This window comes from Adhaeribacter rhizoryzae (assembly GCF_008629685.1).
Taxonomy (GTDB): Bacteria; Bacteroidota; Bacteroidia; order Cytophagales; family Hymenobacteraceae; genus Adhaeribacter; species Adhaeribacter rhizoryzae.
In genome coordinates this window covers 57,672-146,931 of record NZ_VWSF01000016.1, presented here as the reverse complement: position 1 = coordinate 146,931, position 89,260 = coordinate 57,672, and the positions used below count along the sequence as shown (strand labels likewise).

Below are 89,260 nucleotides of genomic sequence, written 5' to 3'. Positions count from 1 at the left end.
ATCTGGCGCCATTGCTTCTCTACTCCAGACCTGCACATGGCTGTAGCCCAGGCAGCGGCCAGTATCCGCTTGCACCACCAGCGAAGGATGCAGGAAAAAGCCTAAGGACTGCTTATCTCCAATCACCCCGAGCTGCTGCTGGTCGGAAATGTTGCGCCGGTTGCGTTCAAAGTTAGGCTGCGTCGTATCCTGAAATACTAAATAATGGGCGCCCACCTCCACTTGCCGCGCACAGTCCGCTTGCAAGTACGAAATGATTTGACTGGTCTGCAAACGGGGGTTATGCAGCAGACGGTAGTAACTCCGCTGCTCGGCTTCGCTCGCACTTAGCTGATGTATCACCACACTTTGCTTTTCTATTATCTTTTCTACTACTTGCTTGACCCGTCGCTCTATCCGAATATTGCTAAATATTGCATCTGCCATTTACCCCCAACAGCTCCCCGCTCCATTTTGTGTCCTAATCGTAGCCCTAAATTAGGGAAGGAGTTCGGCCGAACCGGAACGTTGCACATAAGCTTGGATTGGACGCTTAACCAACAATTTAAATTTATTAAGACCGTAGCTACTGGAAAACTACAGCAGTTTGGGCGATGAGGGCCTTCTAAGGTTGTGGTGCGTAGCATTCCGAGGTACGAGGAAAACAAGCTTAGACAGCCCGAGTGACCAAACGGGGCCCGCGGCCGGGAGCAAACTTAGGCTTTAGAAGATAGTTAGCACCTGAGCCTTGAAAGATATAATCTTTCAAAAGATAAACAGATAATTCAAGTTATTTATGGAATATCGACATGAAGCATTGGCATTATTCAATAACCAACTGAGCAAAAAAGAAAAAGCATAAACCGGAATATTTTACCAGTTTATGCTTTTTGTATAAAGAAATTGCTTCTCTTAAACTATCTTTTAATGCAGAACCTTTACCTTCCTATTACTTTCATAGTGCCTTGCATCACGTAAAAATGGCCAGGTACGGTACACACGTAAGTGTAGTTGCCGGGCTTATCCGGGGCTGTAAAATAAATAGTTTCGGTAGTGTTTGGTTGCAGCAAAATAGTATGGTACAACACTTTATCGGTGTTGGGTATATAATTTTTCTGCTGACCTTCCAAACCTAATTTCATGGCCTGCTCACCTACCGGAATAGCGGTGCCGGGCAGTACCACCACAAAATTGTGCAGCATATCGTCGTCGTTTATAAATACTACTTTTACCTTGCTGCCGGCTTTCACCTGAAACTGCGACGGCTCGAATTTGAGGCCCGGTTTAGTACCAATATTAATGGTATAATCAGCCTCGCCGTTCCAGGAAGCAGGTTGTTCAGTTACCCGCTTGGCCGTATTGCGGGTAGCAGTGCTGGCGTTGGTAGCCGGTTTGGCCTTAGCTGCAGTTGCGGTTTTAGCAGGAGTTGTTTTTCTGGCCGCCGCCATCATGGCTGCATGGTCGTGGCCGGCGGTAGAGGCGGCAAGGGTTAGTTTTTCCCCGTCGGGCAAATTATTCAGGGTATAGTAGCCCACGTTGTGCAGCAAAGGCCGCCCGTTAACCGACTTTACACCTTCGGCAGTAATTTCGTGAATATAACCCAAGCGCAAAGCATCTACGGCCAAACGGGCTTTGCGGCCGTCTTCCGAAACTACAATGCCCCGAATAGGACAAGCAGCATTATTGATTACGGGGCTGCCGTAAGTAGCGTGGTATTTATAATTAAAGCCCGTAACCTTATACGAAGCCGGATTGCCGGCTGTCGCTTTATCAACCGGTTCGGTAAATTCTATTTCGAAGCCATCGGGCATGGCGCGTACGGTTTTCATCTCAAAAGCTGTTTTACCGGTCCAGACCAGGCGCTGTAAACTAAATAATTCTTTACCAGTAGAAGACCAGCCCCGGCTCGTCATGCCCACAAACATAGAGCCATCGTTGCCCCACACCTGCCGCAGAATACCCGACGAAAAACCTTCGCGGAACGGAAACACCACACCCTGGTACGCGCCTTTTACTTTCTCTAGGTCTACGCGCATTATTTTACTCTGGCCCTGGTCGCCGACGAATAATTGGTTTTGGAACGGACCGAATTTACCGTTGGTATTATCGGTGAGTAAGCCGGAAGTAGAAATACCCAGAATGCCGTGGGGCAGCCACACCGCCGGAGCTTTTAATTCCGGCACCCGCTTGGCTACATCGTACAGGGGCTCGCCGGTGTTGGGCACGCCTTCAGGCTTTAATTTTAAAGGAGAATCGGGCAAACCAGTCCAGCGCAAACTTTCGGCGTTGCCCACAAAGTCGCCTTTTTCTACGTGCGTAATCCGGCCAGAACCTACCCAGTCGCCTTGATTTTCGGTGTAGAAGAAATCACCGGCCGCATTGAAGCCATAACCAGCCGGCGACCGCATACCCGCCGCAAACGGCATCATCTGACCATCAGGGGTAATCTCTAAAGCCCAGCCGCGCCAGGGCACCAAACTTACGCCGTGACCCAAACTATTGCTCCAGCCCACATTTAGTGTAACCAGCATATTGCCGTTCGGCAGAAAAGTTGGTCCGTAGGAATATTCGTGGTAATTGCCCGACAAAGGCCAGGAATATATTTTATCGTAAGAGTCAGCCTGACCATCGCCGTCCGAATCGCGGAGGCGCGTTATTTCGCTACGTTGCGTTACGTAAATATCACCGTCTTTGTAAGCTAAACCTAGTGGCTCGTGCAAGCCGTAGGCAAAACGTTTAAAACTGGGCTTTTCTTTACCCGAAATAGTTGGGTTTGTAACTAACCATACTTCGCCGCGACGGGTACAAACGGCCAGGCTGCCATCCGGCAAAGTAGCCATACCGCCCACTTCTAATATAATATCTTCGGGTACCGGTAAGGTAATCAGCTTGTAAAAATCATCTTCTTTGGCGGGAGCGGGTTCTATTTTGGCTAAACCTTTAGGCGCCGGTGCCGGTTGCTTGCTGCCGGTTTCGGGGTTTACTTTTTTAACCTGGGCCAGCACCGGCGCATTATTTAAGAACAGGAGTCCGGCCGCTATTAAGGTTGCCCTGGTTATATAGTTTAATTTACTTTTTATGTTCATGTTACTGTATTCCAAAATTTAAAACCCTTACCACACAATTGAATATTTTACCACCCCCGCATTACTTTTTGCCTTAATTGGCAGCAGCATTTCTTTCGTGTTTTGGGAAGTACTCCGGATAATTGGTTTTACTTTGCCGGGAAGTTCTATGTAATATTGTTTGCCATTAATGGCGTACAAGCCATTCGGGAGTTTAGTAATATCGTTGCCTTCGGCTACGCGGCACCAGATTTCTTTTGTTTCCTGACCTGCATTTACGGTAAAAGTATGCGCCAATTTCCGGCCATTGTCTTCGGGCTCTAAAGCTTCCCGAACGGTGGCACCACCCAGGGCGTATTTAAATATTGGCCGTCCGGCTTTGCTAACATCGTAACCCTGATAGGTATAATTTGCATTAGAATCGGGCCAGGCGGCGTTGGCATCGGCTAAAAAGGTAAGCGATGGTTTACCGGAAAACTGGATTACACTCCCCATTGGTACCGACAACTGGGTTTCGCCGCGGCCGTGCCACATAGGGGTTGCTTCCATAAAGTTACCCCGCCAGATTTGCAGAAAATCGCCCCGGCGCAGGTCTACAGAATAATTGGTTCCCACAGGTTCTCCTACCGAAATCACATGGGTTCGTTTCCGGCCCTGATGGTCTACAAAGCCTCTTAACATAACTGGTTCGTTCGGCGCTTTTACCAGAATTGGGCTTACCGGCTCTTCGGCTCGCAAGGGCGTACGCAAGGCCGTATAAGCTACGCCGGGGCCACCCACCGACAAGGTAATATCGTTGCTGCGGGCATACCAGTAAGCCGAACTTTTAAAATAAGTAAGCGTTAGGGGGTGCGTGCCTTTTTCGAGCTTAATCCGGCCCGAAGCTACGCCCGTGCGGCCGTTAACGGTAAGTACTTTGTCTTTGCCAATGGTTAATTCCCCGGCCCCGTTAATATAATTGGGGTTAGTATCCATCGGAATCCAGGCCAGGTTCAGGTTAAAGAAATATTCGCCGGAAACCGGAATATTTATGGTACCCGTTACTTTGCCGGCAAATTTATCGCGGCTGGCGGGGGCCAGATGCGCCAGCACATCAATATCCATTTCGGCCGTTGGCGATAGCTTATTAAAATCTTCCAGGGTTTTAATATTGCCTTCGTAAGATTGCAGTTTCAGGTCCGATAAAGTTACCAGTTCGGTACCGTAATTAATGTATTTAATATTCCGGATAGCTACGGCGCCGTGATCGCCTTGAATCATAAGCGGGCCTAAGGGCTTTTCGTCGTCGAAAGCAGACGAACGGGTAGGACCGCTTACCTCTACGTTTTTGTGTAGGGTAACACCATTTAGGATTATTTCTATAAACCGGGCGTTTTCGGTTTTTTGGCCTTGGGCGTTAAAGCGGGGGGCCCGGAACACAATGCGGTAATGCTGCCACAAACCCGGTGCTTTGCCTACATTCTGGGCCGGCGCGTGCCCTTCAAATCCTTTACGTCCGGAAGGCCGGCTTTCGTCCCAACGCTCGTAAATGGCACCCATATCGGTTACCTTAGGGTTTTGTTCGCCCCACGAATCGAACATTTGTACTTCGTAACGGCCTTGTAAATATACCCCGGCATTAGAATTTTTCGCCATCATAAAATCAAGCTCCAGTTCAATATCGCCGTGCTCCAGATTGGTAAATAAATGGCCCTTATCGGTTTTGGTAGGATTATTTACCAACACGCCGGTGCCCGGTGTGGTTTTGGTTTTGCCGGCTTTTAAAGCATCGAAATAAACATCGCTTACCAGTTTCCAGTTGTTCGTAACCGGCTTAAAAGCACTTAAATCGGTAAGCGGAATATTAGTAGCAGGAAAGGTATTTTCCTGGCCCTGCACCGAAAGTACCTGGCCGGCACCCAGCAGAAAAGCAAATAATAAAACTGTTAATTTTTTCAAAGTATTAAACTTTAACTAATAAATTATTCAAAATTATACTATTCAGCGGCACTAAAAAAGCATTCTGTAAATAATAAAAGAAAGCCATAACCCGGCAGATTATGGCTTTCTGAATATAGATTAAACTTGCACCTTATTTGTTAAACTGAATGGAGCCGACGTTAACCAGGTTATCATTAGGGCCGTCTTTTTTGGTTACCACAAAATACAAATCGTGTTTACCAGTAGTGGGCGTAACCGTTCCGGTAACTTCCAGGCGTTTATTTTTGGCTTCGGCGGCTGTAAAAGCGGTAGTGCTTACCACCGGGCCTCTTGGCGAACCCCGGTGTACCTCAATCTGCCCGTCGCGGTCGTTGGCACCCAAACGGTAAGTTAAACTACTAATTCCCGTCAGGTCTACGTTTTTAAACACCAGGAAAGATCCGTTATGCGCATTACCCAGGCTGTTGCCCCACCGGTCAATATTGTTCATCCAATCGGCTTCATAGCCATTCAGGCGGGCCGGGCGCAAGGCTACTACCTGGCTATTGGTTAAAGGGCCAACCGTTTTACCACCTTTATCGGTATAAGCAGCTAATAAAATATATTGCCCCCGCTGACGCTTGCCTACGTGTTCGGTAAAGTTTACGGTACCCTGCGTGGCCAAATTGGCGCGCTGCTTTTTAGCTTGGGCCAACGACAAAATATATTTTACCATTTCGGAAGCATCCTGGTTAGAAACCTGCGGGTGCGCGCTCATGGCGTGTTCGCCCCAAACACCGCCGCCACCTTGAATAATTTTCTTGGCCAGCCGTTCTACTGCACCGCCGTCGCCTTTGTACCGTTGTGCAACCGCCGTAAACGAGGGGCCAACCGAAACTTTATCCAGGGTATGGCAGGCTTTGCAGTCGCTGCCGGCAATCAGGGTTTTGCCCAAGGTATTTGTTTCCTGGGTGCTCAATATTTGGTGGCCTACCAAGGCTTCGTTTTTCGTGGGCTGCTCGTTGTAATCAAAATATACCTGTACTTTTTTCGGGTCGATTTTTACGTCTTCCTTGTCGGTAATTTTAACGGAATATTTCAGGGGGGTATTGTCCCAGTAAAAGGTCTGGTTGCCGCTAGTATTTATAACTACCTGCGGCAAGGAGTTACCTACTTTTACTTCAATGGTATCGGCACCAACCGCGCCGGTTTTATCGGTTACTTTCAGAATGGCCTGGTAAATGCCATTATTCTCGTAGGTAAATGTTGGGTTAGCCTGGGTAGATCCTACGGTTTTGCCGTCGAACAGCCACTGGTAAGTTACTTTGTCTTCTTCGTCGAAATCATAAGTCTTTTTGCTGGAGAAAGTTACTTTAAACGGAGCCACGCCAATCGAATCGGAAGCGGTTGCTTTGGCTACCGGGGCACGGTTGCCCGGATTAAACTCAAACTTAACCAGACGCGCATCTTCGTTATCAATCCCGTACACCGAACCGTATTCCAGCATGTATAGCACCCCATCCTGGCCAAATGCTAAATCTATGGGCCGTTTAAAATTACCGGTGAAGGCCAGAAAATCTTCGGTACGCTGGTAGTTCTCGTTTTCGTCCAAGCGAATTACTTTTACCCAGTTGCGCATCCAGTCGAAAATAAATAAGCCTTTGTCGTAATATTCCGGGAATTTAACCGCCGAGGCAGCGTTTTTATTAAATTGATAAAACTCACCAGCCATGGCGCTGCGTCCACCATTACCCAGTTCCGGAAACTCCGGCGATACATCGTACGGGTACCAGATCATGGCTTTTTGGGCCGGTGGCAAGTTTTTTAAACCGGTGTTATTAGGCGAATTATTTACCGGGGCAGTTGCATTAAAAGGACCAGCAGCGGTTTTAGTCGCAAAGTCGTAATCGTTATAAGGTTTGGTGTCGCCGATAAAATAAGGCCAGCCGAAGTTACCGGCTTTTTTGGCCTGGTTAAACTCGTCGTAACCTTTAGGGCCTTGTAACTCGCTGTCTTTACCAGAATCCGGGCCAATTTCGCCCCAATAAATACTACCCGATGGGTGTACGGCCAGGCGGTACGGGTTGCGCAAGCCCATGGTATAAATTTCTGGGCGTGTGTTGGCCGTACCTTTCGGGAATAAATTACCGGCCGGAATGGTGTAAGAGCCGTCGGCTTCCGGGTGAATGCGTAATATTTTACCGCGTAAATCATTGGTGTTACCCGCCGAACGCTGGGCATCGTAAATAATCCGACCCGGAATTTCGTCAATCGGGGCGTGGCCATTCGATTGGAAAGGAACGGTATTGTCGCCGGTGGCAATAATCAGGTTTTTATCTTTATCGAAAGCCAAAGAGCCGCCGTGGTGAGCGCTGGCTTCCATTTCAACCGGAACCTGAATCAAAACTTTTTCGGAAGCAACATCCAAAGTATTATCGGCTTTCACCACAAACCGGGAAATGTAGTGCTTGTACTTTTCTTTATTGGGCGAATAGAAAACGTAAATAAAATTATTCTGCTTAAAATCCGGATCTAAGGTTAAGCCCAGCAAGCCAAAGCCTTCTTTTGTTTCCACGGGAAACTGATGCACCAACCCGGCCTGACGGTTAGTTGGGTTGTAAACCGATAATTTTCCGTTGCGTTCGCCGTAAAATACCCGGCCATCGGCGGCTACTGCCAATTCCATCGGCTCGTTCAGGTCGTTAACCAATGTAGTACGTACAAAGCGGTTTTCTTCCGGCACCAACACTGCGTAAGATTTGCGGTAATCCAGCGGCTTGCCGTCGCCCATCGCGTACTTCAGGCCGCCCAGCAAATGGCCCAGGAATACCGGGTCGACGTAGCTTTCTTCGGTATGGCCTAAGCCGGTGTAAAAAGAGCGGCCGCCGTCGTAATCGTGGTACCAAATAATCGGGTGCTTTTCGCCGTTAATGCCGCCCTGGTAAGTAGATTCGTCGAGGTTGGCCAGCACTTTTATGTTGGGGTTGATGGATTTGTAGTTGTACCACTCGTCCAGGCGCTGCCATTTATCGGGTAAACCGGCAGTAGCCGGATGGCTTTTATCCAGCACATTTACCGTGGCCGTTTGGTTATGCGGGTGGCTCACGAAATAAGCGCCTACCAGTTTATTGTACCAGGGCCACTCGTACTCGGTATCGGCAGCGGCATGAACACCCACAAAGCCACCGCCCGCCTGAATGTAACGCTCAAAGGCTACCTGCTGCTGGGCATTCAGTACGTTCATGGTGGTACTTAAAAATATTACCGCCTGGTAATTCTGTAAACTATCCTGCGTAAAATAGCGGGCATTTTTGGTGGTATCTACCCGAATATTGTTTTCCTGACCAAGCTTTTGCAAGGCCGCAACACCATTAGGGATAGAACTGTGTTTCCAGCCGGCAGTTTTAGAAAAAACTAAGATGCGGGGTGTTTTAGTACTGGCACTGGTACCTTTGGAGCTTAAGCAGGAATATAAGCCCACAGAAACCCCGATCAGGCACAGCAAATAAAGCCATACCCGCGAGGTAATTTTAGAAGTTGACATGGGTGAATTGAGTGGATAATGTTTGTAAAAAGACGATCGTCTTATTGTTAGTTATACAATTTCCAAAAATACTATATTTTCTTAATTATAAACAATGAATATTACTAAAAATACACCTAACAAATAAATATTATTCGCAATCGCTAATACAGCCTAAGCACCTGGATATTTGCTGCTTAACAGCTTTAATAAACTTAGTTAAACAACTATTTACATGTCAACAATCTAAGATTATCAGAAATCAGGTTAAAATTTAATGACAACCCATAAGTACTTCATGGTTGTCAGGAATATTTGCTCATAACCCCAACGACGTGCTATCTTAACTTCAACCAAGCAAAACTTTCCAGTTGAATTTAATGCTAATTATTTTTCTGCTGGATTATTAGTGGCGTTAATGTTAAAGCAATTAGCACAGCCGAAATACCTGTAACAATTAGGTGACCGTACATCTTAAAGTTAAGACCACTTAAAAGTTTAGAACCAATAATTGTTAAGGTAAAAGCCGCAAAGAGGCCCCAATACTTGAAATTAAATTGCCCAACTACATATTTATTAGCCTGTAGATGAATTAGGGAGGCAATAATTATCAACCCACCAATCAAAGTGCTTGTATGCTGTAATATTTTGAAAATTGGAATGTAGTTTCCGGAAATCTCAATAGTTTCAGTTAAGCTAGGAATTACCCTAGCAAAATAGCCATGCTCATGCGTGAAACTGTCCCAGAATAAATGGGTAGCAGCGCCTATTAAAATTGAAATCGCCACTACAAACCATTTAGCTCTAAAATATTTGTTCCAGTCAAACTGTTTAAACAATATCAACCTTGATTTTAAGATTGTCGGCAAATTTTCAAATAAGGCGTTCCTAACAATATTGTGAAAGATGAAAGCAAGAAAGAGTCCTAGGGGTAAATCAAAATAAAAAAGTCCACTAACGGTATGACTGTAATCACTTTTAACTTGCATTCTCAGAAAATATTCAAAGTCAGGAGCCAGGCTGCCAATTACTAGTCCGGTTAACGAGAACCATTGCCGGGGCAAGCATGTAAATGGTAATACTATTGCCGGATGTGAAAAGGTAAATGGCATTCCTTTGTGTTATATCCTACTTTAAAGTTTAATGTAGCTTATGTTTAGCTGAGCTACTTAGACCTATTCCAGTAAATTTTTAAGTTTTTAGTTGCCCGGCCGGCCGCTATAATATCGGGTTTACCGTCGCCGTTTAAGTCCTGCACCCGTAGGTCTTCGGTGGCCATGCCGTTATCGTCTATCCAATGCGCTTGCCATTGCGTACCGGTTTTATCGGTAGGAACGTAAAGCTTAACACCTACTTTATTTTCAGCGTTGGGAACACGCCAGCCGGCTACTACCTGGTCGCGGCCTAAGCCCAATAAATCGGCGGTAGCTAGTCCGTGGCCGTCTTTCAGGTTTTCGTCGAGCACCTTACGGGTAGTATTTTTTCCGAGCACCGAAACCGCCAAAGTGGTACCGTGCATAGGCTCAATGGTAGCTAAAAACTTTTGGTTGTTGCCCAGGTTACCTACCCGCACCTCGCCGGCGCCCTGCTCTACCCCGGTAATTTGAGCCGCTTTACCAGTAATTTTTTTATCATTAAAATTCGAAATTAATCTTACCCCCTCCTTGTTCGCAATATACAGGTCGGTGCGTTGCGGCGATTTTGTTTCTACCACGTCCAGGTTATGCGTCATGTGCAAAGCATCATCCAGCGTAACGGTAGCCCAGGAACTGCGGGGGTTCTGCGGTATTTTATAGGCCAATACTTTTACCCCTGCACCTTCGCCACCCTTATTGCCGCGGCCGTGCAGCGGCAACACTACCAAATAATTAGTTCCTTCCGCCGATTTAACCCAGCGCATCCGGTGTACCGTAGGTTCGTGGGGCAATGCTACAGCTTCCCATTTCTGGGTTGGGTCTTGCGGGCGAATTAAATAATGTACCGATCCGGATTTAGCTAAGTCGCTGGTTTCACCGGGGTTCCACTGGGCACCTACTGCTACTTCTACTTTGCCATCACCATCCAAATCGCGGGCCGCCAGGCACACATTATCGCTTTCGGTTAAGTTTTCTACCATTACAAACCGCTTCCAGTCGCCGTTGCGGTACCACACAAATTGCTTTTTATCGGCCAGCAAAATATCGGTTTTACCATCGCCGTCCACATCTTCCAGCGCCAGGCCGTAGCCAATGGCAATATTGGCATCAATGGTTTGGGCTTCGAAGCGGGGCGTTGGTTCGGCCAAAAATATCCACTTTAACAACAATTGGCATAAAACGAAAAGGTGCAGCATAACAATCTTTTTTGTAAGTTAATATTCGGATATTTTAAACGAAAGCAGCAAATATTGCCGAGCGCTTAAATTATATATTTATTATTGGTTTATATTAATACCAGCAAACCCGGTTATTTTTAGCAAAAGCTTTCTAAATTTATTTAGGCTAGTAAATTAGACGGAAGCATAAACCATAATGCCAACTAATACCCTAACCAAACTTAATCAGAACTATGCAAAAACAAAAACAAATATTAGCTTGCTGGTTACTAATATTTTTTTGCCTGCCGGTAACCCAAACGCTAGCTCAGTCCGCTAAAGCAAAATGGTACAAAGGCAATACGCATAGTCACTCTTACTGGAGCGATGGCGATGATTTTCCGGAAATGATCATGGATTGGTACAAAACCAATGGCTATGATTTTATTGCGCTTTCGGACCATAATATTCTGGCGCAGGGCGAGTTCTGGAAACAAATTCCGGCGCATCCTTTCCGGCAAAAACGATTTCAGGAATATTTAGCTAAGTACGGCGAAAAATGGGTTACCTACAAAACCGATTCGGCGGGTAAAATTAGTGTTAAGCTGAAAACCCTGGACGAATACCGGCCTTTATTCGAAGAGAAAAACAAATTTTTAATTATTCAGGCCGAAGAAATTACCGATGGTTACAAAGGCAAACCCATTCACATAAACGCTATAAATGTAAAAGAATTAATTAAAGGGCAAGGCGGTAACAGTGTGGCGGAAGTAATGCAGAATAATTTAAACCAGGTGTATGAGCAACGCCAACGAACCGGCCAGCCCATGTTCCCGCATATTAATCATCCTAATTTTGGCTGGGCCATTAAAGCCGAAGATATGTTAGAGTTGAAAGGTGAGCGCTTTTTTGAGGTGTACAACGGGCATCCGCACGTGCATAATTACGGCGATTCGGTAACCATAGGCATGGAAGAACTCTGGGACCGGCTGCTGACCCATTATATTAAACAAGGCAAACCGCTGCTTTACGGCTTAGCTACCGACGACTCGCATAACTACCTGGAGCACAAAGTTGGCCTGAGTAATACGGGCCGGGGCTGGATAATGGTAAAGGCCAAAGAACTAACGCCCGCTGCCTTAATAGCAGCCATGGAAGCCGGCGATTTTTACGCTAGTACCGGTGTAGAACTGAAAGATGTAACTTACAAAAAAGGAAAATTAGAAGTACAGGTAAAACCAAAAGCCGGCGTTGATTATACCATTCAGTTCTGGGGGCCTAACGAGGCTGGTGAAGGCACTGGCAAAGCGGGCCGCATCTTAAAAGAAGTAAAAGGCACCAAAGCTAGCTACCAACTACAAACAAAAGACCTTTACGTACGCGCCAAAATTATTTCTTCCCAACTCCAGCGTAACCCTTTCCAGGATGGTGACCTGGAAACCGCCTGGACGCAACCGGTTACTAAATAAAGGTTCTAAGCTAGAACGCGTAAGCAGCAATCCGCAATAAATCTACCTGCTTACCAGGTTCTTTTGCTCATTACTTTATCCAGTTCGGCTTTGGTCATGGTGCCCATTTCGGGATGGCTGCCTAACCATTTCAGGAAATCGTTTTTTAGCTGGTCGTTCCATTGGCTGTCTATCTGGCCGGCCGTGTAACGCCCGGTTTTAACCATTTCGAAGCCAAATTTATCTTTACGCGTCACAAATTCGGCGGTACTAATTACCTGGTCGGCTAAATGCGCCGGAATAAAAAGCACGCCTTCGCGCTTGGCTATTACCAAATCGCCGGGCATTACCATTACCATTCCAATTCTTATAGGCGTATTTAAGCCCATTAGTACACTTTCTTCTAAAAACGAAGGATGCCAATCGCGCACAAAAGCGTTAAAGCCTTTTATGGTTTGAATTTCTTCTAAATCGCGGGCTGATGCATTAAATACCACGCCATTGCCAGATTTAGTAAAAATAGAATTAGCCAAAGTTGCGCCCATGAGGGTTCCGCCGCCAATTTTGCCAAATCCATCGGCCACGTACACATCGCCTTTTGTTAGAACATCTATGGGCCATGAATTGGTAGCGCCTTTGCGGCCTTGTTTGGTAGTACCCCGCTCTTTAATATTTTTTTCTACATCGGGTCGGCTGGGCATAAACATGGCCGTTACGGCCCGGCCAACTACCGGTACTTCGTCGTTTACAGTTTTCCAGTTGCCTTCGTACTGGTTGGTATAGCCTTCGTTTTTGAGTACCGTCCAGGCATCGGCAATTCCTACTTTTTTCGCTCTCTCCAATAAATCGTCCGCAATTTTAGGTCGCCCGTCCGCGAAGCGTTCACCTTTCCACGCCGAGGTCAGAAATATTAATTCGTCTTTAGGTATGGTTTGGGCAAACAGCAAGCTGGGGAAGCAAATTATAGCGAGTAGCATTAATAAGCCGGAAGTTTTAAATTTCATTATATAAGCTAAATTGAATTAAAGTAAATAGATTTACAAAATGGTTTAAGCTGAATCAGGTCGTAATTATAATAATGCTGCTTAGAATCTTAGTAAGTTACTGTTCAAGCATTTATAGCTTTAAAATATTATCTGCAGGTGTAAATCCTCCCCCTGCCCCCTCCAAAGGGGGACATTCGTAGTTACTAACTTATGGGAGCAACATTGCTCTTAATCTTCTGATAGCATTGATAAAATAGGTATAGCTGAATTTTTTTAGGAATTGGTTTAATGGCCTTTGGCTAAATAAGCTTCTATGTCTTTTTGGGTGATGGCTAATTTTTTGGGGTATTTGGCTACCCATTTCCGGAAATCTTCTTTAATTTTATCCGACCAATCGCCGTGGATTTCCCCGGAAGGATATTTACCTTGTTGCAGCAGTACCCGCTCAAATTCGTCGCGCAGGGCGGTCATTTCGGAGGCCGACACCAGCCCTTCTACCAAATGCGCCGGAATAAAAACTACGCCGTACTCGTTCGCAAACACCACATCGCCCGGAAATACGGTTACTTCGCCAACCCGGATGGGCGCGTTAATAGAAGTGGGCGTCATGTCTTTAATGTAAGACGGGTCGTGGCCTTTTACCCAGGCATTAAAGCCTTTGGTATCTTTTAGTTCCTGCATATCCCGGACGGAGCCGTAAAATATTACACCTTTGCCGGTTTTGCCGTAAATGGCGTTACCCAAACTGGAACCAATTAAGGTACCGTCTTTTATTTTGCCGTAACCATCGGCCACGTACACATCGCCTTTGGTTAAAATATCTATCGGCCAAATATTGATACCGCCTTTTTGCGAACGGCCTTCGGCTTTGCCTTGTGCTCTTACCAAACTATCCAAATCAGGGCGGGTTGGCATAAACTGGGCGGTTACTACCCGGCCGGTCATGGTTTCGCCCGGCTTCAGAATTACCCAGTTTTTCTCGACCTGGTTCCGGTAGCCTTTGTTGCCTAAGTACCCCCAAATTTGTTCAAGCGTACAATTCTGTAAGCGGTCCAGAACCAAATCGGGTACTTTCGGGCGGCCATCCGGGGTGCGTTCGCCTTTCCAATTGGCGGTTAAGGTTTTAACGTATTCCGGCGAAGAACCTACCCGTTGGGCCTTCGCAAAAAATCCGGCTAAAACAAAAACGGGAATCAGTAATAGTTTTTTATTCATTATTATTTTTTGATATTATTTTACTCTCTAAGAACTTCTTTCGCTGTTTAATTATCTAAAATATAAATTCTAATTCGCCTTTCAGCAGAACAGGAACGTTACACCGGAAAAATTTAATCCTGAATATTAATTCCTAATTGCACCTTTATTGTATATAGAAAGGTAAAAAAGAGCACCTAAATTTAGATGCCAGCAACAGATAAATATTAATAGACATGCGCTGCCTGCGCTTTTCCTAGCTAAAAATCCGGTCCACCGAACGTCTTTCGTCCCATTCTTTGGTGGGGGCAAAAAAGCTTTTATCGCGGGGGTGCAGGTGTTGCCGTATTACATCTTCGTTTAGTTCAATGCCCAAACCGGGGGCCGAAAGCGGCACATTGGCGTAACCTTTGGTTATTAATTGCCGGCCATCGGTGGTTTTTACCAAACTTTCCCACCACGGAATATCCACGGAGTGGTGTTCCAGCGACAAAAAGTTTTGGGTAGCGGCGGCACAGTGTACGCAAGCCATAAAAGATACCGGGGTGCCGGCCTGGTGCATGGCCATGGCAATGCCGTTTTCTTCGGCGTAATCAGCAATACGCTTGGTTTCCAGCAAACCGCCCGAACTGGCTAAATCCGGGTGAATAATATCTACGGCGTGAATATCGATGAGGGGTTTAAAATATTTGAGCAAATAAATATCTTCGCCAGTAGTAGTGGGGGTTTCTAAAGCATCGGTTATGGTTTTCCATTGGTTGGTATATTCCCAAGAAACCACATCTTCGAACCAGGCCAGGCGATATTTATCCAAGGCTTTGCCTAACCTAATACCGTTATTTAAGTCGAAATGGCCGTAGTGGTCGGTGGAGAGCGGAATATCGTAGCCGATTAATTTGCGGGTATGATCGACAATATTCGATAGTTCTTCCAGGCCTTTTTCGGTTATTTGAATCTGCGTAAATGGATGCACCGCGTTGGCGTATGACATGGGATTAGCCTGGTCGCCCCATTGCGCCAGATTGCCCCTGGAATCTTCCCAAAATTTAGAGTTTACCAGTGTGCCGGGCTTACCTTTCAGTTCCCCAATCGAAACGTCCATCTTAAGCCAGGTATAACCTTGGTCGTTTACCCGGTAGTTTATTAATTTGGTTTGTTCTTCCACGGAGCCCGCTTCGGGCGTATCGGCGTATAATCTTATTTTATCGCGGTAGCGGCCACCTAATAATTGCCAGGCTGGTACGTTGTAAGCTTTGCCGCATAAATCCCAAAGCGCCATTTCAACGGCACACACGCCACCCGCAGCGCGGCTTTGCCCACCAAACTGCCTGATTTTCTTAAAAATCATTTCTACGTTGCACGGATTATCGCCTAATATGCGGCTTTTCAGGAAAAGCGCGTACCGCACATCTGCCGCGTCTCTTACCTCGCCCAAACCATAAATACCCTGGTTGGTATCTATCCGGATAATGGCCGTACCGCCCATAACATTGGTGAGCGCATAGCGCATATCGGTAATTTTTAGCTGCGACGGGTTAGAAGCCCGCTTAACCTTAGAAGTAGTTTGGGCAAGGGTATCTTCAATAGAAGCCGACATAAAACCACCCAGCGCAATACCGCCCAAAGCGGTTTTTTTCAGAAAATCCCGGCGGCTATCCTGCGTTTGCGGATTATTTATTTCCTGTTGCTGGGCGGCGGCCTCTGCTTTTTCTTGTTTCTTGGTTTGGGCAATAATTTGTTGTAAAATGCTTTTCATGATTAAGAATTATTTGTGGTGCGTAATTGAGCTTTTATTCTTTTGCGGCGGATACCCAGCAGACTTATAAAACCCGAAAACCTGATACTTGCCCCGCCAATATTATTTAACCTAAATAATATTGTTTTAAAAAGAAAAATACAAAACCTGCCCGGTATTAATTTGCCGGGCAGGTAAATTCTTTAATTATTCATCCCAGAATAAGCGGGTTCCTAAAGCATTTGGGCCCATGCGGCTTATGGCTTCGTTCACGTTGGCCTGGTTCACCGATACTTCGCGGTTGGGATATACTAAACGGCGAATAAAGTTGCCCTTAACCGAAGGATCTTCGCCGGGATAATTAATGGGTTGCAAACGTGGCAATTCGGTACGGCGGAAGTTAGCCCAGGCTTCGGACCAACTCCGGAAAGAGGCGACCCAATATTGCGTATTAATTTGTTCTAAAGCATTGGCCGGATTAAACAGAATGCCTGGTTGTTGTAAATAAGCATTTTTCTCGGCGTCGGAAATATTTATGTTGGCATCGTAACCCTTTATCTGATCCATGTGGGCTTTAACACCGGTTTCGTAGTAAGTTTTGGCATCGCCCGAAATAAAGCCGCGGTGCGCCGCTTCAGCTAATAATAATTGGGTTTGGGCGTGGGTTACCAAAAACTCCGGCGAACTTTGGTTTAGAACGGTATTTCTCCGGAATTGGGAATATTCTGTAAAAGCGCCGCGCCAGCCAGGTGCGTTTTTTATGGTTACATCTGAATAACCGAAAGGCAAACCAAACTGATCGGCCAGGTTGGTATTCATGATTCCGCCGTTATCGGTGCCCGGGGCAGAATATCGCACAAATAGGTACGGCGCCCGCGGATCGTTATTCGTTTTCATGAAATTCACGAAAGGCTCCCCGGCAAAATAATTAGATTTTTCGGTACTGGTAAGCTGCGCGGGCGTAGGATGCACGTAAGCCGGCGCATTAAACCGAACCACCGCATTATCGTCGTTAGAAGTCATTAATTCTCGGGCAAAAGCTTTATCTACCCACTGGTCGGCTTTGGATAGCTCCGATTCGGTGTAGCGCATGGCTACGCGCAGTAAAAGCGAATTAGCCAGTTTTTTCCATCTGCCAATATTGCCATTGTAGAAAATATCGCCGCCGGTTACACTGGGTTTGGCCGCATCCAGGGCTACCGCCGCTTCGTCTAACTCTTTCAGCAAATCATCATAAATAAGCTTCTGGTCGTCGTACTTAGGCAAATAAGTGCTGGATATAAACCCTTTGCCGGCTTCGAAATAAGGAATATCGCCGTAGGTATCTACCAGTACTAAAAAATTATAGGCTTTCACAATGCGGGCCATGTTATACAAGTTACTCATGGCCGGATGATCCTTGGTTTTTTCAATAATCGCCACGGTATTCCGGATGGGTCCTTCGTACAGGCCGTTCCACAAGGTGCGGGTGTTGGCATCGTTCAGCACGTTGTGGTTACCAGCCTCTAAGGTGCCGGTATAAGGCGTATTTAGTTGCTGCACAATCTGGCCTTCGTAATGGTGGGTGGCAAAATTGGCCGAACTAAACTGGGCATTATTTAACAAATAAACCGGGTCCAGGTCGGTAGCCAGGTTGGGGTTGGTATTTATTTCTTCAAAATCTTTATCGCAGCTACTTACGCTTAAAAGCAACGCAACCAGTGCTAAGGCTATATTTTTCTTCATAAAATTAAAGCTTAATATTTAAGTTTAAACCATAGCTGCGGGTAGTAGGCAGCGCGTGCGCCTCCAGCCCCGTATTCAGGTCAGAAGCCGAAAACTGGGTTTCGGGATCCAGGTTATCGACGTGTTTTTTAATAATTAAAACGTTATTAATAAAAGCATTCACCGCCAAACCTTTTACAAAAGACTTGCTCACAAACCGCGAGAAATCGTAGCCCAGCGAAACGGTGCGCCAACGCACAAAGCTGGCATCATACACAAATGGCGTGGTAACATTTACGCTCCGATAATTATTATAAAATTCCTGCGCCGGTACTGCTACGGTATTAGGTGAGCCATCGGCATTTACCGCACCGGCCATTACCACCCCTCCTTCGCGACCCACCAACGAAGCCTTGTGCAAGCCATGCCGCATCCAGTTAAAGTTGGAGTTAGAAATTAATTTATGACCGGCTTTAAAATCTATTTGGGTAAATAACCGAATGCCTTTAAAAGTGACGGTATTTAACCAGCCGCCGGTATGGGTAGGAATAGCACTGCCGTAGGTTATTAGGTTACCCTGAGCAAACCGCCCGTTAGAAGTTAAAATTCGGCCCTGATCATCGCGACGGTAATCAAACCCGCGTAAGGAAGCCAAGGGTTTACCTACTTCATGCGACACGTAACCAATAAAGGCACCTAAATCTTGGGCATTAGCCACGTCGAAACGGGTTTGGTTATTAGCCAATTCCAGTACTTCGCTTTTGTTAATGGTGAAGTTGAAAGTACTTGTCCAGGTAATGGGTTCTGTACGCACCGGTTCTAAGGTTAACATGGCTTCTATACCCTGATTCCGGAGCTGACCAACGTTTACTTTGGTTTGGTTAAAACCCGATGTATTCGAAATATCCACGTTCAAGATTTCATCGACGGTGTTTTTGCGGTAAAAGCTAATATCCAGGTTAACGCGGCTGTCTAAAGTTCTTAGTTCTAAACCGGCCTCGGCTTCTTTTACACTCAACGGCCTTAAATTTTGGTTAGGACTTACTAAGCCCGAAATATTACCTAAAGCGTAATTAGTACCGTTTACCGATAAAGGATTGGCGTTAATGTTATAAAACAGCGCGTTTTGGTAAGGGTCGGTGGCACCACCCACCTCGGCGTAAGCCGCTCGTATTTTACCGTAACTTAACCAGGCCGGCAGGGTAGTAAAAGCCTGGCTAAACACAAAACTGGTACTAATAGAGGGGTACAAATAGCTGTTAGATTCCGGATTAAGCGTAGAGAACCAATCGTTGCGGCCCGTTAAGTTTAAAAACAAATAATTATTAAACGAGAAATCGACGGTACCAAATAAGGAATTAACCCGGTTTTGCGAGTAAGAAGCCTGCGGTTCTTTTACCTGGCCATTGCCAATGGTGTATAAATCGCGCACGTAGAAGTTTGTTACCGAAGTACCCAGGCTGGTGGTTTTAATATCCATGGAGTTGCCGCCCACGGTTAAATCAATGCCAAACTTGCCAAATTCGCGGTTAGCGCCTACCAAAAAATCTAAGTTGCGTTCCCGGAAAGTATTTTCGCGCTGGTAAAAGTTGCCGTTAAACCCAACGGGTGCTGCCGTTAAAAAAGCAGTACCGGTTGGCCGGTTGGCATTATACGGGTTGGTAAAATAATCCTGCCCTACCCGGCCTTGGGCGTACAACCAAGGCGTAAACTGGTACCGAATAGAAGCATTGCCAAAAATACGATCGCGCCGGTTTTCTTCTAAACGTTTGTTAATGGTCCAGTATGGGTTAGTCCGGTTGGTAAACCGTGAAGGGAATATTTCGTTGCCATTTTCATCCTGGTAAGCGGCCTCCAGCCAGGCTACATCTAAGCTATTGGCAATGGTATAAAGCGTTTGGTTAATATTGTAATCTTGCTGGGCTACTACCGGCGGATTGCGGTTGTACTCGTTAGAGTAGTTGGCGTTTAACTGGGTAGAAAGCTTATCGGTGAGGCTGTAGGTTAAGCCAAAATTCATTATTTTTTTATGAAACTCAGAATTTGGTATAATGCTGTTGGCATCGGTATTGGCGAAAGACAACCGGAAATTTCCTTTTTCATTACCACCCGATAAAGCCACCGAATTAGTCCAGGTGGTGCCGGTGCGGTAAAAATCTTTTACCCGGTCGCGGTAAGGGCTGTACGGGTGCGTCTGGCCGTCGAACGAAATAGTGGGCTTCCCATCGAACCGTTCGCCAAAACTCCAGGTGCCGGTACCGGTAGATGCGCCTCGGGCCGCATTGGGCCCGCCCTGCAGCACCTGGGGCCTAATGCCATTTTCTCCCTGGCCGTATTCGTACTGAAAATCGGTATAATCTAAAGCTTCATCGGCCTGAAAGTTAGAGTTAAGTTCTACCCCGATACCGGTTTGGCCTTTACCCGATTTGGTAGTAATAATAATAGCCCCATTGGCCGCCCGAAAACCATAAAGCGCCGCGGCTGCCGCTCCTTTCAGCACCGTCATCGATTCAATATCGTCGGGGTTAATGCTTTGCAGGCCGTCGCCGGTATCGGTACGGGCTTCGCCGTTAAAACCGGTCCCACCGCTGTTTGCCGAGCCACCGGTTGAGTTATTAATGGGTACGCCGTTTACAATAATTAATGGCGAATTATTAGCCCCAAACGAAGATTGACCCCGGATTCGGATTTTTGAGGAACCACCCGGGCCGCTGGGCGGGGCCTGCACGTTTAAGCCCGCCACTTTGCCTACCAGGCTGTTGCCCACATTGGTGGTGCGGGTAGTAGTTATTTGGTCGGTGTTAACGGTAGAAGTGGCATAGCCCAGTTTCTTTGCTTCGCGCTTTATTCCCAAAGCCGTTACGATTACTTCGTCGAGGGCTTTGGCATCTGTGGCCAGCGTTACGTCTAAGGTGCCGGGTTGAGCGAAATTTCTTTCTAAGGTAGTATACCCAATAAAAGAAAATACCAGGGTGCCGCTGGTTACCGGTACGCTTAAGTTATACGTGCCATTCGCATCGGTAGTAGTACCCGTAGTGGTGCCTTTTAATAACACGGTAACGCCCGGCAGGTTTTCACCAGCGGCTGACTTTACCCTGCCGGTTATTTGACTTTGTGCCTGGGCATCTATTACTTGCAGCAAACCAAGCCAGGTGAAAAGCAGACAAAAAATGAGTTTGAAATTTCTCATAAGCTTAAATGATTAAAATTGTTTGGTGGATAAAGAATGGTAAGCGACTTGTTGTATATATTTTAAAATTATCTTGCTATAAGATAATCCTGATACACCCTGAAAGCTTTGTACTTGTTCCTTATTACAGCCGTTAAAAGCTACTGCTTTGGTAATAAGGCACTAAAGAGAATTTGAAAAAATATCTTTCTGCTACAGATAAACAGCCTGTATTTATCTGTAGCAGAAATAACCTGGAGTTAAGCTATTGTTACAACACTATTTTAGGGCCGGCACAAGCCCCTAATATTCTGATAATCGTGTTATTACATCAATCCTCACCAAATATATAATTTTATCTAATTTACACAACATATTGCGCATGTTTTTAGATAGATCTTACATTTACTTTTAAGCTGCTGTACCCTTAAGCAGCAAGCTAATATTTGATTTAAGCGGTAAGCTGAATAGGAATTAAAAACCGGAATTTATCTGGCGCTTGATGTTTCCTGAACCAGCCAAAGATACTGTTACCATATTCAGTATCGTTGTAAAAATCCGTTAATATTTAGTATATTTAGATTATCTGGTTTTATTACCGGCCTTAATAATTCAATATTATAGCTAACCTTGCTATAGCGTTTAATTTGCTGCTACTAACCCGGCTTGCCTGGCTAAACCCAAAAGTAACTGCCGCTATTAATATTATTTTTGTTTGCCTTTATTGCCGCCGCCATCGTACAAGGTAAAGCAGCACAGATAACTATCTTAATATTATAGTATATGAACCTCTCTGCTAACACAGTTTTAATTACCGGTGGTGCTTCCGGCATAGGCTTAGCTTTAGCCGAACGTTTTTTGCAGGCCGGTAGCAAAGTAATTATTTGCGATCTGAGTCAGGAAGCCTTGACAGAGGCCCAGCAGGCGCATCCGCAACTGCAAACCTTACAGTGCGATGTTGGGCAGGAAGCAGATAGAATAGCCTTGTTCCATAAAATTAAAACGCAGTTTCCGGAAGTAAATATATTGGTTAATAATGCCGGTATTCAGCGCCGCCTGCGTTTTGCCGAGTACGAAGAAGATTGGAGCGAAACCCACCAGGAAATTATGGTAAACCTCGAAGCGCCTATCCATTTATCGGTCTTGTTTATTCCGTTGCTGCGCAACCAGTACCACCCGGCCATTATCAATATTTCGTCTATTGTGGCTTTTGTGCCGGCTACCTGGATACCGGTTTACAGCGCTACCAAAGCCGCCATTCATTCTTTTACCTTATCGTTAAGGCATCAGTTAAGCAAACCCCGCATTCAGGTATTTGAAATAGTACCGCCGGGCGTACAAACCGATTTGGGCGGCCCCGGTTTGCACGATTTTGGTGTGCCACTGCCCGAGTTTGCCGATGCTGTTATGCAAGGTTTAGAGCGCGAAGAACTGGAACTGGGCTACGGCACCGCCGAACAAGTACGGGCTGCTTCGCGCGAAGAAATAGACCGGATGTTTAAACAAGTAAATCCTTCTTAAATTAATATTAGCCGCTGCCACTATATCAGGCCATCAACTACTTTTTCTGTTGAGTTGGTAAAATATTATTGCTTTCGCAAGAAAACAGATTTTCTCTTATCTTTCCGGTCTTAATATTTAACCGTGCCGATTACGTTTTTAAAATATTGCTAACCTTAACGTTCACCTCAAAAAATTAATGAAGAACAGAAGAAACTTTTTGAAACATGCCGGCGCTTTTGCCCTTGGCACCTTGTTATTGCCCGCCTGTAATTCGCCGAAAACCAACACCGAAGCTGGTGCTGAAAACGAAACCGCCGCTGCCGATTCTGCTGACGCCGGAGCCAACAATGCCGCTAAAGGCAACCTGGGCGCTATTGGTCTGCAGTTGTATTCGGTAAAAGATGTACTGGAAAAAGATTTGAAAGGCACCTTGCAGCAACTGGCCAGTATTGGTTACACCGAAGCCGAATCGTATCCGGGCCAGCAAGGCCATTATTATGGCATGGAAGCCAAAGCTTTTGGTGATATGCTGCGCGATATGGGCATTACCCTGGTTAGCAGCCACGTAGGTTCCGGTAACAAAGACAGCAAACCGGGTGCCTGGCAGCAGGCCAACCTGATGCAGAATTTCCCGGAATTAGCAGCCAAAGCAGCCGAAACCGGACAGAAATATATTACTTGTTCTTCGCTGGACGGCAGCCTGCGCAAAACCACCGACGACCTAAAACGCACCGCCGAATTGTTTAATAAATCGGGCGAAACTGCCAAAAACGCCGGCTTACAGTTTGCCTACCACAACCACGCTTTTGAGTTCGAAAAAATTGGCGATGTAATGGTATATGATTATTTGCTGGAGAACACCGATCCGGAGCTGGTAAAATACGAACTGGATCTTTTCTGGGTAGTAAACGGCGGACAAGATCCGTTGGCTTACTTCAGCAAATATCCTAACCGGTTCCCGTTGTGCCACGTGAAAGACATGGACAAGCAAGACAAATCTAAAAATACCGAAATTGGTAGCGGCGCTATTAATTACCAGCAAATATTAAAAGCTGCCAAAGAAGCCGGCATGAAACATTACTTAGTAGAGCAGGAAAGCTTTACCCGTCCTTCTATCGAGAGTATGCGCATGAACTATAATTATTTGGCCGGCTTAACCGTATAGCCTGGTGCTCCGCCAAATTATGCATTAAAAATTACCATTAACTCGGTCAGTAATGTCTTATTTGATGGATAAGTTTGCTGAATATTAACTTGGACAAGCACTAGTCAGTATTTTACTTACTTAAAAACCAGATTTAGCCTAGCCTGAATCTGGTTTTTAAGTTTAGCACCTATAATCAATTCATAACACCATCATCAAATAATACTTCGCTTTTAATTGCATAAAAGGATAGCCTTAAAGCGCGGTCGTTTTTTAGAAAATATTAACATGAGAGTTAATGCGCATTTTCTATTTGATAGTAGTATTCAATAAATATTCCGGCAAAACAAAGCCTCCGATATAAAATACCGGAGGCTTTATTTGTAAAAATGCAAAGTCAGGTTTTGTAGAAATAAATAAGCTTACGGCTAAATTTCTATTTTAGAAATCGCTGGCTTTGCGGGCAGCTTTATCGGCTTTTTTACGGGCACGTTGGGCACGCGCTTCGGTTTTAGCAGCTTTCTGGGTTTGCTTAGCCATTTTATCGGCGGCATCGTCTAGTTCTTCGGTTCTCCGGGCTTCTTTTTTGGCTTCCCGCGCTTGTCTTTTGGCATCGTCTAAGCGTTGTTTATCCTGTTGCGGGTCAGATGTTTGCACGGGGGCAGTCTGGGCCGGCGTTGTTTCGGTGGTTTGGGCAGCTACCTGGTTACTTAGCAGTGTAAATAAGCCCGCTATTAAGGTTAAAATAAAAGTCCTCATTATCAATATTTTAAAGTTTATATCTTATACGCTTAATCTATATTTATGGCTCATCATTACCAGTATTAATACAATATAAATTATTATTCTTACCCGTATAAATACAAAGAGTTATAGTTAAATATTGTATCTTACGGCAAGCTTACTTAGTTCTGCATCAATAATAAAATAAAGTAGGAGCCGCTATTATTACTTCAGCATGAAAATAAGTCCCCCACAGCCAGAGGATGCCATAGAATTATGGGTTCGGTTTCAGAATGGAGATGAATTGGCTTTTGCCCGGCTTTACGAAACACACATCCAGGTTATTTATAGTTATGCCAAAAAATATACTAAGGATGAAGTGCTAATAGAAGATACCATTCATAACCTTTTTATTTATTTGTGGCAGCATAAAAGTAAACTGGCGGTGCCGCTATCGGTTAAGTTTTATTTGTTTTCGGCAGTTAAGCGGCGCATATTCCGGGAACTGCTAAAAAGACGCGAAATATTTGTTCCGCAGGAATTAACTACCGAAACTAATAACCACGCTGCCGAAAATTCTGCCGAAACCAATTACATAAACTGGCAGGAAGAAGAGGAACGTAAAGCGTATATTGATAATGCTTTTGGCCTGCTTACCGGCAACCAGCGCCAGGCCATTGAACTAAAGTACTACAATAATTTATCGTGTCAGGAGATTTCCGGGATAATGGGCCTGAAACCCGATAACGTATATAAATTAATTAGCCGGGGCTTAGATATTCTTAAGAAGAATGCGAAGAGTAACTTTTTAAATTTGTTTACCCTGATTTTCCTGTCCTTCCCTCCTATTTAGTTTTTCTTCCTACATACCCCGCATTAATTGTAAACATGCGCAATTGGCGTTTAACGTAATTTTGAAGAATGAGCTTGACCGTTCCTAGTACAACTTTAACAGTAGCGCTTATAAAAGTTTAATATTTCAATAATTTCGTGCTTACTTCCCGCAAATTTATTCTTGGCCTAAACGTCTGCCACAATTTTTAACCTCACCCTATTAAATCTAATCTTACTCATTAAAATAAGAACACCTCTCGTAAGTTTCGCGCATGCTTAACTAATGAATATACTTGCAGCTTATTTCTTTATATTTTATTCATAAAAAAGGGCATATCTTTTCTATTATCGCAATTCTTTAAAATATTACTTAGTAAATTCATATATTTTAAAAATATATTTAAATACTTGTCCAAAAAAGAAGTAGCAGTGTGTCTGTTCTAATAAAAGCACCACGCCACGTTACTACCACATGGAGCCAACTGATAAGTACAAATATTATGCTGCCGACGACTTTGCCAACGACGAAAAATTTTGGCTCTGGGTAGTTGAAAATGATTCGGCCCAAACCACTTTCTGGACGAACTTTCTCCGGGAAAATCCAGGTAAGCAGGTTGAAATAGAAAAGGCACGGGAACTTGTTTTAAGCCTGAATCAACCCCAAAATAACTTTTCGGAAGCAAGAGTAAAGCAGCTCTGGCAAAGAATAGAAACTACCCGTGCCAGCTTACCTAACCCCGAACCAGCCCGGGTTTATAGCCTGAATAATTACCGGCGGCCATGGTTTGCGGCAGCGGCCATGATTACCCTATTATTAGTTTCAGGCGCTTTGTATTGGTTCTGGCTGAAAAACCCAACGCCGGTTACCCTAGCTACCACCTTTGGTGAACGGAAAGAATTCCGGCTGCCGGACGGCTCTAAAATTTTATTAAATGCCAATAGCAACATTAGGTATTATGATAATTGGGGCTCTGATCAGGATCGGGAGGTTTGGCTTACCGGGGAAGGATTCTTTAGTATTCAACCTAAGCAAAACAAACAGAAATTTATTGTGCATGCCGGCAAGGTAAATATTAAAGTGCTGGGCACCACCTTTAACGTAAACCACCGCCGCCAGGCCGTAAAGGTGTTGTTGCAGACCGGTAAAATTAGCCTGGGCCTTAAAAATGCCGAAAAACCCTTGCTGCTAAAACCCGGCGACTTTGTTACCTACCACCAAGGCACCACCTTTACCAGAGAAACCGTTGACCCTGAACACTATCTGGCCTGGAAAAATAATTTACTCAGCTTTAAAGCCGAAAGCCTGGAAAATATATTTCAGCTACTCCGGGATAATTACAACCTGCAGATCACGACCGAAGACCTGGGCATCCTGCAGCGAAAGTTTACCGGCACTGTTCCGGCCGATGACTTATCGGTTTTGTTTTTAGGGCTCCAGGATGGTTACAACCTTAATATTAAGCAAGAAGGAAATAATATTTTAATTAAAAGTAAAACACCGGCGCCGGATTTACCCGCCACCAAATAGCATTACCCACGATGGCTATGTATGGTGGCCATCCTGATTTTATATTCACCACAAACAAGTTTTATGAAACAAACATTACGCAAGAAAAAATGGCTTACCACGGCCATTGGGCTGGCTTTTAGTCTGCCCTGGGTACAGGCCCAGCAGGTTTCTTTTAGCAGTGTGGCTGCCAATACCCGGCAAACCCACACGGTTCAGGCCAACAAAGCATCTTATACATTGCAGGAGGTGCTAAACCGGCTGGAAACTACGCAGAAAGTCAGGTTTATGTACGACCCGGAACTTATTCAGCACAAGTACATCGCGAAATCTGGCTCAGATATTAAAAAAGGCCGGTTAGAAGCAGAGTTAAAGGTATTATTAGCGCCTTTAAACCTTGGTGTAAAAAAAGCCGCTGAGAACTACTTTGTCATTCAACAACTGGCCACGCCCGTAACTACTGCCGCACCAGCCAGCACCACCGATGCAAAACAAATTACCGTAAAGGGCAAGGTAACGGCCAAAGAAGATAATTCGCCTTTGCCTGGTGTTACCGTTTTGGTAAAGGGCACCACCAATGGTACTGCCACCACTACCGATGGTAATTATTCGCTGGTAGTAGCTGAAAATAACGCCACGCTGGTGTTTTCTTTTGTAGGTTATAAAACACAGGAAGTAGCTATTAACAACCGCACCCAGGTAAATGTGGCCCTGGAGGTAGATGCCAGTTCTTTAGAAGAAGTGCAGATAGTTGCTTACGGTGAGCAGAAAAAAGAAAGCGTAGTGGGTGCCATTTCTACGGTGAAAGTTAAAGAAATAACTACCCCTACCCGTAACCTGCAAAATGCGCTGGCCGGTAAAGTAGCGGGCGTTATTGCCGTACAACGGAGCGGCGAACCCGGTTACGACGATGCACAGTTCTGGATTAGGGGAGTAAGTACTTTTGGCGGCGGCGCCAATCCCTTAATTCTGGTAGACGGGGTAGAACGCCCCATTAGCAACATAGAACCGGAAGAAATAGAAACTTTCTCTATTTTAAAAGATGCCGCCGCTACGGCGGTGTATGGTATACGGGGAGCCAACGGGGTAATTCTGGTTACTACCCGCCGGGGCACCAAAGAAAAGCCCAGCATTAGCCTGAAAGTAGAAAGAGGCATTGTGGGGGCTACCATGCTACCCGATTTGGTAGACGGTCCTACTTACCTGGAACTGTACAACGAGGCGCAGCTAGCCACAAACCCCAATTTTGTAACGCCTTATACGCCGGAATACATCGAAAAAACCCGCTCTGGCGAAGATCCTTATTTATATCCTAATGTAAACTGGATGGATATGATGATGAAAGATTGGTCTAATAACCAGCGGGCCAACTTAAATATTACCGGTGGCGGCGATGTGGCTAAATATTTTGTTTCGGCTACTTACTACGACGAAGACGGCATCTGGAAAGGCGATAACCTGAATACTTATAATACCAATATTAAGCTGAAGCGCTATAACTTCCGGGCCAACACCGATATTAACCTGAACAAAGACACGGAGCTGAGTTTAGGCATTGGCGGTATTTTGGTTACCTCTAACTACCCGGGCCGGAGCGCCGCCGATATTTGGGGCAACAACGGTGGTATTATGATGAACACGCCTATTGGCTACGCACCATTTTACCCAGATCCTACTAACCCGAACAAAATAATATATGGTGGCGTGAACGGTATTGGTAACCCTTACCAACACCTGACCGGCGCCGGTTTTACCACCGAATGGCGGAACAATATTCAATCGGATTTGACTTTGCGCCACGATTTAAGCCGGTTTGTAAAAGGCTTAAAGCTGATGGGCAAGTTTGCGTTTGATGGTTATAATTACCACAACATACAACGCGTAAGAGGCAGCAACGATGACTCCGGCGACCGCTGGGCCCTGAATGGCCGGGATGCCAACGGCAACCTGATCTTAACCAAATTTTACGATGGCGTAGACGACTTACCTTATAACCGGAATTCGGGCGGTAACCGACGGATTTACACCCAGGCCAATATTAACTACGACCGCACCTTTGGTAACCACACCATAGCGGGTTTAGTATTGTATAATCAGCAAGATTACCAGGTAGGCGATGCCGCCAATGCTATTAACGCGCTGCCTTTCCGGTTGCAGGGTTTGGTAAGCCGGGTATCGTATGGTTTTAAAGAGCGGTATTTCGCCGAATTTAACGCCGGCTACAATGGCTCCGAAAACTTTGCCAAAGGTCACCGTTATGGCTTCTTCCCGGCTTATGCCCTGGGCTGGATTGTTTCGGAAGAACCTTTCTTTAAAAACAACATTAATCTGGTAGATTTCTTAAAGTTCCGGGGTTCGTTCGGTTACAAAGGCAACGACCAGCTGGGCCAGTCTAATGGTTCGGTCCGGAGATTTGCCTATATTACTACGGTAGGTACCGGCAATGGTGGCTATACCTTCGGCGATGCCAACCAAAATGGCTTTAACGGCCGCGGCGAAGACCAGTGGGGCGCTAACCTGACCTGGGAAAGAGAGCGGGAAATAAACGTGGGCATCGAGGCCCGCTTCCTGCGCGGGTTCTACTTGCAGGCTGATGTATTTAAACGGCACCGGACCGGTATTTTCCTGCAGCGCAATGCCTTGCCGGCCATAATGGGTTTACAAAACAATCCTTGGGGTAACCTGGGCGAATTCGAAAACCAGGGCATTGATGCCACACTGGAATACCGGAAAAAAATTGGACAGGTAGATGTTACCCTGCGCGGAAACTACACCTTTGCCCGCAATAACCTCTTGAACAACGACGAACCAGATTGGGCTTATACTTACCAGAACCGGAAAGGTAAAAGGTTAAATCAGCCTTTTGGTTTAATTGCCGATGGTTTGTTCCAAGACCAGGAAGATATTAATGCTTCGCCCACGCACACTTTTGGCCCGGTACGTCCCGGCGATCTGAAGTACAAAGATATAAACGGCGATGGCGTTGTTAATGCTTTCGACGAAGTAGCTATTGGTAACCCATCTACCCCGGAAATTGTGTATGGTTTCGGTACCACATTAAACTACAAAGGCTTCGACTTATCGGCTTTCTTCCAGGGCACCGGTAATATGGATTTTATGCTGAGTGGTAACGGCTGGTTTCCGTTTGTACAAGGCGGGCTGCGCGGCAACTTAAACGAGAATGCTTTAGACCGCTGGACCCCGGAAAACCCCAGCCAGGATGTGTTGTTTCCGCGGCTTTCGTTTGGCCCCAACACCAATAATTACCGCAGTTCTACCTGGTGGCAGCGCGATGCCAGTTACCTGCGCCTGAAAACAACCGAATTGGGCTACACCATTCCAAAAGTAATAACGCAACGGTTAAAAATTAATACCCTTCGCATTTATGTATCGGGCTTTAATTTATTCACCTGGAGCAAGTTCGATTACTGGGACCCCGAATTGGGTAACGGCAACGGCTCGGCTTATCCTATTCAGCGCAACTTTAACGCCGGTATTAACCTGAATTTATAAGCAGAACATTGTTTTTTGAGCAAAACGGCTGGCCCTTAGACATAGCTTCGGCGCCGGCTAGAAACTCCTAATAGTAACTTAAATTTAAAATAGACATGTTTAAATATAAATCATACCTGAATATGCTGCTCCTGGCGGGCAGTGTATCCTTCTTTTCCTGCGGCGATTTCCTCGACAAGCAGCCGGACGATATGCTTACCATGGACCAGGTATTTACCAACGAAGCAGAAGCTAAAAGCTACCTGGCTAATGTGTACAGCTACGTAATGGACGAAGCCAACCCTTACGAAAATTTATCGCCGGTTTCAGACGAAGCTGATTTTGTCTGGACCGGTGTGGGCGCCAATAATATTAACAACGGTAGCTGGAACTCTACCAACGTTCCTTATAATACCTTCTCGCGGTATTACCGCGGCATCCGGTCGGCTACAGTATTTATGAACCGGATAAACGAGTGCAAAGAATGCGATAAAAATAACCCCGGTATAACCACGCAGTTTAAGGCCGAAGCGCGCGCCATACGCGCTTTTTATTATTATAATTTAATGCGCCAGTTTGGTCCGGTGCCTATTTTACAGGAAGAAATTCCGGTAGATGTACAGGTTTCTGAAACCCAGGTGCCCCGCAATTCTTACGATGAGGGGGTAGATTATATTATCAGCGAACTGGATGCCGCTATTAAAGACTTGCCCATTAAGCAATCAGTTAATACGGAATACGGCCGGGCCGATCAGCGGTTTGCGCAAGCCTTAAAATCGCGGGTACTGCTTTATGCAGCCAGCCCTTTATGGAACGGTAACCAGGAGTACGCCAACTTTAAGAATCCGGATGGCAAGCAACTGGTAAGTACTACTTACGATGCTAACAAATGGAAAAAGGCGGCTGATGCGGCTAAAGTAGTAATAGACATGATGCCCGAAGGCTTGTTTAAAAAGAATAATGCAGCCGGCGTTTTTGACCCGTACTTGTCTTATCAGGATTTATTTTTTGACCGGTGGAACAAAGAAGTAATCTGGGCCCGGCCAGCTAACGACGGCAACGGCTGGCAGAAACATGCTGCGCCACGCCAGGCAACCGGCTGGAATGGCTCCAGCCCCACCCAGCAATTAGTAGATGCCTACCACATGGCCAATGGCAAGCTTATACACGAAGAAGGCTCTGGTTATGTAGAAGAAGGTTTTTCTACTGGCACCACTGAATTTACCAAACCCGGCACCTGGAACATGTACGTAGGCCGGGAACCCCGCTTTTATGTTTCGATATTGTATAATGGTGCCGAATGGAAATACAAAGGCGCTTCCGGCACCAATATTATTAAAGTTGAACTGTACGCCACCGGCCGCTCCGGTAAAAATGGCTCTCACGACCATACCGAAACCGGCTACCTGGTAACCAAATTTGTGAGCCCCAACAGCGATATACAAAACGGCCGGTTCACGCCACAAGCCTGGATTTTCTTCCGGTTAGGTGAGATGTACCTGAATTATGCCGAAGCCCTGAACGAAGTTGAGCCCGGCCACGCCGATATTGCCAAGTACGTAAACCTGGTACGGGAACGGGCGGGTTTACCTGCTTTACCCAGCGGCTTATCGCAAGAGCAAATGCGCGAAAGAATCCGCCTCGAACGCCAGGTGGAACTAGCTTTTGAAGGACACCGCTTGTTTGATACCCGCCGCTGGAAAATTGCCGAACAAACCGATGGTGGCCCAATGTACGGTATGAATGTAAGCGCCGGCAACAGCTTTACCGACGCCTCATTCTACAAAAGAAGTGTATTTGAGAACCGGGTATTCGACGACAGACATTACTTATGGCCCATTCCGCAATCCGAAATTGACCGCAATAAACAAATGGTACAAAATCCGGGCTGGTAATATTATTGGATGCTACTGGCTATCACCAAGCCGGTAGCATCCTTCTGGAAATAGATATAAATACATAAAAGAATTCATGATGAAATATTTATTCAAAAAAATAACCTTAGGCGTTTTCGCCTGTAACCTGCTCTTTCTGAGCTCCTGCGAGAAAGACGAATTAAAAAGCCTGGAGAGCATACCCCCTAAAGTGTACATAACCCAGGTAAACGGTGGTACCATAAACCTAACGCCGGGCAATGTTATTATTGATAAAGAGCGCAAAGTAATTAAAGCATTGCTGGGCATTAGCCGTTCCGGCAACCAGGCCCGGGAAGCTTATTCAGTAGAAATAATTTCGGAAAACAGTAATTTACCGGCGGGTACCATTCCCTTAGCCAGCGATTTGCTGTCGGGCACGCACATAGAGGTTCCGGCGGGTAAAGCTGCCGGTAGCTTTTATTTAACCATACCCAAAGCGGTGCTGGATGAAAACAAAGGTAAAAAACTAGGCCTGCGTATCAGAATTGCCAACCCAAGCCAATATGAGTTAAATGAGCAACTCGCCACGGCCAATATTTTACTGGACGTTAATAATTTTGCTGACCGGAGTGTTGATGTTACCGCAAAGTATGTAAAAAATGCCGGTAATCCTTTTAAGCGCTCCGATGTGGGTGCCAGTTCGCGCTTTGGCTTATTGGCCGATTGGATGGTAAATGACGCGGTAAAAAACATGGAAAACGGCACCAAGGGCGGTTTCGATAGCTTTAACAACGGCGGCTGGATGTCTTTAGAGCGCTGGGGTACCCCGGCCATACCAAACGGTAAAATTTACCAAACAGCAGAGCTGCCGGCCGGTAAATACTTGTTCGAAATTGTTTCGTTTGATGGTAGCCCCGGCTATACCGTAAGAGACCAGGCCTTTGTAGCCGTAGCCGAAGGCAATACGCTGCCCGATGCTACCGATGTAACAACTGCCTTGGCAGCAGCTCCTTTTGATGCGCCCAAAGCAACATTTACCCTTGATACCAAGAAAACAGTTTCCTTTGGTATTTCCGCTAATTTTGTCCAGGAATCGCAATATTTCCGGATAAAGCAAGTAAAGCTAACGCAGTTTCTTAATATTTTCGAGTAAGAACTAAACCCATTAAGGCACACCTGCTGCAAGTTTAATATTAATACAACTAACGGCAGCAGAAGTGTTTTGCTAATAAGTTATTCTGGATATGGTACTAACCTCTAACAGAATAGGACTCAAACAAAAAGCCAGATTCAACCCGCTGAATCTGGCTTTTTTGTTTAGGTAGGTTTACAATTTACACGGATAAATTGGCCAGGATAAATATTAAAATCTATATCTATGTGCTAATTCTGTTTACGCGTAAATCCGTAATACATGCAATATAAAACATCTTAATACCAGAAGAATAATTCAGCTTTAACAGCTTTGGCAGCAAATACGCTGATTGTTTAATATATTAAATTCTGTAAATAAACCTACAGGTGCAGCCCCCATTCGGGTAAAAAACAAAAGCGGGCTGTTAACCCGCTTCTGAATTCTTTTTTATTATTAAATTATTTATTAGATGCGGTTGATTGCCCGCTTTCAAAATTAACCCAGTCAAGCTGCAGTAAATTATTTTTCACGTTATCGTTCCGGAACACCAGGTATAAATCCTGCGGTTCGCCGGGGTTGGCAATATTCGCGCTAAAGGTTTGCATATCTTCTTCCTTTGGCGTAACGGGTACCGCGGCCGTAGCCAGCAGTTTGCCATCCGGTGAGCCCTGCCGGATTTCGATGCGGCTACCGGCCTGCCGGGCACCGCCCCGGAACGTCAGCTTGCTAATGGCGGTTAAGTCTATTTTATTCAGCCCCAGGTAAGAGCCGTTTTGCACATCGGTTACAAAAGTAAAGTCGCTGCCATCAATGTGCCGGCGGCCAATATTTTTGGTTAAGTCAAATTCTTCGGCCTGAATTTTAGGGCTACGCAATAAGAGTACCGTAGAACCGGTTAAGCTGCCAATGGGCTGGTTGCCTTTATCGGCGTAACTTGCCCGGATTACGTAAGCCCCGGGACGCGGTGCGCCCACGTGCTCCGAAGTAGTAACCGTACCCTGCAGCGGCATACCAATATTTTGCTTGTTACTCAACGACAAAATATATTGGGCCATTTCGGTGGTTTCTTCTTTGGTGTGCTGCGGGTGCGGGGCCATCATATTTTTGCCCCAGGTGCCGTTTCCGCCTTTAATAATTTTGGTTGCCAGCATATCTTCGGAACCAGTTTTACCGCGGTAACGCTCCGCCACCGCTATGTAGCTTGGGCCAATCGAATTCTTGCTTACATCGTGGCAGGACTTACAATCGCTGTTGGCTACCAAAGTTTTGCCGCGCAAATATTTAAAACCGCCGGTCATTTGAGTATTCGAAGCCAGCAAAGCCAAATCGCGGCCTACTTTCAGGTAATCAAAAGAGAAAAATACATTGGCCGGATCTACGCCTTTTTGCAGCGTACCGTCTTCTTTGTCGGTTACTTTTACCTGGTAGTTCAGTTTCTGGTTATCGAAGTAAAAACTGCGGTTGCCTTTACCTAAATCTACCGTAACCTGCGGCGGCTCGTTCCCTACTTTCACTTCCAAATCGGCAATGGTTTTCTTACCCTCGGCATCGGTAACCGTAACCGATGGCCGGTAAATACCGGGTTTGGTATACGTAACCGAAGCGGTTGGCTGGTTATTGCTGGTGCCGCTTTGGTTACCAAAGTCAAAACTATAATTCAGCTTATCGTTTTTATCGTAGTCGAAAGATTGGGCCGCCGATAAATTAACAGTTAATGGAGCGGCTCCTACGGTTCTATCCGCCGTAATTTTAGCAATTGGCTGACGGTTACCTTCGGAGTAAGTAATTTTTATTAAACGGGAATCCGGGTTGTGTTCGAAATAATTAGCGCCGTATTGCAATACATACAAAGCACCGTCCGGACCAAATTTCATATCAATGGGCTTGTACCATTCTTGCTCGGGCAGGAAAGGCTCTATTTTGGCCAGGTTTTTATCTTTATCAAAAGAAATTACTTTTACCCAGCTCCGGGCCCACTCGTAAATAAAGAGCTTGCCATCGTAATATTTCGGAAAACGACTGGCAGCCGGATAATTATCGGCGTAATAAACGGGGCCGGCCATGGCGCTGCGCGAACCTTTACCTAACTCCGGAAACTCGCGCGATACCCCATACGGATACCAGATCATGGGTTTCTGGGCCGGCGGCAATATTTTCTGACCGGTATTGTTAGGCGAAGTATTTTCCGGTTTTTCGGGGTTAAACTTCGGACCAATTTTATTCGTGGCAAAATCAAAATCGGCGTAAGCAAAATTATTACCCACAAAGTAAGGCCAGCCAAAGTTGCCGGCTTTCCGGGCCTGGTTCCACTCGTCGTAGCTTTGCGGGCCGCGCTCGTTGGTTACGCCGCCATCCGGACCAACATCGCCCCAATATACGTAGCCGTTGCGCTGGTCTACGGTAAACCGGAACGCGTTACGGGTACCCATGGCGTAAATTTCGGGTTTGGTGTTGGGCGTTCCTTTCGGGAATAAATTACCTTCCGGAATGGTGTAAGAGCCGTCCGGCTCGGGGTGAATGCGCAATATTTTACCGGTCAGGCTGTTGGTATTACCCGAAGATTTCTGGGCATCAAACGGCATCCGGCCCGGGCGCTCATCAATCGGGCTAAAACCATCTGACTCTTTCGAGCTGGTGTTATCGCCGGAAGAAATATACAAATCGCCGTTCGGGCCAAACTCCAAATGGCCGCCGGAGTGGCAGCAGGTTTCGCGCTGGGTAGGTATTTCCAGCACAATTTTCTCGGATTTCATATTCAGGCTATCGCCGATCATTTCGAAACGTGATACGTTCTGTTTCGGAATATCGCCGGCCGGTGAGTAGTTAATGTAAATCCAGTGGTTTTTTTCGTAGTTCGGGTCCAGGGCTACGCCTAGCATACCGTCTTCGTAGTTACCCGTAATGCTTACATCAAACTTGGCAATTACGCGGGATGTTCTTTTCTTAGGGTCGTAGAGTTTTACGTTGCCCCGGCGCTCTAAATACAGCACGCGGCCATCTTTAAAAATAACCATTTCCATGGGCTCGTACATGTAAGTTTCGAGCACCTCGGTTACAAAGCGGTTAGGTTCGGGCACGCGGTCGGTGGTGGCTTTGCTGTAGTTCAGGTTACCTTTGCCGGCAACAAACTTCAGGCCTTTCGCCAGGGTACTTTCCAGGTTTTTAGCAGCGGCATCGGCACCCAATTGCGCAAAATATACCCGGCCACCATCGTACTTGGCTTCCCACAAAGGCTTGGCTGCTTTTAAACGGGCTGCATTTAAACTTTGGTACCAGGGCCAGTTACGCACCGTATCGGTAGCCGCATTTAAAGCCATTACGCCGCCGCCGGCTTGCACATAACGTTCCAAATCAGCTTGCTGGCGGTAATCCAACGCTTCTAAGGGTGCATGCAGAAAAACCACCGCATTATAGGCTTTTAAAGAATCTTCGGAAAAATAAGCGGGGTTAGCGGTGGTATCAACAGTTATTTTGCGCCCATCGCTTAGCTTCTGGAGCAATGCCAAATGGGCCTGGCGGGAAGCCTCGGCACCGGCCGGTTTCGAGAAAATCAATATTTTTTGCTGGGTGCTCCGGAACGACAAGAGCCCCACCGTAGACAATAATATTAAAGCCGCCAGCGCATACCAACGCGCTACCGGGAAAATACTTTTTCGGTAATCCGAAATACTAATATTTTTGGGTTTCATGAAAAAATAATTGGTCTTAAACCGTACACCATTAAAAGATAGAAAAATATTGCTAAAATACTTGTTTTGGAGCAGATTGCCTATAAAGCAATCAAGATGAGCTTAATATTTATTACCGTTAATTTATTAAGCAGGTTAAATAACAAGCCTTCTGGTTGAACAACCAAGCCTTTTGCTAAATTCCAGGTTTATAGAATAATATTCCAAAAAATCCAGAAAATATTGCTTTTATAAAATAACTAACGCCGCATTTCAAGCTAAAAACCCAAAGCAGCTATTTAAACGATCAACTCTTGATAAATTATATTTATTCCTAGTCTGCAACCTCAGAAAGGACTTTAAATAAACATTGGCAGCTTCGTATTTTAAAGCTTGGCCATCCGTGCCAGTCCGTAAATATTTATAATACCAAAATTCTACATTTATAGCCAACAGAAACATTCCTGTTTAGTCTTAAAAACATATTAAATTGATATATTTAAGGGAATTTAGAAATTCCAATATTTTACCTCCGAGCTATTCTCTTTAAAATGAAATTTTATTTAACATTTACTTGCTGCTTTTTTTGGGGAATTAGCTTTTGCGGCCAAACCCTGGCCCAAACCGCCGATTCTGCCGCTTTAAAGCCGTTGCTATATGCCCGCAGTTTGTACGAAGAAGCTATCGGCGACGAATCGCACCTGTACAACGGACCGCAATACATAAACTATGATAAATATTACCTGACCGGGCACCAGTTTTTCCGGACCGATGACCCCAGCTCGTCTGGTATTTTATACGATGGCGTTTGGTACACGCAAGTGCCCATGTTATACGATATTGTGCTGGATAAAATTGTGCTGGAGCATCCCACTTCGGAATTTATGTTATCGCTGGTAAACGAGAAAGTAAAATATTTCAATTTCCTGGATCACACTTTTATCCGGCTGGAAAAAGATAGTTTAGCTGCCTTAAAAACCGGTTTTTACGATTTGCTGCACGATGGCCAGATTCAGTTTTTAGCTAAACGCACCAAAAATATACAGGAACAACCCACGCCGTACGGCATGGAAGGCCGCTTTGAACAGCAAACCAAATATTACATCCGAAAAGAAAATACTTATTACCAGGTAAAAGACAAGCGTTCGGTGCTGAATGTGCTGGCAGATAAAAAGAAAGAACTGCAGCGGCACGCCCGGGAACAAAAACTGCAATTCCGGAAGGACCGGGAAAAGGCTATTCTGGAATTAACCCAGTTTTACGATCGGCCGGCTGCCTGAAATTAGCCGCTGCTGGTTTTTAAATTACTATAAAATATTACTTTTTGCTCATGCCTCAATTTTACCGCGTCTTACTTTTTTTGCTAGGCTTTTTCATTAGCTTTTCGGCGGCACAAGGCCAATCTACCGAAACCAAACTCATTAGCGGCGATTTTCAGAATTTATCGTTCGAAAGTTTTGCGCGGGTACTGGAAACCAAAACCGGCCGCCGGTTTTATTTCGATCCGGCGCAGGTAGATAGCCTGAAAATAAACCTGGTGGTATCTGAAAAAACTTTACCGCAGGTGCTGGAACAGGTATTTCAAAACACCGATTTCCGCTTTGCCCTGGATGCTTATAACCGGGTATTTATTATTAAAGGTCGCGAAATTAATCCTAATTTACCCACCGATTTTTTCCAGGGGAATACCACCACGGCGCCCATTGCGGACAACAAAACACCCACTACCAGCCGAATTGCTTCCCCTACCCGGAATATAAACCAATCAGAACTAAAACTTTACACCATTGGTACGGGCGCTTCCACCGCCGACAAAGCTAACCTGGCCGGCCATATCCGCGAAAGTAAATCCGGGGAACCGGTTATTGGCGCCGCCGTTTACATCGAATCGCCGCTGATTGGCACCACCACCGACCAGTTTGGGTATTATTCTTTAACCTTGCCAGTAGGCCGCCACGAAATAAAAATTAAACGCCTGGGCCTGAAAAATACCCGCCGCCAAGTGCAGTTAAACGCTAACGGCAAACTGGATATTGAACTCGAAGAAGATATTACCCCGCTGAAAGAAGTAGTAATAGAAGCCGAGAAAGACAAAAACGTGGCCGGTATGCAAATGGGCCTCGAAAAACTGGATATTAAAACCATGCGGCAAGTACCCACGGCTTTCGGCGAAACCGATATTTTACGGGTGGTACTTACGTTGCCGGGGGTAAAATCGGTGGGCGAAGGCAGCACCGGCTTAAACGTGCGGGGCGGCGCCACCGACCAGAATCTGATTTTATTTAACGATGCTACCATCTTTAATCCGTCGCATTTATTCGGGTTCTTTTCGGCTTTTAACCCCGATATTTTAAAAACCGTGGAACTGTATAAAAGTGCGGTGCCGGCCAAATACGGCGGGCGGTTATCGTCGGTGCTGGAAATTGCTACCCGCGACGGCAACAAAAAACAACTGGCCGGCTCCGGCGGTATTGGTTTGTTAACCAGCCGGCTTACCTTAGAAGGCCCCATTATAAAAGATAAAACTTCTTTCTTGGTAGGCGGCCGCTCTACTTACTCCGACTGGCTTTTAACCAAACTGCCCAATTCGGTTTTAAACCAAAGCAAAGCTTCTTTCTACGACCTGAATGCCCACCTGACCCACGAAATAAACGACCGCAACACCTTGTACGCCACCGGCTACCTTAGCCGCGATAAATTTAAACTGGGCGGCGATACCTTGTTTAATTATTCTAACCGGACCGGCAGCGCCAAATGGAAACATATATTTAACAACAAACTATACGGCGTACTTACCGGCAGCTACAGCCATTACGATTACGCCGCTACCAGCGAACTCAACCCGGTAAACGCTTCTGAATTAACCTACGGCATTGACCAAACACAGCTTCAGGCCGATTTTAATTATTTTCATAGTGCCAAACATACGTTTGATTTTGGGGTGAGTACCATTCGTTACAACGTAGCCGCGGGTAGCCTGCAACCGGTTGGGCCAGAGTCGCTGATAACGCCCGATGTGCTGGACCGGGAAAAAGCCCGCGAAAGTGCCGTGTATCTTTCGGATAAGTTTGACGTTTCGCAGCGTTTATCGGTGAGTGTGGGCTTGCGCTACTCGCTTTACCAGGCATTGGGGCCAAGAGAAACCTACCAATACGCGCCTTTAATATCCAAAACGACCAACAGCATTACCGATACCCTTATGTATAACAAAGGCGATGTAATTGCTAATTATCACGGGCCGGAATATAGGCTTTCGGCTAAATATTCGCTTTCCGATAATTCTTCGGTAAAAGTAAGTTTTAACCGCATGCGCCAATATATTCACATGCTATCAAACACGGCTTCTATGTCGCCGACCGATATCTGGAAACTCAGCGATGCCCACATCCGGCCGCAGGTAGGCGAACAATACGCCATTGGTTATTACCGGAATTTCAGAGCCAATACCATTGAAACCTCCGTGGAAGCTTACATTAAAAACATGCACGATTTTGTAGATTATAAAAACAGCGCCACGCTTTTATTAAATCATCACCTCGAAACCGATGTAATTAATGCCGAAGGCAAAGCCCACGGCGTGGAACTCATGGTAAAAAAGCTTACCGGCAAAATAAACGGTTGGGTGAGCTATACCTATGCCCGGTCGTTGGTGCGGGTAAACCAGCCGGCATCTTCGGATGTAATCAACAACGGCAAATATTACCCCAGCAATTTCGATAAACCACATGATTTTACCATGATTGGCAATTACCGGTTTAGCCGCCGGTTTAGCACGTCGTTAAACTTTACGTACAGCACCGGCCGGCCTATTACCTTGCCGTTAGCCCGCTACTTTGCCGATAATGCCATGCGGGTTTATTATTCTGATAGAAATGCATACCGTGTACCCGATTATTACCGCGCCGACTTTGCCTTAAATATTGAAGGTAACCATAAAGTGCGTAAGCTGGCCCACAGCTCCTGGACCTTGGGTATTTATAACCTGACCGGGCGAAAAAATCCTTATTCCATTTACTTTAAAACCGAAAACGGCCGCATTAACGGCTATAAATTATCGGTTTTCGGCCGGCCTATTCCTAACCTTACTTATAATTTCAAATTTTAATAAAGCATGTCTGCGCGATATTCCACTTATTATTTTTTTGTTTTTTTACTTAGTTGCCTCAGCAGTTGCATAGAACCCTATCAGCCAGATGTAATACAAATGCCTAATAATTACCTGGTAGTAGACGGCTTTATTAACAGCAATGGCCCTACGGCTATCCGGCTGTCGCGCACCGTTAACCTCGATGGCACCAATATTCCGCCCGGCGAAAGCAGTGCGCAAGTGCTTATTGAAGAAGAAGGCGGTTTGCAGTACGAATTAGCCGAAGGCCCAAACGGTAATTATATTAGTCAGCCATTGCAACTAAAACCGGCTAAACGCTACCGGCTCCGCATCCGGACGGCCGATGGCAAGCAATACGCCTCGGCTTACCAGGATAATAAAAGAACGCCGCCCATTGATAGTATTTCGTTTAAAGCCGAAGCTGATGCTTTGCAAATTTATGTAAATACCCACGACCCGGAGCTAAACACCCGCTATTACCGCTGGAAATTTGAAGAAACCTGGCAATTTACGACGCCTTTTTACAGTACTTTAGAATACATAAATTTTGATATGGTAGACCGGCGCGAAAATATTAACCTTTGCTACCGTGGCAGTAACTCCACCGCCGTTAACATTGCTTCTACGGCTAAACTTAGTCAGGATGTGGTAAGCGAATTTCCATTAACCAAGATTCCGAATACTTCAGTTAAATTAAAATACAAATACAGCATTCTGGTGAAGCAATACGCCCAAACCAAAGAAGCCTACGAGTATGCCGAAACCCTGAAAAAAAACACCGAAAATATTGGCACCTTGTTCGACCCGCTGCCCACCCAACTTACCGGCAATATTCAATGTATTTCGAACCCCGCCGAGCCGGTAATTGGCTTTGTAAGTGTGGCTTCGGAACAGGTAAAAAGAATATTTATCGGGCGTTCGCAGTTGCCTACTAACTGGCGCCCTCTAAACGAATATGATTTTTGCCAACTCGATACGATAATAGTAAAGGATGTACCAGCCAATTTTGCATCAGGCCATTTTTTACCGATTGGCGAAGTCAGAAGCGATATGGGAGCCTTAGTTGGCTATACGGGTAGTTCGGCTGATTGCGTTGACTGCCGGGTGCGCGGTACCAATGTAAAACCTGATTTCTGGGAATAATATGCGAAGATTAAATAATCTGAACCAGGTAAATACTACAAAAACAGTGCTGTTAAAAACCAACTATTGTTTACCAGCTGGCTACAACGGCTTGCTGGCCTTATTATTTTTGTTGTTACCCGTATTACCATCGTTTGGGCAGGCCGATTCTTTGAGTCGTATATCGCGGCACTTCCAGCAATATCAACAACAGCATGTGCAGGAGAAATTATTTTTGCACCTGGATCGGCCTACATACGTGTGCGGCGAAACCCTATGGTTTAAAGTATACGCGGTAGATGGCGCAGCAAACAAACCTCTAAACCTGAGTAAAGTAGCTTATGTAGAAGTAATCGGGCCGAATAAGCAAGCAGTATTACAGACCAAAATTGCTTTACAGGAAGGCACCGGCCACGGCTCTTTGGTAGTACCGGTAACTTTAAATGCAGGCAATTATATGGTGCGGGCTTACACCAACTGGATGAAAAACCAAAGTCCGGAATTTTATTTTCAGCAGCCCATTACAATTGTAAATACCTCCCGCCCACTAGATACCAAACCGGTTAAAGATTCAGCGGTTTACGCAATTCAGTTTTTTCCGGAAGGTGGCCACCTGGTACAAGGCTTAACGAGCAAAGTTGCTTTTAAAATTACCAACAACACCGGCAAAGGCGTTAACCTTGCGGGCGAAATAAAAGACCCGGCCGGTAAAACCGTGGCGCAGTTCCAGTCTTTTAAATTTGGCATGGGCAATTTCAGCTTTACCCCCGCTGCTCAAACCCAGTACCAGGCCGTACTACGTTTACCAAATGGCCGTACCTTAACCCGCAACTTACCCGCCGTACAGGAACAAGGCTACGTAATGCACCTCGACGATAGTTCGCCCGAAAGCCTGAAAATAACCGTACAAGCCAGCCAAAACAGTGCTAACCCCGCTGAGCTTATTTATTTGCTGGCGCATACCCGCGGTAATAATGCCGTAGCCAAAGCCGAAATATTAGCCCAAAATCAGGCAAGTTTTACTTTAACTAAAAGCGCTTTAGGCGAAGGCATTTCGCACCTGACTATTTTTAACAGCCGCAAACAACCAATTTGTGAACGCCTGTATTTTAAACCAACTACCCAAAAACTACTTATTCAGGCCAAAACCGATAAAGCCCAATACAGTACCCGCCAAAAAATAACCTTAGATATTGCCACGCCAGTAACAGCCGGCACAACTTCCCCGGCCAATTTATCTGTGGCCGTTTACCGCCTCGATTCGCTGCAAACCCCACCCACTGTTAATATTCAGGATTATTTGTGGCTAACTTCTGAATTAACCGGCACCATCGAGAACCCAAGTTTTTATTTCGAGGAAAATAATTCGCAAGCCCGCGAAGCCCTCGATAATTTGCTGCTTACCCAAGGCTGGCGTCGTTTCCGGTGGCCCGAAATATTTGCTAAAAATCAGGCAATACCAGAATTTATTCCTGAAGTAAACGGCCCGCTTGTACGCGGCAAAGTTACCGACCGGCTTACGGGCGCGGCGGTTCCGAATATTACTACTTACCTGGCAGCCCCGAGCAAGCACATCCGGCTTTATAATGCTACAAGCAACGCCAAAGGCTTAATTCAGTTTGAGTTAAAAGATTTTTATGGCCCGAAAGAAATTGTGGTGCAAAGCAATTTTGCCAAAGACAGCCTGTATCATTTTGAAATATTCAGTCCGTTTTCGTCGAAATACGCGGCGCAGCCAATATCAAACTTAAATATTACCGAACGCCACGGCCCCGAAATAGCTTTGCGCCACCTGCAAATGCAAGTACAAGAGGCCTATTACGATAAATATCAGCGACTGGTGCAACTACCGGCTGTAGATAGTTTGCCTTTTTACGGCAAGCCCGACGAGAAATATTTACTCGATGATTTTACCCGTTTTAAGGTAATGGAAGAAGTAATGCGGGAATATGTGCCGGGCGTTATGGTTCGCATCCGCAAAGATGGTTTTCATTTTTTAACCCTCGACCACATTAACAAAGTCTTTTTCCAGACCAGTCCCATGGTTTTACTCGACGGGGTGCCGGTATTTAATATAAACAAATTAATGGCTTTCGATCCGCTTAAAATTCAGAAACTGGAAGTGGTTACCAGCCGGTATTTTCAGGGGTCGCAGATTTACGATGGCGTCGTGAGCTATACTACTTACCACGGCGATTTAGCTGGTTTCCCGGTAGATGCCCGCGCCTTGTTGCAGGAGTACGAAGGGTTACAAATACCCCGCGAATTTTATGCCCCGGTTTACGATACCCCCCAGCAGCAGCAAAGCCGCCTGCCCGACTTCAGAAATTTATTATATTGGAAACCGGAGCTTAAAATGGGCACCAACGGCCAACACCAGGCGCAGTTTTACACCTCCGACCAAGACGGCGATTATTTAGTAGTGATACAAGGCATGAATACTAACGGGCAAGCCGGCAGCGTAACCATACCGTTAGTCGTGAAAACCGCGTTATAGAAATACGTGAAGCAAATAAAAACAGGCTTACCGAATCGAATTATATATTTTGCTTATCAAACTATATTGCTGCAGCTAAAAACTTACCGCGCACCAATATTTCTATTCAGTTAAAATATTCAGCATAAAAATTACCACCACCCATGAAAACCAGAAGAGATTTTTTGAAGACATCCGGTGCGTTGGCGCTAGGCGCTTTATTGCAGCCCTACGCCAGCGAGGCAGCCAAAGTACCTAATAATGTGGGCATTCAGTTGTATACCGTCCGGAAAGAAATGTTAGCCGATGCCGTAGGTACCCTGAAGCAACTGGCCAAATTGGGCTACAAAGAACTGGAATCGGCGAGAAGTGAGAAAGGCCACTATTATGGTTTAAGCGCCGCCGAAATAAAAAAAGTAACCCGCGACTTGGGCATGAACCTGCGCAGCGGCCACGTACATATTGATAAAGATTGGCAAAAAACCGTGGACGAAGCCGCCGCCTCGGGGCAGCAATATTTAATCTGTTCGTCGTTGCCCAGCCAGGGCCAAACCGTGAGCAATTACCAGCGTGTAGCCGAAACTTTTACCAAAGCCGCCGAAGCCTGTAAAAAAGCCAACCTGGTATTTGGCTACCACAACCACGAGTACGAATTTGAGAAAGCAGATGGCAAAATATTGTACGATATTCTGCTGGACCAAACCGATCCGAACCTGGTAAAAATGGAACTGGATTTGGGCTGGGTAATTGTAACCGGTCACGATCCGGTAAAATATTTCGAGAAATATCCCAACCGTTTCCCGCTCTGGCATTTAAAGGATATGCACAAAACCAAAGAAGAAAGCACCGAGTTTGGCAAAGGCCGGATTAATATTACCCGCATGTTCCAGAACGCACAAAAATCGGGTATGAAATACTTTTTTATAGAGCAAGAAGAATACGCCGGCGAACCAATGGCCAGCGTAAAACACAATATTGATTTTTTAAAGAAGCTGAACTTTTAGTGTTTAATATTTTTAGTCCTGAACTTCTTAAAAGAGTGTGTTTCTAAACCTTTTGTATTATTTTTAAACAAAACAGGCTGCTTTATTGGCAGCCTGTTTTGTTTAGATCAGAAAAAATCGGGCTAAAAATCATCTATGCCAAAGCTACCGGGTCGTCCTTCGGGATCGCGGGCAATTTCGCTCCCACGGTCGCCTTTAGTTTGAGCGGCTGCATTATCTGCTTTATCACCCGGCAAGCGGCTGGCACTTTCTATTGGTTGCTCCGTGTGCCGCTTATTAGTTTCTGAACCAGGGTTATCTTTCTGTTCCGTTTCGTTCTTCCTGCTGTGCTGTTTCATAAGTTCAAATTTTAAGGTTTCTCAAGATTAGTCTGCCACCTTATTATTTACTTATATTTGATAATCAGGTTCTTAAAAAGCTACATTATTAAAATATAATGGCCGAGGCTACTACTCGCAACTAAAATTAATCGCTGTCAACGGCTAAACCGTTAAAATCTTCAGCAGAACTTCTTCAAAAATATTGCCTTAAATAGACAAGTTTAGACAGGCAGAAACCCGTTTGGCCAAACTACTCCTCGGAGCCTAAACCGCCCGGCGAAGCGCTGGTATCGGGCCGGTTGCTGTCGCCTCTTCTTAAACCGCCGGCACCCATACCGGCTCCGCCGCCACCATCGGCCTCTCTGTCGTAGCCTTCTTCGCCGGCTAAATCGTTACCGGTACCGCCTCCGGGCCTGCCTGCTCCGGCTCCTACGCCCGAACCAGTGCCGCTGCCTTCTTCATCTTCGTTCTCATCGTAGTAAGGGTCAGCGCCGCCCCCGCTGGTATCGTCGCCGGTATAACCTTCGCTGCCGCCAATGGCCCGGAAGCTATCGCCGCCGCTGCTCATTCTTTCTACCTGGCTTTCGGCGCCCATACCGGTTAAGGCCGCGGCTCCCATCCGTAACACGTTGTCCGTTTCGTTCGGCACATCATCGCCCAGGTTACCGGCTTGGTTCGCGCGTTTCGTACCACCTTTAATGGTATCAGTATCTATATTCTTATTTTTATCTTCCATTATTTTTTCTTTTAGGGTTAACACCTGCTCTTTTACGCAGCTAAAGCGTTGGTGTATAAAAATGAGGAAAATTTTCAGAAATAAGATTCTCGGCCTTATGCACCGGAAACTTAGAAGCGCATCTTCTAAAAGGCACTCGCCGCTCTAACTGCTGCAGTTTGCTTGCGGACTTCGGGCATTTTTCTTTTAGATTACTGGTATGGAAATAAATCAAACCACCCCTGCCCCTCCTTAGCCAATGAGGGGAGCCCCCAGTAGCTACCGATTATCTGGACAGAAAGGGCAAAGCGGCAATAATTTATACTGCTTTATTAAGCGGCAAGCTTGATTAGCCTTGGCTCTTCTGCAACTCCTTCCCTAATTTAGGGAAGGTGCCCGGAGGGCGGAAGGGTTAATTTCACACACGGACACGCTTGGCTGTAATTTTACAAGAAATTGAAGAATAAAATATTGCTTTGGATATATAAACAAAAACGCCCCAACTGGAATACCAGTCGGGGCGTTTGAATATTTTATTATTTAGGAATTAAGCGATATCGCAAATTTGCACACCTTGCTTCAAGGAAGCCAGCTTGTCTTCGCGTTTGGGAATAAACTCCTGCGCCACAAAGCCTTTATAGCCGGTTTCGGCAATAGCTTTCATAATGGCTGGGTAATATAATTCCTGGGTTTCATCTATTTCGTTACGCCCTGGTACGCCGCCGGTGTGGTAATGCGAAATATATTTCTGATATTTTTTGATGGTGGCAATTACGTCGCCTTCCATAATTTGCATGTGATAAATATCGTAGAGCAGCTTAAAGCGGTCCGAACCAATTTTATCGGCTAAAGCAGCTCCCCAGTGGGTACGATCGCACATGTAGTCTTTGTGGTTTACTTTGCTGTTCAGCAGCTCCATTACCATTGTAACTTTGTACTTCTCGGCCGTAGACATGAGGCGCTTTAAACCAATGGCGGCATTTTCCATTCCCTTTTCATCGTCCATGCCGTTGCGGTTACCCGAAAAGCAAATAATCTGGTTAAAACCGGCAGCGGCCACTTTCGGAATTACTTCTTCGTAGCTTTTTATTAAAGCATCGTGGTGTTGGGGGTCGTTAAAACCTTTGTTAATACCCATACCGGCTCCCCAGGGCAAAGCCGAGGTTAAACCGTGTTTTTTCAGCACCGGCCATTCCTCGGGGCCTACCAGTTCAATGGAAGTTAAACCAATATTTTTGGCCGCTTTACACAAGTCTTCCAACGGAATTTTTTCGTAGCACCAGCGACAAACCGAGTGATTGATTTTACCTTTCAGTTTATCGCCCATTATTGCATCTGCGGCCTCCAGGCGGTTGGTAAGCGAAGCGCCTACACTTACGGCCGCCGCAGTACCGGCAATTTTTTTCAGAGCCATACGACGTGAATTATTAGTCATGTTTTTTTTATTCGTGGGGATATTAATTGCAAAACTTAAATTCTTTAAAAGTACCTATTTATAGATAAAAACAAAAGAAATTACTTTTAAATAGGGTTGTTTTTGCTTCTGTTTTATCGCGATGCGGGGCCAAGCTTAAAATATTGCTGATAAAATATCATACGCATTATAAAATTTAAAGTAATTGAAAACTAAATAGTTACAGGCCACCCCAATATTTAAACAAGAATTAGGCTGCCTGCTGAAAGGCAGCCAGGTATTTATTGATGTAAACTTCTTTGGAGCGGGCTTTGTATTGCATCACAAATCGCGGGTGCTCCAAAGCCACAATATTTTGGAAAAACTTTTGCTCGGCGTTGAGCTGGCGCAAAAACTTTTCGTTTTTACCGGTGCCAAAACAAAAACAAATATTGGTGTTAATACCAAAAGCTATTTGCTGCCGAATGCTCTGAATAATAAAATCGTACACGGCAGCGGTTAGTTCGCGGCTATCGTAGTAATTGTAATTTACTTCTTTGCCGGTTTTACCCGTAGCTGTAAAGCCCAACGGACAAATAGAATTAATGTAAAACTTCTGGTAAAACGCTGCCGGGCCACCGTAAGCTTTAATAACATCGTACACAAAAACCGAAGAAGGTTCGTGGGTTTCTTTGCCGCTGTAAGCAATGCTACATTCGTTCTTCAACCTTTTAGAATCGGTAAAAGGAACGCCCGTAACGCCGCCACCAAACCGGCCTGGGTTAATGCCCAGAATCATGTGGCGCGGATTCGTATCGTGGTAAAACTTGTGGTAAAACGCCGACGATATTGGCATTATTTTCTCGTCTTCCCGGAAAGGGTTCATAATGCTGATGCCCGCCGGTAACGTGCCCGTAAATTGGAGGTTCTGGTTAAACCGGATTACTTTATCGGCAAATGTTTCGGTCATGCTAAACTGGAATGCGCACTAGTTTCTTCTGAACTTTGGCCAAAGTGCGGATTTTGGATAATGCCGAAAATATTGCCAAAAGGGTCGAGCAGGGTAGCTACGTAAATGCCGCCGCCAACTTCCCGAATTGGGTTATGCTCCTGGGCTCCTTTCTCGATTAAGCTTTTGTAGGCTTCGTTAATATTGCGCACGCCCCAGTAAGCCTCTACATTACTGCCGGTGGTTACCTTGGGTATATCGGGGTCGAGGCCCAACTCAAAGCCGCTCACATTAAAGCCCACGTAAAAAGGCTCATCGAAATAAGGCAATATATTTAAAGCAGCACTGTACCAGGCTTTGGCTTTAGCCAAATCGGGCACGTGGTAAATAACGGTTCTTAATCCCTGAAAGAGCATAGGGTTAATTTATGAATTATGAATTATGAATTATGAATTATGAATTATGAATTATGAATTATGAATTATGAATTATGAATTATGAATTATTTAAATAAAAATTCTCAGGTAAGTTAATACATTGTTTAATTAAACAGCAGGCGGTATTTATTTCTTGGCAGAAGCCGGGGGCAAGGGGCTATTGCCTTCTCTAACTTTCTGGTAAAACAATAAATGGTATTCTAAGGCATAACCCCAGTAAGGCCAGGTATGAGCGCCGGGCCGTTCTATGTATTCGTGGGGAGTTTTGTTGTAAACCAGCCGGCGGTGCAATTCGCGGTTGCTCTCAATTAAGAAATCGTCTACGCCGCAATCAATAAATATTTTTACGTCGTTGGCTTTTAGTTGGTCAGCCAGGTACACCATCGAGTTGGCTTTAAACTTCTCCAGATTTTGTTCTTTCGGGCCGAGTAATTTTTCGATGCTCTGGTTCAGGTTTTTGGCTTCGAGGCCCGAAATATCGAGCGCGCCGCTCATGCTGCCGGCCGCGCTGTACAGTTGCGGGTGGCGCGCCGACAAATACAAAGCACCGTGGCCGCCCATACTCAGGCCCGAAATAAACCTACCCTCTCGGGTTTTAACTGTTCGATAATCTTTATCTACCCGGTCAACTAGTTCTTTTGTGATGAAGGTTTCGAACTGGGTTTCTTTGTCCAGGGGGCTATCGAGGTACCAACTGCTAAAGCCGCCGTCGGGCGTTACAATAATCATGTTGTATTTATCGGCCATGCGGTGCAGTAATTCCTTATCCGGGGTTTTGGTAAGCCAATCGCGGAAATTGCCACTGTAGCCGTGCAATAAATACAACACCGGGAAAGCCATTTTGGCTTTTTTATACGATTGCGGCACCACTACTCCGACCCGCCAGGTTTTATTCATGGCCGCACTCTGAATAGTTAGGGTATCTACCTTAGCCGCCCACGAGCTGAAAGTTGTTAGAAACAAAAAAACAAAGAGGGTACTTTTAAATAATTTCATCGGGTAATAAAAAGAAATTAGCAAGTTATAGAGCAATGTTAAGCAGATAAGCGCGTAAACCCAAATCTGCATATAAAAGCCATTAATTTACCGGGTTCAGCAGAAAAGCTTTATTGCCGGTAGTAGCGGGTCCGGATATTTTGGCAACGGCTGCCGTGTAACGCGGGTCTTTATATTGCCGGGCAGCCTCCAGCAGCAACGGCAAAACGCCGGCATAATTTATTGCTTTTATTTGCTGATGCGGCCATTTTTGCTCCTCCTTAATAAACGGCAGAAAATAATCGATGGCGGTCCGGATGCCTTTGCCATCAGGTGTTTTGTAATGCCATAAATCTACGCCTACGTGGCGGCCCAGCGAAGCCAAATCGAAAAATGCCTGCAGGTTCATGGTGCTGTAGTTAAACGATAGAGTGCGGGCCAGTTCGTGGGGCTGCGAACCATCGGGCTTAATTTGCGTGGCAACGCGTTTGGTTTTTACTTCTTCCAGTATTTTTTTGGCCAAATCTGGCTTACCCGAAAACAGTGCAAAAGAGGCCACTTGCACATCGTACCAGGTGCCGTGGTTGTTATGCTCATCGGCTTCGTCTACCCCCAACGGACTTTTCAAGAGCCAATTCAAATATTCGCCAAACCACTTTTCCAGGCCTTGCTGGTCGGCTTTGGTCCAGGCTTTGGAGCCCGCCAGTAAACCAACAGCATCTACCAGGTAAGGGAAATAATGCGTATCGATAATGCCAATGCCCCGGCCCTGGGTTATGCCCGGAATAGCTTGCCCATAGTTTAAGTTGGGGTTCATGCGCGTGGCTTCGTTTAAGAACCAGGTGCGGATTAAGGTGGCCGCGTGCGTAGCATATTTTTCGTTCCGGCTGAAATAATAAGCATAAGCCAGATTCATTACCGCTTCCTGCATCTGTTTCAGTTCATCGTTGTCGCCGTTTTTAGTACGTTCCGGATTTACTTCGCCGTCGCGCCGGATGTAAGGCAAGCCGTTGGGTTTGCTGGGGTCGGGCCACCAGTAAGGGCCTACGCTCATGTAATCGTGCTTATCGCCGCTGGGTGGTATAATTTGCTTGTGCATTACCGTAAGGGGGCCAAGTTGCAAAGCTTTATCGGCTTCGGTTATCAGCTTTTTGTAAGCAGCGGTAGTAGCGGCATCGCCGGCTTTTAGTTTTTTAGCCGCTAGTTCTAAAGCCGCCGGTTTTAGAATAAATAGCCGTGGTGCTTTGGTTTCTTTTGGGAAAGCGGCGGTTATTGTTGTTTGGATTAAGAGAAAAAAGACAAACCAGCGCAACAAATTATTGGTTTTTATAAGAAACATATTTATTAAAACGCCTTAAAGAAATGATAAATAAGCAGAGTGGAAATTAGGTATACACTTTATTAGAAACAGGCTTACTCTTATTCACTAATAATTATGGGCCCAGGTACTAGTTTTTCGTTGAGAACTTCTTTGGTTTTGGGCACCAGTTTGTTCAATGTTAAATAAGTATTGTCAGTAGCATTAAGTACTAAAACAGGAACAGCATACTTTTTAAAGTTCTGTTGGTACTGCAAATTCTTGTCGAAGGTGAATAAAGCGTCAAAGTTCTCGGCTATTAATAGCTTCATTAATTCTCCATTCTTCTTTCCGGCCCAGCCTTTGTCGTGAACTGTGTAGATTTCATGTTCCGAAAAAGCAAGTTTTAGCCGCTTGGGTAAGTTTTCATCAAGCAGCAGCTTCATACAGCTTTTCAATATTTTTAGAAGTCATTATTTTTTCGGCAATTCCCAATACACTAACTGCTTGTTCTTTGCTTACCGAAGGAAAATCTTCTAAAAACTCGTCTAAAGAAACTCCTTTTTCTAAATGAAAGAAAAGGGTTTCTATTGGAACTCGGGTTCCTTTAAAAACGGGTTGCCCTCCTAATATTTTTTGGTCAATACTGATGTAGTCTTTGATATTTGTCATTATACTAAATTTATGATTTAAGTAAAGTAGCGTAATTCTTTAGTTTGTGCCTTGCGTCCCGGCTTAGTATAACCACCCAAAGCAAACCGAATAAATCTTAACTTAAGCATTTAAACACGGTTGTAGTAAAGGCACTATTAAGCAGCATATTGGTTTTATAGTATTAATTTAGAAGGTCTCTGCCTATTATCAAAGAGCGTTATAATTTCAACCACCTGCTTATTTATTCTATAATAGATGGTAATTTGAGGGGTCAAAACAGAACGTCTAACGTTCTTTCTGCTATTCGTTAAGGGATAAAGAAGAGGTCGTTGTGCAATGATATTTATCCTGTTATCGAGCTTTCGGAAGAATTTTGCTATTTCTACTTCCGTCCAGTTGTCCGTTAAATATTTAATAATATTGTCAAGATTGGCTAAGGCTTTGTTTGTCCAGACTACTTTATAGCCATTTCTCATAACGCTTCTTTACTTCTTCATGAGCAGTTACTTTACCATTCTGGGCATCGTCTAGCCCTTGGTCAATAGCATCTTTCTCGGCTTGGGTAATTTCTTCCCACCAATCAGCTTCTGCCGGTTGATTCTCCTTTAAATATTTAATTCTTTCTATTACGGTCTGGTCTGTAACTCCGGCAAGCCATTCTATAAGCTTTAATTTTTCTGCTTGTATATTCATAACAGTTTATTTTACAGGATTTAACATTTTCAGTTGGGAATCCTTATACCTTTTCTTTCCCGACTAGTTTCCTAACGGTTTGCGTGTAGGTGACAGACCTTCTTTTATTTGAAGTAAAAGTCAAGCCCATTTAACGGATTTGTTATAAAATATTGTTTATCTTCATGTGTCTCGTGTGCAAAGTTGAAAATCCGTTTTGCTCTTTCTATTTCTTCTTGTTTAGGGGCTGAAAATAATCTGACTGCTCTGGCTTTCCATATTTGTAAATATTGCCAAGCCAATTGTCTAATGTTTTCGTTTTCGTCAACGGTTCCTATCATTAAGTCAGGGATTGTTATCCATCCGCCAATTTTATTGAAAAGATTCAACATTGATCTTTTTAGTTCGTAGTTGCCGTTTTTGTAAATTTCTCTTGCCTTCGCCAAAACCTCTTGTCTCGGAACAAGTGATAAAAAGTCAATGATTACGTTTCTAAGTCCAACATATGAACTATCAAGGTTTGCAAAAGCAAATTCATAAGCATTTTCTTCGTCAAGTTTACACAGGACTAAAAAAGCTGTCTTTCTAATCTTTATTTTATTGTCGTTTAAATAGTTTTTTACATTTTTTGAGTATTGTTTTGCTTCAACTTCTGCAAGTCCAATGAGAGAACCAATTACTTGATTACCAACTTGTAAGCTTTTATTGTAAAAGTCAGCAAAGTTAATACTTGTTTGCTTTAGCGTAAATCTTGCAAAATATCTTATTGTAGCTGAATTGTCAGCTAAATAGTTTTTAACGACATTTTCAAATTCGTCTCGGTTCTTTAGACAAAGAAGAGTTTGAAATCTGACTCTAGCTGACTTGTCATTTAGTAATTGGTCAATTTCACTTTGTTCAAGTTTGTCAAAGTGGTCAACAGCCAAATTTCTTATCAGAAAATGTTTATCGGTTAGAAATATTTTTAATTCCTTTGAAATATCAATCAAAGAACTTGAAATATGTTTAGCTAAAATCAATCTTAGTTTATCGGGATACTTGCTGAAATTAGTAATTACATAATTTCTGTTTTCTGAAGCAATAAAATTAATTATTTCTTGATAAACTCCGCTTAAGTCAGTCCGTTCAACCTTTTGAAGCCATGTAATAATTGGCAAGTTTTCAATAAGACTATCAATGTATGCACCTGTTTTGTAAATCTCAATTCCTTTAAGTGCTTCTTGTCGAACTGGCAAAACCCAATCAGCCAATCTATAAATTAAAAACTTGATAGCTCTTCGATTATTAACTTGTGAAAGTCTTTTGACAGCTTTTTCTCGAATATAACCACTTCCGTTTAATGAACTAATTGCCAACAACTCAACATACTGCTCTGTCGGAAAATTAGCTTCATAGAAGTCAATATCACTTTTCGAAATGTTGCAGTGTTTAAGAGTATCGTAATATTCTTTTTTATTGTCAATCTTCTTAAATAAGTGAATGATTGTCCTGCAAGTAGTTTCTCTTATTTCTTTATTACTGTCTTTAAGATAATCAGTTAAGCTGTATATAAGACTTGGATAGCCGTTACTAGCTATTTTTGTCAAGGCATTAATTTTCTCTTCGGTGTTGTCCTTAGAGAAAAACCAAGTCTTGTTCGGTCTTCTTAAAATTTCTATGTATTGCCAGATTTCCATTTCTTACCGTGTCATCTTTTAGGCTTTCCACTAACCTTTTTACATACACATTCTTGGCGTTAATCTGTCCAAAGTGGAATAATAAACGTACCTAACAATATAGTAAAGCCACCATAAAGCAGCAAGCATAAAATAAAAAAACCGGAGTTACCCGGCTCTTTTATTTTAACCTGCGAATATTCTACCCTGAACGCTTGTCAACGATAAAATCAACAAGCTGTAAATTACTGCTGTTACGCAAAATCAAACTGTATGCTTCTGATTAGTCTTTGAAATCCACTTCTGTCATTCAGGAGGAAACTATTTGGCGGGGAACTAAATAGTTTCCTCCCGGAATCCTCGGATTCCCAGAATGACACGAGTGGGTTACTTGAACTTCCAATTCTTAGGCTTTTGCGCAACAGCCGTTAATGAAAACTAATTTGCTTATCCTTTTTTCGCTGGCGCTTTGGTTTTATTCATTTGCTCCCAGCGCATCAGGCCTTCAATAAAATAATAATCGGCGTAGTTCAGGGGTACATCTATTTCGGAGTTGTTGGGTAAGTGGCCGGTAGAGTGCATCAGAACAAAGTTATTGTTGGTGTTGGCTTTGGCCAGGTAAGCCGGCGAAGCTAAACTGGCTAACATTTGCGAAGCCGCTTTTTTGTAGGTTTCGCCTTTGGCACCGGAATATTTGCTTAACTCCAACAAGCCAGAAGCGGCAATAGCGGCGGCGGAAGCATCGCGGGGTAAATCGGCCCGGGCAGGCGCATCAAAATCCCAGTAAGGAATTTTATCGGCCGGCGTATTTTTGTGGTTGATGAAGAAATCGGCAATGGCTTGCGCTTGTTTCAGGAAACGCGGGTCTTTGGTTTCGCGGTAAGTAACGGTGTAGCCATATAAGCCCCAGGCTTGGCCACGGGCCCAAGCCGAAGCATCGGAGTAGCCCTGGTGGGTGGTTTTCTTACGCACCTGGCCGGTTAGGGTATCATAATCTACTACGTGAAAACTGCTGTAATCGGGACGGAAATGGTGTTTAAGCGTGGTTAAGGCGTGGGTGGTGGCCACATTGGCATAAATCGGGTCGCCGGTTTGCTTAGAAGCCCAGTACAGCATTTCCAGGTTCATCATGTTGTCAATAATTACCGGGTAATCCCACTTATCGCGGTTGTGGTCCCAGGACCGGATAACGCCGGCTTTCTTATTAAAACGGGTAATCAGCGATTTAGAAGCCTGAATAATAATGTCTTTGTATTTCGGATCTTTGGTTAAGCGGTAACCATTGCCAAAGCTGCAGAAAATCATAAAGCCTAAGTCGTGGGTTCCTTTGTTAAACTGCTCTTTTTCTAAGCCGGCGGTCCACTGGCGGGCCAGCGTTTCCCATTTTTTATCTTTGGTATATTCGTACGTTAGCCACAACGAACCGGGGAAGAAACCGCTGGTCCAGTCGCGCGAAGCAGTAGTGGCAATAGTACCGTCTTTTTTAGTAGAACGGGGATATTTGGTTAAGTCGGTGTTGGTTTTGGCCATGTTGGCTAAATGCACCTGAACGGCTTGCATGGCACTTTTCACCGGAACGGAGGCATACTGTACAAAAGCAAAAATGGAAATCAGGCCGAGCACGGCCATTAGTTTATAAGAAATTTTCATGATGGATTTGGTAAATAATTTAAGCTATTAGTAATGGTGGAAATAAATTTTTATTCTTTTTAATCGGAAAATTTATACTCTTATTAATTAGTTAAGTGCTTCACTTATTGTAGTTATGTTGAGCTTGTCGAAGTAGCTATAATCTACTTTATAATGCTGTTATAGATCCTTCGACAAGCTCAGGATGACCAATATTCATTTTTAAAAGCATTCTCTATTTAAGCGCATTCTCTATTTGATAGTAGTATTAAATTTAATAAAGTTAGAGAAAGTATCCGGGAGAACCAAAGTTTGGTTTTGCCCGGCCATAAGCTGGTATTTTACCGCGCTGCAATCTCAAAAGAGAGCTTATCCTGGGTTTTGGGCTGCGTTACTTTAAAGTTGATGCGGTAAATGGTATCGCCCCATTTCTGAATAATGCCTTTGTCTTCCATGGCCGTGAGTTTTACTTTTTCTACGGTAGGCTGCATTTGGCTGGCGTTATATTTTATTACAAAATCGCGGGCTTTACCTTCTTTCGGACTGTAATGAATAACCAGTTCGCCGGGCGCTCTTACTTCGGCGGGGTAGCAGGTCATCAGATGCTGGGTGAGTTCGCCGGCGTCTTTCAGGTTAATAACATCGGCTACCTGCACGTTTTTACCCCGGTTTAACCGCACGGTGCGCTGCCAGCTGTTAATACCGGCTTCGGCAGGGTAAGCTTTGGCGATATCCAGCGAAAACTGGGCAAAGTTTTTACCGGCATTGTAATTTACGCCCGTGGCTTTGTATTGGCTGCCCGGCAATTGGGTTTTGCCGTTTACTGTAGGTGCGTTGTGGTGGTCGGAGCAATTGTACCAAATGTCGTAGCGTTTATTGCTGAAGGTTTTGCTCGTGTAAGTTCCCCGACCCACATCTATCAGCAGCGGTTGCCCGTCGTAATACACCACGTAATTGCCAATGTCGTTGTGATTGTGGCTTTCGTCGTTGTGGCCGCCTTTGGCTGCTACGTACAACCCTTTGGTAGTGCCTGCCTGATCGCGGGCGACCATTACCTGCAAATCGGGCAGCCAAACATCTTTGGGGAGCGGCAAACCGCCTTTGGCTTTCTGGTATTCCTCCTGCATAAACAGCGCAAAGAAATTCCGGAAATAATGGAAACGGCCAACAGAACCATTTTCGGGTTCGCGGTAATAAGCCCCAAAGCGCATCATATCGGCATCTTTAATGTCTTTGCCGTAGCGGTAAATCATGTTCGCCGACATTTTGGGCTGCGGATCGGCATCGGCGAAGTTGAGAAAATATTTATCGCTGATTTGAGCCCGGAAAATAAACTTGCCCATGTTTTTGAATTTTGCATCCTGGTACACATAAGCAAAAGCATCTTTACTGGCCAGGTTCAGCATCGAAATATTATCGTACAACGAGGCCGCTGCGGCACCCCAGTAACTCGGACCTTCGTCGCAGCCGCCATCCTGCGGGTATGGGTTAAGGAATTCGTCCAGTACATCTAAGGTTTTAAACACCATAGCGGTGCGTTTCTGCTCGTCTTTTTCCAGCAACAAAGCCGTATTTAACCAGTTCGAGCAAATCCAAGGATTCCAGTTATTCGGCGCCCGGCCGTTCTTGGTCTTCGTCATCCAGCCGTGCGGCTTGTTCATAAGCGGTTTAAACAAGCGCGCATTGGTTTCGTTGTAAATTCTTTTCCGGATTTCGGGCGAAACCGCATCCAATTTCTCGCCCAGAAAATAATCGACCCAGGCCAGATAAGTACCTGTTTCGGCGGCAAATAAATCTACAAACGGTTCAGCGGTATTAATTAAGCCGCTATATGATTGCCCTTGCGACAAGTGCGCCGGCACGCCCCAGAAAGATTCCTCGCATATAGACCAAACACCATCAATAATCGGGTCGATAAAGCGGCCTTGGTTCTCGTGAATTTCGGCTAGCAGCAATATTCCCAGTACTTCTCTTTTCTTGAAACTGATGGTTTGGTACTCGTCGCGGTCGCCGGTGCGTACAAAGAGCAGCGATTTGGTAGCTGGTATATAAGGCCATTCGTAATTCAGATAGCCTTCCGCCTTTTTTACGTACGCCTGCATCATCGCTTGGTCGGCTTTAGACCAGCCGCTACGGTTCTGCAACTTCGGGAAAGGCTCCCAACTGGCCTGCGGAATTAAAATCTTTTTTATTTCTTCTGCCGTGTATTTGCCGCTAAGCAAGTTTTTATCCTGCGCCCAGCCCACTCCGCAAACCCAGAAGAGCACAAAAACCAATAATATTTTTTTCATGTGAAATTTTAAGTTTGGTTGATTCAATTATTTGTGGTGGATATTTTTAATTGGACGTTGGTAGCTTTTATTGGACGTTGGTAGCAAGACGTTGGATATTAGACCTTTGATTTATATTATTTAAATATTCCAGTCACCAAGGTCTGTGCCCTCACAGACCTGTAGCATAACTTTAGCTACCGGCTTTCTTTCGGTTTGTGAGGGCACAAACCGAGGAAAGGGAAATGGCTGCTCTTTAACAGCGAATAATATTTCATTAGATAGCTTCATTATTTTAACCTTTTGGGTTTGGCAAAATCCTGTTCCATTTGGTAAGGCAGTTCCCAAACTTTATTTCCTTTCTTGTTTGTGAAATATAACTTCGATTCTGAGAATTTGTCGGCGTTGCCGTCGGCCCAGAAAGCGTAAAAACCAGGATGGGCGTTTAGCGGACGACGGGCATACGAGTGGTTACGCGGGCTGTTTTGCGTAATTTGTTGCTGCTTTGCCCAAGTTTTGCCGCCATCTTTACTCACCCACAAAGCCATTTCGCCGCCGGTACCGTACCGTTGCGGCCCTGGTTCGGTGGGGCCAATAATTCCCCAGTAATCGCCTTTAATGTAAAGCGAACCCATGTCGTAGTTGTGCGTCGATTCGCAGACTTTCCGGAATTGCCATTGGCCGTTTTCCCAACTAATAATTACCCACTCGTGCGGGTCGCCTTTGGGGCCGGGCTGAAAGTGGCGGCTCACCACGGCTAATATGACGGGATTGCCATTTTTATCGAAGTTCAGGTCATTCAGGTAAACCAGCTTGCCTTCGGCCTGGTAATCTTTTACGATGGCTTCGTGCTGCGAATCGGCTAAAGGAATAACAACGGGTTTACCCGATATGGTTTTCCAGGTTCTACCCATATCTTCGGTTTGCACCAGGTAAATATTGGTACGCTTATCTACGTTGCCGCCGGGGTGGTAATTAAACACCGAAACCAGTTTATTCCCGTGTTGGTTGGTAAGCTGGTAATGGCCGCCCATGCCCGCCAGTTTTTGGGCAGGGGCCCAGGTTTTCCCATCCGGACTGGTGGCAAAATACAGCTCCCGGCCTTTAGTGTAGCGGGTAAACATATGGATAAACCCTTTACCGGGTACCCACCAGGGCTGCGGGTAAGTCATGTCGTCCTCGTATATTTTATCGAAAGCACTAATCTGGTAAGGCTCACGGCTTTTAAATATTAGCCCTAGCCGCGAAGTGTTCCGCCCGCTCACAAATACCCAGATATACCCTTGTTCATCAATGGAAAGCGAAGCATTGTCGTGCGGATCGTCCACGCCCATTTTATCGTACACAATAACCGGTTTAGGTACCACGCCCTTCCGGTGATCGTAGTAAGACAACATAATGAGCAGGTGTTTTTCGTTTTGTTGCGTGGTGCCGCCGTACACGAAAAAGGTTTTTTTCACCGCTGGCGCGTAAATAGCTACCGGAATGTGGTTAGCGGTATAAGTACCTAAACCGCCGGAATATTTATCGCCGTACTCCGAAAACTGCCCCAACGTAAACCAGATACCTTTATACCCGTCTGCCCGCTTGGTTTGCGCCTTTGCTCCTACTGAAATCAGCAGCACGAACAACCCGACTAATAAACACCAGCTTTTAAATTTACCCATGTTGTACTTTCTCTATGTTCTTTAATTCTACTCCCCGATTATTTGTTTTTAGCTTCCAAAACCACGCTTTGTCCGGCCATACCGCCGGTAGGCAATTTAACTTGTATGACAGTACCTTCTTTCTTCCCTTGCCAGGTAGCTTGCCAGTTGTCGCCGGCACCTTCGAAGCGGCTGGTAATATTTAATTGCAAGGTTTGTAGTTTGCGCGAAGGGTCCGAAACTGTTAATTTTTGGATACCTTTTTTACCTGTCTGAACCATCACCATACAAGGACTTTGGGCGGTAAGCAGCAGATTTTTAGTGATTTTTATTTTGCCGGGCTGGTAAAATACGACCTGGCTTACGTTGGTAGCTTTATTATTTACCGCTTGCAATTCTGGGGTATTCGCTAATATTTCTAATGGAGCTTTCTTGCGGTAAGCTTCTACCTGATTAGCTGCCAGGTTGGGCACAACTATGTAGGCGTAGCCGGCATTTCGCGGTTTGGTACCGTGGTCGAGCCACGCCTTAAACACATCTTTTTTTACTTCTTCGGTCGTGGCCCAGGTATGATGGTTTATTTCGCGCCAGTTGCCGGTAGCGGTATTATTTTTCAGGTGCAGCGCCGTGGGTGTTGTAAAAATATAAGCAATATTATCGTGCGCTACCCACGAAACTTTATCCAAGGTATGTTCGCCTGGTGGCAAAGTTTCTTCCTGGTTATTGCGTTTTACGGTTACCTGCTGGTTCAGCAAACTTTGGTTCAGGGTAGTAGCTACTGGGTAATCGGCTTCGGCGGTAATGCCGGCTCCCAGGCAAACGTATTCGTTCTCGAAGAAAAACCAGGCTTTGCGGGCTTTCAGCGGGTCATGTACGCTGGTTAAATCAATGGCGGCGGCACCCAGGTTGCCATCGGTTACACCACCCACAAAATCAGATTTTCCTTTTTTGGCAATTTCCTTCCAGGGCGGCAAGGCGGGTTTCTGCACCACCGTGGTACCGGGTATTTTTTGCCAATCCCACACCGGGAAAATATTAAAATATTCCTGGCCTGTAAGGGAAATAAAATTAGAGCCGTCGGCAAAGTGGTGGTTTTTCAGGCCTTCTTCGTTGTGCGGTTCTTCCATGTTATTCCCGCGACTCGAATGCATCCTAACGGAAGCGAAATAATTGGGTCGCTGGTGGGTAAAATATTCCGAATGCCAGAAAAAGTGGGTACGCGCTAAATTTGGTTTTATTTCGCCTTGGCGGATTTTTACCATCTCGGCCAGTTCTTCGCGGCGGTAATTCGAGGCCTGTAGTAAGTTTTGGGCTAATTCGGCGCTGGAGGGGCTGAGAATATCTTTGCGGGATAAATCGCGGTTTTTGGCACCTAGGTCCGGGTACCGGCCATACACCATCGATTGGCAAATACCGTCGAGGAAATAATCGACGAGCAGTTTCATGGCCGATTCGGGTAAGGTATATTTGGTGCCGGCAATTTTTACCGCCCAGTACGCAAACGAGCTGGCGTAACCGGTGCCGTAAGTCAAAGTAGAAATTACATTATCGGTGCGGTGATGAAAACTTAAATCGGGCTTCAGTCCCCGACCAGTGGTAACCTTAATTTCATCGGCCATCACTTTAACTACCCTTTCTAAAATTTGCTCGTCGCGGGCAAATAAACCTTGCTTACCCAGCATGGCCGCAATCTGAATCAGGTCGCCGCCGGGGCGTGCCCCGAAAGCTTCCAGGCTGGCGCGATTCGCAATTTTTAAACCTTTCTCGCGCTGGGTTGGGGTTAAATCAGTATCCAGCACCAGTAAAATATTAATCATGTGGCTGGGCGTACCCATTTCATTCCACCACCAGTTATCGCAAATAAAATCGTGCTTCAGCCAGAAATCCAGCGCCGCCGAAACCGTTTTTTTCAGTTCGGGATTGCCTTGAAATTTAGAATCCGGCTTCTTGAGCGCGCGGCCCATATCCAGCATATGCTGCAAATGCTCGCTGTGCTGAAAACCGGTGCGCGATACATCCTGGTAATTAATATTTGGCCAACTGCCATCCGGCTTTATGGATTTAATTAGTTGCGTAATCTGGGCTTCGTTAACTGCCGGTTCCAGCAAATCTGCGATAATCCGGGCGCGGATTTTTTCCAGATCGGCATTGGCCGTTTTATCAGGGGCAATGTTATCTGTAATAGCTTTTAGATTTTCTGATATATTATGCGCAACTGCCCCGAAAGGCAATAAATAAACAGAACAGCAAAAACTTAACAGGTAAACAGATTTATAATTCATGGTGGATAAACAGGATATTACAGCAGTAGGTGGGTAGCAATATTTAGGTACTTGAAAATTTACCACCCCTACCCCTCCTAAAACAGGAGGGGAGCTTTCTGTATATGTAAAATATATGATTGATTTTGCCAGAGCGTTAGTTTAGAAATATACCTTTAATCATAAATTAAAAAGGGTCTCATGAGCGTAGGAAAAGTCCAGGCAAAGTGGTGTGCGGGGTAATACAGCGGCCGCGCCTCTTTTACATAGGCGTTGTACTTTTCGTCTTTGTAAATCGGGTACATGGCTTCTAGTAAATTGCCGGGCCAGGAACTCGGTTTGCCGGGGTGCGGCTTTTGGAACCACTTCCACTCATCGGGGTGCTGACTGTGGTAAAGCATATAATCCAATGCGGTTTTAATGGAGCGGCCGTCTTCCTGGTAGGTAAACAGATTGGTGCCATCGGCCTGGTAGGCAACCCAACTTGCCGCCGTAATCGGAGCCAGCGAAAAATAGGTATACCAAATGCCGTTGGCCTCTCGCTTTACTTCTTCGGGCATGTGCCCGTCCGGGGCAATTTTATGAAACAAGTCGCTTTTTATTAAACGAATATTTTCGGCCACTTCAGCTTTATCGTCGAGCAGATAGGCGGTTAAAATAGAGCCCAACCGGCCCCAGTCGGCCCAGTTGTTTTTGCGGTTACGAATTTCGTCGGCCGATTTCCGGTAAACGTTTTTGGCCCAACCCATAAACTGTTCTTTGTCTTTAGCTTTCCAGCCTTTGTAGTTGTAGAGGAGTTCGGCCGAAATAATCATGGCGGTACCGGAGTAAGCCATCACGAGGCTGCCGTCGGCGTTCGAATATTTTGTATTCTTGTTTGCCCAAGCCATTAAGAACTCCAGCGATTTATCGGCGTACTTTTTTTTACCGCTTAATTGGTAAGCCAGGGCGCAAGCGTAAGCGTTAAAAGCGTCGGTTTGTAAACTTTTGGAGTTGGTCCGGTGGGCCAAGGCATCGCGGTAATAGCCTGGTACATTAAAATCGGCCAACGCATGGTCTTTTGCCTGCAACGCCGAATCTGCCTCGGCTATTAACTGCTGATAAGCCTGGTAGTAAGGCTGTTCTTTTTGCTTGATTTTCTGCTTTACAAAGTCAATCTGCTTTTTCGGGTGCATGCCGCCCGGATGCTCGTAAGCAACCGCATGTTGGCTTAAAACAAGACAAAAGAAAATAAATATTAATAAGCGTATACTTCGCATGAGAGATAATTTAAAATATATTGACTGTGAGATAGGCTCAGGTTTGATAAAATATTAGTGGAAAAATATTGATAGTTTAAGCAATCCACATTTGTCATTCAGGAGGAACCTATTTGGCTACCTGCTAAATAGGTTCCTCCTGAATGACAAATGTGGGCTCACTAGCCTTATAAAATATTACACATCCGGTATTTCGTACTACTACTTACCAGGTAGCGGTGATTTCGGCCAGTGGGCTAAGGGATGAACTTTGTTAGTTGCTTTCTTTTCGGCATTTTCCGGAATTAACAAAACCGTTAGGGTTCCTTTGGAATTGGCCGGCATTTTGGCTTCGAAACCGACCAGGGTTGTTCCGGGGTTCGGTGCATCGTAGTCTTTAGGCGGATCGGTGGACCAGGTTTTCATAGTTATTTGCGCTGGTTCCTGCACTTGCAAAATCAGTTTTTTACCGTTTTGGGTTAACTCCGCGCGGTTTTTGCCGGTGATTTTTACCTGGGCGGGGGTTAGCATAGTCCAGCGTACGGTGCTGGCTTGTGGTAGGGTTTCCAGCTCGTCGCGTACCACAACATACGCCTGATCTACAACGGCAATACCCCGGTTAGCTTTGGCCAGCGAACCCTCGTAAACAGTGCTCATGTCGGTAATGGCACTCATAAAGGCCGGTGCTTTGGAATAACCCGTAATTGGGGCTTTGCCAGCTACGCGTTGCAGTTCATTATTTACTGTAAGCGTATTGTGCACCCGGTTGGTGTACCGGAATACTTCCCAGCGCTGGGCATCCTGGGTACGGCCAAATAATTGTATGCCTTTCGATTCGAGCGATTCGTAACTTTGCATACCAAAGTCCATGGCCCAACGTACGCCGTTGGCTTCCATTACAAACGATCCAATATCCATGTGGGCGTGGTTTACCGAGGCTGAACCGCCTTTAAACCCTACGTAAATCGCGTTTGGGTCGGTCCAGGAGGTGCGCATGAGGGCTACCGGCATACTGCCCCCGCCTGCCCAAACTTTCTCCTTCGGAGTCGGAATATTTTGGATGCTCTGGCCGTTGCTCCAAATCATAATGGCCGGCAGCAGGCGATCTTTTACGTGTTTGCTGGCATCTTCATTTTGTAAACGGCTGCGCTCTACCCACAACACCGAGGGGTCTTTTAGTTTATTCGCGAACCAGAACATAGCCGGCTGCAAACCGCCGCCGGTACCAGCATCGGAATAATTAAAAGAACTACCCGATGGGCCCGTCATGTTTTGCAGGTAACCGGCCGTTTGCAGAAAACCGGGCTGGCTGTTTAAATTAAAATCCTGCCCAAAGGCTTTCTCGATGGCACTGTTAAACATCACGTTAAAGCTGGTGCCGTAGCCCCAGTAACCATAACCTTCGGGGTAAGCGCCGCCCGGACTATAATCATGCATAGGCAGCACAATGGTTTCGATGGCGCGATTAATAATATTGCGGGCGAGTTCGGGCTGGTCTTCGTAAATAGCCAGGGCACCGTAAGCCATACCGGCATTACAAACCTGGTTCCAGTTGTGGGTTACTTTCAGCCAGCTATTGTGTTTGGGATTGAGCGAAGGTTCTAAACCTTTTTTTAGAATGGCTTCTTTGATGGCAGTTTTAGCCGTAGCCGATAAATTTGGGTGCAGCCAGTCATAACCAATCGCCATGGCCATGGTCATTTCGGCCACATCCAGAAAGTGCGAAGGATTCCAGTCGCTGAACCCCGCAATGGCAACCATCTCTTTCTCGGCCCGCGCTAAATATTTAGGTTGCTGGCTTAAGCGGTAAGCATACGACAAAAAGAATATGCGCCGCAAGGCCTCCCGCGATTTATCGAGTAAACGCCGGCCAATCTGAATTCTTTCTACCGGTGGTTTATCCAGTAAATTATCGCTTTCAGTTAAGATAGCCTGGTGCATTTTCTCCCAGGTTTTATCGGCCGAGATGGTTTTCCGGATAGCGGCTTCTTCGCCGGTCAGCAATAATATACGCGGGTGCGCCGGCAGCTTGGTGTTGGTGGTAATGGGCCCGGTTTGCGCTGCTACCGAAGTGGATAGCAGCAGCAAAACGGCCAGGAGATTAATTAAGTGGTGGAATATTTTCATTTGAAAAAATTTAGTTGGTATTGTAAATCAGGTTGGTATGCAGCTTGGTTAATTATTGCGGGTTAGGTATCCAGTTGCCTTTGTTGCCTTGCCAGACCCACATGCGGGGGTTGCCGGCCATTTCTTGTGCAGGAGCTTTATCGCGGTGCGCCCGCCACATAGCGGTTACAAAAGGGTCGAAAGTGGTGGTTTCGGCTTTGGGGCGGGGATGTGTACCGCGGGCGCTGGCATATGGATCGTCCAGGCGCATCCATCGGTCGATGTAATCAAAATGCGCATCGTGGTTCCAGCGTTTTATAGCTTTCAGATACCGGGCGGCCAAGGCAGTTCCGGTCCAGGCGACGGCATTGCAGCACAAGCGGTAACTTTCGGAGGTTTTATCCCATTTTTCCCACTGCTCGGGCGGTTTTTCTTCGTAGTGGTCGCGCTTGCCGTGGTGCATCACCATCCAATAAAGCGCATTTTGCCCAAACCAGCCCTTGCCGTAATACGTTTGGGTATCTTCGTGAAAAAAGGCAGTTTCGGGTAGTTGGGTAAGCGTAGGATTATCGAGCATAATACTGGCAAATAAAATCGGCCACTTGCGGCCACTCGAATGGCCGCCGCCTTCGTTCCAGTAGCCGCCTACTTGGGCCAACCCGTACAAATCAATGCCCCGCTGAATTAAACCAATGGCTAATTTTTCTTTTTGCGCCTGCGGTACATCCAATAGCAGCATTAAACTAGCCATCGAAACCAGGCGGGCGTGTTCGCGGCCGTAGTTGGGTCCGTTTTCGTTGGGTACCAGTTCCTGCTGCTCCCAACTCATCAGGTGGTCCAGCCAGGGCCGCTGGAAATAGCGTTCGAATTCTGCCCAGTTGGGCACTTCGCCGGCAGGCTTTAGTTGGGGTAAATTTTTCCAATTAATGTTTCGGGCCTGGAATATCGGTTTTTCGGTTCCGGCATAAGGCGGCCGGAATGCATCGCGGGGCGGAACGGCGGTTAAACAGGTTAAAACAGCCGCCGTTTTCATGACGTTCTGGCATTTTTTTTCGCTTTCCGGCAGAATATTCTTTGCAAAATTATCGACCGGCAAAGTGGTATTGCTGATAGAAGAAATCAGTGACCGGTTGGGTGCGAGCTGCAAGGGTAACTTAATTACACCATCGGGGCTGTACGATCCGGACCGGGAATCGTAGCTTTGCCTGGTACCTACCTTTAGCACAATCATAGAGCCGTTGCGCATGGCCGTATCGGTTTTCAGGCTGGTATCGCCCCAATGGTTAATTTTAATGTTGGTAGCATCTGTCCGGATGGGACCCGGTTCCGGGGTAATTTTAACTACGGTTACCGGGCCAACTACCCACCAGTCGCCGGTAATAAACTGACCGCTTTGCACGGGTTTATCAAAAGTCCAGGTAATGCCGTACTGGTTTATTTCCTGCCGGTAATCGGTTTTGGCTAAATCGGCCCCGGCATACTGCGGTTTACTGCACCGGGTAAACGCTAAAAGAAGCAGCAGTTGAAGGGTAACTAGGGTAATTTTTTGCATGAATTATTCTTAAGTCACTCCACCCGGACTAATATTAAATTTAGTCAAGGCTGTTGAATAAAATTTATCGGTAAACTCGACGCTAAGCAGCTTTATTATTTTGTTTTAGGTTTGAAAGTCCTGGTTCTAATTACCCTTTTGATTTAAACAAAAACACGTATTCCTGTCGGAGAGCATCTTCTCTCCTATTACTATTGCCGTTTTTTAGTTATCAGCAAATGTTAATCCTCCCCCTACCCCCTCCAAAGGGGGACTGTTCCTGGTTATTGCATTAAGCTGGCGGCAGTGAGGCTTAAGCCTTCGCTGCGGTTAAGGCATTAAGATTACTTTATCAGCACGCACCAGTTGCTGCTCGTTTTGGTTGCCGTTGCCGGTATATTTATTGTTTTGAATTTTGCCGTTACGCACCGCGTAGGTTTCTACCCCGTATCCATCGTTAAACTGAATTTGGTTATTGCTGACGGTAATATTTTCAGAGCCCCGCGACAGAAATTCTACCATTACGCCGCTGTGGTCGTTCGCCTCGATTAAATTATCCTTAACCGTAATATTTTGAGATTCGGAAATTAATACCCCATAATAAGCATTGCGGGCAATTTCGGAATTGGTGATAACCGCATCTTGGCAATGGTCCAGGGCTATCCCGCTGCCGTGCGGCGAAGTATCCAGGCGGTTGTCTTTAATATTTATGTCGGAGCAATGGGTTAACAAGAGGTTGTGTTGCAATTTGGGACCGGGTACTATGCTAGAGCCGTTTTCGTCAAAATCGCAACGGGTAATATTTACGCCCGCTGCACCACTAATCAGCACACCGTTGAACGTACAATTGCGCACAGTCAGGTTGGTGAAGTTGATGCGCTTCATTTGGCCTTCTTGCAAAGCCCGGAAAATAATACCGCCCCGGTTGTAGCCAACGCGGTAAGAACGGGCACTGTTGGGATCGCTGGGTGGTTCCGGTTTGTTAGATCCTTCCACTACTAAATCCCGGATGGTTACATCGTGCAGGTCGTTGGCGGCATTAACCAAAGCTTCTCTTTCGCCGGAGGCCGGGTCCAGGAAGAGAATAGTGCCTAAACCTTCGCCGGCCAGCGTTATACCGCTGGGTATTTTGAGCGTGGTTGGTAAAGTATGTAAGCCCGCTTTGGCCACCACCCACTTACCAGTACCTGCCGCCGAGTTTAGTGCTTGCTGCAGCGATTGGCCGGGCGAAACCATAATGGCATTTTCCGGAAAATTAAATTTAGTTCCTACTCCTGCACCGGCCACATAGCCAATGGGGCTCGGTTTAGGCGTACCGGATTTCGTTTGTGCTTTGGTGGCAGGAACCCGCACGGCCGTTAAAATACTGCGGTTGGCTTTCGGGCGGATTGAGTCGAGGGCCATTTTGGTGTAAGGCATGGCCACGCCACGAGCAGTATAATGAGCATAAACGGCTTCGTAATCGTCTCGCAGGGTCTTGGCACGCTCCGATATTTTACCGTAACTCTGGGGTTGCTGGCCGAGCAAAAAGCTAGCGGTATATTCGTATCCTAAAGCCAGCCGGTTATTCCCCACCGAAAAAAGATCTACGCCCTGCGTGTAAGCTATTTGAGCAGCTCCCGCAAATTCGCCTAAACCTAACTGTACGTGGGCTTGGTCACGGGTACTTTCCTGGCATTGGCCGCTAGGGTAAATATATTTAAAAATACTGCCGTTCACGGGTGCCCGCAAATAATGGTTAACCGCATTCTGGAACATTTCGCGGTTATCGGTAAAAACCGCCATGGCCATAATGGAGTGAATAATGGCGCCATCCCAGTTGCCATTGGCCTGCGGATAATAATGCCGCATTAACGGATAGTACACCGTCATTAGCATATTCGAGAAGTTCTCTATCTCTTTTGGCTGCCAGCCGGCGTTGGTGTAGCGCAATATTTCGGCGGCATTACATAGTACGTGGCCGGTCCAGGCGGCTAAGAGCTTGGCATCGTTGTAGTCAAAATCCCAGAGCACCGGCGACCAGGCATTTAATATTTCGATAGCTTTATCTGCGTAGGCTTTATCCTGGGTAATGTACCAGACGAGGGCACAGTTGTAGGCTATTTGGGCACTTTTGGCCAGGTCGTCGCCGCCAATATTAGGTTTGCCGTAGGGTCCGCGCAGCACGTGGGTATACGGCTTAACGATATAATTTAAATCGGCTGCGGCTTTGAGGCGGGTAAAGGCATCTTTATAAGGTTGTTCGCCTTTTAGCACCAGGCTTTTCATGTGGGCCAGGTCCTGGGCGGTTTGGTCGATGCCTGGATGCGTAAACTTTTGGGCCAAAGCCTGCGCGGGCAACAGAGCAGTTAAAGCAACTAAGGTAAATAAAACCGTAAATACCGTAAAAAGTCTTATCATATTTACGCCGGGCAATTAGCTTTAGTAAGAAATGGCCCCGCCTAAGCGAGGCCTCTCTTACCTTAATATATTATACTTTTATTTATTATTTACTTATTACAGCGTAAAGCGCTTGATGCTAATCACGGCACTTTTAGCTGTATTATTTATCGAATTAACATAAACATAAGCCCGATACTTACCATCAGCGGTTTCAACCCAGATCCCCGATTCGGCTCTCATATTCAGGGCAAAATTAGGGGCATCTGCAATGTTCAGTTGCTGAAAATCCAGGTCATCGATAAATACCCCAAATTGTGCCCGAGCCAGTTGCTGGTCTCGCAACGCCCATACCTTATTAATTTTGGTATTGCGATTTACCCCCGCTGGCAGGGTAATACCTGGCCGGTATTGGGCGTCGGTGGCTGGCGCTACCAAAGCGTGGGCAAAAGAAGTTGGCGTAGTCCGGTGTAAATAAACCAGGTCAATCTTACCGGCGTTAGCTTCTGCTGCAGCGGCGTTATATACGGCCATATCTTCAATAGAAATATAAGCGGCATCGCCATCCTTTACTGCCAGGTCCAGCTTCATATCCATTTTAGAGATATTGTAAGGTCCCATAGAATAAGAAACTGTTTCGCCGTTGCTGCTATTGGCGGTAAATTTAAAGGTAACGGATTGCCCGCGGGCAGCTTCCGGAATGCGGTAAAAGTAACGCAAAGTAGCGGCCATGGTATCGGCAGAGAAAGTAACTTTGGTTATTTTACCTTCGGTAACTGATGGCTCGCCAATTTTTACGCCCACATCTGCCCCATTACTGCCGGCAGAATAAGAATTATTTTCAAGGTAAGTGCCAGTTGCGCCTTCTATAGAAGCTTCTACTTGCGCCGATTCCAATTTGCCCCTGGTTTCGGGGAGGGCCATGGCATAAGTAAATTCTATATTCTGGCCTACCAAATTGGGTCCTAGCGACCGTTTAATTACGTCGTTCTGGAGCGCATCTTTGGTAGTGGGAATAGCATACTTCTCTTCCTCGCAGGCATTCAAAAGCAGGAGCAATGCCAGCAGAATAGGTATATTTAAAATATATTTACGTTTCATTGATTATTATCTTTTAGCTTCAAGGCATTACTATTGTTGAACTGTAACATAAACCGTATAGGGTTTTCTGACCTTCCGGTTTCCGGAAACTACCGTGTAAACTTTGGGACTATTTAAATCCGAGAAATCTACTTTACCCGTAATTTTAGGATCTAGCTTGGCATCGGTTACGAGCGAAAACTGTGGGTAAAGATTTTTTAAATCTGTTCCAAAAAATACTTCTACCCGAATGGTTTGGGCTACAGTATCAATTACCGCATTTTTACTCCGAACGGTTTGGAAGTCGGAACCGAGTAATTCAAAATTACTTACATAGCATTGTCCGCGGTTGGTAATTAATAAACCATCTTCATCAATCGGGAAATCTTCTTTGCAACCGATCCAGACAAATGGTACCAGTAAGCATATAAATAATATTTTAATGTATTTTTTCATTTTAAATAATTCTAAAATTTAAAGGCTTCTTTTCCATTAACTAACCTTATAACCACGGTGTATTTTGGGTTAAATTAGGGTTACGGTCGCGTTCGCCGGGCGGAATTCTAAAAATATAGTTTTGCTGGTAAGTTCTTTCGGGCGTATTTTGATAGTAGCGGGTTTGCTGGGCACCCCAGGTATCTATGCGCCAAACGCCTGCACTGGCCGGCGGCCCCCAAACTCTGTCCAGGGCTCTCCAACGGCGCAGGTCAAAACCACGGTGTCCTTCAGCTACCAGTTCTATTATACGTTCTTGCTCAATAGCATTGAAGAATGCTTCTTTACTGCTGGTTTTATCGGAAGTTAAGGCGGGCAGATTACCACGATGACGGATTTTATCTACCAGCGCAATGGCATCGGCTTGCGGGCCGTTTACTTCATTGGTAGCTTCGGCGTACATCAGGTAAACATCGGCTAAACGCATTACCGGAAAAGCATAATCGCCATCGCTGCGGCCCTGGCCGGCATAATTGCGCAAAAACTTACGGAATACATAACCCGAGTTAGAACCATCGGTATTATAAGTAGTTAATCTTGCTCCATCAATAGTAACGGGTTGTGCCCAGGTTCTATAAATAAACGGGGTCCAGCCCGTAGATTTTAAAGCCGCCATGCCAATACTCATTTCATAATCCCACATGATAGATGCTTTCATGCGATAGTCGCGATCAGCATAACTTTGCGGATTTACGGCCGAATTCGGAACCGTTCTGGCAGCAGCATTGGTAGATGGGTTCATAGGAACCATAGCAGGCGCAAAATCGCCGGTGGTAGTTAACTGGTAACGGTCGGCTAATTCGTAACGCGGCGATACCCAGCACTGAGAACCTTCGTGCGAACGGCCCGAAAAGTCGCGCATCAGTTCCTCTCCCTGGCTGGTACCGGGGCCACCGTGGGTAAAGTACATAATCATTTCGGGATCGCCGTTGGCAACCGGGGTAAACAAATAATAGTAGTTAGGCAGTACCTCTGCCTTACCCAAAGCATCAATATTGCCGGGCTCGCCGTTGCGGAAAAGATTTAAACCAAAACCTTCTATTACTTGCTTAAAATCGGCAGCAGCGGCCGTAAAAGCCTCATTAGCAGCAGTAGCATTGGGCGTAAAACCCTCTAATTCCGGCCAGCCGTTTTTATTCCAGCTACCCCAATACAGTTGTAATTTACCCCGGAAGGCTAAAGCAGCCGGTTTGGCCATACGGCCTAATTCTGTAGATTTTACCGGCAGTTTCTCGTAGGCATAGGTAAAGTCGGCCATAATAGAGTCTTTTACCTGGCCAATAGGCATCCGGGCAATATCGGCTATCTGGGCATTTGAGGTAACTACATTACTAATATAGGGTACATCGCCCCACATAGAAATAAGCCGAAAATAAACCATACCGCGGAGCAACCGGGCTTCGCCCACAATTCTTTCCAGGTTGGCCTGAGAATTAGGGTTAGCAGTGGCCATTAATTTTCTGGTATTTTCAATAACGTAATTAGCCCGGTGCACACCACCGTAGAGGTAGCGGTAATATTTATCGAAATCATCGCCATAACCGCTGGGATCGTAGTTAGCACCCTGGTAAGCATCGCCTAACCGTAAGTTACCGCTGGTGGCGCTGGTACCCCGCACCCGGGTATATTCACCATGTCCTTCAAAATAATAATCGCGATCGAATAATGGCCGGATGCCCGCATAGGCTCCGTAAAGGGCAAAAGTTGCATCATCTTCTGTTTTCCAGAAGGCAACGGTACCTAGTTCGGTGGTAGGTTGTTGGTCGAGTAAGTCATCTTGACAAGCACTCACGAAAAACATTAACCCCGCCAGAATGGGTACAAATAGTTTTGTTGAAGTTATTTTTAAATTACGCATAAATTAAATAATTATAAACTTAGGTTTACACCTAGTGAATAAGATTTTACAATCGGGTACATGTCGTTTCTGTCGGCACCTTTTTCAGGATCGAGACCCCGGAAATTGGTGAAAGTTGCCAGGTTCTCGGCTGAACCGAAAACACGCAGACTGGTTACACCAATTTTGTTTAAGATGGTAGCCGGAATGGTGTAGCCTAATTGTAGGTTTTTAATCCGGATAAAGCTCATATCGTCTAGCCAGAAAGTAGTCTCTTCGCGGTTTGCATTACCAGCCAAGCGCGGCCATGCTCCCGCCCGGTTTTCCAGGTTCCAGGGGTTGTTCCAATGCTGCCAGGTAGAGGCGTAACGCTGGGTGCCAAAGTTTACGTTGTTGTAATTATTTAACCAGAAATCTTTCCGGCCGGTTGAACCCTGGAACAAAGCGAGTAAATCAAACCCTTTGTAGGAAGCATTGGCGTTAAGCGAGAAGTTAGTGGAAGGACGCAAGCGTTGTACATTGGGGTAAGCTTTTCTGTCGTTACCGTCAATCCGACCATCGCCGTTTAAGTCTCGGCGCAAAATATCGCCCGGCGAGGCGCCCTGGGGAGTGGCATTATAAATATCCTGCCAGGTTTGGGCAATACCCATATCCTCGTAAGAATAAATAAAACCATACGGCATATTCACAAATATTTGGTTACTGTTATGCGATGCACCCCGGCCAATAAACTCGTTCCACGATTCCAGCACATTCCGGTTGTAAGATGCATTCAGGTTAAGACCGTATCTTACCTCACGGAAATTGTCGGACCAATTTAAATTAGCCTCAACGCCCCGGTTACGGAGGTTACCAATATTACGTGGCGGTGGCGGGTTATAAGCGCCGGATAAGTGAATGGAAAACTCCGAAGGACGAATCATGCCGGTAGTTAACCGGTTATAATAATCTAACTCGGCGCTTAAACGGTTGTCCAGAAAGCCTAAGTCTAAACCTAAGTTAAATACATTAGTAGACTCCCAAGACAAATCAGGGTTAATCATTTTGCTGTAAACAAACCCTTTTACAATATTATTGCCAATCATGTAGTTATTATTGGCAAGTACTTCTTTTTGCTGGTAGCGGCCTACTCCAGAATTATTACCTAAACCACCGTACGACATGCGCAGTTTACCATTACTTAAGAAGCGGCTGGTAAAATCTTTCAAAAAGCTTTCTTCCACAAAACGCCACCCTACAGCTACGGAAGGGAAGAAACCAAACTGAGAACCTTCCACAAATTTAGAAGAACCATCGTACCGGAAGTTAGCTTCTAACAGGTATTTATCGAAGGCAGTATAATTTAATCGGCCAATGTAAGAGCGCAGGCCTTCGGTACTAACACCGCCACTCGCCGAAACCATGCCGGGCAAGGTAAGGGCAGCATCTACTTCGTGTAAAGTAGGATATAACCGGTCCGACCGGCCACTGCCCTGATAACGCTCATTCCAGTATTCTTCGCTATAAACCGCCAACAGGCCAAGTTCGTGGTTAGCTGCCAGTTTTTTGTTGTACGTTAACCGGCCGGTAAACATGGTTTTGTAGTCCGAATCGGTCCGGTTGCTGATACCGGCATTAGAACCTACATAAACCCGGCTACCAAAAGCGCCTTGCTGAAAATTATATGCCTGGTTGGGCATATTAGCATTGTACTGGAACTGGTTGGCATAATTTATAAAATAATCAACCCGAGCCGTTAATCCTTCAATCGGCGACCAATCGGCAAAAATATTACCATTAGCTTCCTGACGGTTCTGGCGGGTAAGGTTATTTACATAAACGGTATAAGGGTTATAAGCTTGGGGGTCTTCGCCGTAAGCCATAACGCCACCAAAGTAACCGGTAGTTGGGTCGTAAGGCAAAATACCGGCAATGGCGTACTGCATGTCGTAACCTGCCGTGTTGGTACCATCACTATCGGTAAAGCCTTGTTCTAAGGCGTAAGAAAGCTTAGAAGAATTACCCGTAAGTTTAATACCTACATTTATATTATTCCGAACCTTGTAATCGTAATTTATCCGGGCGTTATATTGTTTATAATCATTGTTAATCTGCAAGCCCTGTTGGTCTACCATCCCCACGGAGATATAGAAATTAGATAAATCGTTACCGCCGGAGGCCGAAAGATTTTGGCGGCTAATAATGCCATCGCGCATAATAACATTCCACCAGTCGGTGTTGGGGTATCTTACCGGGTCTATCATGCCCATAGCCATCCACTGGTCAATAGTACCGTTCCGGAAGTTAAAGTTCGATGGCAGGGTACCAACCGCCTGCGCCCGTTGGTGCAGCGTTAAAGCCCGGGGATAATCCGACATAAAATCATAAGACCGGACAGGCGTTTCGAGGGCATTGGTGCTGGTAAAGTTAATAGTAGCCTTTTTCTTGCCTTTACCAGATTTGGTGGTAATTAATATTACCCCGTTAGCTGCTCTGGAACCGTATACCGCCGCAGAAGCAGCATCTTTCAGTACCGAAATACTTTCCACATCGTTCATGTCGATGCGGTTAATATCAATATCGGGCATACCATCAACTACTACCAGCGGAGCACTGTTGCCGTTAACCGAACCAATACCGCGAATAACCAAAGCCGCACCATTTCTGCCGGCCATACCGGAAGATTGCACAGCCGCCAAACCTGGCACCAAACCCGACATAGCCGATGAAACGTTGGGTACTGCCCGGCTTGAAACCTGGTTGTCAACCGTAATAGATGATACCGCTCCGGTAACGTTGGCTTTTTTCTGAGTACCGTAACCTACCACTACTACTTCTTCCAGGGTTTTGGCATCTACTTGTAAGGTAACGTTAATGGTGGTTTGGCTGCCGGTAATGGGTATTTCGCGGGTAACATAACCAATGTAAGAAAATATTAAAGTACCCGAGGCTTCCGGTAAATTAAGGGTATAAGTACCATCGGCACCGGTGGCAGTTCCGTTAGTGGTGCCTTTTACCACTACTGTTACCCCGGGTAAGGGATCACCTTTATCGTCGGTAACTTTTCCACGAATATCAATAACCGGCAAAACGGCCGAGGCGACGGCTGAAACAGGCGAGTTGGCCGTACTGGCGGAGCGGGCAACCGCCATAGCTGTTGCCGGAATCTGTTGGGTTTGCGCTGCCCCTGAAAAATAAAGGCAAACCAGCGCTGTAGCCAGACCGAATTTGCCTAATCGAGGCGTAAAGGTTTTTTGCATAGGTGTTTAACTTAAGAAAAACTACTGGATGTAATTAATGTATTTGTGTGTGTTTAATTTTATATGAAAGAAAAGTTTAGCGATTAACTCGACTTTGCAAGGTTGGAGGTGAACCGTTTACACAACGGTGGCCATATTCTGAACCGGGTTACTTTACTCGTGCCAAAAAGTTAAAGCATAATTACTTACCCAAAATACTTAAATCTTATGCATACTATTTTCTTTTTAGTCCTTAAGGTGTAAGGTGGAAATAATCTGATTGACAATTAAAACGCGCGCAATTAATTCCAGTAACCTGCTACTTATAAATGATTAACTGATGATGTTGTCTTCTATTTAAGCTATATAAATATTTAAATTTCTGTATTTTTAATAAAAATAAGTAAAACCTAACAATATTAAAATTTGAATGTAACCACGCTGAAGGCGTTTGGGTGTAAAAATTTTAATAAACTGTTTAATTTATTTTATTTTTGCCCATATTAAACCTGTATAGCATAACTATTTAAAATGCGACAACGTTATTATATGTTTTTTTTCTATTTTTTCGTTTCCGAACAGTTGTTAGCAATTCTTAGCAGAAACAACTTTAGCCTTACCCACCTCTTTTCTAAAATTTAAGTGAACTTACCTGGCCAGATTGCTTCAAAATAGATTATTTTATTACCTATCCAGAAGCACCTTATATAAAAAGTTAAATTTTTCAAAGATTTAGTATATCTTTAGAAGTAATGGCAAGTTCTCTTTAGCCTTACGCTATTTTGCCAAACCAATAAGCGCTGGTAAAAAGTAAAAGCATTATTTCTGGCTTAGCATACAACCAAGCGCTTTTGTTTGCTTAATCTTTAACGCCTAACACCATTGATTAACCAAAACCTAACACAGCACTCGCCCACTGTCCGGAAAAACCAATGGAAACAATATTCACTTGTGTTGGCCTGGGCTGGTTTGGCGCTGGGGTTGCTCGATTTGTTTAACCACTTCTTTACTATATTTAACCAAACCAGACAAGCCAATTGGGAAACCAACATGCAATGGCACCTGGCACTGGCACTGGTACTCGCCAGCGGCGGCCTGTTTTACCTGCACCGCAATTGGTTAATAATAGTGCGGCTGGGAGCAATGCTCATTCTACTACTAGCTTTTTTATATCTGGCGGAATTCTTCTGGCAAACCGATTGGCACTTATTTCCTGTAACTTTAGCCGAATCGGCTCAGGAATTTGCCCAGCAGGAAATACCCCATTGGGTGCTGTTGCTAAACGGGTTGAATTTAATTTTACTGGCTCTGATTCTGCTGAGCTTTAGTTTAGGATGGACCCTGCCGGGCCAATTAATGGCTGCTTTTTTGTTTCTGCTGGCTTATGCTTCGCTTATTGGCAATTTATATAACATAGATGGCCTGTACCCGCTGAAAAACTTTTCGGGTATAACCAGCCACACGGCCTTAACGCTGGCGCTGATCAGCTTAGGGCTTTTATTTTACTGCCCCAGCAAAGGCTGGATGAAAATAGTATACAGCCCTTACTTGGGAGGCATGCTGGCCCGTTACTCGTTTAGTTATTTTTTGCTGGTGTCGCCTATATTTATGGGCTTTTACCTGTATACCTTAAGCGAATGGAACCTAACGCCCGGATTGGGAATTTTAAGTCTTTTTATTCTGACCTGCCTCATTACACTGCCCATAACTTATTATTATTTGCACCGGCTAAACGCCCTGGATGCCCGGCTCCGCAAAGCGCACCAGGAACTCCAAATAACCAACACCGACCTTTCGGGCCGCAACCAGGAACTAAGCGAAGCCCTGGCCGATGTAAAAATTGGTAACCGCGAACTGGCGGTTATGACCAAAGAAGCATTATTAGGCAGCCAGGCTTTAGAAGCTAAAAACAAAGAGCTATCGCGATTAAATCAGAGTTTAGATTACATTGTGCACATGGCCAGCCACGACCTGAAAACCCCCATTTACAACTTAGAACTTTTATTGCAAGAGTTAAGGCCATCGTTGGAGCCGCACATGCAGGCGCACGAAGAAAAGTTGGTAATTATGGTAGCAAATTCTATTGCCAGCCTTAAAAGTACCATCGAAGGCCTAACCCAAATTATTAAATCGCAGCAGCTTATTATTGGCAAGCAGGTGGCATTTTCTTTAACCAAATTAATACAAGAAATAAAAAAAGAACTTGCCCGGGAAATAGAGCAAAGCGACGCTCAAATAAATAAATATTTAGAAGTAGATACCATCGTTTTTTCCCAGATACACCTGCGCAGCGTTTTGTTTAATTTATTTTCTAACGCCCTTAAATACCGGGTACCCGACCGTTCGTTGGTAGTAGACATCCGATCGCAGGCAGTACCCAATGGCTTAGAATTAATTATTCAGGATAACGGATTAGGCATGTCGGAGTACCAGGTGGCGCACTTGTTTACCATCTACAAGCGGTTTCACAAGCACGTAGAAGGCAGCGGCATTGGTTTATTTCTGGTAAAGCAAACCATTGAAAACAACGGTGGCACCATTCAGGTAGAAAGTACCGAAAGCGTTGGCACCCGCTTTACCATTTTTCTGCCCCAGCAGAAAAAATAATACTTTTAAAAATTACCGGTAATTTTAGCTTTTACTTTATTTAAGCATGGCCGAACTTTACTACGCCGAAGAAATATTTACCAAAGCTAATTTCGCCGACCAGAAGCTGGCCGGCACTGAATTTAATAGCTGCACTTTTAAACACTGCGATTTTACGCAAACATCACTAAAAGGCGCTGTTTTCAGCGACTGCGTTTTTGATACCTGCAACCTTAGCTTGGCTGATCTAACGCAGGTAAAGTTAGAAAATGCGCAATTCAGCCATTGCAAAATAGTAGGCGTTAACTTTAGTGCCTGCTCCGATTTTCTGTTTTCCATTTCGTTTAGCCATTGCCTGCTCGACTTTTGTGATTTCCGGCAAAAAAAATTAAAAGCTACGCCATTTATTAGCTGCAGCCTGAAAGAAGTAAACTTTGAAGCTTGCAACTTAACAGGTGCCGATTTTACCCATTCGGATCTAACGCGGGCAATATTTCGGGAAAGTAATTTAGAAAAAGCTGATTTCCGGGAAGCTTATAACTTTTCAATAGACCCGGAATATAACAAGATAAAAAAAGCCCGGTTCTCCCGGCTTGGGCTAAGCGGTTTGTTAGATAAGTACGAACTCGTAATCAGTTAATAAACTTGTGGGTCTACATTTTTAAAGCACCGTTGGCCTGCCACACTTTCTGGAAAAATATTAGATGGTAAGGCAGGGCATTTTCCCAATATTCCCAGGTGTGGCCGCCGGGGCGCTCGGTGTAGTCGTGGGGTGTTTTGTTATAAACCAAGCGCCGGTGCAGTTCCCGGTTTGGCTCTAGCAAAAAATCATCTACACCGCAATCTATAATCAGGGCCAATTTATTAGCGTTTATTTTCTCGGCCAGATTTACCACTGAGTTGGCCTGGTAAAAATCAGGAATGCTGTTGCGCGGTCCCATAATATTCTCTAAACGCCCGTTTATTTCGGCCAGGTTTTGGGCGGGCAGTTTCCAGTTAGCGGTATTTAAATCCAAAGCGCCGCTCATGCTCCCGGCTGCGCAGTATAAATTGGGGTGGCGGGTGGCTAGGTAAAGAGCGCCATGCCCACCCATACTCAAGCCCGTAATAATACGGCCTTTCCGGTCGCGGATGGTACGGTATGTTTCGTCTACTTGGGTTAGCAGGTCGTGGGTAATATAGGTTTCGTACTGGCTGCTTTTATCAACGGGGCTATTAACGTAGTAACTCGAATAACCGGCATCGGGTGTGACAATAATAACCTGGTACTGGTCGGCTAACCGGTGCACCAGTTGCTTATCAGGCGTTTTAGAGAGCCAATCGCGGTAGTTGCCCCGCCCGCCGTGCAATAAATACAGCACCGGGTAAGCAGCTTTGGATTTGCGGTAGCTATCGGGTAAAACTATTCCGGCCCGCGATGCTTTGCCCAGCACCAGGCTTTTAACTGTGAGGGTATCTACCCGGGCGGCCAATCCGGTAAAGGTTAGGCTCAGGCAGCATAAAAATAAAATGGTTTTTGTTAGACGCATCCTTAACAACAACAATATTCGGCTTAAAGCTAAAGGAATATTTGGGCAAAAAAAATATTAGCCTTTATGGCGAATGGCTCAGCTTGTTCTTATATTATTGACTAATTGCCGATGCAGAACCGGATGCAACTAACAGGCATTATTTACCCGGCCCTTCATTTATAGCGGTTGCTTTAAGCCAAGGCCTTAAAAATATTCCTACTCTGTTTTTAAAGCTTTAACCGGGTTAGCTACGGCGGCTTTGGCAGCGTGGAAACTAACCGTAAGCAAGGCTACAACTAAGGCCAACACGGTGGCAACGCCAAATATCCACCACGAAATATTGGTACGGTAAGCAAAATCCTGGAGCCAGCGGTGCATGCCGTACCAGCTCAACGGCCAGGCAATAATATTGGCCAGCAACACCAGTTTCAGGAAATCTTTCGAGAGCATGGCTACAATACCGCTTACCGAAGCACCCAATACTTTACGAATACCGATTTCTTTGGTGCGCTGCTCGGTGGCAAAAGAAGCCAGGCCAAACAAACCTAAACACGCAATTAAAATGGCAATACCGGCAAAAATGGTAAACAGGAGGCCTTGCTTTTGCTCTGCCTCGTATAAGCGGCCAAAGCTTTCGTCGAGGAAATTATAATCATAGGGGTTTTCGGGCAGAAATTTTTTCCAGGTTTTTTCGAGGTGCGCCAGCCCTTCTGCAATATTATTACCTTGCAGCTTCACCGATATATCGGAATATTGGCGGCCATCCGGAATAATAAAAATAATGGGCTTGATTTTTTCGTGCATCGATTCGAAATGGAAATCCTGCAGCACACCTACCAGGCGGCCTTTCCGGTTGCCGTATTCGAGCGAGCGGCCAATACCTTCCTGCGGATTATTCAGTCCTAATAATTGGGCACCCGATTCGTTCAGCAGAAAAGCCATGGAGTCGTCGGTGGGGTACGATTCGGAGAAGTTGCGGCCAGCTAGTAATTTAATTTTATAAGTCTGAATAAAATCCTGGTCGATGCCTAAATACTGGAACGCGACCGGTGAATTAGCCATTGAATCGGTTGTTTGTAATTTTACATTTCCCATCGAGTTTAATAACCGGTCGGAAGGAACCCCAATGGAACGGCCTACTTCTTTTATAGCAGCATTGGTCAATAATTCCTGCCGGAAAGCTTCGTATTTAGGTCCTAGTTGGGTACTGTTGTAATTGAGGTTCACAATATGGTCTTTGTCTAAACCCAAGGCCCGGTTCCGGAGGTAACTTAATTGTTTGTAAACCACCGCGGTACTTACCAGCAACACCACCGAAATAGCAAATTGCAGAATCACCAACACCTTGCGCAACGAAATACTGTTTTTACCGGTTGTTAGCTTGCCCTTGAGTACTTTTACCGGCTGAAACGAGGCCAGAAATAAAGCCGGATACGAACCCGCCAATAATCCGACCAAAGCGGCTAGCCCCACCATAGCTAATGCCAGTAACCAACTATTTTGAATGGTAAAACTTAACTCCCGGTCCGTAAAACTATTCATTACCGGCAGCATAAGCTTAGTTAGTATTAAAGCTATCAATACCGCTAGTATCGCAAAAATCATCGATTCGGCCAGGAATTGTACTACTAGTTTGGGTTGGGTCGCGCCCATTACCTTCCGCACGCCAATTTCTTTGGCTCTAATCGAAGATCGCGCCGTGGAGAGGTTCATGAAATTGATGCAGGCAATCAGCAGGATAAACAAGGCAATGGCCGTAAACAGGTAAACCGTATTAATATCGCCGTTTTCTTCCAGTTCGGCATCTAAGTGCGAGTACAGGTGAATATCGGTTAATTTCTGCAGAAACAAGTTGGTCCAGGAAGAGGCTTTAACTGCATTAGCACCCTCGGCCGGCATACTTTTATCTACAAAAGCCGGGAACTGTGCCTCCACATTTTGTACCGGGTAATCTTTCGGAAATAATAAATAAGTCGCAAAATTATTGCTACCGTAGTTGGTGCGCAGGTTCTCCCGGCCAAAAACAGCGCTGTCTTCTAAGGTTGCAAACGATACCAGAAAGTTTGGGTGAAAATGCGAGTTCGCCGGAAACGACTTATAGACACCGGTTACTTTCAGGTTGAGCTGGCTGTCCATGCGAAGCACCTGGCCCACCGGGTTTTGGTTCGGGAAATATTTCTTCGCCATTTCTGCAGTCAGCATTACCGTATTGGGCTCGTCTAAGGCTTTAGCCGGATTGCCGCTGAGTACCGGCACGGTAAATACTTTAAAGAAAGCAGGCTCGGCAAAAAAAATATCTTCTTCGTTAAAAGTGCGCTCGGGGTTAACCGCCACTACCGCATTATTCTGTAATATGCGAACTACTTCTTCTAAATCCGGGAAATAACTTTTGAGCAAGGGCCCGAAAGGCGGGGCAATATTGCCTAAATGCAGGTTTACGGTGCCATCCTGGTTTACAAAGTTGCGGGTAACCCGGTAAATGCGATCAGCTTTGGCGTGGTATTTATCGTAGCTCAGCTCGTTGGTTATGTACAGCGTAATCAGCAGGCAGCAGGTTAACCCTACCGTCAAGCCAAATAAATTTATAAAGGAATATATTTTATGCCGCAGCATATTCCGGAAAGCGATTTTAAGATAGTTCTTAAACATGCTACTGGGCTTTAAAGGTGAAATATTTAAGCGGTTAAAGTGCTTTAAAAATTACTTAGCACATGCTGGCGCCCGTTTAGCGCAGCATAACTGGTAGCTGATTATAAATGGAAGTTTTAACTTCCGGAAATCAAAGACTCTCTTTCATGTAAACACACCACTCAGAGACTGACGCGAGCGACGGCATTTAATTATAAATCAAGGCGGCCAGAGGCCGCAGGAAGTAATCACGAGCGCGGGCGCTCACGATAGGAGCTTTCCGAAACATTATAAGTTGGCTTATTCGGCTTTATCCAGGAAATAAGTACTGGAAACTTTGCGGCCGTTTAGCTGGGTATATTTAAAATCGCCTTCTTTTTTAAAAGCAGCGCCTTTCAGATTCAGGGGTTCGGCAAACTGGGTATATTTAAAGTTGGCGAAATCTTTAAACTGGGTTTTCTGGAAATTTACGCCTTCCGGAAAGTGGGCGTATTTAAAGTCGGTTTCGCCGGCAAAAGCAGCGCCGCTAAAATTGGGTTGCTGCGGAAATTTCACGTATTTAAATATGGCCCCGTTCTGGAACTGGGCTTTATTAAAATCAGCGGCTTTCTCAAACTTAGTATACTTAAAAACTGCTTCTTTCCCAAACCGGCTGCCGGCAAAAGATACGCCCTCTTTAAACTCTGAATATTTAAAATTACTGCTCTGCTCGAAGGTGCAATTCAGAAACGTAACTTCTTTTTCGAAATTAGCATTGTACACTTCGTTTTTCGCTTCGCCTACCCAACTCCTGGTTAAATTCCGGACCGTGCCGCCATTCGAAAGATCAAAATTATCCGGGTTAAAATAGCCCAGCACGTGGCCGCTGAAAGTACAGTTGGTAAAAGAGATTGGCGCTACTACCGTACTGATATACACCTTACTCTGGTCTTCGGTATCGGTTTCTTTCTTTAGTTTTTTGTTAGCTAACTGGGTAAAATCCAGGTTTCCTTCAATGCGCGCATTTTTATAATTTACGGCTTCGCCGCGATTTATTCTGGCAATAATTTCTTTGGCATCTATCCGGCTCTGCGCAAAAGAGAGCGCCGGCAAAAGCAACAGCAGCAACAAAACCTGAGCATACTTTTTCATAAGGCAACTTTTAAAGGTGAAAAAGAACTTAATATTTACAGCACTGCCTTGCCGGCAAAAAGTAACAAATCTTGATAAAAAAATTTTACTCGCTCCTAAGCGATTGCACCGGGTTGGTAAGCGCCGCCCGCACCGCCTGAAAACTAACCGTAAGTAAGGCAATCAGCAGGGTGGCGCCGCCCGCCAGCACAAATATCCACCAGCCCATATCGGCCCGGAAGGCATAATTTTGCAGCCAGTTATGCATCAGGTACCAGCCCAGCGGCCAGGCAATTAAGTTGGCAATTAATACTAGTTTCAGGAAATCTTTGGAGAGCATGGCCACAATGCCGCTTACCGAAGCACCCAGCACTTTCCGGATGCCGATTTCTTTGGTGCGCTGCTCGGCAGTAAATAAGGCCAGGCCAAATAATCCCAAGCAAGAAATAACAATGGCAATGCCGGCAAAGTAATTGGCCAGTTTACCAATAACGGCTTCGCTGCGGTACATTTGTTCAAAATCTTCGTCCAGGAACCGGTAGTTAAAAGGATAATTTGGGTTGAACCGCTTGGTTAAATTTTCCAGGCTGGCCAGGGCTTCTTTGGTTTTGCCGGCTTCGGTGCGCACAAAAAGGAAATTAGCATTCTGCGGGCTTAAAAATATTAACAAGGGCTGCATGGGCGCGTGCAACGATGTCACATGGAAGTCTTTCACCACGCCCACAATATTTACTTCTTGCCCGTTTAAAGTAATTTTTTCGCCCAACGGTTCTTTAAAGCCCATTATTCGCACGGCTTCTTCGTTTACCAGCACTTTACTGGAGTCGGCCCCGAACTCCTTAGAGAAAAAGCGGCCTTCTTTTAGTTGCACGTCCAGGGTTTGAGGAAAACCGTAATCGGTTTGTAAAAAAGAAAATAAAATATCGATACCCGGGTCTTTGCCCCGCCAAGCTACCCCGCCGCCGTTATTGCCCACCGCAATGGGGCTTTGGTTGGCGGCTCCTACGGCTTTAATGCCAGGTGCCTGCGCCAACTGGTTTTTAAAGGCTTCGGCGTTTTTACTTAAATCGCCTTCCAGCGACACATAAGCTACATTTTCGCGGCTTAAACCAATATTTTTACTCCGGATGTACTCTACCTGCCGGTAAACCACCAGCGTACTAATTATAAGAATAGCCGATAACACAAACTGAAATACCACCAAACCTTTCCGGAATAAGGCCACGCTGTTGCTGAATTTTAAAGTGCCTTTGAGTACGGTTACGGGTTTAAAAGAAGACAAAAACAAGGCCGGATAACTGCCCGCCACCAACCCGGTTATTAGCGCAATACCCAGCAGCGATCCCCAGAAAGCCGGCTCGGCATATCCAAGCATAATAGACTTACCGGTAAACTCATTAAAAGCCGGCAAAAACAACTGGGTTAAGCCTATTGAAATAAATATTGCCAGCAACGAAATAAGCATTGATTCGCCGATAAACTGGCCCACCAGCACCGACCGCACGGCCCCAATAACTTTACGCACGCCTACTTCTTTCGCGCGCTTAGCCGAACGGGCCGTAGAAAGGTTCATGAAATTAATGCAGGCAATTAACAGCACAAACACCGCCACCACCGAAAACAGCCGCACGTACGCAATGCGTCCGCCGCCAACGCGGTCGTTTTGAAAATCGCTGCGCAGGTACATATCTTTTACCGGCTGCAAAAAGAGTTTAATATGGGTCTGTTTGCTATTTTGGGTAATAAATTCTTCAATTTTGGGGTCGAGGCCGGCTTTGGTGGCATTGGGGTGTAATTGCACAAAGGTCCGGATGCCGTTGCTGTCCCAGGATTTCAGCCATTGTTTGTCGGGTTTGGCTTCGTAATCATTTACCGGCATTAAATAAGAAAACTGCAGCGAAGAGTTTTTGGGTACATCGCGCAGCACGCCGGTTATTTTGTAACTATCAGCGTTATTTATTTTAAACACCTGGCCCAACACCTGGGTGGTACCAAAATATTTTTTAGCTAAGGTTTCGGTAATCACCACTGAATTGGGCTGATTTAGCGCCGTGTTAGCATTACCCGCCACTAGCGAAAACGAAAACATCCGCAGGAAATCGGGACTTACGTAGTTACCGGTTTCTTTAAAACTTTTGTCGCCGTGGGTAAAAAGCACCTGCTCATCCCAGCTTACTTTGGTGGCATGGGATACTTCCGGAAATTCTTTTTTCAGCGCTTCGGCCAGCGTTCCTGGGGTCGACGACATGGTTAAGTTTTCGCCGCCCGGATAATGCTGTTCTTCTATAACCCGGTACAAATCATTTAAATTGGCATGAAAGCGGTTAAAACGCAGCTCGTCGCGCACCCACAACATAATCAGGATGCTACAGGTCATGCCCAGCGCCAAACCAAAAATATTGATGAACGAGAATATCTTGTGCCGCAGCAAGTTCCGGAAAGCAATTTTGAGGTAGTTCTTAAACATAGATGCAGTTTATATTAGAGCTGCTTCTGCTGGGAAAACAGCTTTATTTAATTTAATATTTTTTGTCGGGTCTGGCAAAAAAAGGGCATGCGTTTACCTCCGGCTTTAGAAAAAGTAATAATAAAAATGCCAGTTTATCAAAACATTGTATATCAACAAATTAACTCATATCTAATATTTAAATAAATTAAAATTTGTTCGGTTTTGATACAATGTTCGTCCGGTTTCAGAACAGCCAGCTTTTATTAAGCTGTTTTTGAAGCAGAAGCGTTAGTTAGCAAGAGGTTTATCATTTGAAAAATTGCATCTATCGAAGCACAGGTGCTAACTATTAGCTGCTGTTTAAGTTTGCTTATGTCCGCGAGGGCCCGAGTGGCCAAACTACTGTTAATTGCCTGTTGTTACTGTCTTTCCGAAGTTGAATAATTAAGTTAACACTTATTTTTACTACTTTGCTAAGTGAAGGGCATTCTGTTCACACTACGCATCATGGGGGATTAACAAAAACAATTTTGCCTAATACAATATCTCTTTAATAAAAACGACTATTATAATTCTTCATATGTTAGAAGAAAATCAACTTGTAAAGTCTTGTGATGATTTATTAAAGTTACTGAATAAAAAGCCAGACACATTTGATTTGTCCTGGTGTGAAATTCAATTAGACTTTAATTTATATGAATTTATCCAAAATAATCCAATAGATGGAATAGAAATTAGGAATGATATAATTAATGATAACGTTGATGACTTCTTACCTAAAATTAGCCCTGGATTTTATTGTTGTAATTTAATATTTAAGAAGCCAGTTTCATTTTTTCAATCTACTATTAATGGGCCAACAAATATAAGGAATGTAATATTTGAGCAAGGCATTACTATTATAACTACTTCTTTCCATGGAGAAGCAAATTTCTTTAATACAAGAATTGAAACACCATCAATTTTCAGATCTTTAAAAATAAACAAATCTATTAGTTTTATCAAATCTATTTTAGCAATAACCGAATTCTCTAACTCCATATTTGAAGAGAACATCATTTTAATGAATTCAATAGTAAGCACCCCTATTGATTTTACCAAATCCACTTTCAATAAAAATGTAAGCATTAACAATGTAGCATTTGCAGGCAAGCTAGATTTTTCTAATTCTATTATTAACTCTATATTCAGTATAAGAAATGATATTACTAAAGAATATATAAAAGTTAAAGAGGCTGTTTTTAGCAATACTATATTTAATGGGAAGGTTAATATTTCAAAAATATGCTTTGAAGAAAAGGTAATCACACATAATGCAATCTTCCATGAATCCATAATTGTAAAAGACATTACCTTCAGAAATAAAGCATACTTTACATATTCTACTTTTAACAAGAATATTGATTTTGAAAATACAATTATAGAGAAACATCTAAGCTTTGCCTACTCCAGGTTTAAAGAGGAAGTAAAATTAAGAGAAATTAATTTTGAGTCAGCAGTTCTGTCATTTACTGGTGTTCAAATTGATTCAGCCTTTTGGCTAGGAAGCCATTTAGCTAATGGCATAAGTAAAAAATTTGATGGAACAATTTCCTTTCAAGGTGCTATAATAGGTAGTGGAAGTATAGTCAGAATTTTTGAAATCAATTCGCAACAGAACCCAGTTGGCACTTTAAAATTTACAAATGCCATTATACGTGGCCTGTTAGATATACGCAATGTGTTTTTATCGAGTATAAGCTTTGATGGCACCGTCGTTTCAGGAAATATTCAAGATAATAATACATTATCGAATGCTATTAGTGATTGCAGCACAGCAAGGTTATTAAAACATGAAGCACGTAAAATAAACAATAATATTTCAGCATTAAATTATCATAAAATTGAAATGATTAAGTTCTCCAAGAATTTAAAAAGCTTATCAAAAGGAGATGCATTTCTTTTATTCATGAACAAAATATCAAACAATTATGGTCTAGATTGGGGCAGAGCAGTTGTGTTTACATTTAGTTCTGGCTTGGTCTTTTATTGCTTATTTATTATGAGCAGTAGTGAATTCGGGTTTCCTTGGACTAATAATTATAACTTTTTACTAAACGATCAAACATTCTGGGCAGGATTCATAAATTATTTTTGGCTACCAACCGGATTCAATGAACTAACATCTTCTATTAGAAAAGTAACAGGTGGTATTTTAGGTGCATTGTGCGGTATCCTAAGTTCATTTTTCTTTATTTTAGGGAAAATCCTAATTGCCTATGGTATTTATCAAACCGTTGCGGCATTTAGAAAATATGTTTAAACCTCATGTTATGCATAAAGTTAGTGACAAACTAACTCTATGCATAATACAATAAAATTCTTCTGATAGCTGATTATTCGTTCCTAAGCGATTTTACCGGGTTAGACACCGCTGCTTTTATCGCCTGGAAACTAATAGTAACCAAAGCAATGATAATAGCCAAAGCACCAGCCACTACAAATATCCACCAGCTAATTTGGGTGCGGTAAGCAAAATCCTGGAGCCACTGGTGCATGCCGTACCAGGCCAGGGGCCAGGCAATTAAATTCGCTACTAATACCAGTTTCAAAAAATCTTTTGAGAGCATAGCCACAATGGCACTGACCGAGGCGCCGAGCACTTTGCGGATG

General features: G+C 45.0%; 57 protein-coding genes and 1 pseudogene (1 of these 58 running past the window's edge). 16 read left to right on the top strand and 42 right to left on the bottom strand.

The genetic code is table 11. The features are described from left to right. From F0145_RS18385 to F0145_RS18360, 6 genes and pseudogenes are all read right to left on the bottom strand, one after another. Nucleotides 1-426: pseudogene (locus F0145_RS18385) on the bottom strand (hypothetical protein); the annotation flags it as partial. A gap of 491 nt (nt 427-917) precedes the next feature. Continuing rightward, nucleotides 918-3,065 (bottom strand): plastocyanin/azurin family copper-binding protein, encoded by a 2,148-nt coding sequence (locus F0145_RS18380; RefSeq protein WP_150090645.1) that lies wholly within the window; start codon nt 3,063-3,065, stop codon nt 918-920. Between the two features lie 27 nt (nt 3,066-3,092). Continuing rightward, entirely contained in the window at nt 3,093-4,982 is a 1,890-nt protein-coding gene (locus F0145_RS18375) for a 3-keto-disaccharide hydrolase (protein ID WP_150090643.1), read from the bottom strand. Between the two features lie 133 nt (nt 4,983-5,115). Next, entirely contained in the window at nt 5,116-8,487 is a 3,372-nt protein-coding gene (locus F0145_RS18370; protein WP_150090640.1) for a ThuA domain-containing protein, read from the bottom strand. Between the two features lie 362 nt (nt 8,488-8,849). Continuing rightward, nucleotides 8,850-9,578: a DUF4184 family protein gene (locus tag F0145_RS18365; protein WP_150090638.1), complete on the bottom strand. Its 729-nt coding sequence runs from the start codon at nt 9,576-9,578 to the stop codon at nt 8,850-8,852. A gap of 53 nt (nt 9,579-9,631) precedes the next feature. Next, a complete protein-coding gene (locus tag F0145_RS18360; RefSeq protein ID WP_150090636.1) occupies nt 9,632-10,798 on the bottom strand; it encodes an FG-GAP repeat domain-containing protein in 1,167 nt (388 codons plus the stop codon). 215 nt (nt 10,799-11,013) lie between these two features. Between F0145_RS18360 and F0145_RS18355 the strand changes: the two genes are divergently transcribed. Beyond that, on the top strand, nt 11,014-12,228 hold the full coding sequence (locus F0145_RS18355) for a CehA/McbA family metallohydrolase domain-containing protein (protein ID WP_150090634.1): 1,215 nt from the start codon (nt 11,014-11,016) through the stop codon (nt 12,226-12,228). Between the two features lie 50 nt (nt 12,229-12,278). Here F0145_RS18355 and F0145_RS18350 read toward each other — a convergent pair whose 3' ends face one another. The 5 genes from F0145_RS18350 to F0145_RS18330 form a co-directional block, all read right to left on the bottom strand. After that, the gene (locus tag F0145_RS18350; RefSeq protein WP_150090632.1) at nt 12,279-13,211 is read right to left on the bottom strand and encodes an RraA family protein; all 933 of its coding nucleotides are present in this window, start codon (nt 13,209-13,211) and stop codon (nt 12,279-12,281) included. Between the two features lie 267 nt (nt 13,212-13,478). Next, complete coding sequence (locus tag F0145_RS18345) at nt 13,479-14,408, bottom strand: RraA family protein (RefSeq protein ID WP_150090630.1); 930 nt, start codon at nt 14,406-14,408, stop codon at nt 13,479-13,481. A 235-nt stretch (nt 14,409-14,643) separates the two neighbouring features. Further along, nucleotides 14,644-16,143, bottom strand: a complete 1,500-nt coding sequence (locus F0145_RS18340; RefSeq protein ID WP_150090628.1) for a mandelate racemase/muconate lactonizing enzyme family protein — start codon at nt 16,141-16,143, stop codon at nt 14,644-14,646. A 186-nt stretch (nt 16,144-16,329) separates the two neighbouring features. Then, complete coding sequence (locus F0145_RS18335; protein WP_150090626.1) at nt 16,330-17,847, bottom strand: SusD/RagB family nutrient-binding outer membrane lipoprotein; 1,518 nt, start codon at nt 17,845-17,847, stop codon at nt 16,330-16,332. Nucleotides 17,848-17,851: 4 nt separating this feature from the next. Next, nucleotides 17,852-21,016 (bottom strand): SusC/RagA family TonB-linked outer membrane protein, encoded by a 3,165-nt coding sequence (locus F0145_RS18330; RefSeq protein ID WP_150090624.1) that lies wholly within the window; start codon nt 21,014-21,016, stop codon nt 17,852-17,854. Between the two features lie 762 nt (nt 21,017-21,778). Here F0145_RS18330 and F0145_RS18325 point away from each other — a divergent pair. Together F0145_RS18325 and F0145_RS18320 are read left to right on the top strand one after the other, a co-directional pair. After that, nucleotides 21,779-22,516: an SDR family oxidoreductase gene (locus F0145_RS18325; protein ID WP_150090622.1), complete on the top strand. Its 738-nt coding sequence runs from the start codon at nt 21,779-21,781 to the stop codon at nt 22,514-22,516. Between the two features lie 178 nt (nt 22,517-22,694). Continuing rightward, entirely contained in the window at nt 22,695-23,663 is a 969-nt protein-coding gene (locus F0145_RS18320) for a sugar phosphate isomerase/epimerase family protein (protein ID WP_150090620.1), read from the top strand. A 420-nt stretch (nt 23,664-24,083) separates the two neighbouring features. Here the strand turns inward: F0145_RS18320 and F0145_RS18315 are convergent, their stop codons facing one another. Next, entirely contained in the window at nt 24,084-24,401 is a 318-nt protein-coding gene (locus tag F0145_RS18315) for a hypothetical protein (RefSeq protein ID WP_150090618.1), read from the bottom strand. Nucleotides 24,402-24,600: 199 nt separating this feature from the next. Between F0145_RS18315 and F0145_RS18310 the strand changes: the two genes are divergently transcribed. The 5 genes from F0145_RS18310 (at nt 24,601) to F0145_RS18290 (ending at nt 33,207) form a co-directional block, all read left to right on the top strand. Next, entirely contained in the window at nt 24,601-25,218 is a 618-nt protein-coding gene (locus tag F0145_RS18310) for an RNA polymerase sigma factor (protein ID WP_150090616.1), read from the top strand. A 453-nt stretch (nt 25,219-25,671) separates the two neighbouring features. Beyond that, complete coding sequence (locus F0145_RS18305) at nt 25,672-26,727, top strand: FecR family protein (RefSeq protein ID WP_150090614.1); 1,056 nt, start codon at nt 25,672-25,674, stop codon at nt 26,725-26,727. A 63-nt stretch (nt 26,728-26,790) separates the two neighbouring features. Next, nucleotides 26,791-30,219, top strand: a complete 3,429-nt coding sequence (locus F0145_RS18300; protein WP_190277593.1) for a SusC/RagA family TonB-linked outer membrane protein — start codon at nt 26,791-26,793, stop codon at nt 30,217-30,219. 95 nt (nt 30,220-30,314) lie between these two features. After that, on the top strand, nt 30,315-32,093 hold the full coding sequence (locus F0145_RS18295) for a RagB/SusD family nutrient uptake outer membrane protein (RefSeq protein WP_150090609.1): 1,779 nt from the start codon (nt 30,315-30,317) through the stop codon (nt 32,091-32,093). A gap of 76 nt (nt 32,094-32,169) precedes the next feature. After that, nucleotides 32,170-33,207, top strand: coding sequence for a DUF5013 domain-containing protein (locus F0145_RS18290; RefSeq protein WP_150090607.1), 1,038 nt, complete (start codon nt 32,170-32,172; stop codon nt 33,205-33,207). Between the two features lie 440 nt (nt 33,208-33,647). Here F0145_RS18290 and F0145_RS18285 read toward each other — a convergent pair whose 3' ends face one another. Continuing rightward, the gene (locus F0145_RS18285; RefSeq protein WP_150090605.1) at nt 33,648-36,878 is read right to left on the bottom strand and encodes a PQQ-dependent sugar dehydrogenase; all 3,231 of its coding nucleotides are present in this window, start codon (nt 36,876-36,878) and stop codon (nt 33,648-33,650) included. Between the two features lie 530 nt (nt 36,879-37,408). On the opposite strand from F0145_RS18285, the gene F0145_RS18280 reads away from it, so the two are divergent. The 5 genes from F0145_RS18280 (at nt 37,409) to F0145_RS18260 (ending at nt 45,567) form a co-directional block, all read left to right on the top strand. Further along, complete coding sequence (locus F0145_RS18280; protein WP_150090603.1) at nt 37,409-38,137, top strand: hypothetical protein; 729 nt, start codon at nt 37,409-37,411, stop codon at nt 38,135-38,137. 50 nt (nt 38,138-38,187) lie between these two features. After that, a complete protein-coding gene (locus F0145_RS18275) occupies nt 38,188-40,962 on the top strand; it encodes a TonB-dependent receptor (RefSeq protein WP_150090600.1) in 2,775 nt (924 codons plus the stop codon). Nucleotides 40,963-40,968: 6 nt separating this feature from the next. Then, the gene (locus F0145_RS18270) at nt 40,969-42,108 is read left to right on the top strand and encodes a DUF4249 domain-containing protein (protein ID WP_150090598.1); all 1,140 of its coding nucleotides are present in this window, start codon (nt 40,969-40,971) and stop codon (nt 42,106-42,108) included. A 1-nt stretch (nt 42,109) separates the two neighbouring features. After that, nucleotides 42,110-44,584, top strand: coding sequence for a hypothetical protein (locus F0145_RS18265; protein ID WP_150090596.1), 2,475 nt, complete (start codon nt 42,110-42,112; stop codon nt 44,582-44,584). 143 nt (nt 44,585-44,727) lie between these two features. After that, nucleotides 44,728-45,567, top strand: coding sequence for a TIM barrel protein (locus tag F0145_RS18260; protein WP_150090594.1), 840 nt, complete (start codon nt 44,728-44,730; stop codon nt 45,565-45,567). 122 nt (nt 45,568-45,689) lie between these two features. On the opposite strand, the gene F0145_RS18255 is transcribed toward F0145_RS18260, so the two are convergent. The 24 genes from F0145_RS18255 to F0145_RS18140 all read right to left on the bottom strand — a co-directional run bounded on the left by F0145_RS18255 (nt 45,690) and on the right by F0145_RS18140 (nt 76,345). Continuing rightward, nucleotides 45,690-45,905 (bottom strand): hypothetical protein, encoded by a 216-nt coding sequence (locus F0145_RS18255; RefSeq protein WP_150090592.1) that lies wholly within the window; start codon nt 45,903-45,905, stop codon nt 45,690-45,692. A gap of 232 nt (nt 45,906-46,137) precedes the next feature. Next, the gene (locus F0145_RS18250) at nt 46,138-46,623 is read right to left on the bottom strand and encodes a hypothetical protein (RefSeq protein WP_150090590.1); all 486 of its coding nucleotides are present in this window, start codon (nt 46,621-46,623) and stop codon (nt 46,138-46,140) included. Between the two features lie 526 nt (nt 46,624-47,149). Next, nucleotides 47,150-48,037, bottom strand: coding sequence for a hydroxypyruvate isomerase family protein (locus F0145_RS18245; protein ID WP_150090588.1), 888 nt, complete (start codon nt 48,035-48,037; stop codon nt 47,150-47,152). A 229-nt stretch (nt 48,038-48,266) separates the two neighbouring features. Then, nucleotides 48,267-48,965: a uracil-DNA glycosylase family protein gene (locus F0145_RS18240; protein WP_150090586.1), complete on the bottom strand. Its 699-nt coding sequence runs from the start codon at nt 48,963-48,965 to the stop codon at nt 48,267-48,269. Next, entirely contained in the window at nt 48,962-49,360 is a 399-nt protein-coding gene (locus F0145_RS18235) for a VOC family protein (protein WP_150090584.1), read from the bottom strand. The genes F0145_RS18240 and F0145_RS18235 overlap by 4 nt, the downstream gene beginning before the upstream one ends. Before the next feature lie 147 nt (nt 49,361-49,507). Further along, a complete protein-coding gene (locus tag F0145_RS18230) occupies nt 49,508-50,377 on the bottom strand; it encodes an alpha/beta hydrolase (RefSeq protein WP_150090582.1) in 870 nt (289 codons plus the stop codon). 82 nt (nt 50,378-50,459) lie between these two features. Continuing rightward, complete coding sequence (locus F0145_RS18225) at nt 50,460-51,695, bottom strand: alginate lyase family protein (RefSeq protein WP_150090580.1); 1,236 nt, start codon at nt 51,693-51,695, stop codon at nt 50,460-50,462. An 80-nt stretch (nt 51,696-51,775) separates the two neighbouring features. Beyond that, the gene (locus F0145_RS18220) at nt 51,776-52,099 is read right to left on the bottom strand and encodes a DUF5615 family PIN-like protein (RefSeq protein WP_150090578.1); all 324 of its coding nucleotides are present in this window, start codon (nt 52,097-52,099) and stop codon (nt 51,776-51,778) included. Continuing rightward, nucleotides 52,083-52,325: a DUF433 domain-containing protein gene (locus F0145_RS18215; RefSeq protein ID WP_150090576.1), complete on the bottom strand. Its 243-nt coding sequence runs from the start codon at nt 52,323-52,325 to the stop codon at nt 52,083-52,085. The genes F0145_RS18220 and F0145_RS18215 overlap by 17 nt, the downstream gene beginning before the upstream one ends. Nucleotides 52,326-52,480: 155 nt before the next feature. Then, entirely contained in the window at nt 52,481-52,783 is a 303-nt protein-coding gene (locus F0145_RS27035; RefSeq protein ID WP_150090574.1) for a type II toxin-antitoxin system RelE/ParE family toxin, read from the bottom strand. Further along, nucleotides 52,767-53,000: a hypothetical protein gene (locus F0145_RS18205; protein ID WP_150090572.1), complete on the bottom strand. Its 234-nt coding sequence runs from the start codon at nt 52,998-53,000 to the stop codon at nt 52,767-52,769. The genes F0145_RS27035 and F0145_RS18205 overlap by 17 nt, the downstream gene beginning before the upstream one ends. A 104-nt stretch (nt 53,001-53,104) precedes the next feature. Then, nucleotides 53,105-54,655, bottom strand: coding sequence for a hypothetical protein (locus F0145_RS18200; RefSeq protein WP_150090570.1), 1,551 nt, complete (start codon nt 54,653-54,655; stop codon nt 53,105-53,107). 426 nt (nt 54,656-55,081) lie between these two features. Further along, nucleotides 55,082-56,284 (bottom strand): glycoside hydrolase family 88 protein, encoded by a 1,203-nt coding sequence (locus tag F0145_RS18195; protein ID WP_150090569.1) that lies wholly within the window; start codon nt 56,282-56,284, stop codon nt 55,082-55,084. Between the two features lie 320 nt (nt 56,285-56,604). After that, the gene (locus tag F0145_RS18190; RefSeq protein ID WP_150090567.1) at nt 56,605-58,554 is read right to left on the bottom strand and encodes a heparinase II/III domain-containing protein; all 1,950 of its coding nucleotides are present in this window, start codon (nt 58,552-58,554) and stop codon (nt 56,605-56,607) included. A 269-nt stretch (nt 58,555-58,823) separates the two neighbouring features. Further along, nucleotides 58,824-60,200 carry a BNR-4 repeat-containing protein gene (locus F0145_RS18185; protein ID WP_150090565.1) on the bottom strand — a complete coding sequence of 459 codons (1,377 nt, stop codon included), beginning with the start codon at nt 60,198-60,200 and terminating at the stop codon, nt 58,824-58,826. Nucleotides 60,201-60,238: 38 nt separating this feature from the next. Next, nucleotides 60,239-62,461, bottom strand: coding sequence for a polysaccharide lyase family 8 super-sandwich domain-containing protein (locus tag F0145_RS18180; RefSeq protein ID WP_150090563.1), 2,223 nt, complete (start codon nt 62,459-62,461; stop codon nt 60,239-60,241). Nucleotides 62,462-62,616: 155 nt separating this feature from the next. Further along, nucleotides 62,617-63,699, bottom strand: a complete 1,083-nt coding sequence (locus tag F0145_RS18175) for an alginate lyase family protein (protein WP_223816144.1) — start codon at nt 63,697-63,699, stop codon at nt 62,617-62,619. Nucleotides 63,700-63,900: 201 nt separating this feature from the next. Then, nucleotides 63,901-65,805, bottom strand: a complete 1,905-nt coding sequence (locus F0145_RS18170) for a heparinase II/III domain-containing protein (RefSeq protein WP_150090561.1) — start codon at nt 65,803-65,805, stop codon at nt 63,901-63,903. 52 nt (nt 65,806-65,857) lie between these two features. Continuing rightward, entirely contained in the window at nt 65,858-67,336 is a 1,479-nt protein-coding gene (locus F0145_RS18165; protein ID WP_150090560.1) for a hypothetical protein, read from the bottom strand. A 309-nt stretch (nt 67,337-67,645) separates the two neighbouring features. After that, nucleotides 67,646-69,715: a right-handed parallel beta-helix repeat-containing protein gene (locus F0145_RS18160; protein WP_150090558.1), complete on the bottom strand. Its 2,070-nt coding sequence runs from the start codon at nt 69,713-69,715 to the stop codon at nt 67,646-67,648. Between the two features lie 96 nt (nt 69,716-69,811). Beyond that, nucleotides 69,812-70,795 (bottom strand): DUF4466 family protein, encoded by a 984-nt coding sequence (locus F0145_RS18155; RefSeq protein WP_150090556.1) that lies wholly within the window; start codon nt 70,793-70,795, stop codon nt 69,812-69,814. Between the two features lie 30 nt (nt 70,796-70,825). Continuing rightward, nucleotides 70,826-71,230 carry a hypothetical protein gene (locus tag F0145_RS18150; protein WP_150090554.1) on the bottom strand — a complete coding sequence of 135 codons (405 nt, stop codon included), beginning with the start codon at nt 71,228-71,230 and terminating at the stop codon, nt 70,826-70,828. 46 nt (nt 71,231-71,276) lie between these two features. Next, entirely contained in the window at nt 71,277-73,127 is a 1,851-nt protein-coding gene (locus F0145_RS18145; RefSeq protein ID WP_150090552.1) for a RagB/SusD family nutrient uptake outer membrane protein, read from the bottom strand. An 11-nt stretch (nt 73,128-73,138) separates the two neighbouring features. Beyond that, the gene (locus tag F0145_RS18140) at nt 73,139-76,345 is read right to left on the bottom strand and encodes a SusC/RagA family TonB-linked outer membrane protein (RefSeq protein WP_223816143.1); all 3,207 of its coding nucleotides are present in this window, start codon (nt 76,343-76,345) and stop codon (nt 73,139-73,141) included. An 861-nt stretch (nt 76,346-77,206) separates the two neighbouring features. On the opposite strand from F0145_RS18140, the gene F0145_RS18135 reads away from it, so the two are divergent. Further along, entirely contained in the window at nt 77,207-78,931 is a 1,725-nt protein-coding gene (locus F0145_RS18135; protein WP_150090550.1) for a sensor histidine kinase, read from the top strand. A 46-nt stretch (nt 78,932-78,977) separates the two neighbouring features. Further along, nucleotides 78,978-79,550, top strand: coding sequence for a pentapeptide repeat-containing protein (locus F0145_RS18130; protein WP_150090548.1), 573 nt, complete (start codon nt 78,978-78,980; stop codon nt 79,548-79,550). A 13-nt stretch (nt 79,551-79,563) separates the two neighbouring features. Here F0145_RS18130 and F0145_RS18125 read toward each other — a convergent pair whose 3' ends face one another. From F0145_RS18125 to F0145_RS18110, 4 genes are all read right to left on the bottom strand, one after another. Next, nucleotides 79,564-80,439, bottom strand: coding sequence for an alpha/beta hydrolase (locus F0145_RS18125; RefSeq protein WP_150090546.1), 876 nt, complete (start codon nt 80,437-80,439; stop codon nt 79,564-79,566). Between the two features lie 198 nt (nt 80,440-80,637). Next, complete coding sequence (locus F0145_RS18120; RefSeq protein ID WP_150090544.1) at nt 80,638-83,070, bottom strand: ABC transporter permease; 2,433 nt, start codon at nt 83,068-83,070, stop codon at nt 80,638-80,640. A gap of 279 nt (nt 83,071-83,349) precedes the next feature. Next, nucleotides 83,350-84,180 carry a pentapeptide repeat-containing protein gene (locus F0145_RS18115; RefSeq protein WP_150090542.1) on the bottom strand — a complete coding sequence of 277 codons (831 nt, stop codon included), beginning with the start codon at nt 84,178-84,180 and terminating at the stop codon, nt 83,350-83,352. A gap of 85 nt (nt 84,181-84,265) precedes the next feature. Next, on the bottom strand, nt 84,266-86,626 hold the full coding sequence (locus F0145_RS18110) for an ABC transporter permease (protein WP_150090540.1): 2,361 nt from the start codon (nt 86,624-86,626) through the stop codon (nt 84,266-84,268). Nucleotides 86,627-87,188: 562 nt separating this feature from the next. Between F0145_RS18110 and F0145_RS18105 the strand changes: the two genes are divergently transcribed. After that, the gene (locus tag F0145_RS18105) at nt 87,189-88,910 is read left to right on the top strand and encodes a pentapeptide repeat-containing protein (protein WP_150090538.1); all 1,722 of its coding nucleotides are present in this window, start codon (nt 87,189-87,191) and stop codon (nt 88,908-88,910) included. Between the two features lie 73 nt (nt 88,911-88,983). Here the strand turns inward: F0145_RS18105 and F0145_RS18100 are convergent, their stop codons facing one another. Next, nucleotides 88,984-89,260, bottom strand: partial view of an ABC transporter permease gene (locus F0145_RS18100; RefSeq protein ID WP_150090536.1) — the end only. Its footprint extends 2,156 nt past the window's final position; only the last 277 of its 2,433 coding nucleotides appear in the window; its start codon lies off the right edge, out of view; its stop codon occupies nt 88,984-88,986.

Coding starts and splice junctions, on each gene's coding strand:
- F0145_RS18380 (WP_150090645.1), bottom strand. CDS start 3,065: ATGAACATAAAAAGTAAATTAAACTATATAACCAGGGCAACCTTAATA.
- F0145_RS18370 (WP_150090640.1), bottom strand. CDS start 8,487: ATGTCAACTTCTAAAATTACCTCGCGGGTATGGCTTTATTTGCTGTGC.
- F0145_RS18365 (WP_150090638.1), bottom strand. CDS start 9,578: ATGCCATTTACCTTTTCACATCCGGCAATAGTATTACCATTTACATGC.
- F0145_RS18360 (WP_150090636.1), bottom strand. CDS start 10,798: ATGCTGCACCTTTTCGTTTTATGCCAATTGTTGTTAAAGTGGATATTT.
- F0145_RS18355 (WP_150090634.1), top strand. CDS start 11,014: ATGCAAAAACAAAAACAAATATTAGCTTGCTGGTTACTAATATTTTTT.
- F0145_RS18350 (WP_150090632.1), bottom strand. CDS start 13,211: ATGAAATTTAAAACTTCCGGCTTATTAATGCTACTCGCTATAATTTGC.
- F0145_RS18345 (WP_150090630.1), bottom strand. CDS start 14,408: ATGAATAAAAAACTATTACTGATTCCCGTTTTTGTTTTAGCCGGATTT.
- F0145_RS18340 (WP_150090628.1), bottom strand. CDS start 16,143: ATGAAAAGCATTTTACAACAAATTATTGCCCAAACCAAGAAACAAGAA.
- F0145_RS18335 (WP_150090626.1), bottom strand. CDS start 17,847: ATGAAGAAAAATATAGCCTTAGCACTGGTTGCGTTGCTTTTAAGCGTA.
- F0145_RS18330 (WP_150090624.1), bottom strand. CDS start 21,016: ATGAGAAATTTCAAACTCATTTTTTGTCTGCTTTTCACCTGGCTTGGT.
- F0145_RS18325 (WP_150090622.1), top strand. CDS start 21,779: ATGAACCTCTCTGCTAACACAGTTTTAATTACCGGTGGTGCTTCCGGC.
- F0145_RS18320 (WP_150090620.1), top strand. CDS start 22,695: ATGAAGAACAGAAGAAACTTTTTGAAACATGCCGGCGCTTTTGCCCTT.
- F0145_RS18315 (WP_150090618.1), bottom strand. CDS start 24,401: ATGAGGACTTTTATTTTAACCTTAATAGCGGGCTTATTTACACTGCTA.
- F0145_RS18310 (WP_150090616.1), top strand. CDS start 24,601: ATGAAAATAAGTCCCCCACAGCCAGAGGATGCCATAGAATTATGGGTT.
- F0145_RS18305 (WP_150090614.1), top strand. CDS start 25,672: ATGGAGCCAACTGATAAGTACAAATATTATGCTGCCGACGACTTTGCC.
- F0145_RS18300 (WP_190277593.1), top strand. CDS start 26,791: ATGAAACAAACATTACGCAAGAAAAAATGGCTTACCACGGCCATTGGG.
- F0145_RS18295 (WP_150090609.1), top strand. CDS start 30,315: ATGTTTAAATATAAATCATACCTGAATATGCTGCTCCTGGCGGGCAGT.
- F0145_RS18290 (WP_150090607.1), top strand. CDS start 32,170: ATGATGAAATATTTATTCAAAAAAATAACCTTAGGCGTTTTCGCCTGT.
- F0145_RS18285 (WP_150090605.1), bottom strand. CDS start 36,878: ATGAAACCCAAAAATATTAGTATTTCGGATTACCGAAAAAGTATTTTC.
- F0145_RS18280 (WP_150090603.1), top strand. CDS start 37,409: ATGAAATTTTATTTAACATTTACTTGCTGCTTTTTTTGGGGAATTAGC.
- F0145_RS18275 (WP_150090600.1), top strand. CDS start 38,188: ATGCCTCAATTTTACCGCGTCTTACTTTTTTTGCTAGGCTTTTTCATT.
- F0145_RS18270 (WP_150090598.1), top strand. CDS start 40,969: ATGTCTGCGCGATATTCCACTTATTATTTTTTTGTTTTTTTACTTAGT.
- F0145_RS18265 (WP_150090596.1), top strand. CDS start 42,110: ATGCGAAGATTAAATAATCTGAACCAGGTAAATACTACAAAAACAGTG.
- F0145_RS18260 (WP_150090594.1), top strand. CDS start 44,728: ATGAAAACCAGAAGAGATTTTTTGAAGACATCCGGTGCGTTGGCGCTA.
- F0145_RS18255 (WP_150090592.1), bottom strand. CDS start 45,905: ATGAAACAGCACAGCAGGAAGAACGAAACGGAACAGAAAGATAACCCT.
- F0145_RS18250 (WP_150090590.1), bottom strand. CDS start 46,623: ATGGAAGATAAAAATAAGAATATAGATACTGATACCATTAAAGGTGGT.
- F0145_RS18245 (WP_150090588.1), bottom strand. CDS start 48,037: ATGACTAATAATTCACGTCGTATGGCTCTGAAAAAAATTGCCGGTACT.
- F0145_RS18240 (WP_150090586.1), bottom strand. CDS start 48,965: ATGACCGAAACATTTGCCGATAAAGTAATCCGGTTTAACCAGAACCTC.
- F0145_RS18235 (WP_150090584.1), bottom strand. CDS start 49,360: ATGCTCTTTCAGGGATTAAGAACCGTTATTTACCACGTGCCCGATTTG.
- F0145_RS18230 (WP_150090582.1), bottom strand. CDS start 50,377: ATGAAATTATTTAAAAGTACCCTCTTTGTTTTTTTGTTTCTAACAACT.
- F0145_RS18225 (WP_150090580.1), bottom strand. CDS start 51,695: ATGTTTCTTATAAAAACCAATAATTTGTTGCGCTGGTTTGTCTTTTTT.
- F0145_RS18220 (WP_150090578.1), bottom strand. CDS start 52,099: ATGAAGCTGCTGCTTGATGAAAACTTACCCAAGCGGCTAAAACTTGCT.
- F0145_RS18215 (WP_150090576.1), bottom strand. CDS start 52,325: ATGACAAATATCAAAGACTACATCAGTATTGACCAAAAAATATTAGGA.
- F0145_RS27035 (WP_150090574.1), bottom strand. CDS start 52,783: ATGAGAAATGGCTATAAAGTAGTCTGGACAAACAAAGCCTTAGCCAAT.
- F0145_RS18205 (WP_150090572.1), bottom strand. CDS start 53,000: ATGAATATACAAGCAGAAAAATTAAAGCTTATAGAATGGCTTGCCGGA.
- F0145_RS18200 (WP_150090570.1), bottom strand. CDS start 54,655: ATGGAAATCTGGCAATACATAGAAATTTTAAGAAGACCGAACAAGACT.
- F0145_RS18195 (WP_150090569.1), bottom strand. CDS start 56,284: ATGAAAATTTCTTATAAACTAATGGCCGTGCTCGGCCTGATTTCCATT.
- F0145_RS18190 (WP_150090567.1), bottom strand. CDS start 58,554: ATGAAAAAAATATTATTGGTTTTTGTGCTCTTCTGGGTTTGCGGAGTG.
- F0145_RS18185 (WP_150090565.1), bottom strand. CDS start 60,200: ATGGGTAAATTTAAAAGCTGGTGTTTATTAGTCGGGTTGTTCGTGCTG.
- F0145_RS18180 (WP_150090563.1), bottom strand. CDS start 62,461: ATGAATTATAAATCTGTTTACCTGTTAAGTTTTTGCTGTTCTGTTTAT.
- F0145_RS18175 (WP_223816144.1), bottom strand. CDS start 63,699: ATGCGAAGTATACGCTTATTAATATTTATTTTCTTTTGTCTTGTTTTA.
- F0145_RS18170 (WP_150090561.1), bottom strand. CDS start 65,805: ATGAAAATATTCCACCACTTAATTAATCTCCTGGCCGTTTTGCTGCTG.
- F0145_RS18165 (WP_150090560.1), bottom strand. CDS start 67,336: ATGCAAAAAATTACCCTAGTTACCCTTCAACTGCTGCTTCTTTTAGCG.
- F0145_RS18160 (WP_150090558.1), bottom strand. CDS start 69,715: ATGATAAGACTTTTTACGGTATTTACGGTTTTATTTACCTTAGTTGCT.
- F0145_RS18155 (WP_150090556.1), bottom strand. CDS start 70,795: ATGAAACGTAAATATATTTTAAATATACCTATTCTGCTGGCATTGCTC.
- F0145_RS18150 (WP_150090554.1), bottom strand. CDS start 71,230: ATGAAAAAATACATTAAAATATTATTTATATGCTTACTGGTACCATTT.
- F0145_RS18145 (WP_150090552.1), bottom strand. CDS start 73,127: ATGCGTAATTTAAAAATAACTTCAACAAAACTATTTGTACCCATTCTG.
- F0145_RS18140 (WP_223816143.1), bottom strand. CDS start 76,345: ATGCAAAAAACCTTTACGCCTCGATTAGGCAAATTCGGTCTGGCTACA.
- F0145_RS18130 (WP_150090548.1), top strand. CDS start 78,978: ATGGCCGAACTTTACTACGCCGAAGAAATATTTACCAAAGCTAATTTC.
- F0145_RS18125 (WP_150090546.1), bottom strand. CDS start 80,439: ATGCGTCTAACAAAAACCATTTTATTTTTATGCTGCCTGAGCCTAACC.
- F0145_RS18120 (WP_150090544.1), bottom strand. CDS start 83,070: ATGTTTAAGAACTATCTTAAAATCGCTTTCCGGAATATGCTGCGGCAT.
- F0145_RS18115 (WP_150090542.1), bottom strand. CDS start 84,180: ATGAAAAAGTATGCTCAGGTTTTGTTGCTGCTGTTGCTTTTGCCGGCG.
- F0145_RS18110 (WP_150090540.1), bottom strand. CDS start 86,626: ATGTTTAAGAACTACCTCAAAATTGCTTTCCGGAACTTGCTGCGGCAC.
- F0145_RS18105 (WP_150090538.1), top strand. CDS start 87,189: ATGTTAGAAGAAAATCAACTTGTAAAGTCTTGTGATGATTTATTAAAG.